This is a genomic window from Paenibacillus pabuli (genome assembly GCF_039831995.1).
GTDB classification, from domain to species: domain Bacteria; phylum Bacillota; class Bacilli; order Paenibacillales; family Paenibacillaceae; genus Paenibacillus; species Paenibacillus pabuli_C.
In genome coordinates this window covers 1,441,263-1,556,605 of the sequence record NZ_JBDOIO010000004.1, presented here as the reverse complement: position 1 = coordinate 1,556,605, position 115,343 = coordinate 1,441,263, and the positions used below count along the sequence as shown (strand labels likewise).

The following is a 115,343-nucleotide window of genomic DNA, read 5'->3' as shown; positions in this document are numbered from 1 at the left end:
TGGTTTCTAGCCTGTGGAAGTCCACTTTCCCCGCCAAATAAGGATTTTCATCGTCTGGTGTAATGTCAAACTCCTGATAAGGCAATTGAAAAAGGTAGTTAATATCGCTCATGTCCACCCGATAATACAGCTGACGATGGTCTCCACTCTTATCCATGGCAGCGAAACTGTTGATAAGCGGCCATGGAGCATACGGTTTTCCATTTACATCTACCGCGAGCGCATAGTCCGATAAAACTTTTTCTTTTTGGAACACACCGAACGTCTGTAAAATAAAAAAGGCTGGGATCATAAGTATCCCTAAAATAATTGCCACAATAAGCAGCTTGCCTCGCCATTTCATTCCTTTCCTCCTTCTGACCTCCCTTGATTCAACCTCAGCCCGTCTTGTGCTGAAGCTTGGTCAGCGTACGAACCACCTGATCCCTGTTCTTTGCTTCCTTCATGTATACAGGCAAATAGTGTGATGCCGTTTTGAACGGCACAGTTCCACGTCGTACCCGCAGATCGGCGGACACATAGGAAATCAGATAATTTAAATGCGCCCGATTAACAGCCCATACCAATTTGCCTCGAACGTGGTCCAAAAAGTATAATTCCATCCCAAAAACAGGATCTCTCCCGTCCCGGGTGTCCATCACATATCTTCTGCAAACCGGCTTGCTATGCAGCTGGGCTTGATTGACGGCGCCGCAATGTGGACAATCAATATGTGTTGATTTATGGGATGTCTTTTTCTCATCTGTCACTTCAACATTGAACCAGCGTTCACACAGGGAACAATTCCCCTTGGCTTGATATTGATATACCGGCTTTTCCACCCCATGTGCATAACATGTAGAGCACTTCCATTTTATTTCGTCCTGGCCTTCTTCAATATACGCATGACCACCGCATGATTGGCATGTGACATCCACACGCTCACCTCGGCGGAGTACCCAATAAAAGTTATATTTATAGGCTCCTTCGTCCTCAAATCGTTTCATTTCCAATCCACTCCTTTCCTGACCGAATTTATTCGGCCTTCATATGTGCTGAGTAAACGTCAATTCTCCCATCAATATTTCCCAGCCCACGTTACCTAAAATTATAGATAACTCCATCGCGTAGTACAAGAAACCTGTCTATAACTATAAAAGTTTTGAAAAACAAATCGCTTTGGAGAGTGTGTTTCACGTCACACCTGTCTACATTGCACTGTCGTACACTAGACATGGCTGCTTTATGATATTGGTCTATTTGTGAATTATATCACTTGAATAAGGTTGTGTTCCCATGTCCTCTTGGTTGAGTGTAATCAAATTGTCTTATGCATTGGCATTAAGTACAGCCGTCCTCTCCCATTGCAATGCTGCGGAGAATGATAAACCTGATCAGCATGACGCTGCCCCTGTAACGTCCATAAGTCATCAACCTGTTGACCCCGTCATCCGCAGAGAGGGCTCAAACGTGTACATTGAGATGACTGCTCAAGTCACCGATATCGAGATTTCCGCAGGGGTCATCTACAATGCCTGGACTTTTAACGGCACCGTACCTGGACCCATTCTTCGTGTAACCGAAGGTGACACATTAATTTTCACTTTGAAAAATAAGGATTCTGCCTTGCCTCATTCCATGGATTTTCATGCCGTACACGCTTCACCAAGCAGTAAATTCGTAGACGTTATGCCAGGTGAGGAGGGAACGTTCACTTATAACACGTCGTCTCCCGGAGTCTTCATGTATCATTGCGGAACAAGTCCAGTTCTTGCCCATATCGCGAACGGCATGTATGGCATGATTATTGTTGAGCCAAAGGCTGGTTACCCTTCCGACGGAAAGATTGATCGTGAATACACGCTCGTACAAAGTGAATGGTACAAGGACCATAGCTACGATGCTTTTATGAATGATGAGCCGAATTACGTTGTCTTTAATGGTAACGACTATGGTTTGGTCAACTCCCCTTTGCTCGCCAAGACTGGTGATACAGTGCGAATATATGTAAGCAATGCAGGGCCGAACGAAGTTTCCTCATTCCATGTCGTTGGGACCATTATGGACCGGGTCTACGTGGATGGAAATCCCCGTAATATTCAGTATGGATTGCAGACGGTTATGCTTCCTGCGAGCGGAGGTGCAGTCGTCGAGTTTACCGTAACGGAAGAGGGCGATTATCCCATTGTGACCCATCAGTTCAAACATGTATCCAAGGGTGCGTCTGCAGTTTTGCGTGTTACCTCTGATGGCAAGGATCACGGAGGCAAGGCGATGCAGCACTAAGTCCGTCCCCATGCTCCATATATAAATCGAAACCGCGAGGTGAATTTTGATCATGCTATGCAGTTCTCAGGGCAAGACTCCCTGCCATGTCAAAGTCCCCCTTTTTCAGCACCTCGGATCTGAAGAATCCTCCCTGCTCGCTTCCTTGCTGCAGTCGCGGAGCTATCATAAAGGGGAAATGGTCGTGAAGGAAAGGGAATGTTCAGCTAAGTTATACATGGTTCATCAGGGATGTGTGAAATTATCCAGATACGCCAAGAACGGCAAGGAGCATATTGTCCGGTTCCTGTTTCCCGGTGACTTCTTCGGGCATGACGCTCTGTTACACCAAAAACCGTATGAAGTTCATGCAGAAGTGTTGGAAACATCGACTTTATGCACCCTTCACAGGCAGGACTTTGACAGATTAATAGAACATGATCCGATGCTTGCTTATCATTTTCTTCTGGCTGTTTCTGATCTTCTTGAACAATCTGAAGAATGGAATACGGCCCTCAGTTCAATGAACCCTGAACAACGAATTGCTAAGCTTCTATTGAATTTTCATATGCGAAATATGGAGAGAGATGGGATCAAACTTCCTGTATTCAAAAAGGACATGGCACTGCTAATAGGCATTACGCCCGAAACCTTGAGTCGCAAACTGGCCATCATGCAGTCCGAAGGTCTGCTTCAGGTGGCTGGAAATGTCATTTATCTTCTTCAACTGGAAGAGCTTCAGCAACGAATCCAATAATCCGGATATAGCGACCCCGAGCAGTAACGTTACATTTTTCATACAAGATGTGAGTATCGTCACAGTGAACCACGAGGATCAGGTATACAGTGATACATAAGAGAAACACTCTACAGGAGGTTAACAAGATGAGTACAATCGTAAAAATGGACAAACAGGCGATCATGCTTAAAATGGAAGAATTATGCTCTGTGTTACTACAGGATGAAGGTTACCGTGAGATGCGGGAGATGATTGATCAGTTTGCCGCAGATGAGCAAGCTACAGCGCAATATGAGCAGTTTATGGAGAAGCATCAAGCTTTAGAGGAAAAAGAACGTCAACATATTGAATTGCTGACATCCGAAATGCAGGTGTATGAACAAGAAGAACGTGCGCTCTATGATCATCCGCTTATCCGCAGATTCATGTATGCACAGCGTGAGTTTAGCCAGATGCATCAGCAGATCAGCCAGTATTTCACCAAATCCGTTGAATTAAATCGGCTGCCCAAAGCGGGCGAAGTATATAAGGAAGCATGTGGTTGTGGAGGGAACTGTTCAAGCAGTCACTGAGGAACGAATCATATTCATTGGTATAACAAAAGAGTATCCGTATCTCAGAATTCTACTTGAGCGGACACTCTTTTTTGGTATATTGCTACTACGTGGAAATCTTACAGATCAAGCAGCAGGGACACGAGAAGTCCCATGGAAGCAATGAAGCCTACGACAGGACCACCTTCTTCAAAAGCTTCTGGCATCATGGTGGAACAGATCATGGCGATAATACCGCCACCTGCAAATGCCCCAATGGCCGCAGCCATCTCATCCGGAAGCTGTTCCAGAAACAGATATCCGCACAAGGCTGCAAGTGCAGAAATCAACAGTACACCAAGCCACATCCATATGATTCTGGACTTGGTATAATGATTGCCTCGCAAACCTACGGTGCTTGACAAACCCTCAGGGATGTTGCTCACGAATATGGAAACGATGAGCACCACACTCACGCCCTTTCCAGTCAGCAAGCTTGCTCCAAGCATGATGGATTCCGGAATGGCATCCATCACCGTACCTGCAAAAATCCCGAGCCCGCTCTGGCTGCTGCCTCCGGACTTCGAATGTGCTGAACGTTTGCGCCCGGCACCGCCTTTACTGGAAATAAGCAGGTCGAACAAGGTGTACACCACAGCACCTGCCGTAAATCCTATGGCTGTCGGGATAATCCCGCCATCATTCAGGGCATCTCCAATCAGTTCAAATGAAGCTGCCCCAATCAATGTTCCCGTACCGAAGGCCATAATCCAGCCAATCACGCGTTTGGGAATCTTGAGAAACAGTGCAGCCAGCGCACCAATAACTACTGCTGAAGCGGAGATGCCTCCCCACATGAATGCAGTCCACATCCGGGTCATCCCCTCTCATGTCTTATATTACATCTATCCTTTCATTAACCTTGGTTGTTGCCCCAAAAACATCGTGGAGTAATGCCGCAAGATATCGATGCATCTCGCCTGATCGTCTGTATTCCTTATCACATGCCATGTGATCTATGTCACCCGTTAATTTCAGATCTCGCGTTATGATAAAATGATGCTAACTAAAAGAGAACAAACCAAATCAGGAATTGCACCGCCCCAGCAATCTCAATCATGCCCACTTTCATGGGACGCAGAGTTTGACCAGCATATACAAATGCTCGAACAGCGGAGTAGATATATGCTAAGCTCATCCACGGATATCCGGCTATGACAGGGATGGTGAGCAGGATGATATGCAGCAGACGGGTTATCGTTATCCAGCGTTTGTTGTTTCTCTCCCGGAAGACTGATTTTACAAAGAACGTGCTTCCTGTAAAATGTAAAAAGGAAAACAACAGCACAATTGCCATTCGGTAATCCCAGACTCCCGTACCAATGAGATATGCTGCTGCACCTCCAAGCGAGAACATCAACATGGCACACAGGTCATTCGTGAGCGAACGCTCAGCCTTGTGTCTGACGTGCCAGATGTTAACGAGCAATAATATGACCAGTACTGGGGCAAATGCCAGTATGGAAGGATGCCCGATCAACGGGGGTACAAGACATGCCGCTGCAGCTATCCCATATATAACAGCCCATGTGTACAGGCGGCGATGATCCGCTCTTCTTTTGAGAGATTGCAGCAAGGGGTATGCCGCCAGGTATAGTCCAAGCCATGCCATGAATAGTGGCAGATGCAGCCACTGTGGTCCGCTGGCTATTACGCCTGCCGCAAAAGGTACACTTACCATGGCCCACCCGCCATGTTCATGAGGGATAACGATTTTATGTACTGTCACTTCACATTGACCTCCTAATGATAAGGATATAGAAAGGAAGAATCTTAATGCGCAGGGAAAACAAAGATACGGCAGCGGAGTTTCTCCAACAGTTCCCCATTTTCCAGGACCTGAGTCCAGAAGAATTGAAACAGGTAGAGGATATCGCCATTTCCAGGAGCATTCATAAAAAAACGGTTATTTTTGCCGAAGGCAGCGAAAAGGAAGCTGTGTTTTTTATCCGGACCGGCATCGTAAAAGCATATAAAACGGATGAGAACGGTCATGAGCAGATCGTTTCCTTTCTAAAAACAGGAGATATGTTCCCACATACGGGCTTCTTCAATGCTCATCCCTATCCCGCTACGGCAGAAGCCATCACTCCAGCAGAACTGATCGCCATCCCAGTCAGTCTGTTTGAACGCCTTATGCTTAATACACCATCCATTGCGATCAAAATTATGCGGGTACTTGGGGATAAAATTCGCGAACTGCAGGATAAACTGCAAGTGCTCTCTGGCCAGGACGTGCGCAACCGCGTGCTTTCCTTCCTGTTGATGTTGGCAGAGCAGCACGGTCAGCCTTCCGGTCACAAAATCATTATCAATCTGCCTATGACGCACCAGGAATTCGCCAATTCCATTGGCACGACCAGGGAAACAGCCAATCGTTTGTTGAATCAGCTCACCAAGGAAAATCTGCTCGAAGTAGATCGCAGACAGATCATCATTCATGATCTGCAGGCCTTGAAGCAACAACGCGACACTTGAGCGATATTACGGAAATCTATCCTTCGTAGACGAATTCTAATGAAGATAGAACGAAGATGGAACGCTAACAGCTGATTACGTATGAAAAGACCTTAACATCAATGGCATGTTGTTAAGGTCTTTTGTTGTATATACTTGTGGTTCAGCCTATCAGCCTATGGTGCTGAAGGAAGATCTCTTTTTCCCATATCACTGAACATACCCGCATAGAACTTGACTTCTCCAGCTTCATTGCGGATTGCAGTAATGCTCAGCCATTCCAGATAAATCTCTCCGTTTTTCTTGCGGTTCCATATCTCTCCCTGCCAATATCCGTGCTGCTTCAGATCAGCCCATAACTGTTCGTAAAACGATTTATCCTGTTTACCTGATTTCAGCAGGCTTGGCTTCTGTCCCACCGCTTCATCGGATCGATAACCAGTGACTGCCGTAAATGCCGGATTTACCGAGCGAATAACGCTGTTTGTATCCGTAATCAGGATGGCCTCGATCGTGTTTTCTAATATGCTCGCGGACAGCTGAAGCTTCTCCTCATAGAACATCCAGAAGACAAGCACCAAACTCACCAGTGCAATCATGGAGAGTGCCATGAATCCGATCGCATAGTGACCTGTCATGCTGTAGAGCAGCGTCAACATCAATGGCGGGAAAAATCCGCCAAGCCCCCCCATTGCAGATATAATGCCATTAGCGACACCTGGTTGTTTAACGAAATACATTGGGACCAGCTTAAAAATGGTTCCGTTTCCTGTACCGGCGCATAAGGCAACGGTCAGACAACCAACCGTATACATGTAGATTGACGGCGCGAAGGATAATACGATCGCCGCAACCGTTAATCCGCCGAATACAAACATCAGTATTTTAAAGGAATTGAAGCGGTCGCCAAGCCAGCCCCCGACCGGACGCATAATGGTAGCCACCAATATGAATCCCGCTGTACGTATCCCTGCATCCACTTTATCCATCTGAAAGTGACTGACCAGGAAATTGGGAAGGTACACGGTGAACGCCACGAAGGAACCAAAAGTCAGGAAGTAAAATAAACACAGCAGCCATAATTTAGGACTTCGCGAGACTGCTTTTAACTGTTGCATCAGCGGTACGTTAACCCTTGTTTCCTGTTTGTCTCCCAATACAAAATTCAAGGCAGCCATTCCCAGCAGCAGAATGCTGTACATAAGAACCGTTTTGGACCATCCCATTTGATCCGCAAGCAGCGGAGCACCAAAAGCAGACAATGCGGTTCCCAGATTACCGATACCATAGATCCCGTTAACAAATCCATGTTTCTCTTTGGGATAATATTTGGGCAGTGAAGTTACGCCTACGGAAAATACCGCTCCGCCTATCCCGAGGAAAAAGCCACCTATAATTAAATCCAGAAAAGAAGTAGATCGGCTGATCCACCATACTGGCGCGAGCAGCAGAACAAAACTGATCATAAAAATATTGCGTGCCCCATATCGGTTCGTCCAGTATCCAATTGGGATACGGGCAACGGAACCAATCAGGACAGGAATGGCTGTAGACCAGGCTAACTGTGAAGAGGTTAACGCAATATCTTCTTTAATAAATGGCATTAAGGAAGACAGAATAACCCACACCATGAATCCCAGAACCAAACTTGCCGTTTGCAAGGGCAGTTGGACTTTGCCTTTGTTTTGCATCTACATCGCCCTTTCTTTTTTCGGTTTTGAATCTGGATAAACAGACCCGTCACGTCTGCGATACAATACATAGCTTCGCTTAAGGTAGCCGAGCGGCATGCTCAGCATATGCACAAGACGAGTAAACGGAAAAACGCAGTACAGAACAAACGAAAGCAGGATGTGTACTTTAAAATTCAAAGGTACGGTCTGCATTAGCGTTGGATCAGGCTGAAATACCATTAAACCGCGCAGCCAAGGGTTGATCGTAGTACGGTAATCAAAACCGGTATGATTCACCGCATTCGCAGATGTCGCCAATATACCAGTTATAATGACGACAAGAAGCATGACGAGGGCCACCCAGTCTCCTGCACTGCTCGTTGCTCGCACTTTGGTGGCCGCATATCTGCGCACCAGTAGTATGACTCCACCAGCAAACGCGATAATTCCCGCGGGCAATCCGCCCGCAATGGCAATCAGATGATAACCTTCATCACTAAGACCAATCCAGCGATAGAATTCTACCGGAACAATTAATCCGGCAATATGGCCACAGATCACGGCGAATATGCCAATATGAAACAGCAAGCTTCCCCATTTCAGCATGCGTTTTTCTAGAATTTCACTGGACTTGGATGTCCAACTGAACGGATTCGTCACGTACCTCCATATGATTGCAGTAACACAAAAGATGAGAACCATGTAAGGGAGCGCCCCCCACAAAAACAACTCCGATGTACTCATCGACTTCCCCTCCCCATCCAGGTTGGCACGTTTTGCGCTGCCGCGGAATGGTCCTGAACTTCTTCGTCAACATGGACAGGCTTAGGGATAACCTTCAACACTTGCTCTAACAATGGACCGTAGGGGCTGTTCTGTCCTAATACGCTATCTGTGATCGTTACCAAAGACTTATAACAACTCGACACCACTCCATATGCATCTTCAGAAGGAGCCTCCGCTATAAATTCAAGCACCATGGGTAAATAATCGGGCAGCTCATTCCATTCCATGTAGAACCCGGCAGCTTCATATCTGCGCTTCAATTCAATAAGAGCCGGCCCCCGGTCCCTTTCGTCTCCGTACAGAGCATAGGTTAAGTACAAATTTGATTTTTTGTCAAAATCAAACGTCCGAACGTATCGGTCCTGCCAATACGTGGAATCCACAGATTCTGCGTCGTCCACAAATGTCAGCAGTACCTTTTTCATTGTTTCATCTGTGAGGGACTGCACAGCAGTTCGGACACCCTGCAGCCCTTCCCTCCACGTGGGATCTGGATATTGCAGCAGATAGGAGGTCAGCTTGCATGCTTTCCTAGCCCCATCCATCCGTTCATCCACAGCCTGACTCCATTCCGTATTCATATCGGTTGTCATCGTAGTCGTTGTCTCCTCTCCCATCAGAATACACCACAGGAACCTGGGCCACCTGCAAAATCAAGCCCGCAGCTTCCTTGTTCATTGAAGAGATCCGCCACTTCCTCCCGATGAGCAGGCGGGATCACGAAGCGGTCATTATATTTGGCAATGGCGAGCAGCCGGTACATGTCTTCAACTTCCTGTGAGTCCATCCCCACCCGGTTAAGTAATGCAGGATCACTGTTTTTTCCGGTTTGCTGATTCCGCATGTGGATCCGCATTACCGCCATTTTGCGTAGTACATCACGAATTCGTTCCGTGTCTCCTGCGGTGAGCAGATTGGCCAGATATTCCACAGGTATACGCATATTGTCGATGGCAGGGAAGATATCATTTGCATCCAGCGAACTTCCCTGTCCTTCTACCCGATTCGTGATAGGGCTCAGCGGCGGAATATACCATACCATCGGCATGGTCCGGTATTCCGGGTGAAGCGGAAGCGCAATGCGCCAGTCCACAACCATTTTATAGATAGGCGACTGCTGAGCTGCGATGATCCAATCTTCCGGAATGCCAGCCTCCCTTGCTTCACGAATTACTTCAGGGTCATGCGGATCCAGAAAGAGTTCCATTTGTGATTCATACAAATCCTGTTCACTCTCCGCTGAAGCCGCCGCTTCAATACGATCTGCATCATATAACATCAGACCAATGTATCGGATACGACCGACACAGGTCTCCGAACAAATCGTTGGTAAACCCGCCTCAATCCGCGGAAAGCACAGGGTGCATTTCTCGGCTTTGTTGGTCTGCCAATTGAAATATACTTTTTTGTAAGGACAGCTGGACACACAGAATCTCCAGGCACGACATGCGTTTTGGTCGACCAGTACGATGCCGTCTTCTTCCCGTTTATACATCGCTCCTGAAGGGCAGGAAGAAACACAGGAAGGATTGAGGCAATGTTCACAGATTCGAGGAAGATACATCATGAACACCTGTTCAAAATCCATTTTGATCGATTCCTCGACACCCCTCATATTGGGATCTTCCATCCCCGTTACATGGGCACCTGCCAGGTCATCCTCCCAGTTTGGTCCCCATTCCAGGTTCATGTATTCTCCTGTAATTTGGGATTTTGGTCTCGCCACGGGCTGATGCTTTTTCTCCGGACTGCTCGTCAGTTTCTCATATTCATAGGTCCAGGGTTCATAATAATCGTCGATGGTTGGCTGATCGGGATTGTGGAAAATGTTAAGTAATCGTCTGGCACGTGTACCTGACTTTAGCTCAAGTTTTCCATTTTTCATTTCCCATCCGCCGCGATACCGCTCCTGATCTTCCCACTGTTTGGGATAACCGACCCCAGGCTTGGTCTCCACGTTATTCCAGTACATGTATTCCGCGCCAGGCCGGTTCGTCCATGTGTTTTTGCACGTTACACTGCACGTATGGCACCCGATACATTTATCCAAATTCATGACCATGCTGACTTGTGCTTTAATCTTCAAGCCAATCCACCTCCTGCAATTTTCTAATGATGACATTCAGGTCACGCTGGTTGCCTGTTGGGCCGTAATAATTGAATCCATAGCTTAACTGGGCGTATCCGCCAATCATGTGGGTCGGCTTCACATGAATCCTTGTGGGACTATTGTGGGTACCTCCACGTGTTTGCGATATTTGGGTTCCCGGAACGTTAATGTGCCGGTCCTGAGCGTGATACATGAAAGCCATTCCGCGAGGGATACGGTGGGTGACAACTGCACGGGCAACGACTACACCGTTCCGGTTAAAACATTCGATCCAGTCATTATCGACAAGTCCTGCCTCCTCTGCATCCTCATGATTCATCCAGATCGTCGGACCACCTCGGAACAGAGTCAGCATGGGCAATGCATCGTAGTACATGCTGTGAATCGACCACTTGTTGTGCGGAGTCAGATAGTTCAGGACAATTTCCTTGCCGCCTTCAATCGGACGTTTGCTGTTCGGATGGAAAGGCGTATGTTTCAGTACAGGTTTGAACGTTGCCAGTGTTTCCCCGAACTCGCGAAGCATCTCATGATCAATGTAAAATTGCTGTCTGCCTGTCAACGTACGCCAAGGAATAAGCCGTTCCACATTGGTTGTAAATGGCGAGTAGCGCCGGCCGCCTTTTTCCGATCCGCTGAATGCAGGAGACGTAATGACCGTTTTGGGTTTGGAAGTAATCTCATCAAAAGTGAAACATTCCTCAGACCGCTCTTCAGCCAAGTCCTTCAGATGTAAGGCCGTTTTTTGCTCAAGCGACTCCCATGCACGCACCGCCATTTTACCGTTTGTTGTTGTGGATAGCGTTAGGATGGCTTCAGCCACATTTCGGTCTGTACTCAGATCAGGACAACCTTGCCCCACTCCCGCTTGCCTGCGCGTACCCAAAATGCTTTTGAGCTTCTCATACTCTTCGCTGGCTGACCAAGAGATACCCTTGGTTCCAATGGGTTTATCCCTGACCACTGGACCCAAAGTGATCATCTTGTCATATACCGCGGCATAGTCGCGCTCCACAATCTGAATGTGAGGCATCGTTTTGCCTGGAACAGGCTCACATTCGCCTGCACTCCAGTCTCTGATCTCGCCATACGGCTGAGCCAGCTCATCGGGTGAATCATGCAGCAGCGGTGTCGCCACAATCTCATGCTGTGGTCCGTCAAATTGCTGCGCAGCCATTTCCGAGAAGACACGCGCAATCTCCTTGAACGTGTCCCAGTCCGAACGGGACTCCCATTGACTCCCAACTGCCGGGTTAAACGGATGTACGAACGGATGCATATCCGTGCTGCTCAAGTCACTTTTTTCATACCAGGTCGCCGCAGGCAGCACAATGTCGGAATACATCGCTGTTCCCGCCATGCGAAAATCCAGATTGATCATCAAATCCAGCTTGCCTTCAGGTGCTTCATCCACCCACTCTACGTGTTCTGGCCGGAGTCCGTGATCGTCATCGTTCAGCAATCCGTTCGTTGCACCAAGCAAATGCTTCAGGAAGTACTCATGGCCTTTCCCTGAGCTGGAGATCAGATTCGCTCTCCATACGAATAGCACACGTGGGTAGTTCGCAGGGTCATCCGGCTGCTCAATGGAGAACTTGAGGTTTTTATTTTTCAATTCCGATGCCACATATGCACCGATCTCGTCTTTCGTTACAGCTCCGGAATCTATGGCATCCTGATGCAGATCAATCGAATTCCGATTAAATTGGGGGTAGGACGGAAGCCAGCCCATGCGAGCAGCCATGACATTGTAATCTGCAACATGCTGGAAACGGGGTTCACCCTCCAGCGGTGAAGTCAGCTCGCCTACTTTTGTTTCCTCGTATCTCCACTGATCTGTTGCAAAATAGAAGAACGATGTACCGTTCTGAAGACGGGCAGGCCCTGTCCAGTCACGGGCAAAGGCAATCGTCTGCCATCCCTCTGCAGGACGAAGTTTCTCCTGTCCGACATAGTGAGCCCAGCCTCCGCCGTTCACGCCCTGACAACCGGTCATGAGAATCAGGTTGATAATCGCACGGTAGATCACGTCCGAGTTGTACCAATGGTTGATCCCGGCTCCCATAATAATCATAGAACGTCCCTGGGTATCGATCGCATTCTGGGCAAATTCACGCGCAATCTGCACCACCGTTTCCTGCGGTACACCTGTAATCTGTTCCTGCCATGCAGGGGTAAACGGCTTTTCTTGCTCGCCATTCAGCAGACCGTCCACGGATTCATCCGCTGTGCTTCTCCGAGCCCGCGGCATATCAGAGATCGTGATGACTTCAGAAGAATCTGCGGAACGTGTCATTTCACGTTCTACTCCATACTTAGCAAGGACCAGATCATACACCGCTGTAACCATAATCCAGCGATCCTCAAGCCAGATTTGACGAACAGGAATTTGACGTTCCATCACATGCCTGCCCTCATCATCAAAATAAGGCAGTTGAATCGTGACCAAGTCATGATGCACACCAAGAAGAGATAACCGCGGATCAATGGGTTCGCCATTCTCGACCTGTTCCATTTTCAGATTCCAGGTCCCTTCCTCACCCCAGCGGAATCCGAGGCTGCCTTTCGGCATCGCATATGTACCGCTGTTATCGTCGTAGACGAGTGTTTTCCAGGCCATATTGTTGCCTGTGATGCCCAAGTCTTCTCCGACAAGAAATCTGCCGGCTGTGTGAACTCCGTTTTTCTCCTCAACGATCAGGAGATTAGGAAAATCCGTATATTGTTTGGCATACTGCATGAAGTAGGCCGTAGGTTGTTCGATATAGAATTCTTTGAGAATCACATGCCCCATAGCCATGGCAAGAGCTCCGTCGGTCCCCTGTTTGACTGACATCCATGTATCCGCAAATTTGACATATTCGGCATAATCCGGGCTGATGGATACAACCTTCGTTCCCCGGTAGCGTGCTTCAGCCAAAAAGTGAGCATCAGGCGTACGGGTCATTGGCAGGTTGGATCCCCAGACGAGAATATACCCGGAATTGTACCAGTCGCTGCTCTCGGGCACATCGGTTTGGTCGCCCCAAATTTGCGGTGAGGCTGGGGGCAGATCGGCGTACCAGTCGTAGAAACTGAGCAGTGGCGATCCCATCAGGGACAGGAAGCGAGAACCTGCAGCATAACTGACCATCGACATGGCCGGAATAGGCGAAAAGCCAATAATTCGATCAGGTCCGTACTGCTTGATCGTATGAATAAGGGAAGCGGATATGATCTGCGTTACTTCACTCCATGACGCACGGATCAATCCACCCTTGCCGCGAACGGATTTATATTTTTTGACCTTATCCGGATCATCCGCAATACTGGACCAGGCTTTGACCGGATCACCATGCAATTGAAGCGCATCTCGCCACAGATCCAGCAATGCTCCCCGGACGTAAGGATATTTGACGCGCAGCGGACTGTATAGATACCAGGAAAAACTGGCTCCGCGCGGACATCCTCTTGGTTCGAATTCCGGCATATCCGGACCTGTGGAAGGATAATCGGTAGCTTGCGTCTCCCAGGTAACGATTCCGTCTTTTACATAGATCTGCCAGCTGCAGGATCCTGTGCAATTCACGCCATGTGTCGAACGCACAACTTTGTCATGCTGCCAGCGCCGCCGATAGACGTCCTCCCAGTCCCGGCTTTCGGGTGACATCTCGCTCCAGCCCTCCGCATTCTTTTCCCGTTTTACAAAATATTTAAGTTTTCCCATCCAGGGTGTGCTTTGCTTACTCATTGTTTTCCTCCTGCTAATATGACATGTAGTTTCAGATCAGAATCACATTCAGAGCCGACTTTTAACACGTACATCCTGTTAACCTCCGATTTGGGACATATGCCGGAGGGACGGAACACCCCGAATCGCTTCACCTTTGAGAGCTTTGAGCATGTCGTGTGTCTCGGGCTTAACTCCCAGTGCTCTGAGGAACATGCCTCGAACCGCACTGTCGTTGCCGACATGTGGACGTACGTTGAATTCATCCGACCAATAAAGACAGGGCTTGATATTGCCGTCTGCCGTCAGTCTCAATCGGTTACATGTACCGCAAAAGTGACTGCTTACAGGGTGAATCAGACCAAATGTGCCAGCGGCTCCGTCAATCCGATAATTATCTGCCGGACCATTGCTATAGACATCACAGTTTGTGTAACTCCACCTGGTCTCGCATGTGTCCAGTACATGCTGCAATGACATAAACCCTGATTTCCAACCTTCTCCGCTCTCCCCTATGGGCATGTATTCGATGAAGCGAACATGAATCTCCTCTTCCAGAGTCAAGCGCAGAAAATCCTCAACCTCGTCATCATTCACGCCTTTCATCAGCACCACATTCAGTTTGATCGGCCGCAGTCCGGCTTTTCGGCTGGCCTTTATACCATCGAGCACCCGCTTTAGGTTTCCTCCCCTGGTAATACTGGCAAACCGTTCAGGTTGCAGGGAATCCAGACTGATATTTACTCTTGTCAGCCCGGCTGCTTTCAGTCGATCCGCACATGCGGCCAGATATATGCCATTCGTTGTCATAGCGATATCCTCAATTCCAGGAATCAAGGATAAACGGGCAATCAACTCGTCAAGTCCTTTTCGAACTAGAGGTTCCCCGCCGGTCAAACGCAATTTCCTGATTCCAAGCGGAGCAAGCGCCTGAACAACGGAAACCATTTCATCATGAGACATGATCTGATCCGAAGGCTCGAACTGCATCCCTTCCGCCGGCATGCAGTATACACAGCGCAAGTTACAGCGGTCTGTAACCGAGATGCGAAGATAATCATGAACTCTTCCAAAGGGGTCAACCAGTCCCGCTTCCATATCAAGCTCCTCCTTCCTCTAGGTGTAATTCACTATGGCTGGATGAAGGCTCCATCATTCCTCTCATCACTTGTCATCTTGTCGCTAAATATAAGGATGTCTTGGCAACGTAACTGTGCAAAATATCACAATGAGTGAAACATAGTGCACATCACCTATTACTAAATCTCCCGCAATCCGTGCTCCAAGCTGGAATCCATAAAAAATGAGGCAAGATTATGACAAAAATAAAATGTGTGAGCACGCTCACACAGATGACCCTACATATTTTCTATACTCAGTTTGCAGCGCCACACTAAACCGATTCAGGAGGAACAACCTATGAACACATATGCAGCAACGATTAATGCAACCGAGTATCCACCGCATCTGAAACATAAAATCATCTTCGAAACTTTTGAACAATTGCCGCCAAATGAAGCCATGCTGCTGATCAATGATCATGATCCGGTGCCCTTGCGTTTCCAGTTTCAGTCTGCTCATCCAGACGGTTTCACCTGGGAATATATCGAACAGGGTCCATCTGTCTTCCAGGTCAAAATCAGCAAACTGTAGAATGGATACCCTTAAACAGAGCACGAACTTACAAGATTGGATGTGAGCCACATGCCTTCAGCGGATAACCGAATCATAGAACTCGATGTCCGGCCTCATTTGAGCAAAAAGTTAGAGCCGTTCCAACTTATTATGAACACCGTAAAGGGGCTGGACCCCATGGATGTGTTTGTGCTCCACGCTCCTTTCAAGCCCACACCCCTGCTCGGCCTTCTTAAAATGAGAGGCTATTCCCATTCGTCGGAACAAATCAATGCCGAGCACTGGCGTACCACATTTGTACACCGCAAAAATAAAACGTGGCTCAAGGACGCGACAGTCCATACCGCAGAAGTCCTGGACTCGGAAGAAGATCCCTCTGGGTGCACCGGAGAGCCTGACTCAACTAGACTTACTTACAACTCTGACGAGACGATCCTGTTCCCAACCATCACACTGGATAACCGGGGATTGGAGCCGCCGCAGCCGATGATGAGAACACTGGCCGCGCTAAAGCGCTGTGAGCCTGGACAGATGGTTCTCATTCATAATGACCGTGTTCCTGTCTTCTTGATGGAAGAACTGAATCATCTCGGATGTTCTTTCACCGTAGAGGACCAGGTGGATGGTACAGCCAAGCTTAGAATCATAAAAGGATAAGGGAGGGTAGCGCCGTGTCCAGGCTGCCATTTTGGTTTATCGTTACAGGCATCCTCGGATTTATCGCGTACCATGCATTTTCCCTTCTGTCTCTGACAGGTTGGCTTGGCGATGAGTTACGAGGGCCGGAGGGATGGTTCCATGCCCATCTGTTTGTCCTGGGATGGGCGACCATGCTGGCCATGGGGGCTGTTTATCAACTGATTCATGTGATTTTGCAGTCCGATATTTACAGTACGAGGCTTGGTTACATCCATTATGTAATGTTTAGTATCGGTGTCATTGGCATGTTATATGGATTCGTTCGGGCAGATGTACGCTGGCTTGCAGGTTTTGCTACCTGTGCCCTGATTGGAATTTTGCTGTTCGGATGGAATATGGCGGTCACGTTATATAAAGCATCGCAATGGAATCCGATTACGGTAAGTACGGCTTGTGCTTGTCTCTATTTGGTTCTTACCGGGCTGACGGGCATGTTAATGGGTTTGAATTTTGCCTTCGGACAATGGAACGGACTGCATGAACGAATATTCGGGGCTCATATCTGGATGGGGACCATCGGGTGGTTCGGCATGTTAATTACAGGATTCAGCTACAAAATGCTGCCCATGTTCTACCTTTCGCATCATTATCCAGTCCGACTTCAAAAGGTAATCCTCTTATTGTGGAATGCAGCTGTAATTACAGGCGTTACTGCATTTCTGACCGATCATAAGGAAGGTTTACTCTGGCTTGCACTCCTGCTACTGACAGCGGGTATGCTGGTCTATGTATACCATTTGGAACAAATACAGGAGAAACGTCACAAAAACAATCCTGGTCCAGGCATACGCTGGTCTGTCTACGTAAGCCGTGCACTGGCAGCATTTATGGTTGCCCTGTTGATCTATGCGTCGCAAGGACCCGAATTACTGCTTCATGCGCGGGTAGTCCTTCTGGCAGGCTGGCTTTACCTTGGTGGCTGGGTCTCATTAACCATTCTGGGTTATGCATCGAAGATTGTCCCCTTTCTATGGTGGACGCACAAATATGGCAAGCAAGCCGGAAAACCAGGAACGCCTCTTATGGCTGGTATGTTAAGTCAGCGTCATGTGAACTGGGGTTTGATCGCAATGGTTGCTTCCAGTCTTCTGCTTGTCAGTGGTGTCTTGATCAATCTAGCAGAGGTGATGATGGTTGGCGGTACCCTTTTATCTGTCTTCTCTATGGCTTACATCTTCATGATTGCAAGGGTGTTCAAACATTAATGTGAATGGAGCGTGGAACATATGGAACAGACGGAACAGGTGAACCAACTGGTTGAATGTCTCAAGGAGGTCTACGACCCAGAGCTAGGCGTTAACATTGTAGACCTTGGGCTCGTATATGAAGTTCAAGAGGAGCCGGGACGGGTTTGGGTCCGCATGACTTTGACCACTCCGGGCTGCCCTCTTCATGATACGATTCTCGGTGCGGTGAAATGGGTACTGCAGGAGCATACAGACCATAAGGATGTTGATGTGCAGTTGGTATGGGAACCTCAGTGGTCTCCCGAGATGATGTCGAATGAAGCGAAGGAAATGCTGGGATACTTTTAAGTTGGTAATCCATATGGCCCCCTGAGACGAACCATTAAACACACAAAAAAACGTACTAGATCTCCATTTAAGAGAGATAGTACGCTTTTTGCTTGGCATGATTTTTTTTTGTGATTCTTATGGAATTTTTACAGGCTGGAGCTATTCAGATCCAATTATACGTCCCGGGCATACGATTCATCAGGCACCTTGTTTAGTACAACAAACAACCGCGCTTCACGGCTTCCCGTATTATGAAAAGCAAATGTATCCTCTCCACTGCAGCAGATCACATCTTCCTGTTGTACCTTCTGTTCAACCCCATCCAATATGATCGTTCCTTCTCCTTCGATAACAAGGACAAGCACATCCGTTCCAGGATGCTTATGAACAGGCAGTTGTTGCCCCGGCAGGAAATGCAGCGCAAACGTGACCCCACCGTTATGCTGAAATAGAATGCGTTTCGTAAAGCGTTCTGTCTGGAACTCCTTGACGGCTTGCAAAGAAATCGTACTCATCGTTTATTCCTCCTTAGATGTTCGTGGAATAAACTCATTGTATAGTACAATAGCCGGGATCACCTTGATTAGAATCAAGAAATCCCGACTATGGCTCAAAGATGTGACTGATCAGCGCTGCCTCAGTATAATCTATACCATCATTTTTCGCAGCGAAGAGATGTATTTTGCACGAATAACAAGGAAATAAAAAGTCTGTGCCAACAAGAACGCTCCAAACACGGTTAACACAGGAACGGTATAGTTGGCAATCCCGAATTGAGTCAGGAACGGTCTAACCACAACCAGTGTTTCCACGATTGAGATCAAAATGGGAAAGAAAAAGAGAACCGCAATCTGAATCGTGGATGATTTTTTCATTTCCTGGAAACTGAGTCCCATCTTCGAAAGGGAGTGTACCATTCTTCCATCCGACTCCAGATCCGTGTGCAATCGGAAATATAGAAAACTGGCTGACGAGATTGAAAAGATCAAGCCGATAAAAATACCCAAAAAAGTAATTAGCGCTGTTGTCTGTCTAAATTCTTCGAAATCAGTATATCGTGTCGTAAAATAACCGGAGAATTCCCTATCCGCCGAGCGCTCCTTTATTACTTCATCAATGCCTTTCAAGCGGTCACTGACCAGAGCTTCGGATGATTCACGATCCGGTACAGACTGGCCCCATGCTGGGATTTGATACAGATATTTGCCTGAAAGAGCGTCCTTATCCAATGGCTCCGTCAGTTTGTTGAATTCTTCATCCTTTATAATTACCATTGCTGTTGAATAGAGTATGTCGCTGAATACCGGGTCTTTTTCACTATACTTGATGTTGAGGTTCAGTGAATCCAATGGGGTGTTCAGCACGAACTGATCTCCAGCAGCATAGGAACGAAATGTCTCAGACTCCATTCGCTTGTCATCATTCCGGGAGTCAATAAAAATAACTGCATGATCTGTCAGCGTCTGTGTCGGTTTGTTCCGTATAGTGTTAAAACGATTGTATTCACTTAGTGACATCACGGTTACACGACTATCATCCGCGCCAGCATAAAAATACTTCAGGTAAACCTCCTGATATTCCAGGCCGGCAGCGTCCAGAACCTCATTAACAGGAGCCATATTGGGCTGGTCTAATGCACTATATACGTTGTAACGAATCGGAAATGTATTGTCCTTAAAGACCTGACGATTCTCCTGATCCAGGGATAGGATGACTACAGCGCTCATCGATGCAATGGCAATCACAACCGTCACCATGAACAGCATACGTGCGTTGTCCTTGATCTTGTAGCTCATCTCCGAAATCCACAATAACCTCGTCCCGTGCCACATCCGCTTACGGTTGCGTTTCATCAATCGAATAGCCAGAACCGAGAGCTGGGAGTAGAAAAAATAAGTCCCGCCTATGCCTGCCACTGCAGCGATCAGTATGTTTCCACCCGATAAATCACTGTATAAGGCAATGAATCCGGCCGACAGCAACGCAAGCCCTATAAGCGAAAGCAGCCAGGATGCTTTGGGTTCCTTTTTGGGTTTACTCGTACCTGTCAACAACTCAAGCGCACGCTTGTTACCGATAAAAATCAATGTAAACAGGGAAATACAGAAAAATAACAGCAAAAAGGCACACACCGTAATCAATATCGCTTTTGTCGGGAAATAAAAGGGCAGATCCTCCATGCCGATAAACCGAGTAGTGAGCATAAGAAACAGCTTGGACAGCAACATGCCACCACCTATGCCAGCCACAATGGAAAGGGAACCGATCAGCATATTTTCCATGATGACAAGTCTTCGAATCTGTCCTGGTTCTGCACCCAATATCGTCAAGATGCCGAATTCTTTATTCCGTGATTTTAGAAAAGCACTGATGGAGTACATGACGAAAAAGATCGCAAATACATACACTATAATTGAAGCAATTTGCATTCCGGACGCCGTTGTCTTGCCTATCGGCATATTCGCCACATAAGGATGATAGCTGAATACCGCATAAGCGAAGAAGATCATAACCATAAATACACTACTTAGAAAAAAGGCAACATACGCCCGTCCATTCCGCCGAATATTATTAAACGCGAACTGAGGAAAGTTCATGTGAATTACCTCCCCAAAAGGATAAGGTATCGATGATCCGCTGAAAGAAGGTCTGACGATTGTCCCCGCGATGGACCTCTGCAGCAAGCTTGCCATCCTTGATAAATACGATGCGATGACAGAAACTGGCGGCAAGTGGATCATGCGTCACCAGCATAATGGTCGTTTTCTCTAGTTGATTAATCTGTTCTAGTGATTCCATCACGGCTTGTGAAGACGTGGAATCCAGCGCCCCTGTCGGTTCATCCGCGAGCACGATCGATGGCATGTTAATCATCGCTCTGGCGATGGCTGTACGCTGCCGCTGTCCGCCTGAAATTTCATAAATGCGTTTGTCCAAGATGTGATCAATCCCGAGCTGGTTCGTGATTCGTATCAACCTGCTCTCCATCTCCTTATATTTCACCTTGTCCAGCGTTAGCGGTAATACAATATTCTCTGCAACCGTCAAGGTGTCCAGCAGATTAAAATCCTGAAAGACAAATCCGAGTTCCCTGCGCCGGAACATGGCGAGTTCTTTTTTTCTCAACTCAAAAGGATTCTTGCCGTTAATGAGTACTTTGCCCGAACTGGGTTCATCTATCGTAGAGACCATATTCAGCAACGTCGTTTTGCCACTTCCTGAAGGACCCATAATGCCAACAAACTCACCCTGTTTGATGGTCAGATGAATGTCGCTTAGGGCCTGAGTTTGTACTCTACCCTGGTATATTTTATTCAGTGCCGAGACCTGTAACATCTCCATAAATTATTCCCCTCCAATGTAGCTAGTCTTATTGTTCTGATAACTTATTCTTATCGTAACCGACCTCCCGCACCACTGCTATCGAATAACCTTAAACTTTCCTTACAACAGCTTTAAGATTATGTTCCCCTTTCACTGCAACTTTTTTATCCACAAAAAAACACCTCGCCCTCAGGCAAAGCGCTCTACTTTTGATTCGTCCAACTGAAGCGGACCAGCGTCCCTTCGTCCAGTTTTGAGAATAGTTCAACCCGGTTACCCAGACGTGCACTGATCTCGCGGACAAGATACAACCCCATCCCGGTGGACTCATGATACTGCCTTCCCCTCTCCCCTGTGTAGTAAGGATTAAACACGCGATGAATGTCTTCCGCTGATATACCGATTCCTTCATCCTGAATGTCCAAAACGGTTCGCTCTCCCTGAACGTAGGCGGTCATCATGACCTTTTTGCCAGACCTGCTGTCCGAGTAGTTAACGGCATTGGTCAAAATTTGAGTAAACATAAAACGCAGCCATTTGGCATCACTGTATATGTGGAGCTCCTCTTCAATCCGGATGTCCGGTGTGATACCTTTGCGAATAAATAAGCGACGATTTTCAGCAATACTCCCTCGGATCACTTCACCAAGAGAGAGACGTTCAACACGAAAGTCTCCTTCAAACTGCTCCAATCTGGAAGAATGAAGAACCATCTCCAGCCCTTTGCGCATTTTGTCCAGTTCATCCTGAATGCTGCTAGCTGTCTGATCCTCCACATCCTCCAGTGTTAATTGAATGATCGACAGTGGTGTCTTCATCTGATGAACCCAACGATTCATGAATACGACCTGCTGCTCATTTCGAGTACGCAATTTGCCCATTTCTTGCTGCCGTTTTCGCTCTTGTTCGTGGAGTAACCCTTTAACGGCTTGGGCCACTGGAGCATTACCTAGCGGCTGAAAAGGTTCCATGATCAGTTGCTTTGGCTCTTGAAGCGCACGATAGACATGATGGAGCTGAGTATAACGCACAATCAGATACACGATGAAGATAACCGTGCTGATCAACGTCCCGTATAGGACAATTCGAAAAGGACGAGTTTCGCCCGAAAGCCAGTAGACCGAAGAGACTAACAGCATCTGAAGCAAATAGAAGCCAACCAGGGGTAACTGGTCTTTCAAGAAAAGTTTCATTGAAAGTCCTCCTTAGCATTGGCCCCCAAATCGAGTAAACGATAGCCCGCTCCCCGCACCGTCTCCAACAACTCCTCTGCATCCAGATCCTTCAGCTTGCGGCGAACACGGGTAATATACACATTCAATGTATTATCATCGATAAAGTGCTGATCTTCCCACATCAGATCAAGCAAACGCTCGCGGCTGACCACCCGCCCTGCCTTACTCATTAGTGCTTCAACCAGTACAGCTTCTTTTTGCGTCAGCTCCACAGTTAAATCATGATGTTCGAGTACAAACCTCTCGGGATACAGTACCATGGGTCCATTCCGGACTTTTAACTCTTGCTGTGCTGCAGCATATGTGCCGTACGCCCTACGCAGCTGGCTTCGTACCTTGGCCAAAACCACCTCATATTGAAAAGGTTTGGTAATATAATCATCCGCACCATGTTCCAGCGCCATAACCTGATCCATACCGCTGTCACGTGCTGAAATAAATAAAATGGGACATATGGAATGCGTGCGGATCTGCCTGCACCAGTAGTAACCATCAAATTGCGGAAGGTTGACATCCATGAGGACCAGATCCGCACCGACCTTCAAAAAATCATCCAGTACTTGACGGAAATCATCCACGACATGCACCTGGAAACCATTTCGGTTGAGATACGATGTCAGCAAGCCTGCGAGCTTGGCATCATCTTCAACTAAAAATATTGATTGCATTGCAAAACCTCTCCTTCCGCATAACGCCCTGTTTACATCTAGTTAACCATTCTAGACGGAAATGGCTCGGAAATAAAGGGTCAGACGACGAGACGACCTCGCTTCTCCGCAAGACCAATGGTGGCTTCCACTCCGGAATTGAATTCAAGAAAGTCCTGTTCCACCCCATCGCTAAAAATGACCCCATCTTCGGGCATTTGCGATACGATCCGCAGAGGCTGCTTCTGATGAACCTGACCAAATACCAGGTTGACTGCTGTTGTCCGGCTCGGGAACGGTTCACGAACTGTAAAGTACAAGTAAGGAGCATCCCACCCAAAGTTCTCCGTTTGATTTTCCGGTCTAACGGGACTTACCAGGTTAAGACCATCCATGATGTGCATATGTTTCCACGCCTCAGAACCCACAATGCCGGCTGCGCCAGCCAGCACACTCTTGAACCATCCCGTCGATCCGAGCCCTGTCGAAACAATAATACCGCTCGATGACTGCTGTTCTACCGATGAACCCAGACGGACTTCATACCGAGCTGAGACATGGGTTTTCCGGCCAATGAAAAGATCGTTAACCCCGTACAGAAACTGCCCGTCATTCAGTACTACTTTTGCCAAAGTTACTTCTTTCAAAGTACGCTGCTTGCGCATGACATCCGGGATAATCATCTTCAGATCCTCCACCGTAAAAGGAAGAAGTACTCCATCCCATCGCATGGGATCGGGATTCACGCCGATGAGCGGCTGTTCCGTCACATATTTGAGCGTATTCGCCACCAATCCATCCTGCCCTACTACCACCACAATGTCCTGTTCTCCGAATATAAAATTGGGCACATGTTCCCGGTCTATGGTCTGTACCCGCCCGAGCTGACCCAGCTGCTGCTGGGCCTGCTGCACGGCATATCGATAACGTCGATCCTCCTCCATATAATCGCTAAAATCGGCACCAAGACGTTCAATATAAAACTGGGCCTGCTGCACCGTGTTATATCGCACCACCAGTTCTTCCAATCTCGTTCTGCGTTTGACCAGAATCAGTTTGGCATCGCCAAGATGGTTTGGGTCAGTCTGTTGGGTATGTGAGGATTTACTTGAATGTCCCAGCCTCATCGTGCATGGCCTCCCCTCTCTCTTCCTGGTGTCGACATCAATCCTTGCAGCAGATCGGGCGAAATGTTGAGCTGACCAATTTTCCCCGCATTCTCCGCGAGTTCCTGAAACGCCAGCGCAATCAGTTTATCCGAATTCATTCCCATATGGGCCATCGCCTGGAGCACATTTGGTTCCACATCCTGCAAAGATTTCATAACCGCAGCAATTTCATAGGCTTTTGCATCCGCTTCAGCATTTTGGTTGGCAATGGTCAATTCAATGAGCTGCTGTTTCCGTTCCTCCATGGCCGTGTTGAATTGAAGCTGCTCCTGCTCCATTTCATTCTCCTTTTGCTTGACCGAACGCTCAGCCTGTAATTGGGTCTCTCTGATCTGCTGCTTTTTCGTTTCGACGGCTATTTCCGTATTGAGTTCGTTTTCCTTCACTCGTCGCTCCTGCTCAATGGAGGCATTGCGGCGCACATATAATGCCTCATCTGCTTGTCGTAAAATTTCTTCCCGTGCCTGTGCCTCCAGTGCTCGCATCGTTTCTTTATTCGGCAGAATGGCCAGAATCGACAGACTCATCAGTTCCACGCCCAGTTTCTCAAGCTCCTCACTTTGCACCACTTCACGTTTCATGCTGCTTGCCAGTCGTTCACTTGATTGAATGGCCTCCTTGAGTGGCATCTGCTCCAAATTCTTCTTGGTTAATACTTTGGCCGTCGTAATCACACGTTGATCGAGCTTGCCGGGATCGTCAGAGATATACTTGTTCTTCCGTAAATTGTACGTGTAATTCAAGCTTTGCGTTATTTTCAAATAATCCACGATGCGGTAGCTCAATTGGCCCTGAACCGTCACCGTTTGATAGTCTGCCGTAATCTCTTCGAACATAAAAGGAACATCCACGGATGATACAGGCAGTACAACAACCGATGTTGTTGGCTCGTAATAATAAAAGGACAATCCTACGCCCTCGCGCTGTACCTTGCCATTTTTAATTTTCATTACATATTCACTGGGTTGAAACTTCACGAATCGGAATCCAAACATCGCTCATTCCCCATTTCTTAATATTGTCATTATGATATTATCGAAATGATACCAAACACTTTTGATAATGTCAATATGACATTAATGATTTCTTTTATACATAAAAAAAGACCCACCTCTTGGCCGTAGCCTTAAGACAGGTCTGTTTTTCATTTATTTACGTGCAAATGTATACTTAGGTCTTACCGATAGAATGTTCCACGATCATTATCAAAAACGGTGATTTTCAATGGCTTTACTATTTCAATATAAAAGTTCCATCATTCTGGCTACGACAACAGCACCTTGTGCACGGTTAGCCGTCTGTTTCGGAGCGAAGCTTCCATCAAGCATGCCCTTCAATAATCCTAACCGCTGCATGGAAGACACGGCTTGCTTCGCATAACCTGCAATATCTTCGTTATCGCTGAACTCAGCACCAGTGAATACATTCGAACTGGAAGTTCCATCTTGCTTCGCAGCTTGCATGGAACGTTCTAGTATCACTGCCATTTCTTCACGAGTAATGCGTTCATGGACTCCGAAAGATCCGTCAGGGCGTCCCTCAACAATGTTCATCTCCAAACCAAGACGAATCGAATCCGTATACCATTGTCCTTCGGTTATATCACTTAGCGAGGATACGGTTGTGTCTGGAACATGAAAGTCACCCATTCCCTGCATAACCATATGCACGAATTGGGCTCTGGTCAGTTCTTCCAGCGGGTCGAAACGGTTCTCGGACATCCCTGAGACGATCCCTTTACCATACAGACTCATCACTTCATTCACTGCCCATGAATGTGCTTGTATATCCGTCAGAGACACATGCACCTCAACCATAACGAAGGAACCGGATTGAAGGGGCTTGAACGTCAGTACCTGTGAAGCCTCATCATATAACGAATACATGACGGGCTTCATCTGACCATCGGGCAAAATGGATTGCACAACGGGAACCGTATCCTCTGCCCCCGATTTAGCTATACCCGCTAATGCAATCTCAATGGCTCGATCCGTCCAAGGATACACTTCACCATCCACCAACAGATTCACATCGATAATGGAATGATTACCGATCGCTGCTTTTTGCTGCTCGGATAGATTCGCAGTAGAGCCTTTCGATATTACCACATCCAGTGTTTTGGCAGTCGCAGCATAGATCCCCTGAAGTGATTTCATTGGTATACTTACCGATGTCTGATCTACTGTCAGCTCCAGTGACTGTACCGCCTGTGTCTGAACCCATGCTGCGAGTGAACTCACAGGCAATTGGAACGTGACAGCGTGGTATGGCTCAGCAATGTCTGCAATGATATGCAGCTGTTGGTTTCCAGGGTCCAGCCCTTTAGCCAATTGCATCAGCTGCTGTTCATTCAGTTGAACCGAATATTTCCCTTCCCCGACCAAAGTTCCTTTTAAAAGTTTGGAACCCTTTTCTGTCTGTTGTTCGGTTTCAGGTGCAGTTACGGTAACTGCCGGACTCCCCGGAGAGGATGGCTGTGACGGCTGGCTTGGCTGCGACGGTCCAGGGGCTGACTCTTGCCGGACCAACTGATGCATGGCCTCTTTTAATGCGGTGTCAGCTTGACTGATATTCTCTACTGAAGCTTCAATATCATCCATCCACTCTAAGGCTGTGTCCAGCACCTTTGCAAATCTGCTCCAACTTGCAGCCGTATACTGATGCTGCTGCAGCTTCGAAGCAGAGTCCACGGTCATCTGAAGAGCAGATTTGTCCGCAGGGAACGTTCCATATGCCTCAAAATCCATGAAACCTACCCATGTCGAACCGGCCGTGATGGTAACCCGAATATAACGCGCCAGAGTGTTTTCCGGCAGAATGTGTCTTGGACTGGTGGATACCACAACATCACTTGTGGTATCCACCATCGTGACGTAATTTTCATTGTCTTCAGATACTTCGATTCTGTATTTTATGCCTCCACTCCACATGGACATTTCTATCTTACGGATATTGGCAGCGGCGCCGAGGTCCACTTGCCACCAGCTGCCTACACTTTGATCGGTTCCCCATGATGTATTCGGGTTGCTGTCAATCGCTCCATCTGGCGAGTTGTTCTGTCCGCCGCCCGTTCCTGCACTTGTGGAAGCTGTTGCTGTCTTCCCCGTTGTTAGAGCTTCGAGCAGAACCAGGTCACGACCCGCTTGTTGAAGCTGTTCCCGTGCTTGATTGACTTCAGACTGGATGGCATCGGGCTTGTCTCTCACCACAATTGCTGCCTGCAACGCGGTCTGCAAGAGGTTCCAGCTCCGATAAGTATACGATGATTCACTCTCCTGCTGCGTCTCTTCAATGAGCTGTACCAGCAGGGTTTTGTCTACATCAGACAATCCCTTAATGGCTTTGTCCAAACTTATCACTGCCTGATCCACTTCGCTCTGGGTCGCTCTTGGATCAGCCAGTACTTGTTTGGCCTTGGCGAGCGCTTTGCTAAAAACGGTCCATGTTGCGGTTGACCAATCTGCTTCATGGAATGATCCTGCTTCTGCAATCTTGTCTTCAAGGGTTTTCCGATTGGCAGGGATAACTTCAAGCTGCTCCATAACGGCTTCGAGTTCGGCTGCGGCTTGGTCGGTCTCCTGTTGTGTCAGAATCTCTGAAGTATAGGCTTGGTGATATACGTTCTCCGCTGCCTGAATGGCTGGTGCCAGGGTTATCCAGCTGGATGGTGTAAAATCAGAAGCCACCAATTCGCTTCCACGTTTAATGACAGCCCATAAATGCTGGCGGTCTGCGGGCAGAGAGTCCATCCCTCGTTTGTACACATTCAGTGATTCCAAGGCACGACCCTCGAATGAGTACCCTCCATTGGCAGGATATTCATCATAGTCGAACATGGCATGGTTCTCCCATGCATCTCCCTCTGAAGCAATCCAACCCACATTCGCGGCAATCCATGCCGGCTCCCAGTAGAAAAAGCCCGCTCCGCGTCCATCAGGAACTTCTGCAATCATATCCATAATGCCGGCAATGGCATCATGCTGACCTTGCACCGTAGCCGGGAACGTTGCGCCCCCCACATGAAGGGCCTCTGGACTGCCAATAATGTTGCCGTGGGCATCTCCATTTTTGTAGGAAAACGGATATGATGTCTCGGCAATAATTACTTCTTTATTATATTTGGCGGAGACTTCATTCATCGTCTGTCGTACATCTGCGAAGGTTCCGTGCCAGAACGGATAGTAGGATAGCCCGATAATGTCATAATCCAGCCCGCGCTTCTCCACTTCTCCGAAGTACCAGTCAAACAGCTCCGGTTTGCCGCCTTCAGCCAGATGGATCATGATCTGAACCTGATCTCCCCCATCGACGGCGCGCACTCCATCTACACCACTCTGCAGCAAAGCAACATTCTCATCAAAATTCACATTGCTGTTCAAGCCATTCAGAACACCACTGTTAATTTCGTTTCCGATCTGGACCATGTCTGGCATGGCGCCTGATGATTTCAATTCACCTACAACCTCAGAAGTATAATCGAATACTGCCTTTTTCAATTCGTCAAAGGACAAGCCCTCCCAAGCCTTTGGCCGGAGCTGCTGACCTGGGTGAGCCCACTCATCGGAATAATGGAAATCGAGCAGGATCTTCATTCCCTTTTCCTTCACACGTTTGGCCAGTCGGATGACATCTGCTTTATCATTATATCCACCTGACTTCTGAGGATCATTCCACAGTCTGAGTCGGACATAGTTCACACCACGATCCTTAAGGATGTCGAGCAGATCCCTTTCCGTCCCATTGCTGTCCAGATATTTACCGCCATTGTCTTCAATTGCCGTTAGGGTTGAAATGTCCACCCCACGTACAAAATCATCCCGGTATCCCCCAACCTGAATGTCAGCCACCGGTTGAGTAGGCGCTCCATATACATCACCTGTCACGGTGAAGCTTCCAGCTGAAGCATACTGGGATGGATCTACCGCGTTCCATGACACTGGAACATCTGCCGTTTTTCCATTTGGATAATGAGCCTGCACTTCAGCAGGCATTACGGGCGCAATTCCTTTTAATGTGGAAATGGTAAGCGGCGAATAAGACGTAATTAATTCTGGATTAAGCCCCTCTTCCTGCCCCCAGACTTTCAGCTCGGCAATGCCTGGCCACCAATCCGGTCCAGCATAATAAGGAATGGTGATCTTCACATATCTCACGTCATCAGCCTGAAAACTCACCTTGGCCGTGTCATGGGCTGTTTCGTTCGCTCTCTCATCTGCACCTGTAGTCCATTGAACGCCATCTGTTGACACTTCAACATGGTATTTCACAACCTGGCCTTTATCTTTCCATGTCAGTTCAGCTCCTGACACCTGATACGTTCCTCCCAGATCGACCATTAACCAATGAGGCTGACCCGCTTCATTCCTGCTGTCTGCACTCCATTGGGTATCCGCGTTGCCGTCCACGGCATGTTCCTTGTTACCACCGTATTGCAGATCCTCCGCACTAACGGTAACCTGTTTATTCAATGCAACGTTCACTCCGGCCGCCGCAGCTGGACGTACCCAGAAGCCCAGCTCACAGAACAGCATGAATAAGACCAGACAGCCGCTTATGTATTTCTTGTTCACTCTTGATCTCCCCCTTTTTTCGATTGACCTGAACATGACGTAATCATTGATGAAATCTATATTATTGTAAGCGCTTCACTGTAGCTTGGGACACGGTAATATCCAAAGGAAACAGCAGTTATTTCAAACAGTTTAATGTCCTGGCTGTTATCTGAACAATTAAGCCTGATCGACTCCCCTATGTAGAACTGTTCCATAAAGCAAAAAAACCTGCCCCTTTGCCTAACAGGCATCCGGGACAGGTGTAACTATTTATATTTTTCCATCCGATTGGACCGGTTCAACGTATCCTATTCTGAACGAGGATCCGTACCTAATCCTTTCCATAGATAAATCGATTATTTGTCAAGTTTCAGTTCCAGTTGAACCTGGATATCATTCTCGGTAGATAACACGACAGAGTGTGGGTTCTCCATACCGAAGTCTTCGAAGGTTACCGTTGTCGTGGCAGACAGCAATACCTGGTCATTTTCATATGCGGCCTTAGCATCAAATGTGACCTCTTTTTCGATGCCTTTAACCGTAATGGTGCCGTTCATTTTAAAATCAGCTGTTTGTCCTGCAGTCCACGCCGCAGGTACGCCTTCAAATGAAGTTGCGGTAAAAGTCGCTTGCGGATGCGTGCTAACATCGAAGAAATCGGCTTCTTTCACGTGACCATCGCGCTGACCGTTACCCGAATCAATTCCGCTCATCTCGATCTGGCCTTCCGCTTTCATCTGGGAAGCATCGTCTACATTAATTGTCCAGGTTCCACTTACCTGCTCGTCCACAAAATTGACGGTCTCCTGTGATGTCGTTACAGAGAAATACACCTTCGAGCGTTCGCTGATTGTCCAATCCCCGTTCAATTGCTCCGCGCTGGCTGCTTCATTTGCAACAGCTGTACCTGTGCCTGTATCTGTTGTGGCTGCTGCTGTGCTCGCTGGAAGTACCTGCTCAATATCTACGTTGTTACCCATATAACTGTTAGCGAGATAGTAACCTCCGCCCCCAAGAATTGCGATTGCGGCCACGCCGGATATCACCCATGTTTTTGTCTTTTTGTTCATCTCTATCTCCTCCAATTGGTCATTGTATTGGTTGGTTGTTGCAAGAATCTTATCAAGCCAATGTGTCAGGATGACGTCAAAGGTGGATGAAAGCCTCAATTTTTTTCTGAAAACATTTGCCTAATTGGCTTTAGGCACCGTCTCATGTAAAATCAGTACACAAGCTTATGTCGTGAAAGGAGATTCCTTCTTGAAATCCATACTTATTGTCGAGGATGAGCAAGCGATTGCACGCGTGCTGGCTGCTTATCTGAGAAAAGCGGGTTTTGATGTCCGTCATGCCGCAGATGGACCCACTGCTCTAACTTTATTTGATTCTGACGTACCTGCCCTGGTCCTGCTTGATGTAATGCTGCCAGGGATGGATGGTTGGGATCTGCTGCGGCTGATTCGTGAAAAAAGCCCTTGCCCTGTCATTATGCTAACTGCACTGGATGACATCCAGGATCGTCTCAACGGGCTAAATGCCGGGGCTGACGATTATATGAGCAAACCCTTCATGCCGGAGGAAGTGGTTGCAAGAGTTAACGCCGTACTTCGCCGCAATCCACATTGGACCGCGGAAGGGGAAGGCAAACGTTATTTTGGCAATCTGGTCATTGATCTGGCAGGCGTTACCCATGAGCTGAAAACCCCAGTTACCTCCATCAAAGGACTGGTTATGGCTGTGCGAGATGATATTGTCAGCCCGCAGGAAGGCAAAGAGTTTCTTGATATCGCATTAAAAGAATCCGAGCGTATGGAACGCATGGTGGCTGACCTTCTGGACTATAATGCCATGAGTGCAGGCAGTGTCGCCGTACGCCATGAGCGCATTGATCTGAATCTGCTGGTTGGGGAGATAATTTATCAGTGGAAAATTGCTTATGAGGATCAATCGCCAGAGGTTGCATTGCATGTACGTGCAGGGACATTGTATACGATTGGTGACGCATTGCGGATTCAGCAGATTATCGTCAATCTGCTCAATAACGGTTTGCAGGCCACAGCTTCTGGGCAAACCACGCTGTTCGATATTCGCCTGCGTGCCGAAGAACAATATCTCTTCGTGGACGTGCAGGACAACGGCACGGGCATCGCCGAGGAAGATCGATCCAAAATATTTGAACGTTTCTACCGTGGCGAGATCAAAAAACGCCGGACTCGGGGATTGGGACTTGGGCTCACTTACAGCCGCCTTCTCGCTCAAGCGCAAGGTGGAGATCTCACCCTTACCTCTAGCAGCCCCAAAGGAAGTCAGTTTACTCTAAAACTGCCACGCTGGAAGTCACCTGATGCGACGACTTTGGAAAAAGCGTACCGTTCACCCGTAAATGCTTAGAACATATTAAACAGCAGAAGAGCCCGGCCTGGTTTCCTGAATGGATTCCTGGCAGGGCTGTTTGGTTTTATCATTTTAATTTTATTGATCGGAAAGTGGCGATTCGGCTCCGCTTTTAAGTAGATAACAACCGTGGCATATACTCATCATACGCATCCGTTATCAATTGTTCATGCAGCGGACTGTCCGCAATAATCGCTTTCCGCTTGGCTTTGAGCACGATCTGCTCCACATCTGCGAAGCTGCACCCTTTCAACTGTTTGCACATATATGCTTTCAGGTCCGGCTGATGCTCGAACTGTCCGACCAGTTTGTTGATATATCGCTGTCTGCTCTCTTCATCCGGCATGCCATACGTTATTTTGGTATCAAATCGACGCCAGACGGCATGATCCAGTTGCGTTTCCAAATTGGTGGCTGCCACCAGTACGCTATCGCCTTCGAATTCATCCAGACACTGCAATAAGGTGTTAACCACCCTGGCCATCTCTTTCACCTCATCGTTACTCTCCCGGGTACGGCCAATGGCATCGAACTCATCCAGAAACAGGACACAGGGATTCATTCGTGCATACTCAAAAAGTTTGCGTACATTCGTAGCCGTCTCTCCCAAATGGCTGTGAATAATCGCGTCCAGACGTACAAGAACCAGCGGGAGATTAAGCCGAGAGGCTAGATAAGATGCCGTTAATGTCTTCCCGGTGCCGGGAGGACCAAACATGACCAATTTGTTCGGCATGGGAACATCATGTTCCACAAAGCGTTCTTTCATATCGAGGATGGTCAGGAATTCTTCGATGACACGTTCGTTCTCTTGTGAAAATATAATGTGCTTCACTTTGCGTGCGCACTCTTTCGGTGAATAAAAAGCGGCCATATCCATTCCCTTGGCACGGGGAATACGATTTATATGATTGGTTTTGCTCATGCTTTGACTACTCTCCTTCGTTCATGCCAGGAGAGTAAACTGCGAATCTCCGAGCTTATATTGGTTCTTATCGAACTTGTCTTTTAATCGTAATTATTACTATTTAATAATAGCATACGACTGTCTTTTTGCAAAGTTTATGTTCTTCGATCCTGTGATAAGGATTGTAAACCCACAGCACATGTTGCATGCTCTGCCCAAATTTGCTATTCTAAAAGTGCATCGTTGTGTATAACGCAAATAAGCCCTCTTTATTAAGAGGACACAAATGTTCCGATCAGCAAGCGGCAACTTGCAAAATCGGGATTTTCCCTTATACCAACGATAATAAAACTCAAAGTGAGGTTATTAATCATGGCAAAAGACGTATTGTGTGAAGTAAATTCCTGTGTTCACTGGGCTGAAGAGAACAAATGTAATGCTTCTTCGATTTACATCGTGAGTCACAGTTCTCAAGAAGCAAGCAAGTCTGCTGAAACCGACTGCAAAACTTTTGAAGTAAAATAACAACTTTATTATCGTTTGTTGAAGTTAAAGGAGCCCTGGCCGGTTCCTTTTTCTTTTTGTATTGTAACAAGAATGATAATTATTATCAAGCCCTTTTCTCCAAAATCGTTATTCCTCTGTCGGGATGCACATAACATAGGCTGCCCACGTAAACTACGAGAGCAGTCAATCTGCCCATGAACGATTAGAACCAAGAGGTGAATAACGATGCCTGTTAAAAGTGGCAAGCAGTACATTGAACGAATTAATACCCAGACTGTCCCCTGCTGGTATAAGGGAGAACTTGTTACGGGTAAAAGATCAGAACATCTTGCTTTCAAAGGTCTTATGGAGACGCAAGCACAACTCTACGACATGCAGTCAGATCCGCAGCTTGCAGGCAAGATGACGTATGCATCACCCTTTGACGGCAAACCTGTGGGGCTATCATTTCTGCCGCCCACCACAGTTGATGATCTGCGAAGACGTCGTGAAGCGATGAGCATCTGGTCAGGCACTCATCATGGGTTTCTGGGTCGGTCACCCGATTATATGAACACGGCAATCATGTCATTCTACACTGCAGCGGATCTCCTTACCGAGTTATCACCGCAGTACGCAGAAAATCTGAAGAACTATTATGCCTTCTGTCGTGACAACGATATTACGCTCTCTCATGCCTTTATACAGCCACACGCCAGCAAAGTATCCGGGCAGATGGACGCTACCGAAGATGCAATTGCAGCCAAGGTGGTAGAGCATACCGTAGATGGTCTTATTATCACCGGGGCATTCATGATGGCTACACAGGGTGCAACTTGTGACGAAATTTTTGTCTATCCTTCTCCCTCACCTGCTCCATTTGATGATGATAATCCATTCTCCTTCGCCTTTGCCGTGCCTAATGATCTGCCTGGCATCACCCTCGTTTGCCGGGATACCTACGCGGATGAATCACGTTTTAACTACCCGCTCAGCTCCAGATACGAAGAGATGGATAACCTCGTCATCTTTGACCATGTGCTGGTGCCCCATGATCGGATTTTCTTTGCCGGTAGAGAAGAAATGTCCTCGCGTCTATTTAACGGAAGCAACTTCCACATTCACGCGGGACATCAAGTTTTATGCCGATATATTGCCAAAACCGAATTCATTCTGGGAACACTTCAGCTGCTCACCGATACGCTTGATCTGGCCACTGAAGCACATGTCGTTGAGAAAACTGCACGCGTATTAGCCGGCCTCGAGTCTCTTAAAGCCCTAGCCATCGCGGCTGAAGCCGGCGCTGTGCCAGACGGTAGAGGATTTATACTGCCTGCACCTCAGCCATTAATGGCTGCAAACATTCTATATCCGAAGCTGTATCCCGAGATGATTGAAATCATTCAGCTTTTGGCTTCAAGCGGGATGATTATGGTGCCTCAGGAGGAAGAATTCAGGTCGGGTGCTGGCGCACATTTGGATGTCTACCTGAAAGGGACGGATATGGCTGCACAACAGCGTACTTCCCTTTTCCGTTTGATCTGGGAGCTCGGTGCAGGGTCTTTCGGGGGCAGACAGACACAATTCGAACGTTTTTTCTTCGGAAATACCATTACGGTATCCAACCGCTTGTATTCAACTTATTCTGGCGTAGACACTTACCGTCAGCTCGTTAGCAATTTCCTGGCAGACACGCATCACTAATTCCTGCTCGCCTAGCTGCATCGATCAAACCAGATGGTCGTAGACTGTCATCAGTTCAGAGGCTGGTCTGCTGATATCCACATCTCTTAATGCAGGCTGGTCTCCGTAACCGATATGGAATACTCCCAGAACATGTTCCTCACTGGTTAAGCCCATTAGATTCATAAAAACCGGGTGCTGCTGATAATCATTCATTTTCCAAACGGCATGCAGTCCCTGTTCTGCTGCCAGCATGGAGAAACGTCTGCTCCAGGCTTTTGCAGGCAACATATGATCCTCTTGGCCATTGGTTGGTGCAACGACAATCAGATGCGCAGGAATGGCTTCCGTATATTGATATGCGGCCCATTCACCATATCGGTCTGCCAAGTGAGGAGGATAGCTCTGCCTGACCGCTTCCAGATAGAGCTGGCGCCCTTCTCCAGCAAAAAGCATAAATCGCCAGGGTTCAGAACTCATCACGTACAATGACGGGTCTGCCTCATCCAGCAATCGTCCGATCACCGACTGTGGTACCGGAAGCGGGCTGAATTCGCAGCTTCCTGCACGTTTCTTGCCACTACCCCACTGATTCACACCGGTTAACATTGTATCGCTCCTCCTTTATCTTCACGTTCTGTCAGACACTCTTCTTGCAACTTCACATAAGCCAGTTTTTCTTCGGTTCCACTTCACTTCTTCTTCGGTCAACTTCCTCATGTATCCGAGCTTTGTCACGAGAGGTGAAATATTCCGATTCCGAATCTTCCGCCTGCGGGATACTGTCACGAACAAGCCTGATATAATCCATTGAACGAACAAGGGATTGCCTTCCCGGAATGAATCGAATTTTACGACCTTCGAGCAAACAGTAAATTTCAATCATGCCAGGCAGCTTCCCGAAGGCTTCCCAGCAAAACACACTAACCAAATGCTGAAAAGCTTCAACTACGTTGGGATCGTGAACCACCATGAATTTCTGAACCAACAGAGAGTCCCACCCTTCAGGTTGCCAAGCAGCCTGAAAAATCATCGACAAGTGCAGGGAAAGTGCAGGGATTTCGGTTTTCCACTGTTCAAACAGGATCATGGGATGCTTCAAATCATCGTTCATGGCGATTGCCAGTGAGAGTTCATCAATGACTTTATTTTTCACATCCCAGTAATGAAGGATGGATTCGAAACCCGTTGCCTTTTTCGGCCACCACTTTTCCAGCAGATATTGTACCGGGACCTCCTTGCGCACATCCGGGTCCATACTATAGAAGGCGTTGACCGCATGACTGACCGCATACTGAACGCGGTGCCGCCATTGCAGCGGGGAACGAAGTGCAGCCTCCGATTCCGGGCGAATGAACCGATGCAGGCTGCGAAGCATCTCCTCCAATTTATAGTCTTCAAGCAGTCGCTCCGGACTGTCCGCACCTCTCGGCTGCACGACTGCCTGAATATTATGTTTTAACATGGTTTCTAGGACACCTGTAATCCGGCAGCAGCGAAACGTTTGCCGAATTCACGGCATGTATCCTTCTCCTGCTCCATCGGACTGTACTCAATCTTCAGCATCTCTGGAGATACCTCCGCCCCACGCTCCTGCAGCTTCGCAGCTGCAAGATCCACCGCTCCGCAAAATTGTTCATAAGATGTGTCACCACTGCCGAAGACAGCCGCTCGTTTGCCGCTTAGGTCCAGTTCATCCAGCTCTTCGTAAAAATCAAGGAATTCATCCGGCAGTTCCCCGTCTCCCCAAGTATATACGCCGATAAGGAAACCATCATATTCAAGCACATCGGCTGCATTGCAATCCACTACATCCTTGAGTACTGCTTCGTGCCCCCCCTGTGTAATTCCCTCCACAATCAGTTCTGCAATTTCTTCCGTATTTCCAGTCATGCTCGCATAAGCCACCAACAATTTAGCCATCTATTTTTCCCTCACTTTAATTTAGTCATCTAGAACATACAGTTAATAAGGATATCTGAATTATCAAAATCATATGTGATAATGATTATCATTGTCAAATTAAATTTTCATCTTTTCTTTATTTTCAGTATATGGTTACACAGCAAATTCAAAACAATAAGAGTCCGTTCTGCCCACCCCAACTGGCGTACAGGCCCTTTTTTGTTGTACAATAGTATCCAAATGACTTTTGAAGGATGGATAAACGACTATGTACGTAGCATCGAACTGGAAGGACTATGAAGTTATCGATACAGGAGGCGGCGAGAAACTGGAGCGTTGGGGCGATGTCATCTTACGCAGACCCGATCCACAGATTATCTGGCCTCTCGAAAAAGAAACCAATGAATGGCGCCAGGTGCACGGTCACTATCACCGCAGCTCTTCCGGCGGCGGCAGCTGGGATATGAAAAAGCCAATTCCGGAACGCTGGACTATTGGATACGAGAACCTTAAATTTCACATTAAACCGACCAGCTTCAAGCATACAGGCCTGTTCCCCGAACAAGCTGCCAACTGGAGCTGGATGATGGATAAAATCGCTAATGCAGGACGGCCCATCTCTGTACTTAATCTGTTTGCCTACACAGGAGGTGCAACGGTTGCTGCAGCTTATGCCGGTGCTTCGGTAGTCCATGTGGATGCAGCCAAAGGCATGGTGCAGTGGGCCAAGGAGAACGTTCAACTCTCCGGTCTTGCAGACCGCCCTGTTCGTTTTATTACAGATGATGTATTCAAATTCGTACAGCGGGAGCAGCGTCGTGGTAACCGTTACGACGCGATTATCATGGATCCTCCGTCCTACGGCCGGGGACCTAATGGAGAGACGTGGAAGCTGGAAGAGAACCTCTACCCCTTCTTGAAATCTTGTATGAGTATTTTGTCGGATAACCCACTATTCATGCTGGTTAATTCCTACACTACTGGCATCTCATCCACAGTTCTGCGCAACATGCTGACGATGACAATGTCAGCTCAATATGGAGGCAGCATCACAGCTGGTGAGATCGGTCTGCCGATTACACGCAGTGGTCTGGATCTGCCTTGCGGCATTTTGGGCCGCTGGGAGTCCTGATGATGTCTGATCACGTACAGCCATCTGGGGATATTCCTGTACTATACGAGGACAATCACCTATTAGGCATTACGAAACCTGTTAATGTACCTACCCAGGAGGATGCGTCGGGAGACCCCGATTTGCTGACTTTGCTGAAGCAGGATTTGAAGGAAAGATACAATAAACCCGGCAATGTATATCTCGGTCTGGTTCACAGGCTGGATCGTCCCGTTGGAGGGGCGATGATTTTCGCTAAAACCTCCAAAGCGGCTTCCAGATTATCTGAAACTGTCCGGGGACGGCATTTCCGCAAATTATACGCGGCCGTTGTCCATGGCAAACTGCCTGCACAGCAGGGTACGTTGAAGCATACTTTGCTGAAAGATGCACGTACCAACACGGTAACCGCTGTGCCGAAAGGCACGCCCGGCGGCAAAGACGCTGTTCTGGATTACCAGGTTATCGGTCAAACGGACCGATACAGTCTTGTACACATTGAGCTTCACACCGGCAGATCCCACCAGATTCGGGTGCAAATGAAAGAATCGGGCTGTCCCTTGTTCGGAGATCAGAAGTACGGTGCAGGTGTGAACAAACCAGGACAGCAGATAGCCCTCTGGTCTGCCATCGCAGCTTTCCCGCATCCGGTGACCAAGGAAGAGGTCACATTAAGATCGCTGCCTCCACGGGAGTTTCCATGGGCAGAGTGGCCATCCAGCTTGTATGAGGATGCATTTAGAGAATAATAAGCAAACCGTGTATCCGAATTTACATTTTGGGTACACGGTTTTTTAACAATTTACATCATGAATGAGACGCTAGGATACCTCGAGCTCTCATTGAAAAAACGAAGATCTGTTTCAACAACAGAGTCAATACTCCTGAGATGGAGAAAGGAAGTTTGCATTCAGATGACACCATTCACTAAACAAGTCGTGGCCATTATCGCATCTATACCGGAAGGCAAAGTCATGACCTATGGCCAGATTGCCGCTCAAGCGGGCAGTCCCCGTGCTGCGAGGCAGGTTGTACGCATTCTTCACTCCATGAGCCGCAAGGAGCGACTTCCCTGGCATCGTGTCGTTAATGCCCAAGGAGCAATTGCCATACCGGATGAACACTCCCGCCTGATGCAGGAGAACGAGCTCATCAGCGAAGGTGTGGAATTTCAGCTGAACGGAACCATTAACCTCCAGCAGTTTGGTTATGATCCTGGTCCTGCATTTCTTAACGGTTTATCGGATAGCCCGGACTAATTTTTATTCACCTTCTCCAATACAAAAAGAGCCCCAGCAGTTCAAACTGCCGAGGCTCTTTTGCATTCAATCACTTTGTAAACAAGTGTATAACGTATGATGATTAAACAATGATACCTGTATGATATTTAAGCTGTTGCATTCGCTTTTTGTTTCTGTTCAACAACTGTCGGTTCAATTGCCGGCTTCGTTTTACGAATAAAGAACGCAAGCAGCATAGCCGCAACTGTCATCCAGGTAGCTACTGTAAATGCGTAGTTTACCCCATAGATGGTAGCATCTGCCGTAGCACCGAGCATAGCAGCTTGATCCTCGGGATTAATCTGTCCCAAGGCAAGGGTATCTGCCAGGTGGGATTTCAATTTGCTGCTCATGATCGTAACCAGAACGGCTGTACCGATCGCACCAGCAACCGTACGAAGTGTGTTCGACATCGCTGTACCGTGCGCGTTCAGACGCTGTGGCAGTTGGTTCAAGCCGGCAGTCTGAATCGGCATCATCAACATCGACATACCAAACATACGTGCAGTATAGATAAACATCATGTAGCCATAAGTTGTATCAATCGACAGGCGGCTGAGTCCCCATGTCGTAATTGCTGTGATCGCAAGACCTGCAACTGACAGCCAACGAGCACCGACTTTATCAAAGATACGGCCTGTAATTGGAGACATAATCCCCATCAGGATCGCACCTGGCATCATAAGTAAACCTGATTCAATTGGTGAGAAGCCGCGAATATTTTGCAGGAAAATCGGAAGCAAAATCATGCCGGCAAACATCGCCATTGTCACAAGCATATTAATTATTGTAGTTAACGTGTACATGTTGTATTTGAAAATACGGAACTCCAGCAGTGGATGATCGGTTGTCAGTTGACGAATAACGAACAGGATGAGCGATATGGCCCCTACGACCAGGCAGCTGATAACAATCGCGCTTCCCCATCCATCTGTACCTGCATCACTGAAGCCGTACAACAAGCTACCAAATCCAAGAGTGGACAAAATAACACCTGGATAATCAAGTTTCGGTTTAGATTGACGGGTTACATTTTTGACAAATGCAATACCAATTGCTGTTGCAATCACAGAGAATGGCAAAATAATGTAGAACAACAATCTCCAGGAATAATGTTCAACGACATAACCGGACAGTGTCGGTCCGATTGCCGGAGCTAGGATCATGGCGATCCCCATTGTACCCATGGCCTGACCGCGTTTCTCGATTGGGAAAATAGTCAGGAATACGACAGTCATCAGAGGCATCAGAATACCTGCGCCTGCCGCTTGAATCACACGACCAACCATCAGGACAGCAAAATTCGGACTGATTCCGCAGACCAACGTTCCTATTGTAAATAACGTCATTGCCGTAATGAATATCTGACGCGTTGAAAATCTGGCAATGAGATAAGCCGTGACCGGAATCAGCACGCCATTGACGAGCATGTATCCCGTTGTCAGCCATTGGGCTGTATTGGCCCCGATTGCGAGATCTTCCATGATTTTAGGAAGAGCAACGTTCATCAGGGTTTGGTTCAAGAAGGCTACAAATGCACCAATTAGCAGCGCGGCTACAATTGGCCCCTTCTTAATGTTGTCCATCGCGGAGGATGGAGCTGCAGCGGTAGTACTCATGGGTTGTTCATCTCTCTTCCTTCTAACTTTTCAATCATTTGAGTATGGATTCTTAGCAGGTGCTCAAGATCTTCTTTTGGAATATCCAATATGGGAGATACTCTTTCCATCCACAACTGGTGTGTTTCCTGCTGTGCCTTATCTCCCTTATCCGTAATTTGCAGCATGACGGATCGGCGATCAGAATGGGAACGTGTCCGGACGATATACTCACCCTTGACCAGACGTTCAACCACAGCACTCATGGAACTGCTGCCCATATGGCACAGTTCAGCCACTTCGTTGATGCCAATGGAAGGACGCTCCTTCAAAATGGATAACACCATAAATTGAATTGAAGTTAACTCGATCTGCTTGTTTTCATTCCAGAATGCCCGAAACAGCATTTGATTCACTTGCCGGAACGAATTGATAATGTAGAATACTTCATACGTATCAGTCATTAATTCACCCTTTTTACTTTTGGAATATAATATTTCGCACACGAAATATCAGGGGAACAATTATTTATTATAACAAAAATAATGACATAGTCAACTCTTTACATATAAAATTTCGAAAATTATTCTGAGTCTTCTGAAGCAGACAAATCATTTCACTCAGACCCAATGAAAATAACCATAGAGCTCCTGCTTTTATCCGCAAGAGTTCTATGGTAACCATTAACCAGAAAATCGCATCATATCATCAAGAATTAAAAACGTGCCATCATCATTCATTAAGATGTGGAAGACAACACATGCTCCTTTGTTTTGGGTGTTGTCATCTTCCCCAGCAGATAGACAAGCAACTGTTGGTTGTGCATTGAAATATTGCTAAGTACGGAATTCATGAAATCATTACGGATGGCTACGCCCCGTTCTGTCTCCATTCGTCCCTTGTCAGATAAGGATACCCACACGATTCTTCGATCCTGGTTATCCCGATCCCTGCGAATCAAATTGTTTTTTTCCATACGGTCAAGCAGCATCGTTACCGCTGCAGGTGTTGTAGCCAAAAAAGGAATCAGATCGGATGGCTTCATTCTCTGATGATCCTCAAGAACCTCCAGTACAGCCAGCTGTGCCTCCGTTAATGAGGGGGCCAGTTCCTGATCCATATGAAGCTTATAGTCCTTGGTGAGCCTTGACCAGCACTTGGCAAAATCGGAATTATACATCTTGAATCGCTCCTCTCTGCAACCCGGTTTTTCACTTCACTAGCTTAACTTTTCGCGGTCAAAACCCGCATTCCTGCTGCATTTTTTCAATTTCTCACCGATCGACCGTAATCGACGAAGGTTGTTAAACTTCGCATGGACAGCCTCTTTTAATCCGAGTTTGAACAACAAAAAAAGACTCTTTGCACGACAGGATCAACTGCTGTGCAAAAAGTCTCTTTTAAGTTATTTACGATGTTGAAGCTGGCTGATTTTCATCGAAATTCATGAGAAGTTCCACAATTTCATCCTGTTTATCCACATGAACCAGCAGCTTGCCAATGTGTTTGCGTTCCGTAATCGGCACACCTTCAGAAGAAATCGCATAAGCCTGCCCTTCCTTGGTCATTACCGTTACATTTCGTTGTTCCCTGCAATAGAAGGCACCGGCTATACGGGATCCATTCGGTTTCACTCGCTTGCCTTCTTTGAATTCAAATGTGGCAATACCTTTGCCTCCACGACTCTGCAAAGCGTAGTCCAGCAACAGGGAACGTTTACCATAACCCAAGTCAGATAGCACGGCGATTTCGCCTTCATCACCTTCCACCCATAGGGCAGAAACGACTTCATCCGTTTCTTTTAACTGTATACCACGAACCCCTCCGGATACACGTCCCATCGGATTAACATCGTCCTCACGGAAACGGATCGCCATCGCTTCCTTGGTAATGAGCATAATATCCTTACCGCCTGTGCTCAGATGTACGGATAATACCTCATCGTCCTTACCAACTTTGCAAGCAGCAACAGCACCAGAGCGTTTGGTGACGTACTCTTTCAGTTCAGTACGCTTCACCTGTCCCTTCCGCGTAACGAAGACGAGACTGTGCCCTTCTTCTTCGAAGGACTTGACCGCTAGCACACTCGCGATACGATCATCCTTCGCTAATGGGATGACATTGACAATGGCTGTTCCGGGGTCTTTCCACTTGAATTCCGGCACCTGGTGAACAGGCAACAAAAAGTACTGGCCTTTTTGGGTGAACACGAGCAGATTTTCAAGGGTGTTGACTTCAAGCAGCTGGGAGATATAGTCGCCTTCCTTTACACCGCTTCCGTTGCGTTCGCCGCCAGAACGAGTAAAGGACTGCATCCCCGTACGTTTCACATAGCCCTCTTTGGATAACGTAACAAATACATCTTCCGCGTTGACGAGGACTTCCAGATTAACCTTAAGTTCTTCCACCTCGCCCTGGATAGCCGAACGACGGTCGATTCCGTATTTCTCCCGGATCTCCATTAATTCTTTGCGAATAACGCCGATTAACTTGCGGTCGCTATCCAGAATGGAGCGTAATTGTGCAATCTTTTTCATCAGATCGCCAAGCTCCTTCTGGAGGGATGTGATCTCCAGATTGGTTAAACGATACAGTTGCAGTGTCAAGATGGAATCCGCCTGACGCTCCGAGAATCCGAACATCCACATCAGGTTATTTTGCGCGTCCTGACGATTTTTGGAAGCCTTGATTGCTGCGATGACTTCATCCAGAATGTTCAGCGCTTTGACCAGACCTTCCAGCACGTGTGCACGGTCTTCCGCTTTCTCGAGCTCGTACTTGGTCCGGAATGTCACAACCTCACGCTGATGGGCAATATAAGCTTCCAGAATGGATTTCAATCCAAGCTGTTGAGGTGCCTTGTTCACAATCGCAACCATGTTAAAATTGTAGGTTACCTGAAGATCGGTTTTTTTCAACAAATAAGCCAGGATGCCTTGCGCATCCGCTTCTTTTTTCAATTCAACCACGATGCGCAGACCGTCACGTCCACTCTCATCACGGACTTCGGCAATACCTTCTACTTTTTTCTCAAGCCGAATATTCTCCATGGCTGTGACAAGCCGGGATTTAACAACCTGATATGGAATTTCGGTGATGACGATCTGCTGCTTGCCCCCACGCATGTTCTCGATATCCGTTTTGGAACGAATGTAAATTCTTCCTTTGCCTGTCCGATAGGCATCCAGAATCCCTTCGCCACCCATGATTAAGCCACCTGTAGGGAAATCCGGGCCTTTCATGAACATCATGATTTCGTCCAGCTCAATTGACGGTTTTTCCATGACCGCAATGCAGGCATCAATGACTTCACGCAAATTATGCGTTGGTATCTCGGTCGCAAAACCGGAAGAAATTCCGCTTACGCCATTGACCAGAAGGTTGGGATAACGAGATGGCAGCACGACCGGCTCTTTGGCCGTATTATCGAAATTGTCCTTAAACAGAACGGTCCGTTTCTCGATATCTCGCAGCATCTCCATCGCGATCGGCGACAACCGAGCCTCCGTATAACGCATCGCTGCAGCCGGGTCGTCATCCTGTGATCCCCAGTTTCCATGCCCGTCTACGAGCACGTGGCCCATTTTCCATGGTTGTGCCATCCGCACCATACCATCATAGATGGACGAGTCACCGTGGGGGTGATAGTTACCCATAACGTCCCCAACGGTTTTTGCAGATTTGCGATATGGTTTCTCAGGCGTATTTCCGGAATCGTACATGGCGTATAGAATACGACGCTGCACGGGTTTTAATCCGTCCCGGACATCGGGAATGGCCCGATCCTGAATAATATATTTGGAGTAGCGACCGAACCGGTCACCAACGACCTCTTCGAGAAAGGCCGGCAAAAATTGTTCTGATAGACTCATTCCAAGCACCTTCTATTCTTCGTACTCTGTAAAGTCGACATTCTCTACAATCCAGCGTTTACGCGGATCGACCTTATCACCCATAAGTGTAGACACACGGCGCTCGGCTTTGGCAGCATCCACAATCTCCACCTTGAGCAGCGTCCGTGTCTCCGGATTCATCGTCGTCTCCCACAGTTGATCCGGATTCATCTCACCCAGACCTTTATACCGCTGAAGTTCGACATTGTTTCCAAACTCTTTCATGTAATTCGCCAGCTCGTCATCCGTCCAAGCATAGCGAACACTTGCCATTTTACCGGACTTGCGGGTGAGCTTATACAATGGCGGCTGTGCAATAAATACTTTACCTTCATCAATCAGCGGTTTCATATAACGGTAAAAGAAAGTCAACAGCAGCACCTGAATATGTGCACCATCCGTGTCCGCATCGGTCATAATTATGATTTTGGAATAATTGCTGTCTTCAACGGCAAATTCAGTCCCAATACCCGCTCCGATCGCAGCCGTAATCGCACGATATTCCTCGTTTTTGAGAATATCCGCCAGCTTTGCTTTTTCCGGATTGAGCGGTTTTCCCTTTAGAGGCAGTATGGCTTGAATCTTCGAATCTCGTCCCTGTTTGGCAGAGCCTCCTGCGGAATCACCTTCGACAATAAACAGCTCGTTTCGGGTAAAATCCTTGGATTGTGCCGGAGTCAGCTTGCCATTCAGGTTGGAACTTTCACTGCGCTTTTTGCCTGTACGCATCTCGTCACGGGCCTTACGTGCAGCTTCTCTTGCTTTGGAGGCCTGAACCGCTTTGCGAATCAACGTCTGAGCCACCTGCGGGTTTTCTTCCAAAAACCGCTGCATGTTCTCTGCAACGACCGAATCGACCGCACTTCGAGCGGAAGCGCTACCGAGTTGATCTTTCGTTTGTCCAACGAATTCGACTTCGGACATTTTTACGCTGATGACAGCCATCATGCCTTCGCGCAGGTCATTGCCCTCCAGGTTTTTGTCTTTTTCCTTAATCATGCTGGTCCGTCTTGCATAGTCGTTCATCACACGGGTATAAGCCGTCTTGAATCCGGTCTCATGTGTACCGCCGCCCCTGGTCGGGATCGAGTTAACAAAAGAAGCCAGCGTTTCGGTATACCCTGCGTTATACTGGATCGCCACTTCCACCTCAATGTCGTCCTTCTCCGCATAGAAGTGAATGACATCATGCAGCACATCTTTATTTTCGTTCAAATAAGCAACAAACTGGCTTGCTCCGCCTTCATACATGTACTCATCCTGATTGCCTGAGCGTTCATCTTTAAGAACGATTTTCAGGCCCGAGTTCAGAAAAGCAATCTCCTGAAGTCGTTCTGCCAGTGTATCATAATTCAATTGGATGCCATTTTGGAAGACGCGAATATCGGGTTTGAACGTTACCTTAGTCCCTGTCCGGTTGGTATTCCCGAGTACTTCGAGTCCTGTTACCGGCTCTCCGACATGTTCGACGCCCTTTTTGTCCTGCCAATATTCAAAACGTTGACGATGAATCTTGCCATCACGGAAGATTTCGACTTCAAGCCACTCCGACAAAGCGTTCGTAACCGAAGCACCTACGCCGTGCAGTCCGCCTGATTTCTTATATCCTGATCCACCGAACTTTCCGCCTGCGTGCAAAATCGTAAACACGACCTGGGGAGTAGGAATCCCTGTTTTATGTATACCTGTCGGAATTCCCCTTCCGTTATCCTGAACCGTAATAGAACCGTCCTTATGCAGCGTGATATCGATTTTGGAGCAGAATTTGGCGAGATGCTCGTCGACAGCGTTGTCCACAATTTCCCATACCAAATGATGAAGACCTGAAGTACTGGTGCTGCCGATATACATCCCCGGCCGTTTCCGAACCGCTACCAGTCCTTCAAGTACTTGAATGTCGTCCGCGTCGTAGCCTGAAGACCCCTGTCCTCCGCCTGTCGAACCTGCCGACATATCGATTTGCTCGACCATTCATGCTCCCCCTTCTTAACTTGCAACTGAAAAAATGCCTAAAATGCAAACAGATGTTTTCTTATCCTTGTCCATTTTAATTCAAGATATCCCGTTTCGTAAAGACAAGGAATGACACAATGAGTGAGGCAATGCCCCAAACACTAAGCACAATAAGGGAAAAACCCAAATTCATTCCTTCAATCGGCGGCAATCCACCCGACAAATAATCCGGAAGTTCCAGATTAACCATGAACAGGTATTTGGCCGACTGCCAGGAGGCAGCCATATTCGTGAGAATGGTTCCTGCGATAAGCGCAGCCATCATTATAACAATACTTGCTGCAGTGCTTCGCACCAGTACGGAAACCATAAAGGCCAGGATTGCCACAATGACGCTTACAAACCAAATCAATCCTGCCTGCATGAGAAGATACAGCCATTGATCCACGGCGTGTACGGCAGACAGATCCACATCGGTACCCACGACCTTGAATCCGGTAAAGATCGGCATGCCGAAACCTTTATATCCGAAAACTGCACCTGATATAACGTAACAGATAATATACGCAGATACGACGATTATAGACACAAACATAATAAGGGTGACCAATTTGCTGAACAATACCTTCCAGCGTTTGACCGGACGAGTTAGCAGCATCTTGATGGTTCCTGTTGTGCGTTCACCGGACACCAAGTCCGAGGCAATGGCCATAATAAGCAGCGGAATAAACAAGCCAACCGCATTATTCATGAATTCCCGCGTAAAGGTTACACCATTGGGCTCCTCCGGATTCACGTCATTTTCCAGATAATACTGCATCTGCTGGATGTAAACCGTCCGGTACTTTTTGTATTCTTCAGGCACCCGGTCACTACCCAGTGAATTTTGATTATCCGTGATTGCCTGCTGAAGTTCAAGTCTCCAGTCGCCTCCAAATTTGTCACGGTTATTTTCCGCAGATTTCATCTGGGCATACGTAAACATCGGAACCAGAACCGCAAGTACAATGAATATAATATAAAGGCGTTTTTTCTTCACCATCTTGATCGTTTCATTTCGGATGAGCGGCATGATCTTACTCAATGGATTCACCTTCAGTCATCTTTAAGAATAATTGTTCCAATGTTGGCTGAACCCGCTGCACACCTTCAACCTGAATTCCTGCCTGAACCATCTGATTCACAAGATCCGCTATACGATCCTCGTGCATTTCAGCAACGACCGCATTGGGTCCAAGTCCTGCAATAATGGTATCATCCATCACCTCAGCAGGGCGATCCACTAGCGCAATACCTGCATCAAGCAGCATTCTTTTGCCCTCCTCCAGAGGTGAGACATGCCAAATGGCGAATTTAGAGTGATCCTCGATTAATTCGCTTACGCCCCCAACCGCAAGAACACGGCCTGCACTGATAATGGCAACCCTGTCACACAAAAGCTGAATTTCGCTCAGCAGGTGACTGCTGACAAATACAGCCATACCTTCGCTTGCAAGTTGTTTGATAAAGACACGAAGCTCCTTAATCCCTTTGGGATCCAGTCCGTTGGTTGGCTCATCCAGAATCAGCAGACGCGGGCGTCCAAGCAAGGCTTGAGCAATACCCAACCGTTGACGCATACCTAACGAATACGTTCTCACTTTATCATGAATTCGCTGATCCAGACGAACAATATCAACCACTTCCTGAATACGGGCATGATCAACACCAGGCTGCATCCGGGCAAAGTGCTCCAGGTTCTCCCAACCTGTCAAGTATGTATATACCTCGGGATTTTCCACGATAGAACCAACATATTGCAAAGCACGCTCAGGATCGCGATTCACATCGTAACCACAGACTTTTATTTTGCCTTCCGTCGGTTTGATCAGGTCAACGAGCATCCGAATGGTTGTTGTTTTACCCGCTCCGTTCGGACCGAGAAAACCAAAAATTTCTCCTGGCTTCACTTCAAAAGTCACATCTTTGATAATCCACTTGCGTCCTATTTTCTTCTTAAGATGCTGCACAGACAGTACATAATCGCTCTGTGGCTCTGCCATTAGTTCGTGCTCCCTTCTGCAGGTGTTTCAGCCTGATATTCCTGCGCGATCCGAACCGCAATCTCCTCGTACCCTGCACCATTGGGGTGGAAGTGATCGGAAGAGAGATACTCACCCAGATGATTTTCAAACAAATCAAAGGTTGGTACTAGCGTCATCTTATCCTCTTGGTTCAATATTTGGAGCGCAGCATCGTTCCACGCCGCTACAACCGCATTACCGGGTACCTCCAGTTCCTTCACATCACCAAACGGGTTGTATAGGCCTATGTACGCAATCTGTGCGTCCGGATTAATCTCCTTTACTTTCTTCAAAATCTCTTGGAGACGCTTGGACGTTTCGGGTAATGCTGCAGCCAGCGTTTCGGCGGTTGGCGGATCCTCCCCCTGCAAGACCTGACCACCCTGAAAGAGATCGTTAGCTCCAATGGACAACAAGATAAAGTTGGATTGCTGAAGTACATAACGTACACCCTGTTCATCCAGTTTACTTAGTAATGCCTCCGTTCTTAGGCCGTTAACTCCCAAATTGTTAAGAACCTGAACATCATATCCCTGCTCCTTCAAAAGATTGCCTGCACGCCTTACAAAACCTAGTCCTTCATCATCCCCCGTACCTCTAGCCAGAGAATCACCAATGACAGCCATTCGAATCTTACCGTCCTCGACTGGAGCTGCAGGTTTGCTGGCTTCATCAGCTGGCGTGTTTGAAGACTGCCTCGTACCTAATGCTGGATCTCCCTCTGGAAAGATGACATCTTTTATGGCATAACCAAAGCCGAATAATAGCAGAAGCGTTGCCAATACAGACACGGTACTGATCGTTCTCCAGATCCATGGCGCTGAATCAAGGGTTTTTCTTTTCATTCTTCACATCTCCGCTCATGTACGCCTGGTTGGGTACTTAGAATTTAAAATGGTTTTTACATTAAGATGACGCTTTTTCTAAATAACATAAATGTTCTGTCGTTAATTTGCAAATTTTGCCGCTCAATTCTTTTTGTAAATTTGTAAATGAAAAAAGGCTATGCCTCACACAGATTTCGCTGTGCTGACATAACCTTTTTTTCGATTTAAATCTGAAAATTGTTCATTCAAATGACTTATTTGCCGATAAATTCTTGAGCCCAGTACCCGTTGTAGTATCCAACACCGATTTGGGTGAAGTTTTTGCTCAGTATATTCGCACGGTGTCCTTCACTGTTCATCCACGCAGTAACCACTTCCTGAGGTGTTTTTTGACCTTTGGCGATGTTCTCACCAGCATAGCTGTAAGTTACTCCAAATTGTTTCATCATATCAAATGGAGAACCATAAGTTGGTGATTGGTGATCAAAATAGTTGTTATTGCTCATGTCTTTTGCTTTGGCAAGAGCAACTTTATCAAGCAGTGCATCTGAAGCCAGTGCGCTCAGACCTGCTTTGGCACGCTCAGCATTTACAAGTTTTACAACCTGTGCTGCAAAATCGGATTGTGCAGACTCATTACCACTGTTGCTTGTATTGTTACCTGTGTTGCCGCTGTTCTCAGGCTTTTCCGCTGGCGTAGCAGCCGGTTTCTCTTCTTGCGTTGGTTGAGACGGTTTTGTTGTTTCCGGTTTAGTTGTTTCTGGTTTAGTTGTTTCTGGTTTCGCAGTTTCGGGCTGTGCTGCTGGTTGTTTAACAACCTGACCATTCGATACCGTAATTCCGTTATCCTTCATCCACTTTTCAAGCCATGTTTTCAGGCTGGTTGCATCCGTAAGTTTAAATGTAGCTTTATATGTGGATACCTCTGCTGCAGATGCAGAAGCAGGGAGCATAATTCCTACGGCCAGTACAGCTGTCAGACTTCCAGCGACGACAGTTTTCAACAAGTTCTTTTTCAAATTCATTCATCTCCTCGAAAAGTAATTAGTTACAACTTTGTAATGAACACTCTAGCAGTATACCAATTCATACGAGTGATGTGAACCTATAAATTATGGAAAAGTTACTTTTTTGTAATCATTATTGTTGATTCAAAAGTATTCGGAAGGTTTAACTATTGAGGTCACGTACGCGCTAAGACATGATTATATATCTGTGCATACTGCAGAAGTTGGATGCGTGCACGCATACATAATAAGCTCTATAGCCTGTATATGTTGAAATAAGCCATTACCTGATTTTTTAATTGGATTGCCTACTGCCTATCATATAGGAAATACGTATTCAAAGGTGCGTCCTTTTTTAACCAAAAAAAAGACATCCGGAATCAATACATCTTGTCCGAATGTCTCGAGTTACCTATACATCAACGATCGGGTTGAAGGATAGGTACTTATGTTTTGAAGAATCTTTTCTATAGAAGGACTTTACTGAAACGATATCCTCTCTTTTGAAAACCAATGTGCTCATAGAAAGAATACGTTGATGAAGCAACTTCACGATTCGCACCGGTGACAAACAATTGTTTCCCACCTTGCTGTCTGCCCCAGTCCTCGGCACGAGCCATCAGACGACGGCCAATGCCGCCTCCACGGTGCTCTTGCCCTACAATCAAGGACGTAATTTGAGCGGCAGGTTCCGGATAGGCATGACTTTGCACACATTGCAAGCCGATCATACCAATAATTTGTTCATCCACTTCGGCAACAAGCATGCACGCGTTTGGATTATTCTCCAAACCTTCAATGCGCTCTTTCATGACATTGGCTGTTGTCGGGTAGCTGACCTCTCGCATCAGTCCCGTTACCGCTTCAGCATCTCGCAGTTCACACTCTCGGATCATCAGTACAGGGGCCTGGGCATTATTGGACATGATTTACCTCCACTTTCAGCATATTTGCGGCTTGAACCGCCGTTTTACGAGCTTCTTCCACATCGTGGCTAGCACTAAGTGCCACAGCCATCCGGCGTCCCACTTTGGCCTCAGGTTTCCCAAATACACGAACCTGAGTACGTGGAAGAGCCAGTGCTTCTTCAATCCCGCCTATAGTAAAGTCGGATGTTTCATGATTGGCTTTCAGCGTAGCTGAAGCTCCAGGTGTAAGCAGATGTACATCTGTCACAGGGAAACCAAGTATTGCACGCACATGCAGTGCAAACTCGGAGCTGTCTTGCGTGACCATGGTAACCATACCTGTATCATGCGGACGAGGGGATACCTCGCTGAACACGACTCCGTCTGAGGTCAAGAATAGTTCGACGCCGAACAGCCCATAACCACCCAGCTCATCGGTCACAGACTTGGCAATATCACAGGCTTGCTCCCATTGCTGCGGAGTCATTGCATGCGGCTGCCATGATTCGACATAATCCCCATCCTTTTGAATGTGACCAATCGGAGGACAAAATACAGTTCCTGATACGGATCTTACGGTGAGCAGCGTTATTTCACTGTCAAATTTCACAAAGCTCTCCACGATGACACGTACCGATTTGCCGCGTGCTCCAGATAGAGCAATATTCCAGCAATTCTCTACGTCATCCAGCGTGCGGCATACACTCTGCCCTTTGCCGGAAGAACTCATCAATGGTTTGATCACACAAGGTGTACCCAATTTACGAACGGCTTCTTGGAGTTCGTCCAAGTTGTTCGCGAAAAGATAGGATGCTGTCGGAAGCTTCAATTGTTCAGCCGCCAAACGCCGGATGCCTTCGCGATCCATGGTCAAACGGGCAGCACGTGCCGTCGGCACAACACAAAATCCCTCTTCTTCAAGCTCCAACAAGGCTTCTGTCGCAATCGCCTCAATCTCAGGTACGATGTAATGAGGTTTCTCCTTACGGATCAATTGTTTCAGAGCTTCGGCATCTAACATGTCGATGCAGTAAGACCGGTGTGCTACCTGCATGGCAGGAGCATTGTCATAACGATCTACAGCGATCGTTTCAACTCCCAGTCGATGGGCCTCAATAACGACCTCTTTTCCCAATTCTCCGCTACCCAGCAGTAGCATTTTTTTGGCTTGAGCCGTAAAAGGAGCACCCCACATGTTCTTTCCAATCCTCCCAAAGAGAAATCTTCTATATCTGTCTCTCTATTTTCGGGGTTTTGGTTAAAGATTGCAAGAGTGCTCCCTATTTTTCTTGTGAATTTTACAAGATTTTTTGTGTTTTTTCGATCAATTTTTACAATTACCGTTCACAGATTCGATACTCTTTCCATTCCTCCCAAATCAAGGATATGATTGTAATATTGATCTGAGATCACCAATGAACCTGATCCTACCTTCTTCCCGAGAGTTCAGCAACCTGTAATATGCCGATTTTTCTCTCGGAAAATGTCATTATGTGAAGAAACATAGGCCATCTTAGGCGCCTTCGGATTCAAGTATTGTTTCGCACTGTTTACCGCCACAATCGCATCATTAAAAGCTCCGGCAATCAGTCGTACTTTACTCTCATGGGTTGCACAATCTCCTGCCGAAAAAATACCGGGTACATTGGTCTCTGCAAGCTGGCTCATTACAATCATACCTTCGCTCATCTCCAGACCGCAGCGGGCAAGGCCACTTACGTGGCTTGTATACCCATGACTAACCACAATTTCATCCACTTCGAGCAAAACATTCTCCCCGGTGTCTACGTGAGTTATAACCACCTGATGTATGCGGTCCCCATTCCCGTGTAACCGCGTAATTTGATAGGGTGTACGCACATCCGCTATGTTTTTCATATATTTCACATTTCGTTCCATGGCGCGAAATTCCGATTGACGGTGAACAACTGTTACAGTTTCAGCTTTTTCCGCGAGTTCGATAGCCCAGTCAACAGCACTATTGCCTCCGCCAGAGATCAACACATGTTTACCTGTAAATCGTCCCAGACTTTGCAACGTATAATGGAGATTGCTCCGCTCATATTCACTTGCTTCTTCCATTTCAAGCCTTTGAACTTCAGCGATTCCTCGACCTATTGCGATAATAATGGAGCGTGTATAATGCAACTCGCCCTCGTCAGTATGCAAGGCGAATAGTCCGTTGTCCAGGCGAGTGAATCTGTCTACGCTACGATTCAACACAACGGTTGGATCAAAAGTGGTCGCCTGCTGGACGAGCCACTCAATCAACCTGGAGCATTTCATAGGTGGCACTCCGCCCACATCCCATATCGTTTTATCCGAATAGGTATGTAGAAACCCGCCAAGCCGATCTTTGCCTTCAATCAATTTCACTTTCATTTCGCGCATACCCGCATAGAAGGCCGCATACATGCCTGCAGGGCCGCCGCCAATGATTGTCACATCATAAATGTCTTCTTTATGCATTTCGGACACATCCGTTCTGGTTTTATCAATCGAAAGCAACTCTGGCAATATTAAGGTCTACCTTATTTGTTCTTCTCCTTAAAAGCAGCAACGATATCATCAATCACATAACTGTCGGCAAGCGGAGACATTCCCAGATTGAACCATTCCTTTCCACCAACCATATAGACATGATCATTCTTGACCGCATTCAGATTTTTCCACAGTGAGGTGGTTAACATCTCGTCAAACTTGCTTTTTATTTCCTTGTTCGTCTCATCATCCAGTTGTACGATCAGATGATCTGCATCGTATTCGGGCAATACTTCCAAGGATACGGACATTGCAGTTTCGGATTCAGGAAAATTAGGGAGTGGTTGCAAACCCAGCTGTTTATGGACGAATCTTCCCCGATCAATGTTCTCGCCATGTAAAATAATTTCCTTCTCCATCACTCTGATGTACAGCACAGTCTCGTCACCAATCAGGTTGTGCAGCGTTTCGGCGCCTTGTTTCTCATGCTGCTCCAGGGTTTGTATCACCTGTTCGGCCTGCTCTTCTTTCCCCAGAATCGCTGCTATACCACGCAGTTCATCTCGCCAGTCATTATGCTCTGGCAGCAGCACGGTTGGAGCAATCTGCGAGAGCTGATCATAGTCCTTTTTCGACCACCAGACAGGAGCAATAATTAAGTCAGGGCCTGCATCAAGAATCGCTTCAAAGTCAGGTGTTCTTGCGATGCCCATCTTCAACGTATTGGAGAAAGGGTCTTGCAGATATGCGGGAAATTCGGAATGATAGTTCTGTACAGCCACAGGTACGATACCGAGTGCATATAAAAACTCCGGGTATACAACCGACAGAGCGATTACCCGTTGTGGTGATTCCGGTATGGTAATATCGCCCATTTCAGTGTGGACCACTTTTACCTTGTCAGCTTCTGCTGCTGATGAATGGGGCGCTCCTGTTGCTTGCGCTTCACTTGAAGACACCTTCTGACTGGTCGGACTACATGCAGAAATCATGAGTAAAATCAAAATTGCACACACCATTGTAAACCCTTTGAACTTCACTTCGTATGTACCCCCTATATGTCAATGAGATATGATAATGAGCAATTAATAATAATTATCATTATCATTTAGATATAGGAGTAGTATATTAAATTACGTTCCTGCATGATATTGACGATTCGGACTTTTTGCTATGGACGATCTTGCCAGAGCTTTAATATTTCATCCAGCATCAGTTCATGGGTAAACGCAGTGTAATCCAGCAGAACGCCCGGCATGAGTATATCAATGCATCCATTTTGGACTGCTGTCGTATCATTCCAACCTTCAGAGTTTTGAAGAGCGTTCCACGTTTGCTTAGACTTTTCATCCTCCTCCACGATCAACAGCATTCTATCTATTGAGAGCTTCGACAGTTCTGTAACTTTCACTGTTCCCAGCTTCCAGTATGCCTCTATCCCTTCAGGACCGTTCATTTGCAAGTCCACATAAAATACAGAAGCTATGCTCCTCGGCCCCAGCACCTGCAGCACTTCGCCATGTACTCTCAGTACAAGCAGCCGTTCTTCCCGAACGCTGTCTGCAAGCTGTGTTCTGACCATCGCTGACTTCTCATCATATCTTTGCAGCCACGCCTCCGCAACATCTGATCTGTCCAAAAAACGGGCAACATATTTCAGGTGATCCCGCCAATCCCCCTCATCCTGCGGAATGATGCATACTGGTGCAAGGGAACGAAGCTGATGAGCCAGCGTGTCCGACATTTCTCCCTCAACGGTGATGATATAATCCGGATCCACCATGCGAAGCTGCTCCAGCCATATGGCTTCCACCTCAGCCAGCGGCATGACTTTGTTCGTTTCATATTTGCGTCTGTAATACTCAGTCCATGGATGACGCGCCTTTGCGGCACAAGGAATAATCTGCAAGGCAAGGAGAGTTCCTATGCTCAAGGAATGAACAGCTGCTATTTTTTGCTTGCTGCCCTGTATAAATGCTGCTGGGGGAATACCCGAGATTTGCTTGAATTTACGCCGGAAGTACATTTCATCCTGATAGCCCACGTATGATGCAACATCCTTGAGTCGATAATTATGATCGTTTCTCATTAAAATCTGGGCTTGCTTGATTCGGAAAAAGGTCAAATAGTCCATCGCACTGCAACCATATCTTTTTTTGAATAAACGCATGAAGTGACGAGAGCTCATTCGTGCAATGGTCGCCAGCTCCTCAATCGTTATTTTGTTCATATAATTTTGTTCGATGTAGTCCTTTACATGTTCTACGGGAGAAGTGGAAAAACGCTCTTCTGCACGTACCACATCGTTGAACATTGTATACAGTAATTCCTGAAAACGAATTTGACCATAGTACCTTTGTAAACCATTCTTACTCCGCGCTTGCTGATAGATCATCTGACAGAGCTCACCAACCGCAACCGACGAAGCACATATGACCTCAGCGTCACAGGGATCCCCCAGAAGTTGCTTCATAATATCGAGAACTGCAGGATCATCTTGTTCCGCCAAATGCATCACTTCGAAGTTCATATGATACACCCCTCTTTCATCCAGTGAATGAACATTTGCCTCAACCAACTGCCCAGGGTGTCCGATGTACCACGCTCCTGCACGTAATTCAATAAAGTTGCCATCTACTGTTAACCAGCCCTGACCACTAGCCATAAACAATAACATATATGTGTCCAGGAAGTGTTTTCTCAAACACCAATTCCTTACATAATCGCTTGCGCCAGGTTGATCCACATGTATGAGCTTAAAGTGAAGATGATCCAGCTTGTCAAAACGTTTTAATTGCATTTCGCTATGTGCTTCCTGCATCGTTCTCCCTCCAGCCGTCCCGATTCGTTCTTCTGGTAATCCTTAAAATATAGCACAATTCCGTGAATGAACTAAGTGCCAGTAGGAACAGCTATACACGCGCCCCTTCGCAAAAAACGGCCCGCACAGCACCTTTTGAATAAAAAAAGACACTCCGGGCATTCCTATTCCCTGCCTCCAATAAAACAATTTGCTTATCTTGAAGGAAAAACCAGGGTTATAGGGTGCCGGAGTGTCAAGAGAATCAGTCACAAAAATCTAAAGCATACCTTGGCCAGAATTCATGTTATAAAAATCTGTATTGCGCTTCGATGAGACCATTATAAACGCCTTGTTTCTGGATAAGTTGCTCATGGTTTCCTTCTTCCTTGATTTCGCCATGATCCAGAACGATAATATTATCTGCATTTCGGATCGTCGAGAGTCGGTGAGCTACCATGAAAGACGTTCTGCCTTTAAGCAGTACTTTCAGTGCTTCCTGAATTTTGAGCTCTGTCTCGGTATCAATGCTTGCTGTTGCTTCGTCCAGAATGAGAATCCGCGGGTCTGCGAGCAAGGCACGGGCGAAAGACAGCAGCTGCCGTTGTCCCATGGACAGCACATTCCCTCTTTCTTCAACCTCCGTATCATATCCGCCAGGCAGTTTCATAATGAATTCATGGGCATTGACTGCTTTCGCAGCATCCTCCACCTCTTCATTCGTTGCATCAAGTCTGCCAAAACGGATATTGTCACGAATCGTTCCGGAGAAGATAAAGGTATCCTGCAAGACAATGCTTACCTGACTGCGCAAGCTCTCAACAGTGATATCCTGTATATCATGGCCGTCAATCGTCAGCCTTCCGCTGGTAATATCATAGAAGCGGCTAATCAGATTGATAATTGTACTTTTTCCTGAGCCTGTGTGACCAACCAGTGCGATGGACTCTCCTGCTGCGGCTGTAAAGCTGATTCCTTTTAGCGCCTGTCTGCCTTTCTCGTATTCAAATACGACATTGTCAAAAACGATATCGCCTTTAATAGAAGGAATCGGCTTCGCACCCGGTTTGTTCGCGATGCTTGGTTTCTCATCCATGAATTCGAAAATGCGTTCAGAGGAAGCCATGGCTACCAGCAGTTGATTGTACATCTGGCCCAGACGGTTGATCGGATCCCAGAAGTTACCGACATAGTTGGCGAAGGCTACAAGCAAACCAACGGTTAACTGACCATCTTGAATCAGGTAAGCACCAAACCAGAACAGGATCAATGTACCGAAACCGCCGGTAATTTCAATCAGCGGTCCAAAGCCCTGGTTCATGGCTGATGCTTTGTCCCACGATTTTTTGCTGGACAGGTTCATGTTGTCAAAGTACTTCATGTTCTCTTTTTCCTGTGTGTACGCCTGAGTCACGCGAATCCCCTGAATGGATTCATTCAAGTGGGAGTTAATGCGGGAGTTCTTCATCCGAACATCCTGCCAGGCCCGGCGGATAAGGACCCGCAGCTTGGTGGAGATGATAAACATGATTGGTACCGTAATAATGACAGCAAGACCGAGTTTCCAGTTTATGAGCATCAATATGACGATAATCCCGAGTAACTGCACGCAGTCGATCATGACGTTGACCGCACCATTTGTGAACAAATCCTGCAAGGAGTTGATATCATTCGTGACACGAACGAGTACGGACCCCGCCGGTCTTTTGTCAAAAAAGTTAAAGGACAGCTTCTGGATATGTTTAAACAGATCCGAGCGAAGGTCATAAATAACCCGCTGTCCTATAATGTTAGTTAATTTGATCCGGTACGTATTGGCAGCCCATTGAATGAGATAGAGCAGGAGTACCGAACCCCCAATGATATATAACAGGGTCATGCTTGGCAGTCCATTCTCTGGTGCTATGGCTCTGTCAATCGCCAGACTGATCAAGAAAGGAACAGATAATTTCGTGATCGTACCCAAAATCATCATCAATATGATCAGTGGCAGGAGCTGCCTTGCGTAAGGTTTCATATAACCGAACAAACGTCCAAATTCTTTCCAGTTAAACGGCTTCTCAATAATCTCATCGTCCTGATAGACGAATCGTTCATTTAGATTCTTCTCTGAGGTCTCTTTGACCTCGCGCCTGTCTGCTACCGTTTCGGCACTCATGAGTTCACCTGCTCCCCAGCCTCCCGCTTGCCGCGGGCGATATAATCTGCGTATTGAATCTTGTAAACATCCTGATATGGTCCAGGTTCTTCAATGAGACGTTTGTGTGTACCGCGCTGAACGACACGCCCTTCATCCAGTACCAGTATCTCATCTGCATGTCGCAGGGAGGAAATACGGTGTGCAATAATAAAGGTCGTTCTTCCTCGCATGACTTCCTGGAAACCGGACTGGATCTCATGCTCGGTCTCCATATCCACTGCACTAGTCGCATCGTCAAGCACCAGAATTTTCGGATTTTTCAGCAATGCTCTTGCAATCGCAATCCGCTGTTTCTGGCCGCCGGACAGACCCATGCCTCGTTCACCAACAACCGTGTCATATCCGTCTGGAAACTCCATAATGAAATCATGTGCCTTGGCCAGCTTCGCTGCACGAATAATTTCATCCATGCTTACGTTTTTGAGACCATACGAGATATTGTTGCGTATGCTGGAGGAGAACAGGAACGTTTCCTGGAATACGGAAGCGATCTGGCTCCGCAAGCTGCGAATGCCCATGTCTTTAATATTTTTGCCATCCAATTTGATGGTTCCCGAATTGACGTTATATGCACGCATCAGAAGCTGAATTATGGTGGATTTACCGGAACCTGTGCCTCCCAGGAAACCGATAACCGAGCCCGGAGGTGCATCAAAATTAATATCGGTTACTGCCGCCATTTTATTGCCATACGCAAAGGTGACAGAATCAAAAGTGACATGTCCCTTAACCTGATCAGCCTCGACAATGATTGGATCTTCAGTCTCCTGCACGTCCACCGGTGTATGCAACAGTTCAAGCACCCGTTCGCCCGAAGCTTTGGATTGTGTATAGTTGTTGATATGGAATCCAAGGTTCCACATGGGTCCGATTATGTACCAGATCAAACTGAAAAAGGCAACGAGTTCACCTAGTGACAACGTTTGATTGATGACCATTCTTCCTCCCATGACGAGAAGCAGTACAACGCTTACAGAGGCCAGAATCTCCATGATGGGAAAATAGCGACTCCACAATGTTGCAGCATGAATCTGATTCGTTTTGTAACGCTCGTTGCGTGTGGAAAACTTCTCCACTTCGTAAGGCTCACGTGCAAAAGATTTTACGGTACGCACTCCAGTGATATTTTCCTGTACGGCTGTCGTCAATGAACTGAGCGCCAGTCGCATCTCCTGGAATGCAGGGTGGATCTGGGATTCAAATCTTAGCGCAACAAAGGCAAGCAGAGGAATACATATGAGCGTCAGCAAGGTAAGCTGCCAACTCATCGTCATCATCATGATTGCGCCGAATACGACCATCAAAACCATGTTGAGAATCTGTGCAAAACCAAATCCGATAAAGTTACGGATGGCTTCCAGGTCTCCCGTGAGGCGGGACATCAGATCACCCGTCTTGGCCGTATCATAATAACGGAAGGATAAAAATTGAAGCTTCTCGTAACATGCGTTACGCAGTCGGTACGCCAGGAAGTTACCAAGGCGTCCTCCATAAAACCCGTGTAAAAACTGCATTCCCGCTTTCAAAATCACAACACCTAACACGGTCAAAGCAAGTATGGGAACGTCTTCAAAATTGCGCGGTATAATTACGTCATCAATCAGTATCCTGAGCAAATTCGGATACACCAGCCCGAGTGCAGTCGCTATGGCGAGGAACAAGATTGATACAAATAAATACGTGCGCTTTTCCCAAAAAAAGGTTTGCAGTTGCCTGAGAACATCCATGTTTCTCCTCCTCTTGTCTCGTTCAAAAACAGTATGAACATTTATGAAGTTTATCACCGTCCCCCATTCGCGGCAAAGCGAATAACTGACCATATTCAGGCTACTTTCTCCTTAATGCGTCATTAACAGGAACAAAAGACCACCTATCAATCAAATGTTTGAATATTCTCTTTGTTTCAGGTTGTTCGGACAAAAAAAGGCTCCCTGTATGACCTGGTCGGTCAGGAGCCTTTTTGCGGATACATATGCATACACTTTGCGTGTATACTTATTCGTGTACGAATTGCTGCACTTGGACTGAAAGACTATGCCATTTCTCTGCTGGAACGCCGCTTGTCAGTGTCTCATTCAATGCAGCAACAGCTTCCTTCAGTCGATCCTCCAACTGGCTGGATTGATGCTGCAGCGACTGATGCAGTTGGGCATCGTAGAACTGAATCAGTTTTTCCTGTGCAGCGGGAAGGACGCCAGCCACCATTTGTTTAATTACCGGATCCAGCGCTTCCTGGAGTCTCTGTCTCCCCTCCCCTTCAAAGAATTGCTTCGGATTGCGGAAATAGCTAAGATACGTTTTCCAGCCCGACGGTTCCTCCAGCCGGATCTCTTCCAGCACAGGTGTGCTCCAGTTTTCATTAAAAGCAAGCGAAAGATCCATTCCTCCGGATCGTTGTAGTTCCTGAACGCAATCATCGATCTGCTTCATTAACCAGCTCTTCCCTGCCTGCTCCAGTCGGAGTGTAGTCGCAAGCAATTCCTGTTCCAGCTCTACAGCGATCATACGCAGCAGTTCTCGTCCGCATGCAGCAAATGCACCTTTCAGATTGCCACGGTCTTCACGCAGAACGGAAGGATGGAACGCTTCTGCCATAAACAGTCCCAGGCGATAACCGAGCCGCTGTCTGACATGAAAAAGTAATTCAACCGTTTCCTGAGCAAGTTCTTCTCTCATGGATCGCTCGGAAAGGGTTCGAATTCGTGCGAGGGATTGATCCATGACGGCATGCAGTTCTTGCCTGCGCTGCTGCAGCACCTCTTCACCCTGAACCGCATCGTGAGCACGCTGATCCAGCCGCTGAATAACCCTTGACAGCTCTTCAGCAGCACCTCCAACAGCCAGGTCGGCAAGTTCCGAGCCAGCGAACCGATTAAACTCTTCCTCAAAACGGATAAAACCTGATTGCTCCAGCATATCCGTATCCCCCGTGCTTTTACCTTCCATTGCAAGCAGGCTAGAAACGGGAAATAATCGTGGTGCCCGAATCCCATTGGTTCGCAGCTGAGTACTGACATGATCCAGTACCTGTCCAAGCTCTTCTTCGGATGATGATAAATCACTGGCGTTTACCACAAAGAACATCTGATCCATGGCGGAGCTGTCTTTCACCCGTCCCAGTTGATTGAGAAACTGACGATCCCCCTGGGAGAAGGCATGGTTATAGTAGGTTACGAAGATAAGCGCGTCCGCGTTCTTCATATAATTGAATGTTACACCTGTATGACGGGCATTCACCGAGTCGGCTCCGGGTGTATCCACCAGAACAATGCCTTGTTCCGTAACATCACAGCTGTAGTACAGATCAATGCTGTCGACAAAACAGGATTTCCGTTCATTGGCCACAAAATCGCGGTACCCGCCTAGGTCCACCTGAACATCTTGACCAAGCTGATCTGCCGTGTCATCCCAGCCTGCAGCCGCCGCCTGCAGGAAGCTGTAGTGCGGCCGTCCTGCGGGATGCACATCTTGTGGCGATAGGGATTTGACCTGTTTCTGCCAATCCGCTCCCGGTTCGCCCAATCCGAGCAAACGGAAGGAATAAGCCAGATCTTCCTGAAAAGCTGCCTGGGTCTTCATTCGGACCCGGGCCGTTCCATGCTCCGCGCCCCCGGCCGGAGCCATGATCCGGTTAATCGCCGCTGTCGTTGGATGCGGGGATACGGGGAGTACAGCTTCGCCCAGCAACGCGTTGGCGAAGGAGGACTTCCCGGCGCTGAATGCTCCGAACAGCGCCAGGGTGAACGTGCCGCCCGCAAGCGAAGCCGCGCGTGCACGCAGATCCCGTACCGCCGAACCCATGGCGGGGTACGGCTCTACCAGCGCAGCGGCGGCTTCCAGCCGTGCCGCAGCTGCGTCCAGGCGCCGGCGGCGCTGTGCGCCAGCCGCCGGCTGCATATGCGCCGCAGCTTTGCGCGGCGGCGCCTCCGTCTGTGGCTGCACCGCCACAGACGCTGATGTGCCCGGGTCAGAGCCGTGAGCTTCGCTCGGCTCTTGCGCGGGCACATGCGGGCCACGCACCTCCGGCAACAGCCCGGAGGTGAGGGGGCCCGCAGGAGGCAGCAGGCTGCGCAGCCCTGCTGCCTCGGCGGCGGCGGTGCGCTGCAGCGCCGTATAGCGCGCCGCCGCCGCGGATTGCGCCAGCAGCGCTGTGCGTCTGGCGTCCAGCGCCTGGAGCGCGGCTTCGCCCTGCGCGCCCAGCGCCTCAAGCATCCGGTCGGCCAGCATCATGGCCGACCTGCGGTAGCGTGCCTCAATCTCGCCCCGCACCTCCTTGCTGAATTGAAGCACGTACTCGGGAGACACCTCTGCGCCAGCGCTTCGTTTCATCTCCAGTAGTGCTTCATCCAGAACAGGCAGTTCGGCATTCAACGCCTGTTCCCAGTCCGGACTCCACAGCTGATGCGTTTCTCCCAGCTTCCGAAGCATGGTGCGAATATGCACTTCCACTTGACCGGAAGTTTGATCCTGAAGCATTTTCACAAGTTCAGCTGCACGGCGCTGCTTCTCCTGTTCAGTTTTACCGCCTGAGAAGAGCAGTCCAACCCGAAACCCAGGTTTCCGGCTCTCAAGATAGGAGGCCGCCGACGTACGGATATCTGCGGGAGTAAGATTTGCATTTGCTAACAGGGACTCCAGCTCCCCACGGAACTTCTCACGCTCACGTGCGGGCTTGGCACGAAGCTCCTCTTCTTCAGCCTTTAACTGATCAAGCTCTCGTTCGAGTCGTTCAATGCCCTCCTGTCCTCCGATCTCCTCCAGCAGAGCCGCCTCTTCGTCCTCACGCTGTTCCGCCTGTCTGATCAAGTGCTGCTCAGTGATATGGCTGGCTGAACTTGCAAGGCTATGACGAATTAGAGCTTCCTTCTCTTTCAACATGTGTTGAATCAAATCAGGGAGCACATTCCATTGATTATAACGATGATCCTTATCGCGAAGCGAAGTGAACAAGAGGCCGTCATACCTGACTTCCCACGCGCCAAAAATCGCCTCTACGCCTTTTACATAGTCGTCGAACGCAAGCTCCCGTTCCCGATGCTTATCAATCTGATTCACAATGAGAAACAATGGCTTACCCCAATCCGACAGACTTTTGGCAAAAGACAAATTGCTCTCAGACTGAACATGATTATAATCCATCACATAAAACACCACATCAGCAAGGTGAAGCGCCGAATGTGTTGCCAAACCATGTCCCCGGTCAGTCGAGTCCACTCCTGGTGTATCAAGCAGCACAGCGTCATCGGATAGCAAAGGAATATCATCCCACACTTCAATGGAACGATATGCACCACCATTTTTGCAGTACTCCTCCAACTGCTCAGGTGAGACCTCGATGGGATTTGCCAGTCCTCCCTGATTGTCAGCGCTTTCGTTTGCAGCCGTATAGATCAGCGCTCGCGGCGCACCATTGCGAATGGACACGACATTGGCACTTGTCGGAACAGGACTTGATGGCAGCACCCGTTTACCACATAAACTATTGATCAGACTTGATTTTCCTGCTGAGAAGTGTCCACAAAACGCGATCGTCAGTTGCTTCATTTCGGCCTTGTTCATCAGATCCGTTAAAGCCTGTACAGCAGTATGGTCTCCTGTCTGCTCCATTGCCTTGCGCAGCGAAAGCAGTGGTTCAGCCAATTCTACTGGGTAATCTGTTCTGGTCATGTCTGGCCTTCCCCCTGGCTCCTCTTAATTTGGCATTTGCATCATGCCTTTATCTCATAATAAATGTATTTTAACATTAGACGAACCGAATTTGAACGGTTTACACGTTATGGAGCTCTGCCATGCAGGAAGAGAACATCATTTTTGCTAAAAAAAATAAAACCGATCTGTCGGTTTTATCTGTGTTGTGGCTCTATTGCCACTGTGCATACCTATGTATTTATGTATGTTGCACTCAATGCCGGCATGATTTTATGTGATAAGCTCGATGCCAGCATTGATGCAACATGTCTTGCGTTTACCAGGAGATTAGGAAACAGCATTCTCCAGGGAAGGCAGCAAAATTTCAAATACTTGTCCATGCTGCAAAATAGTGATGTCTCTTCCTTTGTCTCTCATAACCACAACTTCCGGTTTTGTGGACATACGCTCCAAATAGTGCTCAGGCACGTCGCCAGAGTGGCTTACTGTGATGCCTTCGACTTCTTTCTCTTCGTTTTCAGCCATTTCCTGTTCAACGATTTGTTCAAAAATATCGGAGAAGGCCTCAAAATTGTCAGTGTACACGGAAATGCATTTCATGATTACTCATCCTCTTCTGCTCATTAATTTATTTTTCGTTTTGGGGTTGTAGCACGTTCCTTATCTTTCCTGATTTGGGACGTTTTCATACGCTTTTTCCCTTCCCGGCATACGTCCAGCAATGGACAGATGTGACATCCAGGATTTTGAGCCTTGCAATGGTAGCGTCCAAAGAAAATAATCCGGTGGTGAGTTAAAGTCCACTCATCCCGGGGTACGCGCTTCATCAGTTTTTTCTCGACTTCAAGTACGGAGTCGTCCCAGCCTGCCAGCCCGAGCCGTTTGGATACACGTTCAACATGCGTATCCACCGCAATGGCCGGTACACCAAATGCATTGGAAACAACCACATTTGCAGTCTTCCGCCCTACACCTGGCAGCGTCACAAGCTGATCATGTTCCTGCGGTACATCACCGCCATACTGCTCTATTAAAATACGGCACATGTTCTGAATATGCTTGGCCTTGTTCCGGTACAAGCCAATACGCCGGATGTCCTGTTCCAACTCTTCGAGCGGAACCGCCAGATAGTCGGCAGGACTGGTGTACTTTTGGAACAAGTCTGCGGTCACCTTATTTACCGTTTCATCGGTACACTGGGCAGACAACAGGACAGCTACAGTCAATTCAAACGCATTGCTGTGATTTAATTCGCAATGTGCATCAGGGAACATTGCTTCCATTGTATCGAGTATGTGCCTAACAGTCGCTGCATTCATGAAGAGCTACCTCCCACAAAATCACCACACCGAGTGGAGACTTACTTCCAAGCTTATTTCGAGTGCTCTGCGGGGACGCCAAAAAGCTTGCAAAAAAAACGTCCTGATGGGGGAAAGATCCCGCATCAAGACGGTCATTCTTTTGATCCTCGAAAAAAACGATTACTGTTTTTGGATCTCCATGACTACGTTATTCAGGAGATACAATACAATATTATCATTATCTTTGAGAGATTGCACGCTTAAAGTGTTGTCGCCCTGGTGAACAAATACGCCTGTACCAAGTGCAAAACGGTAATTGGTGTCTGAAGTAGACTCGCGTTTAACCAAGATTTGGTTACCAACTCCATCATAGGACCAGAACTGTTTACTCATAATGGTCATCACTCTGAACCTAGTGGAATTGTCCGTATCCTTGGTCATTTCGACACGATCACCCACCGTAAGACTGTTTAGTGTGGTTAGCGTGGAGCCCGACTTGATTACTTTTACAGCACCGCTAACAGGTACCGTTTCGCTCTGTCCGTTAAACAACTTCAGTGTTACCGAAGTCGCATCAACAGATGTCACTTCTGCAAACGTACGTTTCACAACCTGAACCGCTTTAGGTGTGGTTCCTTCGAAAGTGACGTTAATCAGATTGCCAGCAGCCAGTTGGGAAGCTGTAATGCTTTGTCCACTTTCACCTGTCAAAACAGCCTGATCCACGTAAAACTGACTTGTCAGTGAGTCCGATTTCACACGAACACGCCCATTGGTCTCTACAGATATGACTTCAAATTGTGCCACGGTGTTTAATGACACTTTTTGTACGTAATCCTGATTGGAACCTAGTGTAACGGTTACTTTATCACCAATCTTCAGATCACTTAGACTTGCTCCGGACTTGTTATAGATCTCAATCGCCGGAACGGTAGAATAAGGAACGGTGATGGTTTGGTTACCAGACAATAAGCTGATCGTTTTTTTGCTGGTATCCATGCCGCTGAGCGTACCTTCATATTTGTATATGAATTTTACGGACAACGCTCTTGTTCCGACATATGTCAGATCGAGTTTGCGTCCTTCGTTCAAAAGCGATTCCAATCCAGCCAGCGTAGGCTTGGTTGTATTGTAGTCCAGCTTCGTTTTGTCATCCAGCGTAAATACAAACGGTTTTTTGTTACTGTCCAGTACAGTCAACACTTTTGTTTTGCTGTTGTAGGAAACCACGGAAGCTCCGTTCATTGGTTCCATCTGACGTCCAATGACCTGAATTCGTGTTACACGATCTTCCCCATTCAGCGTCAGTTCCACCTGGTCACCATTCGTTGCATCCGTAATCAGGTCAGACAGTGACGCATCCTGAATGCCGTTAATGACTACTTCCGGATTTTCAGCCAGCAGTTTGGCCTCAAGAGAGCCGCCTTCACGTTTGAACGTTAATGTGGATTGATTGCCACCGATCTCTACCAACGTGCCACGTACAGACTGCTCTACACCCTGAGACAATTCAATGGATTGCAGAACGCTATCCTTCACCGTGTATTTCACTGCACTGCCTGCTTTAAGCTCTGCGAGGGACAAAATTCGATCCTGATAACGAATGATCAGGTTATCACCATACGCAAACTGCTCAGTGGCTCCTGCAGCATTGGTGAACTTGATCGTTTTCCCAGTTGTGCTCACTTCCGCAATCACACCGCTGTCGCTCTTGTTGACAATGCCAGACTTCACGCGAATTGCGACAGTCTTTTTGTCAGCGGAGAAGGTCTCGCGCTGTACTTCAATGATGCTGTCTGCCGTAATATCAGACAACTTAATGGCCTTCCCGTTCTGGTCGATAAATGCCGTTGCTTCATCATATCCGTAAGTTTCATAGTTCTCGCCAACAAAGATACCAATTTTATTGCCAGATAACGAACGTGCAAACGTGCCTTCAACGCTCTCCACCTGCGGTGTCGCATCAATTACTTCCACATAAGCTGCAGTTCCTGCAGATCCAACCACTTGTACTTTTGTATAGAGCTGAACATTGGGTTCTGCTGCACGTGTTTCACTGTCTTTTGTAAAGTAGGGTGTGCTGCTGTTGACCGCAAAGTTCATTGCTTTGCCATCCACCAGCATGCTGATCTGACCATCTTTTAATCCAGTCACATATCCTGTGAATGTGTTCGGATACGCTGTATCAGTTAACGCCTCTCCTCTGCTGAAGAAAGTCGCTAGTTGGGCACGCGTTACCGAGCCGGTTGGATTAAATTTATTGCCTTCCACACCTTTGGCAAGCTCCAGGCTCACCGCCAGATTGACGTAACCTTTGCCATCTTCGGAGATGCTTGCATCATCGGCGAAGCCAGTGGACTGACTGTTCTGTGCCTTCGCTTCAGCCTCTTTGTTCAATGAACGGATCAGCAATTTAGTAATCCACTCACGCGATGCAGGCTTTTGTCCCCATGTTGTTTTGGAAACGTCTGCTGTGGATTCTTCCGTTTTATCAATCAGTCCCAGTTGAAGCGCCAAAGCGACATATGGCTTGAAATAGTTCCCCACTTCCATATTTGTCGGTAATGCCGTAGCCGTGCTGTCGTTCAACTGGCCTTCCTGGTTCATAAAACGGATCGCCATGGTTACGGCTTCCTGTTGTGTTACCGCATCTCCAGGACGGAACAGACCATTGTTACCGAGAAGGATACCTTGGTTCGCCAGTTTATATACATGTTTCTCAGCCCAGTATCCAACCTTGATATCATTGAACAAACCTGAAGGTGCAGTCGTATTGCTTACAGCTGCAGTCTGGCTTTGCTCCGCTTCTTTTGATTCTGCTGCCATGGCAGCTCCGCCAGCGCTAAGGGCCATCATGCCTGCAAGCACGGCTGATACTACTTTTTTAGAGTGTGATGGATTGTTATATTTAAAAGTCACCTATGATTTCCCCTCTCATGTAAAACGGTCGATATCCCTTTGAAAACGGTAAATACAACATGCTGCAGCGAGGCTATTCGGATCTTGTCATTGGATGCTCAAGATCGACATGGCCCATTAAGCTCTCAGATTGCTGCCCGTCCACCAGCAAATCAAGCGATTTGACTTCATCAAACTGGAAGAATGTTTTCTTCAAGGCATCAATTGCATATGCTTCTCCACCTGCACCAAGACGCGCGGTATCAGGCATATGAATATCCAATGTGAGTGCACCAGCATCAAATTTTACGGACTTCAACTCAATCTCTTTGGCCCATAGTGGAACAAGTTTGTCATCTGCCGTTTGTTGTAAAGCTGCAAATGCTTCCTTGTACTTGTCGTCATCTGCTGCATAGGAGATACTTGCAGTGGCTTCATGCAGATCCAGCTCTTCCGGATCGGTATAAAACACCTTGATTGTTTTTTGCTCTGTACCCTGTGAAGGGCTGTTGGAATCCGTAGAAGTTCCTCCCGAAGAAGTTGTTCCTTCCGTACCCGAGCTGGAAGGTGTCGAATCCGGTTCAGATGTCGTCCCTTCTGTTTCCACAGTTACAGGATCCGTAATTTCGGTATCATTTGTCTCGTTCTCATTATTTTGATCCTCAGGGACGCTAACTTCTGTTCCTGCCCCCTGAGTCTGACTTGGAGCAGGAGCTGCTGTTGGCTTGCTTCCACATCCGGCAGCAACTGCCATAACCGTCACCAACAGTGCTGCAATCCATAATTTTTTGTTCATTCTAACTCCGCCTCCTGATCATAAGGGTTGACCCTTATTTAATTCCCAGATACTCCTTGATTCCTGCAACAATACCCTTGGCAACACTGTTTTGGAAACTTTCAGTGAACAGAGCTGCTTCATCGCTCTTATTGCTCAGGAAACCGCCTTCCAGCAGAACAGCTGGCATTGTCGTTTCACGGGTAACATGGAGGCTTGCCGTTTTCACGCCACGATCCTTCAATCCGGACGATTGCAGAAGATGCTTGTGCATGATGGTAGCCAATGCCTTACTGGTGGAGCGGGTATAGAATGTTTCTACACCGTTGGCAGCAGCAGGCCCACTATTGGCATGAATGGAAATGAAAATATCCGCATTTACCTTCTCGGCAATTTTTACACGTTCACTCAAAGCCAGAAACGTATCATCGCTGCGCGTCAGCACTACGTCAATTTTAGACTCTTTTTTCAGCAGTGCTTCCACTTTCAAAGCCATCGCCAAGTTGAAATCTTTTTCCCGTTTTCCGGTTACGCCAATTGCTCCAGGATCCTGATCCCCATGTCCTGCATCAATCACGACAACTTTCTTGCCGTTATCTCCAACTGGAGAAGTAGGTGTCGCGCCTTGTTTGTTCAGATCAACCATAATCAAACCAGAATCGTTTTGAACGTCATAACCTTTAGCATTGGAAAGATCAATGACAAAACGAACAGTAGAAGGGCTGTTGCTGTATAACGAATACCGAATCTTGGAAACATCGGGATAACCGCTGACTACAAGCTGTCCATTCTGGTTGCTGTCAAGAGCTTGTCCCTCACTGAAAGAATCAGCAAATGCGGTATTAGGTAAGTCGATCACGATTCGATCCGGTCCTGTCATCGTGAAGACGTTCGGCTTCGTTTCTCCACTGGTTGCAATAAAGAAGCGGTTGTCACTGAAGCTGATGCCGTTCACCAGTACAAGACCTTCCTCATTCGTACTCCCGCCATTATTGCCGGAGTTCGGAGGAGTTGTTGTTCCGTTTCCGGAACCTGAATTCTGGGTAACTAATGTTACCGTCTTCGTAGTGTTGTTCCAACCCACCTTAAGACCCATTTGTTCACCGATAAATCGGAGGGGCACAAGAGTCGTACCATTTTTTACGAGTGGCGGGGCATCCAGGTTCACATTACTGCCGTTCACCGTTGCCGTCTTCTGTCCTACAATCATCTGCATGGCAGTGTTGTCTTTGCTTATCGTCACGGTGCTTGTACTTTGCTTCCATTCCACACCGTACCCCAGACTCTCGGAAATAACCCGAATCGGCACCATCACTTTGCTATTGATGATTTCCGCTTTGGCATCCGAAGGCTGCACAATTTCTTTCCCGTCTAGGATAATTTTCGTATCCGCTGCTGCATGACTATAGCCCGGGAAAACGAGCCCAAAGACAAATAACAGTACCAAAAAACCGAACTTCTTCATCCTTCACCCCTACCATTCTCATATTTTTTCGCCGCATGTTGTGACTTACAGCTCCGACTGACCACGAGGGCATTACCAGACACCTATTAGACGCCCCGTACTCTCAAAAGTTGCGAATATATTCCAACATAACAGAAAAAAAACGTTGTCAAATCAAGCTTTTTCTACATTTTAATGTCTTTTTATTTCCTTTTTTATCAATTAAACATCTGAAAACAACGAACTGTCCTAAACTGCGTTTTTACGCATAACCGGCCTTAGAGCCCTAAAAATTCTACAATTCCATCTACAATTGCTTCTGCACACCGATCCTGATAATCTTCCGTAAGCATAATCGCTTCATCAGAAGGATTACTCATAAAACCAAGCTCAAGCAAAACTGCAGGCATGGTCGTCTCACGAGTCACATGCAGGCTAACCATCTTCACACCGCGATCCTTGAGTCCCGTAACGGGCAGTATATGTGTGTGGAGCATATCGGCTAGGGTTTTGCTCTCTATCCGACTATAGAGCGTTTCTATTCCATTCGGATCAGGAGTCGTAAATTTGTTGCCGTGAATGGAGACGAAAATATCCGCTTGATTAAGTTCCGCCATTTCGACTCTTTGCTGCAATGAAAGTTCCGTATCATCCTGGCGTGTGATCACCGTTTGAATATCTTCATGCTGCTGCAGCAGTGCCTGTACTTTCAAACTCACTGCAAGATTAAAGTCCTTCTCATACGTGCCGGAAATGCTTACTGCTCCCGATTGCCTCCCGCCGTGCCCCGGATCAATAATCACCATTTTCTTGCCGTCATCTGTTGGTAAGGCTGGTTGACTGGCAGATTCCCCACTGCTTGCTGACAGATCGACTAGCAGCACATGGTTATCTCCTAGTGACCACTTGGCTGTTGCGGCTTGTTTCAAGTCAAACACAACACGAACCGTGGATGGCGAATGACTGAACATGGCATATCGCACTTTGGATACCACAGCGGAATCCGCAACTTCAATACTGCCGCTGCCATCAGAGGTTAAGGCTTGTCCTCTCATGAAGGACTCAGCGAACGTTGTTCCAGGCATATCCACAATAATCCGATCCGGTGCACCGAGCGTGGACAGCTTCGGCTTGATTTCTCCACTTGTCGTTATCATCAATCGATTACTGCTGAAACTGATACTCTGGAGCTCTGCATTAAAGCTCGGAGAAGGAGTTACATTAGCCTCATCTTTTTCATCGGGTTCTGCCACTGGCGGAACGGTGTATAGGCTGACCGTCTTGGTTCCATTGTCCCATCCTACTTCCAGCCCCATGCCTTCCCCGACGAAGCGTAAGGGGACCAAGGTAGTTCCATGTTTAACCAAAGGCGGGGAATCCAGCTCTACAGGGCTTCCATTAACCGTTGCCGTACCTTTACCAGCCGTCATTGCAATACTGCGGCTCCCTTTTTCAACCAGAACAGACTTTGTTTCCTTATCCCACTTCACCTGATAACCGAGGTTTTCTGAAACCATGCGGATCGGTATCATTACCGTCTTTCCGACATTCTCCGCTGGCGCCCCGGACTGCTGATCCATCGTTACACCATCAAGAACAATGGAGGGCACGGCGCCTGCATGTGCTGCGATAGGAAATAAACACAATAACAGAAAGATAACGACTGCAGCCGGCCATTTTTTCATAGATCATCCACCATTCTGTTGTGTTCTGTACCTTCGACTAGTCCTCTATGTAACCTTCCATATTATACTAATCAGTTTATCAGATATTGGCTTTTCATCCGGTTACAACGTTGTCATATTTAGTCGGAACTAGAGCGACAAAAAGAGACCTATTTTAGCATGTCTCCCATATATTCAAGGTTAATTGGATATCTCGTCAAAATATCATCTATTGATGCTATTATATTTTATGAGAAACCTTAAGAAGCTCCTTACTCGAAGCATGTTGTCCAATCTATTTGGGTACCGCCAAGAAAAATAAAAGTGATTTTAGTCAGAGGAGGGAAACGAATGCTCACTTTGTACAAACAAGAATCGAATGGGAAGTTCCTGTACGCAGAATACTGGATTGAAGAGGATCAGGTTGTAGAGCATACCGGCGCAGTCGGTACGTTGGGTACAACGACCAGAATGGATTTCCCAGGCACCTTCAGCAATGAGGACGAATTTAAGAATGATTTTCTGAAACGCTACTCAGGCCTGGGTTATAAACAAGCTTCAGAAGACGATGGTTACATGCTGGTCATTCAATATCCCATGAAGAGCCTGACAGGCAGCAAACGTGATCTGTGGCTCAAGGATAAAGCCAGTGAAGCACTGATAGGTGAGCTGGGGTGGAAAGGGCTGGGGATTGTAGATGGACATGATATGGGCAAAACAGCAAATCCGGTCACCGAGTACGCTTTGAATATTTATTGCTTTGTTATGGATGAGACACTGGGGATTCAAGCGGTCAAACGAGTGCTGAGAGAGTCACGATTAGACTATACCCAGATCAAAATCGCATCCAGAGAGTTAAAAAGTGACGGGGAATACATACTGAAATATTCAGCAAAAAACAAACAGGAATTCTACGTTTAGATGACTTGATTGAAACGTGAAATTAAATAAGGTAAACAAGGATAAGTGAGTAATGGTTAACAGAAAAAGCTTCTGTCTCTGATCGGAACGACGTTCCAACGGAGAAACAGAAGCTTTTTTATATTCGATAGGCTATATCTTATCCAAACAACTTCGCAGCATGACGCTGCTCATATGCTGTAATCTCATCATCATGTTGCAATGTCAGGCCGATATCATCCAGACCTTGCAGCAAGAATTGACGACGGTGTTCATCCAGATCAAAATCAATATGCAGTCCGTGTGCATCGGTAATCGTTTTGTTTTCCAGGTTGACATTCAGCTCATAACCTTCATGGGCAGCCGTACGCTGGAACAGATCTTCTACCTGCTCTTCAGACAACTTGATTGGCAGGATGCCGTTTTTGAAGCAGTTGTTGTAGAAGATATCTGCAAAAGATGGTGCGATGACACAACGGAATCCATAGTCCATAATTGCCCAAGGCGCATGCTCACGGGATGAGCCACAGCCAAAGTTTGCGCGGGAGATCAGAATGGATGCTCCTTCATAACGGGATTTGTTCATTTCGAAAGAAGGATTGTTGTTCCCCTCTTCATCGAAACGCCATTCATAGAACAAAAATTGTCCAAATCCGGTACGTTCAATCCGCTTCAAAAATTGTTTTGGAATGATAGCATCTGTATCTACGTTGACCCGGTCTACCGGTGCAACGATACCTTGCAGTGTTTTAAATTCTTCCATGTGATCCGTTCTCCCTTCTGTCCGTTACCTGTTAGATAACTGCTTCCGTTTTAAAATTCCAGTCACGTACGTCAACGAAGTGACCTTTAACCGCTGCCGCCGCCGCCATTGCCGGAGATACCAGGTGGGTACGTCCACCACGACCTTGACGTCCTTCGAAGTTACGGTTGGATGTCGATGCACAACGCTGCCCTGGTTTCAACACATCCGGGTTCATTGCAAGACACATGCTGCATCCTGCATCACGCCATTCAAATCCCGCTTCCGTAAAGATTTTGTCCAGACCTTCTTTTTCGGCTTGAATTTTAACACGGCCTGAGCCAGGAACAACGATAGCAGTAACATTGCTGGATACTGTATGGCCTTTGGCAACCTGAGCTGCCGCACGTAAATCCTCAATCCGTCCATTCGTACAAGAACCGATAAATACATAATCAACCGGAATTTCAGAGATCGGTGTTCCAGGTGTAAGTCCCATATATTCAAGCGCTTTTTCAGCTGCTTTACGTTCATTTTCAGTTGGCAGTTCTGCTGGTACAGGTACTTTGGATGAGATATCCGTTCCCATCCCGGGGCTGGTACCCCAAGTTACTTGCGGAATCAGGGATTCCACATCGATTTCTACGACACGATCAAACTCTGCACCCTCGTCTGTAACAAGCTCTTTCCACGCTGCAACAGCTTCATCAAATTTGGCATCAGCAGGTACATATTCACGTCCACGCAGATACTCAAAAGTCGTTTCATCCGGTGCGATCATGCCTGCTCTTGCTCCACCTTCGATAGACATGTTGCAAACCGTCATACGCTCTTCCATGCTGAGTTCACGGATCGATTCGCCAGTATACTCAATAACATAACCTGTTGCGAAGTCAGTGCCATATTTGGCAATCACTGCGAGGATCATGTCTTTTGCGGTTACGCCCGGATTACGCTTTCCGACGAAGCGGACTTCCATGGTTTTTGCTTTTGCTTGCTGCAAACATTGAGTGGCCATTACATGCTCCACTTCACTGGTTCCGATTCCGAATGCCAGTGCACCAAATGCACCGTGTGTGGATGTATGGCTGTCACCGCAAACAATGGTTTTACCAGGGTGGGTTAAACCAAGTTCAGGTCCCATAACGTGCACAACACCTTGGTCAATGGTATCCAGATCATACAGTTTCACGCCGAAGTCGCGGCAGTTTTGAGAGAGTGTATCAATTTGTTGTTTGGAGATTGGATCCGTAATGTTGAAACGATCCTTGGTAGGAACGTTGTGGTCCATTGTCGCAAACGTTAATTCCGGGCGACGTACCTTACGTCCTGACAAACGCAAACCTTCAAACGCCTGTGGAGAAGTTACTTCGTGTACAAGGTGGAGATCGATATACAGAATGCTTGGTTTTCCTTCTTCCTGATGAATTACGTGATTTTCCCAAATTTTCTCAAACATCGTTTTTTTACTCATCATTTTCACCTCATCATAAGTTCGGTCCTTGGAAGAGCCTCTGTGTTTGTCTAAATCGTGAAGCTCTTGAATGACATAAATATATCACCCTGTCCTTCATTGTTCCAAGATATAATATCTATAGATGTAATAGGTTTGACCTATAATGGGGTGAACGACAATAAACCACTGCATCAACAGCGGCTTTTAATTGATAACAATTATCATTATCATATAATGCTTATACTACGTTGCTTCACTAATAGTGTCAATGCTTTTTTGTATATATTCATTATAGGAAAATGATTTATTTATTCATGATGTTATAATGGGGGCATAACGAAAGGAATGACAAGTGCATATGGAATTCAGACAACTTCAATATACGCTGCAGATTGCTGCAGAACGGAATTTTTCGCGGGCAGCCGAGAAACTTCATATTGCTCAGCCTTCACTTAGCCAGCAATTGTCTAAACTGGAGAAAGAGCTTGGCGTTCTGCTCTTTCAGCGCAATACAAGTACAGTAGAGTTGACCCATGCCGGAGTCACATTTGTGGAGCAAGCCCAAAAAATCGTGGATGCCATGGAATTACTCAGACAGGAAATGTCGGACATCTCCCAGCTTCGCAAAGGCAAAGTCGTTGTGGGCAGCATGCCGATCACCGGTTCCCACCTTCTGCCGCATGTACTCCCCGCTTACCAGCAAGCCTATCCGGATATCGAAGTTACGCTGCTTGAAGACGCCGGACTAACACTGGAGAAACTGACAGCCATCGGCAAGGCAGATCTCAGCCTGCTCTCCTTGCCCTTGCAGGAACCGAGCCTGTCTTATGTTGCAATTGGCGAAGAGCGAATCGATCTGGCTGTACCTCCTCATCACCCTCTTGCCGTTAGAGGAAATCCGGATCATCCGATTCCTGTGCATATGGAGGAGCTCCGGGACGAGTCGTTTGTTGTCCTGAAAAAAGGGCAGGGCTTCCGCAAGCTGACCTTTGACCTGTGTGAGCAGGCCGGATTTGATCCGAGTGTCGTATTTGAGAGCAATAACATTGAAACCGTGCAGTCCCTTGTAGCTACAGGCATGGGTATTACACTCGTCCCACGCTTTATTGCCAGGGCGCCTCGCAGTGAATTTGTGCCGGTCTATGTACCACTTGCTGAACCTGTCCCAAGTCGTACTCTCGTCGTCGCATACCGTCAGGGACGTGTATTGTCCAAAGCTGCAGAAGCTTTTATTGACACATTCAAACAGACCGTCGCCAAGCTTTCGGAAGGAGACCATGATAGTCCTGGCTCTGTAAATTAGTGCATTTCAATGAAACAAACAAAGGCTTGACCCATACGGGCCAAGCCTTTGTTCTATACTCTTCTCCCGCATAAGCAGGATCAAGTTCTTGCATGAAATCACAGTGCATCGTTACATCACAATGTTGCTGATATCATGATCTAAAGTTAACGTAGAAACGTACATAAGAGACATTCAGTGTCATGTTGTTTATTTTCGCAAATTACGTTCACTCGTCAGCCTGTTCTGCTGATTGACCAGTCGACCTTCGTCCTGAACGGCTTGTTCAGGCGGTGATAGCCCTCCTGCACCATTCTCTAAGAATGGCCTCAAGTGATCTTCCCTTGTGTTTTCCTGTTCCAGTCTCCTGAGCGTATCTTTCACATGGTTGTCCATTGATTGATCATCCTCCTTGGTGACGGGATAGTTATCATTACCCGCCTCCTGGAAGAATAAACACTTTACTGGAAAGAAACATTTTTTTTTTATTTTTCACTAAAATAAATACCAGGTCTGCGGTCTTCAAAAACCGGAATGCGTCCCCGCACTTCATCTACAAGGGAAGGACGAATCAGTCCGGTCACGATCTCTTCCCCTTCTCCGCCCTCAGCTACAATCTCGCCCCAAGGATCAATGATGAGAGAGTGTCCGAAAAATTCCGTGTCTCCACCTGTACCGACCCGGTTGCAGGCAATGACATACATCTGATTTTCAATAGCTCGTGCTGTTAACAGCGTGCGCCAGTGGTGCAAACGCGGATTCGGCCATTCCGCAGGTACGATCAATGCTCTGGCCCCATTCAATGCAAGCGTACGGGCCAGTTCGGGAAAACGGATATCATAACAGATGGAAGCACCCGCTGTCAGACCGTTCTCGAGTTCAAAAATTTCAGGATCAGCACCAGGCTGCAGATATTTCTCCTCATCCATCAGACGGAACAAATGTAATTTATCATAACGTGTAACCTGCTCTCCGTCTCTGTTGTAGGCATACATGGTATTGTAAATTTGTCCATTTCGCTTCTCTGCTATGGATCCACCGACAATTGAAATTTGATGCTTCTTGGCAAATGCCGATAACCACTCCCGTGATTTTTGCCCTTCCGGGTCAGCGAGCTCATGGATTTGTTCCAAAGCGTAACCTGTATTCCACATTTCTGGCAGCACGGCCAGCCCCAGATCCGGATATTGTTCCACTGCCCGTTCGAGCAAAGTCTGCATATGTTTATGGTTAGCCTCTGGATTACCAAGCTGAATATCACCCTGAATCAGGGCAACACGCATTTCCCCTTGTTGTTGTTCTGTCATACACGCACTCCTCCGAACTGTAATACCTGTTATCATAGCTTGATCCCCGGAAAACCTGCAACAACGTTTTGGTCAACCTAATTAATAAATGCAATGGTCGCTAACGGACGATAAGAGAGGGACGCTCAGTCCGTATCAGCAATTCAGGGAACAGTTTCTGCAATCTGCTGTACGATAAGGCATCTCCCATATTCCACACCTGCTCATCCAACGTGTACACTTTTCCATGTTTTACGGCGGGCAGCTCCTTCCTCTCCTCACTTTCAAACACCTTCTCCGTTGCTGCCGTGGCTGCGTCGCTCTCTGGCATCATGACAAAGATATGATCCCCCGCATACTGGCTTATCGACTCCGTTGAAATCTCCTTATATGCCCTCCCTGCAGCTAGAGCTTCTTGCACTTTGCTTACAGGATTAAATCCCTGCGGGTGATACAGAAACGGAGCCAGCCCGATATTGCCCATGACAAACAAGCGGGCACCTCGATGATGCACAAGAACGGAAGCCGTCTCGCCAAGCTCAATCCACGGTCTTACGCTCCTCCACATCTCCTCTGTTCTCTTATGATAAGATGCTATCCACGTCTCTGCATCCATCTCCAGGCCAAACCAACTCCCCACTTTGCGGATCCGATCTTCCAAGTTCGCATGGGAGTTGTATATCAGAGTAGGAGCAATACGGGAAAGCCGCTGGTACAACTGTTCATTCGTACTATCGAACAAAATTAGATCCGGCTGCTTCTGCACGGTCCATTCCAAATCAATGGAAGGTAAAACATCATACGCTTTGCCATCAAGCACGGGAAGCCCTAACGCAAGTAAGTCCCCTGCCGAATCTCCATAGAATAGAATCCGCTCAGGATGTCCTGCAATGTTTACTTCATGCCCAGCCCAATCTTGAACAAGGGTATGTCGTTGAAGGGATCGATCATATTGCCGAGGAGCCAGTCCGGTGTGCTGCCTGAAACGTCTGCTGAAATAGTACTCATCCCGGAAACCTACACGACCAGCAATATCGCGCAGAGGTTCATCGGAAAGGGACAGCCATTCCTTCGCCTGTTCAATGCGTACATGGTTAAGGTATTCAAGGGGCTTGCGGCCTGTAATTTGCCTAAACAAAGCGGTAAACTGAGCTGGTCGAAGATTCGCGAGCCGCGCTAATTTCTGTACACTTATATCCTGAGCGTAATGCTCGTCCACGTATTGAATCGTGCTCTGTACTCTGACATTCGGGCTTTGCTCTGTTTTGGGCAGTGTATAGCGGGACACCACTAGTTCCATCAATTTTTGAAAATGAACATTCAACCGGCTATATTCCGCATCCGTTTGATAGAGGCTACCCGATTCCAACCAATCCAGCATGCCGAATAACGCGCCAGGTGAAAAGTCGTTCATCTGGTCCCTTTCTTCAAATAAAGAACGTGTGTAAAGTTCCGGATCCCCTGTTACCATGTGCACGGCATCAAATCTCCCAGGAATCGCATCCGTTCTTCGAGTGGCCAGAAGGAATTGAACGTGACCGTTGGAGCAATTTTTGAAATCTGCTCATATTGCGTTTCGTCATCATTCGAGAAAATGATCAGGTCGGGATTGAGTGATAGCGACTTTTCAACACTGATTGGAAAACCAACATCATCTGCGTCTGCCACCTGATCATCGAATACCGTACCTTCATTTTTAAGAATACCTACAGGAACTACCCCGAGAGCCAATAGATACCCTGTAACCTCTCCGTGGTAAATGACACGTTGCGGATTGGTTGGAACTTCCACTTCGTGCCCGGTCCAGTCTTTAAATATTTTAGTTTCACTCGCGTTGTCTGCCTCTGCCACCTCTTCTTGCCCGGTGTTCTCTGCTGCAGCCTGCGAGTCATTGGATGTTACCGCAGCAGTTGTCTCTCCGTCACCTGAACCGTTAGTGGATGAATGATATTGATTATCATTATCGTAAATGATCATAAGACAAAGGCTCTTCTTCGACAATGGACAAACACGAATCCGTTCAATTCGGTTTTGTACAAAATCCCATTTACACTGTAAACAAAAAGACCTTATTTAACTTATCCCCTCTATACAGCTCGGGATTAGCGTGATAAATTAATGAATACTATTCCCATCTTTATGAACCGGAGTGATGAAACTAATGAGTAATCAACAGCAATATTCGGGTCGTTCCGCCTTTGATATACCTACCTCAGATGTTATGACACAGCTGCCAACGCAATTTTTTGCAACGCTCGTGCAAAATGTTAACCGTGAAATCGCAAGTGGTCATGACGTAATTAATCTTGGTCAGGGGAACCCGGACACTCCTACACCACCACATATTGTAAAAACATTGCAGGAGTCTGCCGAAAATCCGGTTTATCATAAATATTCACCCTTTAGTGGACATGCCTTCCTGAAGGAGGCCATTGCCAAACGTTATAAAGAAGATTACAACGTCGACCTTGACCCGGAGACGGAAGTTGCGATTTTGTTTGGCGGAAAGACCGGGCTTGTACAACTGCCGCAAGTCCTGCTTAATCCCGGGGACGTATGTCTCGTTCCTGATCCGGGTTATCCGGATTACTGGTCCGGGGTGGCTCTTGCCAAAGCGCACATGTCCTTTATGCCTCTCCTGGAGTCGAATGCTTTCCTCCCAGATTATGAAGCAATCTCGGGCGAAGTTCGCGACAAAGCCAAGCTTATGTACTTAAATTATCCCAACAATCCAACATCCGCGACGGCCCCGCTGTCATTCTATGAAGACACGGTGGAATTCGCCACCCAGAATAAAATTGTCGTTGCCAGCGACTTCGCTTATGGTGCAATTGGGTTTGACGGACATCGTCCGGTCAGTTTCTTGCAGGCGCCTGGCGCCAAGGAAGTCGGAATTGAATTCTATACATTATCCAAAACATACAATATGGCAGGCTGGCGGGTAGGATTCGCCTTGGGTAATGCAGAGATTATCTCCAAAATCAATCTATTGCAGGATCACATTTATGTCAGTCTATTTGGTGGCATTCAGGCTGCTGCAGCTGCTGCTCTGACTTCCTCCCAACAATGTGTTACCGATCTGGTTGCACGGTATGAATCCCGCCGTAATGCATTATATGAGGCGCTTTCCTCCATCGGATGGCAGGCTTCGAAGCCAGGAGGTTCTTTCTTCAGCTGGCTGCCTGTCCCTTCCGGGTTTACTTCAGCTGAATTTGCAGATTTGCTGCTTCGGGAAGCTAAAGTAGCTGTGGCACCGGGGATCGGGTTTGGCACACATGGTGAAGGCTACGTTCGCGCAGGTTTGCTGAGTGACGAGAATCGATTGCAGGAAGCTGCCCGGAGGATCGGCAAGCTGAACTTGTTTACGTAATTAAAGGCCGAATACCCCTTTGCATCTGCCAAGTTTCCATGGTATGTTATTAACAAATATCGAACGAAACGTGATGACGGGACCAGTACGAGAGAACAAGCCGCGCCCAGAGAGTAAATTCCACCGGCTGCAAGAATTTACCGCGGCTTCTCTCCGAAACCTACCCCTGAGCGGCCTGTTTATGCAGGACAGTGCCTTCTGTTACAGGGCCCAAAGCCGGATGATGCAATCATCAATAAAGGTGGTACCGCGGAAGTAACAAACTTTCGTCCTTTTTACAATAAAGGACGGGAGTTTTTTTTGTACCTGAATAACGGTCCATTGGTATCTCATTCATTATGTTTAAGGAAGTGAAAGCATGTCTTCACGTATAGTAGTCAAGATTGGAAGCAGTTCCCTAACCACCGAGGAAGGCGGCCTGGACCGCAGTTCCATTTCATTTTTTGCCAGTGAGATCGCTTCGCTCGCTGAACAGGGCCATGAAGTTCTCCTGGTCACTTCCGGAGCCGTTGCTGCCGGATTCCGTGAAATTGGTTACCCTCAGCGTCCGAAAATGCTGCACGAGAAACAAGCTGCAGCCGCAGTGGGTCAGGCATTGTTGATGCAGGCATATCAACAGGCTTTTGCAGCGCACCGCGTTACTACAGCACAAATTTTGCTAACCAGAACCGATTTCCACAGTCGGAAACGGATGGGGAACGCAGGCATGACCGTGGAAGAGCTGCTCAGACAACGCGTCATTCCCATTTTCAACGAAAATGATACGGTTTCAGTAGACGAGTTGAAATTCGGGGATAACGATCTGCTCTCTGCGCTCGTTGCCAATTTGGTGAAAGCCCAGCATCTTGTTATTCTCACGGATACCAATGGACTCTATACGGCAGATCCCCGAAAGGATCCCACTGCTGTACGTTATGATCGAATTCCTGAAATTACTGAAGAAATCTATGCGTATGCCGGAGGTTCAGGTTCATCGGTCGGTACAGGTGGCATGCGCTCCAAAGTCGATGCAGCCAAAGTGGCAACACGCGGAGGCGTTCCTGTCTTTGTTGGTAGCGTCAAGGAACCCGGAGACTTGCAGAACGCGGTAGAGGGTTGTGGCAAGGGGACTTATTTCGAGACCCGTCTGGCTGCACTCTCCCGCAAAAAACAATGGCTAGGCTTCATGTCGACACCCCTCGGTACGGTTGTAGTAGATGCCGGTGCTGAAGAGGCCCTTGTTCACGGCGGTCATAGTTTGCTGCCTGTAGGCGTCAAAAGCGTGCTTGGCACATTCCACGCAGGTGACGTTGTCGAGGTCATTGGGTTGGACGAAACACTTCTTGGCCGAGGCATTGTTAATTATGATGATGATCAGCTTCGCCTTATCGCAGGTTTACCTAGCGGGGAAGTCATGAAAACACTGAATGCCATCCATCGGCTTGAGGTCATCCATCGAGACGAGTGGATTACGTTAAAATAACAAGTACTTGTATTGGATAGGACATGAGTTTTTATAGATGAAGGAGGAATTTCAGATGAGTGAAGTTAGACAAAAAGCAAGCAAAGCTCAAGCGGCTGTTCCACAGTTAAACCGTTTGAATACAGATCAGAAAAATAAGGCCTTGCTCGCCATGGCAGACGCGCTGATTAGCGAATCCGAATCCATTATTACAGCCAACGCGGAAGATCTCGCTCGCGGAAGAGAACAAGGGACGCCAGAATCCATGCTGGATCGTCTCGCTTTGAACAAAGAGCGTATCGCAGGAATTGCAAAAGGATTACGTCAGATTGTTGAACTGCCAGACCCTGTTGGTGAAGTACTGGAGTCATTTACGCGTCCAGATGGACTCCACATTGAAAAATTGAGAGTGCCTATTGGCCTGATTGGCATCATCTATGAGGCCCGTCCTAACGTTACGGTTGATGCAGCAGGGCTATGTCTCAAGACTGGTAATGCCGTTCTGCTGCGCGGGGGTTCTTCTGCCCTCTCTTCCAATCGTCGTATTGTAGAAGTAATCCACCAGGCACTAACCAAAACAGACCTGCCGCCGGATGCGCTGCAGCTCGTGGAAGACGCTAACCGCTCTTCCGTCGATGAAATGCTTAAGCTGAATGGACTACTGGACGTCATTATTCCAAGAGGCGGTGCTTCTCTAATCCGCAACGTGGTGGCCAATGCAACGGTACCTGTCATTGAAACAGGCGCAGGCATCTGCCATACGTATGTGGATGAAACGGCGGATCCAGTCATGGCAGCAGAAATTGCGATCAACGCAAAAGCACAGCGCCCGTCTGTATGCAATTCCATGGAAACCCTGCTGATTCATGCTGCTTACGCAGAACAGCATTTACCTGCATTGGCCGAACGATTCCGTGAGTCTAATGTTGTATTGAAGGGTTGTGACACGACTCGTCGACTGGTACCTACCGCTCTTCCCGTGACGGAAGAAGACTACGGGACAGAGTACAATGATTATATTTTGAATATACGAGTTGTGCAGGATCTGGAAGAAGCCATGAAACATATTGCGACTTATGGCACAAAACATTCCGAATGCATTGTAACCCGCGATACTGCGCATGCGGAACGCTTTTTGCATGATGTGGATGCTGCCGCAGTCTATCACAATGCTTCCACACGTTTCACGGATGGATTCGAGTTCGGTTATGGAGCTGAAATAGGAATAAGTACTCAGAAGCTGCATGCTCGCGGCCCAATGGGGCTGCCTGCCCTTACTTCTACCAAATATCGCGTTACCGGCAATGGACAAATTCGGCAATAATATCGCAGCAATAGCCATATAGGAGGAACGAAACCATGAGTCAAGAACAACAGACGTTATTACAACAAAAGATTACTTTCCACGGAGCAGGTGCCATGGCAGAAGCCATTGTGCGCGGACTGATCTCCCGCCTCGTTGTACGCCCCCAGGATATTACGATGCTGAACCGGAGCAACCAGAAACGTCAGGAAGAGCTGAGTACCCGTTATGCCGTTCATACAGGAACGGCCTCCCAATCATCGGAAGTCCTCTCCGCTTCTCCCGTTATTGTCCTGGCCATGAAACCGAAAGATGCTGCGGCAGCTCTTCGTGAGCTTGGTCCCCTTCTGTCACCGGACCAGCTTATCGTCTCTGTCATCGCCGGATTATCCATCCGCACGATGCAGACACTGCTCGGCCGCAAACAGCCGATCGCTCGCTCCATGCCGAATACATCCAGTACGATTGGACTTGGTGCAACAGGACTTGCCTTCTCAGCCGAAATTACAGATGAGCAGCGCAGTACGGTCATGACGATGTTTGAAGCGGTGGGCATCGTCACCATTGTTCCTGAAGAGAAACTGGAAGTGCTCACGGGTATTTCCGGAAGCGGCCCGGCTTATGTATACTATTTGATGGAAGCCATGATTGCCGCAGGTATCCGCGGCGGACTCTCCAGTCAGCAATCCCGCGACCTGACGGTTCAAACCGTACTTGGTGCGGCGAGAATGGTTCAACAAACGGGAGCGGAGCCCATGAAGCTTCGCAGTGATGTTACCTCACCTGGAGGCGCCACACAGGCCGCGCTCAAAACACTGGATGATGGCGATTTCTTTGAAAACGTGATTGCAGCCGTCAACCGCTGCGCAGAGCGCTCACGGGAGATGGGAGCTGCTTTGGAAGGAGATTTACGATGAATAACATGTGTACTGCCACATATCGTCTGCACGATGATCGTGCAGATTTCCGCAAAAAGGCGGAGTCCATTGCGGTCGGCATGACTGTAGGAAGTTGGACTGAATTGCCGCAAGCCAAGCGTGAAGCCATGCAGAAACATCTTGGCGAAGTTATTAGCGTAGAGGTACATGAACATGAAGGCATGGCTCCAGGCGAGCGATATGCAGATATTACTATTGGATATCCTGATGTCAACTTCAGCCGTGATATTCCGGCTCTGCTTGTCACCGTCTTTGGCAAAATTTCAATGGATGGCCGGATTAAATTGACAAGACTGGGCTTCTCGGACGGATTCCTGAGCGCGTTTCCCGGTCCCAAATTTGGACTGAATGGGGTTCGTGATCTGCTTGGTGTCCACGATCGTCCCTTGTTAATGAGCATTTTCAAATCGGTGATTGGTCTGGATGCAGATGAGCTGCGCGAACAGTTTATCCGTCAGGCTCTGGGCGGAGTTGATCTGATCAAGGATGACGAAATTCTGTTTGAGAACAAGCTGACACCTATCGAGAAAAGAGTCGAGGTTTGCATGAAGGCTGCCGAACAGGCTCGCCAGGAGACTGGCAAGAAGCTGCTCTATGCCGCCAACCTGACCGGCCCGACTTCGCGGTTGAAGAAGCAGGCTGAACGAGCGATTGATGCTGGTGCCAATGCCTTGTTGTTTAACGTATTGTCGTACGGCTATGACGTTCTGCACGAGCTCACCAGCGATCCGGACATTAATGTGCCGATTATGGCTCATCCTGCGCTTGCTGGCGCACTGTACCCTTCACCGCATTACGGTATTTCGGCTTCGGTGCTGCTGGGTCAACTGATGCGTCTTGCCGGAGCGGATCTCGTTCTCTTCCCTTCGCCTTATGGATCGGTGACCATGCCGAAAGAAGAGAATATGGCCATTACGGAACAGCTGCTCTCCAAAGAACTCCCGGTCAGAACCAGCATGCCTGTGCCTTCTGCTGGGATTCATCCAGGTCTTGTACCGTTAATTCTCCGTGATTTCGGCACGGATGTCATCGTTAACGCTGGTGGAGGTATTCACGGACATCCCATGGGTACTGAGGCGGGTGGACGTGCATTCTTGCAAGCCATTGAAGCGACACAGCGCGGAATTTCGCTCGCAGAATATGCAGCTGAGCACCCCGAGTTAAAAAGTGCACTCGATCTGTGGGGTGGAGAACGATGAGAAGTGACAAGAAAACAGTCATTTTCTGTGATTTTGATGGCACGATTACCCTTTCGGACAATATCGTAGCAATCATGAAGCATTTTAAGCCTAAAGGCATTGAACCCATAATGAAAGATACCATCGAACAAAACATATCACTTCGCGAAGGTGTTGGGGCCATGTTTGCTCTGCTGCCTGCTTCGCAAAAGGATGAAATCGTGGAATTTGTGCTTGGACAAGCCGGCATTCGTGAGGGATTTGGCGAATTTCTGGAATATGTTCGAAACGAAGGCATTGAATTTAATGTGACCAGCGGTGGCATGGACTTTTTTATCGAACCACTGCTTGCACCCTTCAACATTCCACAAGATCACGTCTATTGTAACGGAGCGGACTTTACAGATGAATTCATCCGCATTGAGTGGCCTAATCCGTGCCAGCCTCCTTGTGAGAACGGCTGTGGTATGTGCAAAACGACGGTGATCCGTACATTCCCGGAAGATCAATATAATCGGATTCTGATCGGAGACAGTCTAACGGATTTTGAAGGGGCCAAAATTGCCGATCTGGTGTACTCCCGTTCCATTCTGACGGATAAATGCATAGAACTTGGTGTAGACCATGTGCCCTTTGCGACCTTTTACGATATTATGGAAGACATGAAACAGAAGCAAACACAAGGAGTGCTGTAAAGATGGGTTTTGAGAAAATTACATTGGAACACAAACGTCAGGTGCTGGAGGAACTTGCTGATATAAAAGCCCTTTTTGCCAGCCGCAACTGGTTCCCTGGAACAAGCGGCAACCTGTCGATGCGTGTGGGAGAATTTGATCCGGAGCAATTTTATTTTGCAGTTACGGCTTCAGGCAAAGACAAATCTCTCCGCACGCCGGAAGATTTTCTGTTTGTGGACAAGCATGGCAAAGCGATTGAAACCACAACCCTGAAACCAAGTGCAGAAACGCTGATCCACTGTGAAATTTATCGTTTGACTGGCTGTGGGGCCGTATTCCATGTACACACCGTGTTTAACAACCTGATCAGCGAGTTCTTTGGCGCAGAAGGTCATGTGCCGATTCAAGGCATTGAACTGATCAAGGCTTTTAACATTTGGGAAGAGAATGCGGAGATTCGTGTGCCGGTGCTGCCCAACTTTGCGGATATTCCATCCATTGCCGAGCTGGTTCCAGGTGTACTTGACCCGAAAGTTCCGGGAATTTTGCTGCGTAATCACGGCATTTATGCCTGGGGTAAAGATGCATTTGAAGCCAAAAGACATCTGGAAGCATTCGAGTTTTTGTTCGAAGTGATGTATCGTCAGCTGCTGTTGAAAGGTACTACGAAATAGTCATCATTCCCGTTTTGTTATATAGGCTAACTAAAAACACGCTGCGGACTGATCAACCAGCCCACAGCGTGTTTTTAGTTTAGCGGCATTACTTACTCGCAATCCTATTTTCAATCATTTATCCCGATCCTTGAACAGGAAGAGACTCGCGGAATCGTCTTCTTTTCCGTTAAGTCCGCTATGTTGCGCAATCGTACGCTGCTTGCCGAAAAGCAGCTTCAATCCGCCAAAAATAAGCAAGAGCGAAACAATAACCGTGTTCACATAGGAACGAATTTCATACGTCATAAACAGATTGGGGAACATTTCATTCAATTGCGGAATGACCAGCCGAATAGCCAGATAATACACGCCGAGTGCAGCAATCCCGAATCCAATCAGACGCTGATGTTTAGCCCAATCCTTAAATATCGGTTGATCAATCAGTGGTTCCCGGCCATATCGACTTGAACACTGAAGCCCATCAAAAAAGCTGTAGAACCAGACGAGCGGAATCATGAACAGGAATACGGATAAATGGAGCAGATCCAAAATATAAATGCTGCCGAGGAACAGGAACATTAATTGCATTCCGCGCTTCTGAAGGCCCAAGTACAGATGACCTGCCCCTGGAAAAGCGGACAAGAGGGTAGCTAACACTTTGCTTCGCCGTCCCGATGCTCTGCCCATTTCCAATTCTTCAAACAACGTCCGGTCCTGTATTACTTCCCCTGCCTGCTTCCGATGCGCATGCTGCACAGCATCAAACATGCAGTACACCCAAATGACTGGCAGAATAAGCAGAAACATCAGAAAGGTCTCTTCATTGGTAATGGATGCAACAAAGACCATCATCGCGAAGGAGCCAAAAAATGCGATCAGAAACGATAGTCCTCGATGCAGCAGCCCCAGATGAAGATGCCCCAGACCTGGGATGAATGACAGTAAAATGGTAAAGAATCGTTCCCCTTCGCTGCCTTTGCGATACATGGGTTGGCCGTATGTACCCTCAGGAACACCATAGCCGCTGGCAGAATGCTGATGCATCTCTTCCCCATTCATTGACTCCATAGCGCCATTTTGATCCGGATAGCCCTGTTCATAGGGACCTCCTGGATATGGACCATAGTGAGCCCCGTAGCCGCCGTAATGAGCATTACGTGTAGAAGGGGTACGCAGCAGAACAATGATAATGTCCAGCATGTTAATGCACCAGAAGAAAAAGGCTGCCACAGCTCCGAATATCATTAGGTCCTGTTCATCCGCAACTACTGCCAACATGAAGGAACCAACCAAAGAGCCAAACACGAGCAATGGATAAATCATGGCCTTAGCGGTTCGACCCCAATAGAGAAACCCAAGACCTGGGACCACGTTTAATAAAAATGCAAATATTTTGTTACGATCTGATTGCACAGTCGTCATCCTTTCTTTTCAGGCAATGCGTATGATTTATGGTTTAGGCTTGAAGTTATCCAGCCATGAAGTGGCTGCCTCCGTCCATTTTTGTGTGAAAGATCCCCTCTGCTCGCCTTCATGGAACTTGTGATAAGGTGCTACCTTGTCAAACACCCCGGAAGAGAGGAAGATCAGCGTCAGGCAAGCCGCTACAGCATAATGAAACACCTTGTGCTCCAGCCAGCGTCTGCTCCGTCCCGAACGTGATATGCGCTTGCGTCCTGAAAGGTCCACATCCGTAATACGCTCCATGATGGAATCAGCGAAGTGGGCCGGGTTGTCCAGTTGTGGCAACGATTGATGAATACCCATCGCTTCCAGATAGTTATCCATGGCTTTCGGATCTTCCATCATTGCCTTTTCCATGCCTATCGCTTGGTCCCCGGTAATTCGTCCTTCAATATAGTCCGTCCAGTTCTGCACACTGTACATCTCATTTTTACTCACGCCACTCATCCTCCTTCCAATGACTTCTGATCCACTGCCGGGCACGGTACAAACGGGATTCCACGGTTTTGACAGCCACCTGGGCATCATGTGCGATCTGCTCATAATTTTTTTCGCTTAAGTAATACGCAGTAATAATGTCCCTATGCTGGGCAGGCAGTTGATTGATTCGTTCACGCAGTGTTTCTTTGCGTTCTTCCCGAACGAGACGGGCCAGAATATCTTCTTCGCTTCCAGGCAGGTTGATTATTCGTTCTTCTCCACCCAGATCTTCACTGCTTCGCCGGCCTAACCTGCGTTTTGCATCAATGGCTTTGTGAAAGGCAATTCGGGTAAGCCACGTTTTGAAGCCTTCGGAACGGTAGTCGGGGAGAGATTTATACATCTGAATGAACGCCTCCTGAGCTGCATCCTGCGCTTCCTGATCGTTCCTTAATACGGAATATGCCACATGGTATACATGCTGGCTGTACTTATCGATCAACAAGCGAAACTTGGATGCATCCCCTTGACGGATTTGTTCGATTATGCGCGCTTCGTCAATGACTCTCCCCTCCTCTCCACTACAATAGACGACAACGTTCTGGGCTACCCCTGCGTATTTATTAAATTTTTTAAAATTTAATATCATAGCATTGTCTGAAAAGATGATGCGGTCATCCATCACTTTATTATAATCATGTTTAGTACCTTCCAAAAATACAAAAAACAGGCTCAGAATAACTTCTGGCCTGTTCCTTGATTCTCCTTTGCACGGTGGACTAGCGTCCGCCGCTGCGAAACCGCTGCGTGTATGCCTTCGCGTCCTGAACATTCTTCACCCGGTTACGACTCCACTCCAGCAAAATGCGGTCAATATAGCGGAAATGCACTTTGCCGGCAAATACGGCTTCCTTCAGGGCCATCAAAATCAGTTCTTCCTGATACCGGTCCTGATCGAGCCAACTGGAGATCGTTTCGCATTCCATGGGTGAAAGCGGACGACCAAATTCTTTTTCGAAGATGGAAAACATATTACGTTCTTCTTCTATTTGAACACTGTTCGAATTCGGACGTGCAGTCATGCTCAGTTGCTGCTGCCTTGCTACTGCGGCATCTTCAGCCACACACGTCGCAAGTTTGGCATACAATCCATGCAGGTCGTAACGCTCATACTGAATATCCCGCTCTTCGTCCCGATGCTCATCAATGGAAATATACCCATCCCGCATTAAGCGCTGGAGCATTTTGGCGATGCCTTCAGGGCCTATCCCCATACGACCGGCTAGCTCTTCCAGGGTAGGAAACTCATTGAATTCAGCCTGACGGTAGCCAAGCAGTTGAATCAGCAGAAGAACTTCGGAATCTGTCAATCCGAGTTGGTGATAAAAACGCAACAAAGCATACGGGAGCTGTGCTGTCCCAGATGTTAACCCGTAAGCTACGCCACTGAGCCACGCTTTGGAGCCGGTTTCTTCCATAGACTCGCGATTAATCATTAAGGGTACAGACGGTAGAGCATACGAGGGAATGCAATTGTCTCACGTACATGATCCAATCCGCAGATCCATGCTACTGTCCGCTCCAATCCCAGACCGAATCCGGAGTGAGGTACCGATCCGTATTTGCGAAGGTCCAAGTACCATTGATACGCCTCGTCGGACAACTTGTGCTCTTCAAAGCGCTGCTGCATCAACTCCGGATCATCGATACGTTGGGATCCACCAATGATTTCTCCATAACCCTCTGGTGCGATCATGTCAGCACAGAGTACCACTTCCGGACGATTCGGATCCGGTTTCATGTAAAATGCCTTGATCCCAGCCGGGTAATGTGTAATAAATACAGGTGTATTATACTTCTCCGCAATGGCCGTCTCGTGAGGAGCACCGAAATCTTCTCCCCAAGGAATATCGAAGCCTTGTCCATTCAGGAACTCAATTGCCTCATCATACGTAATACGCGGGAATGGAGCTACGATACCTTCGAGTTTGGATACGTCACGCCCGATGGATTCCAGTTCTGCCCGGCAGTTTTTCACGACAGACTGAACGACGTGTGCAATGAACTTCTCTTGTACTCGCAAACTTTCTTCGTGATCCACAAATGCCATTTCCGGCTCAATCATCCAGAACTCGATCAGATGGCGGCGTGTTTTGGATTTCTCGGCACGGAACGTTGGTCCGAAGGAATATACTTTACCCAGCGCCATGGCTGCCGCTTCCATGTACAATTGTCCACTTTGAGTAAGATAAGCATCTTCATCAAAGTATTTGATGTGGAACAGGTTCGTCGTGCCCTCAGCGGACGAAGGTGTCAGGATCGGTGGGTCAACCTGTGTGAATCCGTTACCATCAAAAAACTGCTGAACTGCACGGATGATCTCTGCACGAATCACCATAACCGCACGTTGTTTCGTGGAACGGAGCCATAAATGACGATGATCCATCAAGAAATCAACACCATGCTCTTTCGGTGTAATCGGATAGTTTTCAGTCAAATGAATGATCTCGACGCCCGTAACCGTCATTTCATATCCGGATGCGCTGCGCGGTTCTTCACGAATAATTCCCGTTACATACAGGGAACTTTCTTGCGTCAGGCTTTTGGCATCATTCCATACCTCTTCGCTAACTTCACTTTTTACGACTACCCCTTGAATATATCCGGTTCCATCACGCAGCTGCAAAAATTGAATTTTGCCGCTGGAACGTTTGTTATTAATCCAGGCACCGATCTTCACGGTTTCGCCCACATGCTCATTCACATTACGAATTACACAATCCGTACTCATGCCCATATCTCCCCTTGGTTCCTAAATTTGAAAATGCAGCGGGCAGGCCTCAGCCTGTCCCCTGCACTTCCTTGACATGCTATATTCACTTTACAATTAGATTACTTAGAATTCAATACGATTCGGTGTGTATCGCGTGCAATCACCAATTCTTCATTGGTAGGTACAACGAGAACCTCCACCTTGGAGTTTGCTGTTGTGATCCGGCGCGGTTCACCGGAGCGGATGGCATTGAGTGCTTCATCTACTTCAACACCCAGGTAAGTAAGCTGTTCGCATACTTTTTGACGAAGCACTACGGAGTTCTCGCCAACACCTGCAGTAAATACGATCACATCCACACCATTCATAGCAGCCGCATACGAACCGATGTATTTACGCAAACGATATTCGTACATTTCGAATGCAAGGGTGGAGTTCGCATCACCGTTCTCCATTCCTTCTGTAATCTCACGCATGTCACTGCTGATGCCGGAGATGGCCAGCAGTCCGCTGTGTTTGTTCAACATGGAGTTCACTTCGCTCACGCTCAGTTCTTCCTTGTTCATCACATAAGGTACGATAGCCGGATCAAGGTCACCACTGCGTGTTCCCATCATCAGACCTTCAAGCGGAGTCATACCCATGGAAGTATCCACAGACACGCCGCCTTTAACTGCCGTTACACTGCCTCCGTTACCCACGTGGCAAGTGATGATTTTAAGATCTTCTACCGGACGTCCCAGATACTCTGCCGCAGTCTTGCTCACGTAATCATGGGAGGTACCATGGGCACCGTAACGACGCACTTTGTATTTTTTGTATAGTACACGAGGGATCGCATACAGATATGCTTTTTCAGGCATCGTTTGATGGAATGCTGTATCAAATACCATGACCTGAGGTACACCTGGCATATTAAGTTCAGCCGCACGAATACCCATCATTGCTGCTGGGTTGTGAAGTGGTGCCAAATCGAACAAGCGGCGAATTTCAGCCTTCGCTGCATCGTCAACCAGTGCGGATTCCTTGAAGGCTTCCCCGCCGTGAACGACACGGTGTCCAACAGCCTGAATCTCATCGACTGAACCGAGCACGCCGTTTTCTTTATCTGTCAAAATATCGATAACTTTACGAATTGCCGTTGTATGCTCCAAAATTTCACTGACTTCTGTAACATCCTCACGGCCAGTCGGTTTGTGCGTAAGAATGGAGGAATCCATCCCGATCCGTTCAACCAGTCCTTTAGCGAGTACGGACTCATCCGTCATGTCATACAATTGATATTTAAGCGAGGAGCTCCCCGCGTTGATTACGAGTATTTTCACAGCCGGTCACCATCCTTGTCGTACTTGAAGAATCCTTCGCCCGTCTTAACACCGAGATGTCCTGCACGTACCATTTTCTTCAATACAGTAGAAGGACGATATTTGAGCTCTCCGAATTCACGGAACATTCTTTCCAGTGCAGCTTCAACGGAATCCAATCCGAAACGGTCAGCCATTTCAAGCGGGCCATGCTGGAAGTTGTATCCGATACGCATTGCATCATCGATATCTTCAGCAGAAGCAACGCCTTCCTGAAGAACGTGAAGAGCTTCATTGATCAAAAGGCAAATCAGTCTGGAAGTAACGAAACCAGGGGATTCATAGATCATTACGCCTTTTTTATCTACAACCTCTTCCACAAATCTTCTTGTTTCATCGAAAGTGGAATCAGATGTTTTCAAACCACGAATAATCTCTACAAGGTCAACCCGGGAAACCGGGTGAATAAAGTGCATACCAATAACACGCTCTGGGTATTTGGTCGAGCTTGCAAGCTCGGTCAAACTCAGCGTGGATGTGTTACTTGCAAGAATAACGTTGCTCGGGCAAACTTGATCCAATTGGCCGAAAACCGCCTTTTTGGCTTCCAGGTCTTCCGAGATCGTTTCGATAACCATATCGCATGATCCCAGTTCTGCCAGATGAGCTACTTTGGTAATACGGGAAAGAATCAATTTTTTCTCGGCTTTGGTGATAGCCCATTTCTCCAATTGCTTATCGAGGTTTGTTTCAATCATGTCGTATGCATGGTTAAGCTTCTCGGCCGTGTGCTCCACCAGAAGCACATCAAGTCCTTTGGCTGCAAGCATTTGGGAAATGCCTTGTCCCATGGTGCCGCCGCCGACAACTCCTATTTTTTTAAAAAACATGGTTCTGCTCCATCCTTTCGGTTCTCTATTTCTCTATTGTACCCTGTTCGCCGAAAATTACAAATTTCGACCCAACATATAATAATATCTTAGCACGAGTGAAATGTAAAAAAAAATAACCGGCATAAATAAATTATGCCGGTAAAAGGGCGCTGTCACGAAATTGACAACGAAATTGCTCGCCAGACAAAACTTCTTCTCTCATCAGCGTATCCAATGAATTGTCGAAAATTGTCCGTTGTTCTTCAAGCAGATGTTTGGTCTGATCCATCAGATCCTGTAGTATCATTTTATTTTCGCGCATAAGCTCTTCCGTTGTAACCATATCCATGTTTACTATACCGAGCGAAGTTAGACCAGATGCCATCATCGTCTGTACTACATTGGTTGCCTGTTCGAAGTCATTGCGTGAACCAGTACTGCGACCACCATAGTACATTTCCTCAGCTGCTGCACCGCCAAGTGCGATCATAATCTGTTCTTCCAGGAAGCGCTTGGTGTATAGGAATTGCTCCTGCTGCGGATTGTGACGTACATAACCGAGTGCCTGTCCACGCGGGCTGAGAGCAACCTGGCTCACGCTGCCCGGACGAACGAGTTCTGCCATGATGGCATGTCCCAATTCGTGAATAGCTACCCGTTTTTTCTCTTCGACACTGGATTCACGATCCGTTTTCTCACCCATCATGACTTTATCAATCGCCAGAGACAAGTGGCGCTGTTCAATGTTGAGCAGCCCATCTCTCATCGCGTAGATTGCCGCTTCATTCATGACACTTTCCAGCTGTGCACCCGAGAAGCCGTAGGATTCCTCCGCTGTTTTCTCCAGGCTCACACCCTCCATCAGAGGTTTATTTACTGCATGGAGCTCCAAAATGTGCTTTCTACCTTTCTTGTCAGGCAGGTCAACCTGGATATGACGGTCAAAACGTCCCGGACGGGTTAAGGCACTGTCCAGCATTTCCTTACGGTTTGTTGCTGCGATAACGAGGATGCGAGGTGTTTCGGATGTATAAATTCCGTCCATTTCCGTCAACAGCTGATTGAGCGTCTGATCATACTCACGCTGCTGACCGCCTTCACGTTTACCGCCAATAACATCAATCTCATCGATGAAGATAATGGCATTCTCTTTATTTTCTTTGGCCGCACGCGTTCTAGCATCACGAAATAAATCACGAATTCTTCCTGCGCCGACACCGACATACATTTCAACAAACTCACTGCCTGAAGCTGCAACAAATACGGAATCTGTGTAATGCGCAGCCGCTTTGGCCATCAGTGTTTTCCCTGTTCCTGGAGGTCCTGTAAGCAGGATACCTTTCAATGGGCGAATACCGAACTTCTGGATTTCTTCATGTCGGATGAGAAAATCAAGCGCTTCACGCAGCTCCTGCTTGGCACTTTCCTGGCCGCCGATTTCCTCAAATGTCAGTTTGGAAGGTCCTTTTTTCTTCCGCTTGCGTTCCTGACCTGCTCCAACCGTAATACCACCACGCATCTGCATCATAAGCAGCAATCCGCCTACAACTGCTGCTGCGATCAGAATCGGGAAAATATTCACGCCAATAAAAGCAAGAAAGATAATCAACACAGGGACAAATCCAATGGCAACTTCCTTCGTCCATTTAGGCATTAGGCCACACTCCTATCTGGCCGGGTACACGCGGCAGAATAATAAACTTGCTGGCATCTCCGTCTCTAAGACTTACATATACGTTATTGTCATCCATGGCTGTATTCACTTGAATCCCATTGGTCGCCATCTTGGATAATGTAGGTGTAATTTCGGTGTATTGCTTGTTCTCCATGGCTTGAGCAACGGTAAACATGGCATCGCCCCACCAGTTCTCCAGGGCTTCGTTCGAATGATCGACCACGTCAAGTTTCAATGCGCGGGAGCCGATCAGGGTTTGTCCTTCTTTCTGAATATATTGAACCAATCTGCCCAAATCTACATTTGGTTGCAAATCAAGTTTCAATTGTACATCATTACGGTTAATAGTTAACTGAACATCATTAACCCCTTCATACTGGGTCACCATTTTTTCAATCGGATTCTGCATGGCCACCTGACGATACACAAACCAACCTCCAAACAACACAACGGCTGAAATGACGGCAGTTAAAGCAATAGGCAATACTTTTAGCTTCAAGTGAGTTTCCCCTCCCAAATTTTGGCTCATCCCTATAGCTTATAGGCATAATATGAATTGTGTACGAATGACCTGTGATGTGCCCAACAGGTTTTATTCCTGTTTAATGTATTCTTGAATACATATTTGAGTATATCACATCGTATATACAATTTCGAAGGCGAAAATATGAATAAATTATTAATTTTAACTATTCAAATCCAGAATAATTTTTGAGATACGCCAAAAAACCGGATCAGACGGGGTTCCGTCTGCCGGTTCTTTGAAGAATTTACCTAAAAAGTCCTCTTAATATATGTTTAGCTGTTTGGAATAGTATAGACCAAATCAACCTGTTCTCCATTACTGAAGCGATAGAATCGATAATAGTTATGTGTGTCGTCATTGTAATAAACTTGCCAGACATAGATGCCATTGACGACACCAGGCATAATTCGTTTGATCTCTCCGCCAGGTACTTCTGTGCTGAATCGATTGCGAACTTGTGCTTCCGACAACCCGTTCTGCAACAATTCACTGTGCACAGCATTACTACCTGTGACCGGTTTATTGCTTGCATCAAACTTGACCCAAACTGCGATGTCTTGATTATCTTTATTTTTGGCCATCATCGTCCAGTAAATGTTGTCTTCGCCTTCTTTTTGACCCCAGACGTATTTTCGGAGATCGTCATAAGAAGTTATCCCGAGCTGCTCCTGTGCGGCTTGAATAGCTAGTGCTTCTTCATTGCGCTGGTCTTGGGTAATATAGATATAAAAGCGCTGAAGTCCAAACAGAATCAAAATCAGGATGAGCAGCGAAATCCATATCCATTTCTTTTTTCTTTTCAAAAGCGGTACTTCCTTTCCCCTATGACGCTGCTGCTATTCTGAAATTAACGGGCGAGCAGTCCGTCAAATGCAAGTTGAGACTCGCGCAGAATGCGCTCTTCATCCATAGTAAGACATTCGCCATGTTTCACCAGCTGCTTGCCGTCGACCCACACATGCTCCACATCTTTGGCTGAAGCGGAGTAAATGGTATGAGAGATCAGATCCGTGTGCGGATAGAAGTGTGCTTGTTCAATATTTAGCGCAATGAAATCAGCCTTCATGCCTACTTGGAGTACTCCCGTATTGTTCAGGAAGATGGATTTGGCACCATACCCCGTTCCGAGCAGCAGCGCTTCCCCCGCTGGTACCGCTGTTGGGTCACCGGATACGCCCTTATGAATCAAAGCAGCCAGTCTCATCTCTTCAAACATATCCAGGTTGTTGTTGCTTGCAGGTCCGTCTGTTCCCAGAGATACGGTTACTCCAGCTTTCAGCAGATCCGGAACTCGCGCAACACCCGAAGCAAGCTTCAGGTTGCTTCCCGGATTGTGAGAGACCGCTACATCATGGCGTGCCAGAATTTCAATCTCCTCATCATTCAAATGCACAGCGTGAGCTACGAGAGAAGGACGAGAGAAGAAACCGAGCTTTTCCAAATGTGCTACTGGACGCAGACCATAATCCGTTACATTCTGTTCGACTTCGCGAAGGGTTTCCGACATATGGGTGTGCAGCGGCAGATCCAGATCATGTGCAACCTGTACCAGCTTCTCTATGTAATCCGGAGGGCAAGTATACGGCGCATGCGGTGAGATGATCGTCGTAATTCGACCACCAGCTTGTCCGTTCCACTCGCGTGCAAACGCAGCCGATTCCTGCAGTTTGCGCAATTGCTCTTCTTCAGAACAGAGACCAATAACACCACGTGCCAATGCGGCCCGGATACCGGATTGTTCAACCACCTTCGCCACCTGGTCCATATGGTCATACATATCCAGAAATGCAGTCGTTCCGCCTTTCAGCATTTCTAATACAGAAAGGGAGGTACCCCAATACACGTCCTCAGACGTCATTTTCGCCTCCATAGGCCACATTTTCTCCTGAAGCCATACTTGCAGGGCCAGATCGTCCCCATGACCTCTCAGAAGCGACATGGCTGCGTGACCATGCGTATTGATCAGACCCGGCAAAAAGACCAGTCCTTTGCCATCAACCTTCGGCAGGTTCTCATCTCCATCTTGCAGTGTCTCACCAATATGCACAATCTTGTCGTCTTCAACGACCATATATCCTTGAACCACAGTCCATTCCGTACCCTGATTCACAGCAAATTTGCCGTTATGAATTACCCATCTATTTGTCGTCATCTTCCTCGTCGTCCTTTCCGTTCTCCAGATAATAAGCCAGGCTAAGCAGATCCGTTGTAAAATCAGCATGATGAATACGGACGTGCGGTGGTGTTTTCAAGATGGTTGGTGCAAAGTTCAGAATCGCTTCAATGCCGGATTCCACGAGCTGATCGGCTACGTTCTGAGCTTCGGTATCCGGAACGGTAATGATGCCAATACGAATATTATCTTTTTTGACCGAATCCGTTAGTTCATTCATGGGCTGTACCTTCAAGCTGTTAATCTGACTGCCGATCTTAGGGCCGTATGCATCGAAAACAGCAACAATTTTCATGTTGTCTTTCAGATAGGCATTGTAATTGGATAATGCATGTCCCAAGTTACCCGCCCCGACCAGAGCAACATTGATTTGCTGATCAATTTTCAAGATATGACGGATTTTTTCGATTAGATACGATACGTCATATCCAATGCCTTTGCGACCGAAGTCCCCAAAGTATGCAAGGTCTTTGCGAATCTGGGCAGGATTAAGATCCAGGCGTAGTCCCAGTTCCTGTGATGACACCGTGCCTACCTCACGTTGATGCAGTTCACTCAAATAACGTAAGTAAACAGGCAATCTGCGTACCACAGCTTCCGAAATTTTATCTGATTTCATTACATTGCTCCCCCTTACCAAGGCCACGATAGATAAATAAAAATGTAGCATCCCGCATAACCGTTTTCGTCTCCGAATGAAATCATGCAAGATGCCTTATGAAATATAAAATTAAAAGTGCTCCAAGGATGATCCACACTCTAATAAAGTTTACAGCGAGAAGCCCTTATTGCGCAACGACGTCATACCTAATTTACAGTAGATTGGTCCTGTGCTGGTGTTTCCAGCCACTCGCTAATCCGGGGAACCATCTGTTCCGTCAGCATATGCTCCATTTTGGGACCCGGTAATGAATATAAGAAATACTTTCCGTAATAAGACTCAATCACCCGTGTGTCGTAAACGATGACAATGCCTCGATCCTTTGCCGTACGGACAAGTCTTCCGAATCCCTGCTTGAAACGAATTACGGCCTGTGGAACAGACAGCTTCATAAACGGATTCTTTTTCTGTTCCTGCAGCAGTTCACTCTTCGCTTCGACAAGAGGATGGTTCGGTGGCTGGAAGGGCAATCTGACAATGGCCAGACAGGTTAGCGCCTCTCCAGGGATATCGACCCCTTCCCAGAAACTGCTGGTGCCGAGCAGTACCGTTGCTTTCGCATCCTGAAACCTGCGGGTTAACTTGGAACGACTGCCACTGTCCACACCTTGACCGAGCAGCGAAATATCGTTACCCGACAGTGCCTCTTTTAATGGGTCATACACCTGCCGCAGCATTCTGTATGAAGTAAAGAGCACCATCATGCGTCCTCGTGTCGCAATAGCCGTTTCAGCCAGAGATCTTACGAGCATGTCGACAAAGTGAGCATCACCAACACTGCCCTTTACGCTTGGGAAATCACGAGGTATCACCAGCAGTGCCTGATCCCTGTATCGGAATGGTGACGGCAGCATGGACGTCAGCAAACGGTTATTGTCAGCCGCTTCCTGCAAGCCAAGCTGTTCGATCATGAACTGAAATGACTTATCGACAGAGAGCGTAGCCGAAGTAAGGACAACGCTTTTCTTTTTATCGAAGAACATGTCCTTCAGCTGTGCACTAACATCAACAGGAACCGCATAGAGCTGCAGTGATTTGCTGCGGAATTGGCCGCTCGCCTCCATCCAGTATACCGTTTTGGCATCATCCATTCGCATGAAGAATCGAAGGTTCTCTTTGAGCGTTGCCAAATCCTTAAGCAGACCTGTAATGTCCGTGATCAAGCTATCCGATTGATAATCGTCCTGGTCTTCTTTGACTTCAAGAAGCAGCTTGTCTCCCTTACGGATCAAGTCCCCCAGTGTGACATAAATCTGGTTTTCGTAATCCTGCAGCTCCTGCCACTTCGCCGGTTTCATTGAAGGCTTCAGTCTGAGGGAAAATTGCCCCGTTTCACCCGGAGAAGCATCACTCCGCTCAGGCAGCAAGCTAAACAAGGCATCGCTCAAACGATCCCACATCTCTTTGACTTCAACAGCAAGCGGGAACATCTGGTCAATGACTGAGCCCCACTGCACCGAATTCTCATGACCCGCCAGTTGTGTACGCAGCATGGGAAGCTGACCGTTCCGACTATCCTTAAACAATCGGGTCAGGGTATGAACCAACGTGAAATATTTCATGTGTAGACCCAAGTGCTTACCCGCCACATCCTCGAGATGATGAGCCTCGTCAATGACAAGACTATCGTAAGCAGGGAGCAGCTGATGAGCTGCTTTTACATCCGTAAACAGTTTGGAATGATTCGTAATGACGATATCAGACAATCCTGCTTCATGCTTCGCCCGGTGGTAGAAGCACTTCCTGAACCACGGACAGGAACGTCCCAGACAGGATTCCGATTCACTCTGTACCGTTTCCCAGAAGTCCCCACCGCGTGCACTGAGGTTAAGCTCCTCATCATCTCCAGTCTCTGTCTGGGTGAGCCACACAATCATTTGAGCGGCTGTAAAATAATCTTCTTTCGGTGTAGCAAACTCACGTTTGTTGATCTTGTGCTCAAACTTCCTCAGACACAGGTAGTGTCCCCGACCTTTGAACACGGCAGCCTTAAACGGAAAAGGAACCACTTTGGTCAGCAGCGGGATATCACGCTCCCGAAGCTGTTCCTGCAGGTTGATTGTATGCGTGCTAACCATTACTTTTCGTTCCTGCTTCACACTTTCATATATCGCCGGCAGCAAGTACCCCAGGGATTTCCCTGTACCCGTACCTGCTTCAATTAACAAATGCTTTTCTTCGTCCAGCGCTTGCCTTACACTGCTGAACATCTGTGTCTGTGCCTCGCGTTCTTCATAGTGATCCAGTGTATCCTGCAGATTGGCCCGGACCTGATCCATATACTGCTCAAAACTTACACCTTCAAGCGGATTACCTTCACGTTCATCGCGTGGAGCACCGATCTCGGTCCAGTCACTCACATTCAAGGCCAATTGGCGGTAATACGTATGTCCATCTAGATCCTGTATGGGCTCTGCTTCCTTCTCACTGCGCATGCCGTCGAAGAACCAGCCCAGATCGCTGTCCTCAGGTGCAAACAGGTCGCTGAGACGCTGTATCGTAATCAATGGCAATTGACGCAATTCGTCCAAACACTTCAGGAGCACATAGGCTGTTGCCAGGGCGTCACTGTCTGCCTGATGAGGACGGTCATGCTGGAATCCGAATTCTGAAGATACATACCCCAGTTGATAAGAACCAAGTGAAGGAAATGAAATTTTAAGAAAATCAATGGTATCCAGAATGCGTCCGGTGAATGGCAAGTAGCCGCATCGATCGAGTGCATTCTGAAGGAAATGAAAATCAAAAGCCACGTTGTGTCCCACAAGGACAACATCGTCTAGCAGCGGAACCATCTCCATCATCATCTCTTCGAGTGAGGGAGCGTTCGCCACATCTTCGTCCGTAATCCCGGTTAATCCCGTAATAAACGGAGGAATAGACACACCAGGGTTTACATAAGAACTATATATTTGAGTTATGCTGTAGTCATGATCTATAATGGCAAGTCCGGCTTGTATAATCTCACCGTCGGACTGCGTGCCGGTTGTTTCGAAATCCAATACGGCAAATTTCATTGCAATGTACAAGTCCCTTCCATTCCAGTCTATGTTACAGCATAGCAAAAAAACGGGCATTTGAAAATTAACTGACAAAAAAGGCGGTGTTTCCTCCAAGATATATAAGGAGAAAACACCGTCTTGATGCCGCTGCACTACACTTCAATTTGAAGTAAGGTCAGCTTATTCCATATTGCAGTTGTCCGCTGTTCAGCCTGCAGGCTTCCATGTTATACAACGGTTCGGTCAACGTCGGGTCATGCTGGAGTGCCTGTGCAAACAGGGAACATGCTCCTTTGGGATTCGCCAGCTTGGCTTCGAGGCAGCCCAGAGCATTGCAGGCTAGCCCCTTTAGCCTCGGAGAACCATTCAGGTGCACGATTAGCCGCAGGTGACTTCCCGCTTCCGTGGTTTGATTGAGGTTCATATGCGCAAGTCCCAGATAGTACCGCGTCAGTGCACTGTCCGGATATTCGGCAATAATTTGTGAAAATTGCACAATCGCCTGCGGATACATTTGTAACTTGAAATATCCTTGACCGCGGCTAAAGGATTCCAAATGGACTTCAGGCAGAGCCGTGACTGCTTCCTGTTCCGGTTGGAGCGTCACCGGTTGTTCCAAATCCCTGACCTGACTCATCTTCTCCTCAAACATCAGCCACTCATCAATCATCCCGTCACTCATCCGCTTCAGCAAGTTCCACTTTTGCAGCAGTTCCTGTTTGTTCAGACCCTCAGCGGAAGGGTAGCGCTTGATAATTTCATCTAACATGTCGTTCATTTCGGCGAAAACATGCTGGAACATCGATGCATCCCCACCCTTGAAAAAATGGATTAGTGCGTGACCTGTACTCATTTTTTGCAAGGTGGACCGATTTCATTCCCCTTACCAGTGGATTACATAATTGTCGCGTGAACTTCCTGCTTCATCGTCTGCACTGGTTTGTTTTGACCATCCACAAAAACCACTGTTGGCTTGTGCGAATTAGCTTCTTCCTGAGACATCATTGCATAAGAAATGATAATAACCGTGTCTCCTGGCTGCACAAGACGTGCAGCTGCACCATTCAGACAGATTACTCCGCTGCCTCGTGGTCCGGGGATTACATAGGTCTCGAGCCGTGCACCATTGTTGTTGTTTACAATTTGTACTTTTTCATTTTCCATCAGATCAGACGTTTCCATCAGATCTTCATCAATGGTAATGCTCCCCACATAATTCAGGTTGGCTTCCGTAACGGTGGCACGGTGAATTTTGGATTTCATCAATGTTCTAAACATGGGACAGTACCTCCGCTCTTTGCAATCTTGTATTATCTATCAGTCTCGTTTTGCCAAATTTCACAGCCAGCGCAATCAGGATATCATCTCGTCCATGCACTTTTTCCTGATCAGCAAGCGGCTCCAGACTCGGAAAAGCCTGAATCTCGGCATAATCAATAACAGCACGGGACGAACGCCCGATGTTCTCACGCAGAATACGCCGTATATCCGCAGCAGTCGTGTCAGCACTTGTATCTACTGCTTCTTGAGCCACACGCAGGGCCTTGGACAAGACCAGAGCTTCCAGGCGATCTTCAGCACTCAAATAGACATTACGTGAACTAAGTGCCAAGCCATCCTGCTCCCGTACAATCGGACATGGAACAATCTCAACAGGCATATTCAAATCATTGACCATTTGTTGGATGACTGCTACCTGCTGTGCGTCTTTCATTCCGAAAAATGCTCGCTGTGGCTGCACGATGTTGAACAGCTTCGATACTACTGTTGTCACGCCATCAAAATGTCCTGGACGCGAAGCACCGCACAGCCGGTTAGTCAAACGTGACACGGATACCGTCGTTTGTGTTGGCTGTGGATACATCTCCTCAACGGAGGGAATAAATACGATATCCACTCCCTGCGCACGTGCCGTTTCCACATCCCTGGCTTCATCCCGAGGGTAGCTGTCAAAGTCTTCATTTGGTCCAAACTGAATCGGATTCACAAAAATACTCAATACGACGATATCACTCTGTTGTTTGGCAGTTTGCATCAGGCTTGCATGACCTTCATGAAGGTATCCCATCGTAGGCACCAAGCCTACAATGGACTCTTTGGATTGAATGGTTTGACGCTTCAAACCAAGCTCCTGTCTTAGTTCAGCGATGGTCCGAATCACTTTCATGAGTTGCTCTCCACCTTTTCTTTGCGATGTCCATACAGCTGATCCACAACGCCGTCTGCGGCGGTAAACACATGCTCCTCCGCAGGGAAGGAACGATCTTTGACTTCCTTAACATAAGCTCCAATGCTGTTCCGGATCAGAGTGCCCACATCTCCATATGTTTTGACAAAGCGTTTCGGCATGTAAGGAGATGCATACTGAACCACATCGTGGAATACTAAAACCTGGCCGTCACATCCTCGTCCAGCTCCAATACCAATTGTAGGAATCGAGAGCTCCTCCGAAATAGCTCTTGCCACTTCTTCGGTAACAAGTTCAAGCACAATGCCAAAGGCTCCCGCTGCTTCGAGTGCCTTCGCTTCATCCATTAATCTTCTGGCATCCGCTGAATCCTTACCCTGAATCCGGTACCCCCCGATCTGATTCACCGATTGCGGGGTCAGTCCGATGTGTCCCAGAACAGGTACGCCCGCTTGCACCACAGCTTTGACGGTTTCCGCGATTTCCACGCCGCCTTCCATTTTGACTGCATGCGCATGACCTTCCTGCATCAGACGACGAACACCCTTCAGCGTTTCATCGACACTGCCGTGATAGGTCATGAAAGGCATATCCGCTACGATGAATGTACTGCCTGCTCCTCGTACAACGGAGCGAGTATGATATACCATATCGTCTATGGTTACAGGCAGAGTGGAATCATATCCCAGCACGACGTTGCCGAGTGAATCCCCGACCAAGATCATGTCAATGCCTGCTTCCTCCGCCAGCAGAGCCGTTGGATAATCGTAAGCCGTAATCATGCTCAGCGGCACACCATCCTGTTTATATTTTTTCATTTTCACAATATTCAACGCTTGTTTGTTAGCCATTTTCGTCATGGCTCCTTTCTCCTTTTCAATTCAAAACGCAACAAAAAAACCTTTTAGTTTTCCACTAAAAAGGTCCCGAAAAGTCAAAAAAGAGTCACTTGCGATCGTCCCTTCTGTCTCGGTCCTCTTCGGCTCAGAGCAGAATCCAACAACTCACTTAACACATCTTCCATTTTGCTATGCATCTGTTCATCATCAAGCCAATAAGGCATACTGTTGCCGGAGTGCAATTCGGTCTGCAATAGCCGATATCGCCTCACGAACACAGTATACCAAAGATCAGCTCAAACTTCACGTATTATGTTCATTATTTTAGTGGAAATTCGACAATTTCCTCAATCCATCAAAGATATTTCTCCCGATACCACGATTACGCGTTCGCCGCTGCTTTTCTCTACAATCAATGCCCCTGAAGGATCCAGCCCAATGGCTGTTCCCTCAATATCTCCCTGAGGATTCGAAACCTTAACTTCCCGATGAATCGAAACGGAGAGGGCTTCCCACAATGATGCGATTACACCAAAACCTTCCCTTTGATACAAATCGTAAAGATGTTCCATTTCATTCAAAATCGCAGCGGTCAACTTCGTCCGATCCACCTGCTGCCCAGTCTCGACTTTGATCGAAGTCGCAATGGAAGTCAGATCTTCCGGGTAATCCGACAGTTCAAAGTTAACATCCACCCCGATGCCTGCAATGCAGTATCGCAGTTCATGATCTTCAACCGCAGACTCAAGCAAGATGCCACACATTTTGCGACCGTTAATCAAAAGGTCATTCGGCCATTTGATGCCTGCATCTGCCCCTGTGTGGGCACGGACGGCCCGGCAGACGGCTACACCGGTCAGTAATGTCAGCTGCGGCGTATTCCGTAGCGGCTGCTCCGGACGCAGCAATATGCTCATCCATATGCCCTTGCCAGGCGGTGAATACCATTTGCGACCGAATCTCCCCCGTCCGCCCGTTTGTTCCTCGGCAAGGACTACGGCACCTTCTGCCTGTCCCTGTTCAGCCATTTGCTGAACATCGCCTTGCGTAGACAAGGTTGAATCTAAGATAAGTGTCTTACGCCCAAAGACAGACGTTTGCAGAGCCAGTTGAAGGCCTGCGGCATCAATGCTGTCAGGTTTCGTAAGGAGGCGGTATCCTTTACGGGAGACAGCCTCAAATTCGTACCCAAGATCGCGTAGTTTGTTCACATGTTTCCAGACTGCCGTTCTGCTAATGGATAGGTTCCGGCTGATTTCTTCGCCTGACACAAATTGCCCATCCGCATTCAGCAACATATGTAACAGTTCTTCATGCTTGGTCATCTGCAGCCACCCGCTTCACTTCAGCGGTCAGCGCTTCATGCTGATTCGCTATATTTCCGATCGCTGTTTCACGTAACAAGTACTTCATCAACTGCCCCAGCCAAGGCCCACCCTTGCGCTGGAGCTGTCCAAGAACATTCTCCCCGGTAATCTGGAGATCCTTCAGCTCATGCACCGGCATGGATCGACTCCACTCGGCTGCGTTAGCAAGAATCTGTTGGTATGACTTCTCTGCTGACGCTGAATGGAGGATACCGGAAGGAAGAAGAGGTTGGATCTTGAGCCAGTCCGCAGCGGCCCGACGTCCGCATGTCAATACGGCTACAATCCACTCAGACCGTAATGCTACTTGGTCCTTATCTTCCTGCACCACCGTCTTTATTAACTCCTCAACCTGAAGAACCCCTGTAATCCGCGAACGATCATCGTTGGAAAATGTCCACTTTCGCAGTAACGCATCGGCTTCATCCTTCGTGTACTGACCTGCGATTAGCAGCAGCGACCAGCGCAGCAAGACATCATCTTCTATCAAATCACCAATTTGGGGCAGGAGATTTTGGTTGAAGCGGCTACCTTGAACGGGAGCCTTGACATATTCCAGTGTATTGCTGCGCAGCAGCAATTCCAAACCTCTCAGCGGATGAGGACCAGCCATCATTTTCACCATCTCGGTACGGACTCGTTCCATGGCGATATGTTGTAGCAAGTCTCTCTGCCTCACGAGACCTTTCCACGTGTTATAGGCAATATTGAAGTCAAAAACCGAAGCAAACCGAACACACCGAAGCATGCGAAGTGCATCTTCACCGAATCGCTCACTCGCTGCACCCACACATCTAACCCGTTCTTCACGAATATCCACCTGCCCGCCAAACGGATCAACGATTGTGCCGTTTCTGTCCATGGCAAGAGCATTCATCGTAAAATCACGACGCTGCAGGTCTTCTTTGATATCCTTGACAAACTGAACCTCAGACGGTCTTCGATTGTCTTTGTATTCCGATTCCGTGCGAAATGTTGTGACTTCGAAATAATAACCGCCTGAACGTACGGTAACCGTCCCGTGCTGAAGTCCTGTCGGAATACAATCCGCAAACAGTTCCATCACTTGTTCGGGAGATGCCGAGGTTGTAATATCCATATCATCTACATTGCGTCCCAGCAGCTCATCCCGAACACAGCCACCAACCCAAAAGGCATCATAGCCCTCCTCGTTCAACTTGAGAAGCACCTGTTCACTCTGCTCAGCCATTTCGAGATCTACCTTTGTCCATTGCACCAAACCAATCACCTCATTACTTGCCTGTTGCTTAATCATTCTGTATCGCTGCTTCTATCGTATATATGGCAGCTCAGCCGCAAACGGGTTTTAGATCGGGAACTTCTCTTCCCAGCACCCGATAGTATATTTGTTCATATTCATGACGGATGGCATCATTGCAAAAATCATGATGTGCCCTATGAAGACAGGCTTCCCTGAAATCAGCTGCCAGTCGATCGTCAGTCAACAACCGAATGGCGTTTTCAGCCATGGACTGTGTATCGCCGATCGGCGATAAATACCCGGTTTTCCCGTGTAATACGAGTTCAGGAATTCCTCCTGCCTGTGATCCGACGGTCGGCACACCGCATGCCATCGCTTCCAGGGCCACAAGCCCGAAGCTCTCTTTCTCGGAAGGAAGCATAAGGATGTCTGCCATGGAAATGACTTGTGCGATGTCATCCTGCTTGCCCAGAAAATGAACTTTGTCATTCAAGCCCATATCATTGATTTTCCATTGGATCTTAGGCAAATCCGGTCCTTCTCCAACAAACAGCAATTTGGCTGGAACCTGCTCCTGAACCTGACGGAAAACTTCTACAACGTCCTGTGTTCGCTTCACCGGGCGGAAGTTGGAGATATGCATCAATATTTTCTCATTCGGTGCTGCAAAATCTCGGCGCAGGCTGGCCGCATCCCGAGGATAATAAATTCGTTTATCGATAAAATTGTATGTCAAATCAATCGGACGCTGAATGTCCAGAAGCTCAACCGTTTCCCGAATCAAATCCTGTGAAACTGCAGTTACAGCATCACTTTCGTTGATTGCAAGCCGAATGAGATCTTTGAGGGATTCATCCTGTGCAAGTACAGTAATGTCTGTACCATGCAGAGTAGTAACAACCTTCAGATCTTCGCCCACCATTTGTTTGGCCAAAAAGGCACATACGGCGTGCGGAACTGCATAATGCACATGCAGCAGATCAAGCTGCTGGGCTTTGGCCACTTGAGCCATCTTGGTTGCCAGGGACAGATCGTATGGTGGATAGCGAAATACATAATAATCGTTAACTTCAACTTCATGGTAAAAAATATTTTTCTGAAAAGTACCCAATCGGAACGGAATACTATTCGCAATAAAATGAACCTGATGCCCCTGTTCGGCAAGCAATTTGCCGAGCTCCGTTGCGACAACGCCAGACCCTCCGAGGGACGGATAACAGGTGATACCAATCTTTAGCTTATGATCCATCCGGTGGACGCTCCTTTAATCTCCCGCGTGTGCGAGTTGATGTAATGCAACGGAATTCAACATATATATTATTATGATAAGAGCAAGCGCAGCAAGGTATTATCTGAATGCTGCACCAAACTGCCCAACGACATAAGGTGTATTACTCGCAAACCCTTCTGCAAAGGGAATCAGGCTCCGCTGACCCAGCAAGGAGTCCCGAGCTCTTACACGTTCAATATACCCCTGATTTAACGGGGTAGACACCGTTCCTGCCCCTACCTCAAATTGGGAACGATAACTGAGCAGCGATTGTTCCTTTTGCTCATAGTGTTCCGTAATATCCACAATCAAATCCACCGGACCGATATCGTTAATGAAGTAAAAATACAGTTCCTTCACTGGGGTAGCAGGCATCTCCGGCATATAATTACGCAGCTTGGCATTGAATACCGCTTCCTGCACAAGCTTGCTGCACATCACATGATCCGGATGACGGTCTTCCCAATAGGGTGCAAATACAATTTTGGGGGCATGCCGACGAATCTCAGCCGTTACAGCCTGAATGTGTTCAGGCGTTATGTATAAACCACGATCTGGCAAACCCAGATTGGTTCGACACGAAAGACCGAGGACGCGGGAGGCTTCCTCCGCTTCCTCGGCTCTGCGCTCTACAGTTCCGTTGGACGACATTTCTGCTTTTGTCAGATCACACACGCCGACTTTCATTCCTGCTGCAGTATGTTTGGCGATCGTTCCCGCCATTCCAATCTCCGCATCGTCTGCGTGTGCCCCGAAAATCAGAATATCGAGACTCATTCGGAATCACCCGAATTAACTCCGGCTTCCGGTTTGTATTTATGAACGAGCTCTCTCCACCCAAAATCGCCGCGATCCAATGCTTTAACCAGAATTTCAGCCGTTGCAATATTGGTTGCGAGCGGAATGCCCTGTACATCACACAGACGAAGCAATGCATTAATATCCGGTTCATGTGGCTGAGCCATCAGCGGATCACGCAGGAAAATAATCAGATCCATCTCATTCTGCGCAACCAAAGCACCAATCTGCTGGTCTCCCCCAAGAGGACCTGATTCAAACCGGTGAATCTTCAAGGACGTTCCTTCCATAATGCGAAGTCCGGTAGTGCCTGTCGAATACAATTGGTGGTCTGTAAACACGGGTTCATATGCTGTCACAAAGTTAACCATCTCTTCTTTTTTGCGATCATGGGCAATAAATGCAATTTTCAACATGACAATCTCCTTTAGTCGATAAAGTGATCAAATCCATAGATGAGTCCTGTATATTCCATAACCTTCTGTACACCGATTTTAACACCAGGCATGTAACCTGCACGTTCGTAAGAATCATGACGAATTTTGAGCGTTTGACCAAAATCACCGAATACCACTTCCTGCTGCGCAAACACACCTGGTAAACGAACACTGTGAATCCGGAATCCGTTGTAATACCCTCCGCGAGAGCCATCAATGGTTTCCTCTTCATTCGGGTTACCCTGGCGGAGTTCCTCACGGTTGGCTGCAATCAGTTCAGCCGTTTTAATCGCTGTGCCTGAAGGCGCATCCAGTTTTTGATCCCCATGGTACTCAATGATTTCAACGTTTGGCATATGTTTGGCCGCTTGTGCCGCAAATCTCATCATCAAAATGGCACCAATGGAAAAGTTCGGGGCAATCAAACCTCCGATTCCTTTGTCCTGACACTGCTTGTCCAGTTGTTCAATCTGCTCCGTCGTGAAGCCGGTAACGCCCATGACGGGTCTGACTCCATAACGGATCGCAAGTTCTGTATGAGCGAAAGCATATTGAGGTATTGTAAAATCAACCATGACCTGCGGTTTCGTCTCTGCAAAAGCCATTTCGATATCATCGGTTACAAGTACTCCGCATTCGGGAAGGCCGACCAGGGTTCCGGCATCAATACCTGCGCCGGAGCGGTTAACCGCGGCAGCAAGCTCCAGTTCCGGGTCTTGAAGAACCAGCTTCACCACTTCCCGGCCCATCCGGCCAGCCGCTCCGATTACGGCAACTCTTATTACTTCACTCATCTTGGCTGCATCTCCTCACTGTATGTTGGTTCAGTCATTTGAAAATTCATTTCGTCAGCATTCGCTTCAGATCAATGAATTTCTTATTGAATGGAATTCTTACGCTGCTTGATTTGTTGGTACATTTGATGCAACTGCCCGTTTTGCGGATCCAACGATATCGCATCACGAACCGCCTTGATTGCACGATCGAATTCATTCAGATCGCTATACGCCAGTCCAAGCATCACATGCGCTTCGACAGACAGCGGATCAAGCTTAACCGCCTCTTTCAACAGTGCAGCTGCCGAAACATAACGTTCGTGTGTGCCGTTACCTGCCTGTTCAAGCAAAGCCTTCGCCTGTGTACTTAGCTGTTTGGCTTCCAATGTCTGCAGATGCAGAACATATTCTTCTGTACCGCCAGACAGCTGAGCTGCCTTACGGGCATGTTCCAGTGCCGGACCAAGGTGCTGGCTGCGGGCATGCGTAATGGAACAGCGATAGTGGAGCTCCGCATGATCCGGGTAAGCCAGAATGGCCGATTCGAACCAACGGATTGCCTGCTCAAAATCATTTTGCAAAATACAGCGGTAAGCCTGCTGCATATAATCTTCCGGCTTCATCATCCAAGCTGTCCCTCCCCGATCGGGTGATGGTACAGCATATGTAATCTACGCCTAATCGGTGTTTTTTGGAGTCCACCGATTTGCATCGCGTGTATTAAATTTATGCATGACTTTGTCGTGTGCCTGCGCCAGATCAATCCCGAGCGAATTGGCAAAACAAATCGTGATAAACAAAATATCCCCAAGCTCCAGCTCAATGGAATTGTCTGCTTCGGAAGCCTTTTTCGGCTTTTCACCGAACTCGTGATTGACTTCCCGAGCTAGCTCTCCCACCTCTTCAGACATACGGGCCAGCATGGCCAGCGGACTGAAGTAGCCTTCTTTGAACTGGGAAATGTAGAGGTCAACCTCGCGCTGCATTTCTGCGATGCTTTTCTCCATGAGAACGGATTCTCCTTTTGAAATTGTGTCGTATTTGTTCCTAATATATCAGTTATTTAGTTTGACTTCCACCATCCTGAGGCACAAATCATTTTTAAAGAATCAATAAATAGGTATACTAAGATGGCAAGTATTGCTTCATCATTAATTTACATATGGAGAGGGATCTAATGAGCACTGCCAAAACTTGGATTCAAATCAAACTGATTCTCCCTATTCTGCTAGGTACTGCATTGTATGCTTTTGGACTGCTGTACTTCATTATCCCTAATCAGCTGATGGAGGGCGGCGTCACCGGGGTTACCGTGCTGTTGAAGTATGCATTCGACCTCTCTCCTTCCCTGACAACCCTTATTATCAACGTCCCGCTATTTCTGGTCGGGCTCAAGATCCTGGGCGGCAGACAGATGATCTACACAGGGGTGGGGATTGGGGCCCTTACCGTGTTTCTGTGGCTGTTTGAGAAAATGATCCACTCGGGATGGATTGAGCCGCTGCATACGGAGAACGATCTCTTGCTGGCAGCACTTTATGCAGGTGTCACTCTCGGTGCTGGTCTGGGCATCGTATTTCGCTCAGGCGGTACGACAGGTGGTTCTGATATCATCGCGAGGATTCTCAACCGGAAATATGGATGGAGCATGGGCCGGATTTTGCTCGGTATCGATTTCATTATTATTGGCATCTCTCTGATCTACATTCCAAAAGAAAAAATACTGTATACGCTGGTTGCCGTCTTTATCGCTTCCAAGGTCATTGACTTCATTCAGGAAGGGGCTTATTCCGCTCGGGCATTCATGATCATTAGTGACCATGCTCCTGAAATCGCTGATCTGATTACCCGGGAAATGGATCGCGGTGTAACTCTTATTCCAGCCATCGGCGCCTACTCCAAACAAGCCAAACATGTGGCTTACTGCGTTATTTCACGTCAGGAATTCAGGCGCCTGCAAACCATTGTCAGATCTGTTGATCCCCGTGCCTTTGTTATCATCAGTGATGTTCATGACGTTCATGGAGAAGGCTTCAAGGAATCCTGAAATCAAATCAATTACATGCAAAAAACCTCTTTCCCGAGAACGGCCAATTGGCTGCATTGCGGATCGAGGTTTTTTAGATTTCGAGGCAGATCATCAGCGCCGGAATGGAAATATGCCCTGCTGCTGTGCACGATACTTACGATATCCCGCATAACTTAGTGCGGCTACAATCACGGATGTGATGAATAACCCTGCCGCTCTCCGGTTCGGACCCTGAACAAACGGGACAAATGCACTCTCATCCTTCTCGCGTCCAAACAATTGATTTACCAGTTCTTCACCTTGGGATACCATGCTTTGCAGCTGAGTGATATCAGGCTGTTTGGCTCCAGTCAGTCCTTTGGTGTGGGACAACCAGGCATCCAGCTGAGCGATCTCGTAGGGTTCACGGCGAATCATCGCTGCCGGTCGAATAGTTTCATAGTGCTCTTCAAGCAAGGCATATCGGCTGGAGAGTGCTGCTGCTTTCTCATGCTGACTCACAGCGGTTGATATGGCCTGAAGGTCATCTTTTACAATTTTATAATATTGGAGCCATAATGGTTTGGATGGATTAGCAAGACTGTCAGCAGCGAGTCGCAGTTTGGCTGAAGCCTGCTGAAGACTGGTGTCATCACTTTTGACGCGGACAGCTGCTTGTTTGACCTCAACAATCGTTTCGGATAAAGCATGAATGCCTTCGACCGTTGTCTGACCTTCAAACGAGATATGCTCCAACCGTTCGCTAATCCGCATAATACTGTTTCTGACTTCCTCGATATTATGTTCCAAGGCATGTCTGTAGAGCGAAGTTGCTTCCTGATTAAGCTGTTGAATGGAACTATTGACGAGAGCTTGCTGATCCGCTTCCCCTGCATTCCCTTCGCTTTGTGCAGATACACTGTATGACAAGTTCGTCCAAAACAACAGTGCCATGAACGATACTACCATTAATCCGGTTTTGTTCCAGAACATTTTCTTCATGGACATCCCCCCCATACCAAT

102 protein-coding genes (1 of these 102 only partly in view) are annotated in these 115,343 nt (G+C 47.5%); 24 read left to right on the top strand and 78 right to left on the bottom strand.

The genetic code is table 11. The annotated features are described in order from the left end of the window. Both ABGV42_RS26705 and ABGV42_RS26700 read right to left on the bottom strand, forming a co-directional pair. Positions 1–343: the 5' portion of a hypothetical protein gene (locus ABGV42_RS26705; protein WP_347384426.1), read on the bottom strand. The gene continues 308 nt to the left of window position 1, outside the view; the window shows 343 of its 651 coding nt (coding positions 1–343); its start codon is at positions 341–343; its stop codon lies off the left edge, out of view. Positions 344–377: 34 nt separating this feature from the next. Continuing rightward, positions 378–986 carry a hypothetical protein gene (locus ABGV42_RS26700; RefSeq protein ID WP_347384425.1) on the bottom strand — a complete coding sequence of 203 codons (609 nt, stop codon included), beginning with the start codon at positions 984–986 and terminating at the stop codon, positions 378–380. A 289-nt stretch (positions 987–1,275) separates the two neighbouring features. Here ABGV42_RS26700 and ABGV42_RS26695 point away from each other — a divergent pair, with 289 nt between their 5' ends. The 3 genes from ABGV42_RS26695 to ABGV42_RS26685 all read left to right on the top strand — a co-directional run bounded on the left by ABGV42_RS26695 (position 1,276) and on the right by ABGV42_RS26685 (position 3,555). Next, positions 1,276–2,265 carry a multicopper oxidase domain-containing protein gene (locus ABGV42_RS26695; protein WP_347384424.1) on the top strand — a complete coding sequence of 330 codons (990 nt, stop codon included), beginning with the start codon at positions 1,276–1,278 and terminating at the stop codon, positions 2,263–2,265. 52 nt (positions 2,266–2,317) lie between these two features. Beyond that, positions 2,318–3,001, top strand: coding sequence for a Crp/Fnr family transcriptional regulator (locus tag ABGV42_RS26690; protein ID WP_347384423.1), 684 nt, complete (start codon positions 2,318–2,320; stop codon positions 2,999–3,001). Positions 3,002–3,129: 128 nt separating this feature from the next. After that, positions 3,130–3,555, top strand: a complete 426-nt coding sequence (locus ABGV42_RS26685) for a YlbF family regulator (RefSeq protein ID WP_347384422.1) — start codon at positions 3,130–3,132, stop codon at positions 3,553–3,555. Positions 3,556–3,656: 101 nt separating this feature from the next. Here ABGV42_RS26685 and ABGV42_RS26680 read toward each other — a convergent pair whose 3' ends face one another. Beyond that, positions 3,657–4,388 (bottom strand): ZIP family metal transporter, encoded by a 732-nt coding sequence (locus ABGV42_RS26680; RefSeq protein WP_347384421.1) that lies wholly within the window; start codon positions 4,386–4,388, stop codon positions 3,657–3,659. A gap of 194 nt (positions 4,389–4,582) precedes the next feature. Then, on the bottom strand, positions 4,583–5,305 hold the full coding sequence (locus ABGV42_RS26675) for a YwiC-like family protein (protein ID WP_347384420.1): 723 nt from the start codon (positions 5,303–5,305) through the stop codon (positions 4,583–4,585). Between the two features lie 47 nt (positions 5,306–5,352). Between ABGV42_RS26675 and ABGV42_RS26670 the strand changes: the two genes are divergently transcribed. Next, positions 5,353–6,054: a Crp/Fnr family transcriptional regulator gene (locus tag ABGV42_RS26670; RefSeq protein ID WP_347384419.1), complete on the top strand. Its 702-nt coding sequence runs from the start codon at positions 5,353–5,355 to the stop codon at positions 6,052–6,054. Positions 6,055–6,209: 155 nt separating this feature from the next. Here the strand turns inward: ABGV42_RS26670 and ABGV42_RS26665 are convergent, their stop codons facing one another. The 6 genes from ABGV42_RS26665 to moaA form a co-directional block, all read right to left on the bottom strand. After that, complete coding sequence (locus ABGV42_RS26665) at positions 6,210–7,724, bottom strand: nitrate/nitrite transporter (protein WP_347384418.1); 1,515 nt, start codon at positions 7,722–7,724, stop codon at positions 6,210–6,212. After that, positions 7,725–8,450 (bottom strand): respiratory nitrate reductase subunit gamma, encoded by a 726-nt coding sequence (narI, locus tag ABGV42_RS26660; protein ID WP_347384417.1) that lies wholly within the window; start codon positions 8,448–8,450, stop codon positions 7,725–7,727. Further along, on the bottom strand, positions 8,447–9,085 hold the full coding sequence (narJ, locus tag ABGV42_RS26655) for a nitrate reductase molybdenum cofactor assembly chaperone (protein WP_347384416.1): 639 nt from the start codon (positions 9,083–9,085) through the stop codon (positions 8,447–8,449). Before narJ ends, narI begins: the two co-directional genes overlap by 4 nt. Positions 9,086–9,108: 23 nt before the next feature. Further along, a complete protein-coding gene (gene narH / locus ABGV42_RS26650; RefSeq protein ID WP_347384415.1) occupies positions 9,109–10,578 on the bottom strand; it encodes a nitrate reductase subunit beta in 1,470 nt (489 codons plus the stop codon). Continuing rightward, a complete protein-coding gene (locus tag ABGV42_RS26645; protein WP_347384414.1) occupies positions 10,568–14,332 on the bottom strand; it encodes a nitrate reductase subunit alpha in 3,765 nt (1,254 codons plus the stop codon). Before ABGV42_RS26645 ends, narH begins: the two co-directional genes overlap by 11 nt. Positions 14,333–14,410: 78 nt before the next feature. Then, entirely contained in the window at positions 14,411–15,409 is a 999-nt protein-coding gene (moaA, locus tag ABGV42_RS26640) for a GTP 3',8-cyclase MoaA (protein ID WP_347384413.1), read from the bottom strand. Between the two features lie 321 nt (positions 15,410–15,730). Here moaA and ABGV42_RS26635 point away from each other — a divergent pair, with 321 nt between their 5' ends. Genes ABGV42_RS26635 through ABGV42_RS26620 form a run of 4 tightly spaced genes read left to right on the top strand, consistent with a single transcriptional unit; the run spans position 15,731 to position 18,180 of the window. Then, a complete protein-coding gene (locus tag ABGV42_RS26635; protein ID WP_347384412.1) occupies positions 15,731–15,964 on the top strand; it encodes a DUF2249 domain-containing protein in 234 nt (77 codons plus the stop codon). A gap of 51 nt (positions 15,965–16,015) precedes the next feature. Next, positions 16,016–16,603, top strand: a complete 588-nt coding sequence (locus tag ABGV42_RS26630; RefSeq protein ID WP_347384411.1) for a DUF2249 domain-containing protein — start codon at positions 16,016–16,018, stop codon at positions 16,601–16,603. Positions 16,604–16,617: 14 nt separating this feature from the next. Continuing rightward, positions 16,618–17,850: a hypothetical protein gene (locus tag ABGV42_RS26625; protein ID WP_347384410.1), complete on the top strand. Its 1,233-nt coding sequence runs from the start codon at positions 16,618–16,620 to the stop codon at positions 17,848–17,850. Between the two features lie 21 nt (positions 17,851–17,871). Continuing rightward, positions 17,872–18,180 carry a metal-sulfur cluster assembly factor gene (locus tag ABGV42_RS26620; protein WP_347384409.1) on the top strand — a complete coding sequence of 103 codons (309 nt, stop codon included), beginning with the start codon at positions 17,872–17,874 and terminating at the stop codon, positions 18,178–18,180. A gap of 155 nt (positions 18,181–18,335) precedes the next feature. On the opposite strand, the gene ABGV42_RS26615 is transcribed toward ABGV42_RS26620, so the two are convergent. The 9 genes from ABGV42_RS26615 to ABGV42_RS26575 all read right to left on the bottom strand — a co-directional run bounded on the left by ABGV42_RS26615 (position 18,336) and on the right by ABGV42_RS26575 (position 31,159). Further along, the gene (locus ABGV42_RS26615; protein WP_347384408.1) at positions 18,336–18,677 is read right to left on the bottom strand and encodes a cupin domain-containing protein; all 342 of its coding nucleotides are present in this window, start codon (positions 18,675–18,677) and stop codon (positions 18,336–18,338) included. Between the two features lie 132 nt (positions 18,678–18,809). Next, positions 18,810–20,759, bottom strand: a complete 1,950-nt coding sequence (locus ABGV42_RS26610; RefSeq protein WP_347384407.1) for an ABC transporter permease — start codon at positions 20,757–20,759, stop codon at positions 18,810–18,812. Continuing rightward, the gene (locus ABGV42_RS26605) at positions 20,734–21,504 is read right to left on the bottom strand and encodes an ABC transporter ATP-binding protein (protein WP_347384406.1); all 771 of its coding nucleotides are present in this window, start codon (positions 21,502–21,504) and stop codon (positions 20,734–20,736) included. The genes ABGV42_RS26610 and ABGV42_RS26605 overlap by 26 nt, the downstream gene beginning before the upstream one ends. Before the next feature lie 185 nt (positions 21,505–21,689). Beyond that, entirely contained in the window at positions 21,690–22,679 is a 990-nt protein-coding gene (locus tag ABGV42_RS26600; RefSeq protein ID WP_347384405.1) for a sensor histidine kinase, read from the bottom strand. After that, positions 22,676–23,389 carry a response regulator transcription factor gene (locus ABGV42_RS26595; RefSeq protein WP_347384404.1) on the bottom strand — a complete coding sequence of 238 codons (714 nt, stop codon included), beginning with the start codon at positions 23,387–23,389 and terminating at the stop codon, positions 22,676–22,678. The genes ABGV42_RS26600 and ABGV42_RS26595 overlap by 4 nt, the downstream gene beginning before the upstream one ends. An 80-nt stretch (positions 23,390–23,469) precedes the next feature. Continuing rightward, positions 23,470–24,495, bottom strand: a complete 1,026-nt coding sequence (locus ABGV42_RS26590; protein ID WP_347384403.1) for a sugar kinase — start codon at positions 24,493–24,495, stop codon at positions 23,470–23,472. After that, positions 24,492–25,532 carry an SPFH domain-containing protein gene (locus tag ABGV42_RS26585; protein ID WP_347384402.1) on the bottom strand — a complete coding sequence of 347 codons (1,041 nt, stop codon included), beginning with the start codon at positions 25,530–25,532 and terminating at the stop codon, positions 24,492–24,494. The genes ABGV42_RS26590 and ABGV42_RS26585 overlap by 4 nt, the downstream gene beginning before the upstream one ends. A 243-nt stretch (positions 25,533–25,775) precedes the next feature. Further along, the gene (locus tag ABGV42_RS26580; RefSeq protein WP_347384401.1) at positions 25,776–30,107 is read right to left on the bottom strand and encodes a glycosyl hydrolase 53 family protein; all 4,332 of its coding nucleotides are present in this window, start codon (positions 30,105–30,107) and stop codon (positions 25,776–25,778) included. Positions 30,108–30,445: 338 nt separating this feature from the next. Continuing rightward, positions 30,446–31,159 (bottom strand): YceI family protein, encoded by a 714-nt coding sequence (locus ABGV42_RS26575; protein WP_347384400.1) that lies wholly within the window; start codon positions 31,157–31,159, stop codon positions 30,446–30,448. A gap of 190 nt (positions 31,160–31,349) precedes the next feature. Between ABGV42_RS26575 and ABGV42_RS31925 the strand changes: the two genes are divergently transcribed. Beyond that, positions 31,350–32,480: a hybrid sensor histidine kinase/response regulator gene (locus tag ABGV42_RS31925; RefSeq protein WP_431523680.1), complete on the top strand. Its 1,131-nt coding sequence runs from the start codon at positions 31,350–31,352 to the stop codon at positions 32,478–32,480. 115 nt (positions 32,481–32,595) lie between these two features. Here ABGV42_RS31925 and ABGV42_RS26560 read toward each other — a convergent pair whose 3' ends face one another. Further along, a complete protein-coding gene (locus ABGV42_RS26560) occupies positions 32,596–33,408 on the bottom strand; it encodes an AAA family ATPase (protein WP_347384399.1) in 813 nt (270 codons plus the stop codon). Between the two features lie 354 nt (positions 33,409–33,762). Here ABGV42_RS26560 and ABGV42_RS26555 point away from each other — a divergent pair, with 354 nt between their 5' ends. Then, positions 33,763–33,915, top strand: coding sequence for a DUF1540 domain-containing protein (locus tag ABGV42_RS26555; protein ID WP_347384398.1), 153 nt, complete (start codon positions 33,763–33,765; stop codon positions 33,913–33,915). A gap of 207 nt (positions 33,916–34,122) precedes the next feature. Further along, the gene (locus ABGV42_RS26550; RefSeq protein ID WP_347384397.1) at positions 34,123–35,580 is read left to right on the top strand and encodes a 4-hydroxyphenylacetate 3-hydroxylase family protein; all 1,458 of its coding nucleotides are present in this window, start codon (positions 34,123–34,125) and stop codon (positions 35,578–35,580) included. Positions 35,581–35,604: 24 nt separating this feature from the next. On the opposite strand, the gene ABGV42_RS26545 is transcribed toward ABGV42_RS26550, so the two are convergent. From ABGV42_RS26545 to ABGV42_RS26535, 3 genes are read right to left on the bottom strand one after another with little or no spacing between them, the layout of a single operon-like run. Then, complete coding sequence (locus tag ABGV42_RS26545; protein WP_347384396.1) at positions 35,605–36,168, bottom strand: nitroreductase family protein; 564 nt, start codon at positions 36,166–36,168, stop codon at positions 35,605–35,607. Between the two features lie 52 nt (positions 36,169–36,220). Further along, on the bottom strand, positions 36,221–37,024 hold the full coding sequence (locus tag ABGV42_RS26540; RefSeq protein ID WP_347384395.1) for a hypothetical protein: 804 nt from the start codon (positions 37,022–37,024) through the stop codon (positions 36,221–36,223). A gap of 5 nt (positions 37,025–37,029) precedes the next feature. Continuing rightward, positions 37,030–37,482 (bottom strand): flavodoxin, encoded by a 453-nt coding sequence (locus ABGV42_RS26535; RefSeq protein ID WP_347384394.1) that lies wholly within the window; start codon positions 37,480–37,482, stop codon positions 37,030–37,032. 250 nt (positions 37,483–37,732) lie between these two features. Between ABGV42_RS26535 and ABGV42_RS26530 the strand changes: the two genes are divergently transcribed. From ABGV42_RS26530 to ABGV42_RS26520, 3 genes are all read left to right on the top strand, one after another. Next, complete coding sequence (locus ABGV42_RS26530) at positions 37,733–38,596, top strand: class I SAM-dependent methyltransferase (protein WP_347384393.1); 864 nt, start codon at positions 37,733–37,735, stop codon at positions 38,594–38,596. Positions 38,597–38,598: 2 nt separating this feature from the next. Continuing rightward, on the top strand, positions 38,599–39,324 hold the full coding sequence (locus ABGV42_RS26525) for an RluA family pseudouridine synthase (protein ID WP_347384392.1): 726 nt from the start codon (positions 38,599–38,601) through the stop codon (positions 39,322–39,324). A gap of 165 nt (positions 39,325–39,489) precedes the next feature. Continuing rightward, positions 39,490–39,834, top strand: coding sequence for an MGMT family protein (locus ABGV42_RS26520; protein ID WP_347384391.1), 345 nt, complete (start codon positions 39,490–39,492; stop codon positions 39,832–39,834). A gap of 128 nt (positions 39,835–39,962) precedes the next feature. On the opposite strand, the gene ABGV42_RS26515 is transcribed toward ABGV42_RS26520, so the two are convergent. The 23 genes from ABGV42_RS26515 to ABGV42_RS26405 all read right to left on the bottom strand — a co-directional run bounded on the left by ABGV42_RS26515 (position 39,963) and on the right by ABGV42_RS26405 (position 73,337). Next, positions 39,963–41,474 (bottom strand): DHA2 family efflux MFS transporter permease subunit, encoded by a 1,512-nt coding sequence (locus ABGV42_RS26515; protein ID WP_347384390.1) that lies wholly within the window; start codon positions 41,472–41,474, stop codon positions 39,963–39,965. Beyond that, positions 41,471–41,917, bottom strand: a complete 447-nt coding sequence (locus ABGV42_RS26510; RefSeq protein WP_239305067.1) for a MarR family winged helix-turn-helix transcriptional regulator — start codon at positions 41,915–41,917, stop codon at positions 41,471–41,473. The genes ABGV42_RS26515 and ABGV42_RS26510 overlap by 4 nt, the downstream gene beginning before the upstream one ends. A gap of 275 nt (positions 41,918–42,192) precedes the next feature. Further along, positions 42,193–42,633 carry a MarR family winged helix-turn-helix transcriptional regulator gene (locus ABGV42_RS26505; RefSeq protein ID WP_347384389.1) on the bottom strand — a complete coding sequence of 147 codons (441 nt, stop codon included), beginning with the start codon at positions 42,631–42,633 and terminating at the stop codon, positions 42,193–42,195. A 229-nt stretch (positions 42,634–42,862) separates the two neighbouring features. Further along, positions 42,863–45,325: a DNA gyrase subunit A gene (gyrA, locus tag ABGV42_RS26500; protein WP_347384388.1), complete on the bottom strand. Its 2,463-nt coding sequence runs from the start codon at positions 45,323–45,325 to the stop codon at positions 42,863–42,865. Positions 45,326–45,337: 12 nt separating this feature from the next. Next, positions 45,338–47,317, bottom strand: coding sequence for a DNA topoisomerase IV subunit B (gene parE, locus ABGV42_RS26495; RefSeq protein WP_347384387.1), 1,980 nt, complete (start codon positions 47,315–47,317; stop codon positions 45,338–45,340). 76 nt (positions 47,318–47,393) lie between these two features. After that, the gene (locus tag ABGV42_RS26490; protein ID WP_347384386.1) at positions 47,394–48,383 is read right to left on the bottom strand and encodes an ABC transporter permease; all 990 of its coding nucleotides are present in this window, start codon (positions 48,381–48,383) and stop codon (positions 47,394–47,396) included. Next, positions 48,376–49,341, bottom strand: coding sequence for an ABC transporter ATP-binding protein (locus ABGV42_RS26485; RefSeq protein WP_347384385.1), 966 nt, complete (start codon positions 49,339–49,341; stop codon positions 48,376–48,378). Before ABGV42_RS26485 ends, ABGV42_RS26490 begins: the two co-directional genes overlap by 8 nt. Further along, positions 49,341–50,207, bottom strand: a complete 867-nt coding sequence (locus ABGV42_RS26480) for a GDSL-type esterase/lipase family protein (protein ID WP_347384384.1) — start codon at positions 50,205–50,207, stop codon at positions 49,341–49,343. The genes ABGV42_RS26485 and ABGV42_RS26480 overlap by 1 nt, the downstream gene beginning before the upstream one ends. A 236-nt stretch (positions 50,208–50,443) precedes the next feature. Beyond that, positions 50,444–51,208 (bottom strand): CAP domain-containing protein, encoded by a 765-nt coding sequence (locus ABGV42_RS26475; RefSeq protein WP_347384383.1) that lies wholly within the window; start codon positions 51,206–51,208, stop codon positions 50,444–50,446. Between the two features lie 455 nt (positions 51,209–51,663). Continuing rightward, positions 51,664–52,122, bottom strand: coding sequence for a GNAT family N-acetyltransferase (locus tag ABGV42_RS26470; RefSeq protein ID WP_347384382.1), 459 nt, complete (start codon positions 52,120–52,122; stop codon positions 51,664–51,666). Then, positions 52,112–53,299 carry a formate-dependent phosphoribosylglycinamide formyltransferase gene (gene purT, locus ABGV42_RS26465; RefSeq protein ID WP_347384381.1) on the bottom strand — a complete coding sequence of 396 codons (1,188 nt, stop codon included), beginning with the start codon at positions 53,297–53,299 and terminating at the stop codon, positions 52,112–52,114. Before purT ends, ABGV42_RS26470 begins: the two co-directional genes overlap by 11 nt. 251 nt (positions 53,300–53,550) lie before the next feature. Next, the gene (locus ABGV42_RS26460) at positions 53,551–54,573 is read right to left on the bottom strand and encodes an NAD(P)/FAD-dependent oxidoreductase (RefSeq protein ID WP_347384380.1); all 1,023 of its coding nucleotides are present in this window, start codon (positions 54,571–54,573) and stop codon (positions 53,551–53,553) included. Between the two features lie 62 nt (positions 54,574–54,635). After that, a complete protein-coding gene (locus tag ABGV42_RS26455; RefSeq protein WP_347384379.1) occupies positions 54,636–55,625 on the bottom strand; it encodes an ABC transporter substrate-binding protein in 990 nt (329 codons plus the stop codon). 131 nt (positions 55,626–55,756) lie between these two features. After that, positions 55,757–57,406: an AraC family transcriptional regulator gene (locus ABGV42_RS26450; protein ID WP_347384378.1), complete on the bottom strand. Its 1,650-nt coding sequence runs from the start codon at positions 57,404–57,406 to the stop codon at positions 55,757–55,759. Between the two features lie 286 nt (positions 57,407–57,692). After that, positions 57,693–59,543 (bottom strand): ABC transporter ATP-binding protein, encoded by a 1,851-nt coding sequence (locus ABGV42_RS26445; protein ID WP_347384377.1) that lies wholly within the window; start codon positions 59,541–59,543, stop codon positions 57,693–57,695. After that, positions 59,540–61,312: an ABC transporter ATP-binding protein gene (locus tag ABGV42_RS26440; RefSeq protein ID WP_347384376.1), complete on the bottom strand. Its 1,773-nt coding sequence runs from the start codon at positions 61,310–61,312 to the stop codon at positions 59,540–59,542. The genes ABGV42_RS26445 and ABGV42_RS26440 overlap by 4 nt, the downstream gene beginning before the upstream one ends. A 268-nt stretch (positions 61,313–61,580) precedes the next feature. Then, entirely contained in the window at positions 61,581–65,252 is a 3,672-nt protein-coding gene (locus tag ABGV42_RS26435) for a dynamin family protein (protein ID WP_347384375.1), read from the bottom strand. Between the two features lie 309 nt (positions 65,253–65,561). After that, positions 65,562–65,834, bottom strand: coding sequence for an NAD/NADP transhydrogenase alpha subunit (locus ABGV42_RS26430; RefSeq protein ID WP_095292936.1), 273 nt, complete (start codon positions 65,832–65,834; stop codon positions 65,562–65,564). Between the two features lie 23 nt (positions 65,835–65,857). Continuing rightward, the gene (gene nth / locus ABGV42_RS26425) at positions 65,858–66,553 is read right to left on the bottom strand and encodes an endonuclease III (RefSeq protein ID WP_347384374.1); all 696 of its coding nucleotides are present in this window, start codon (positions 66,551–66,553) and stop codon (positions 65,858–65,860) included. Between the two features lie 162 nt (positions 66,554–66,715). Then, the gene (locus ABGV42_RS26420; RefSeq protein WP_347384373.1) at positions 66,716–69,454 is read right to left on the bottom strand and encodes an S-layer homology domain-containing protein; all 2,739 of its coding nucleotides are present in this window, start codon (positions 69,452–69,454) and stop codon (positions 66,716–66,718) included. Between the two features lie 73 nt (positions 69,455–69,527). Continuing rightward, positions 69,528–70,229 carry a GerMN domain-containing protein gene (locus ABGV42_RS26415; protein ID WP_347384372.1) on the bottom strand — a complete coding sequence of 234 codons (702 nt, stop codon included), beginning with the start codon at positions 70,227–70,229 and terminating at the stop codon, positions 69,528–69,530. A gap of 34 nt (positions 70,230–70,263) precedes the next feature. Beyond that, complete coding sequence (locus tag ABGV42_RS26410; RefSeq protein WP_347384371.1) at positions 70,264–71,673, bottom strand: N-acetylmuramoyl-L-alanine amidase family protein; 1,410 nt, start codon at positions 71,671–71,673, stop codon at positions 70,264–70,266. A gap of 257 nt (positions 71,674–71,930) precedes the next feature. Further along, complete coding sequence (locus ABGV42_RS26405; protein ID WP_347384370.1) at positions 71,931–73,337, bottom strand: N-acetylmuramoyl-L-alanine amidase family protein; 1,407 nt, start codon at positions 73,335–73,337, stop codon at positions 71,931–71,933. Between the two features lie 330 nt (positions 73,338–73,667). Here ABGV42_RS26405 and ABGV42_RS26400 point away from each other — a divergent pair, with 330 nt between their 5' ends. Further along, positions 73,668–74,237 (top strand): hypothetical protein, encoded by a 570-nt coding sequence (locus tag ABGV42_RS26400; protein WP_347384369.1) that lies wholly within the window; start codon positions 73,668–73,670, stop codon positions 74,235–74,237. 139 nt (positions 74,238–74,376) lie between these two features. Here the strand turns inward: ABGV42_RS26400 and leuD are convergent, their stop codons facing one another. Both leuD and leuC read right to left on the bottom strand, forming a co-directional pair. After that, positions 74,377–74,979, bottom strand: coding sequence for a 3-isopropylmalate dehydratase small subunit (gene leuD, locus ABGV42_RS26395; RefSeq protein ID WP_095292742.1), 603 nt, complete (start codon positions 74,977–74,979; stop codon positions 74,377–74,379). Between the two features lie 31 nt (positions 74,980–75,010). Beyond that, on the bottom strand, positions 75,011–76,432 hold the full coding sequence (leuC, locus tag ABGV42_RS26390) for a 3-isopropylmalate dehydratase large subunit (RefSeq protein ID WP_056696989.1): 1,422 nt from the start codon (positions 76,430–76,432) through the stop codon (positions 75,011–75,013). A gap of 340 nt (positions 76,433–76,772) precedes the next feature. Here leuC and ABGV42_RS26385 point away from each other — a divergent pair, with 340 nt between their 5' ends. Continuing rightward, positions 76,773–77,717 (top strand): LysR family transcriptional regulator, encoded by a 945-nt coding sequence (locus tag ABGV42_RS26385; RefSeq protein WP_347384368.1) that lies wholly within the window; start codon positions 76,773–76,775, stop codon positions 77,715–77,717. 189 nt (positions 77,718–77,906) lie between these two features. Here ABGV42_RS26385 and ABGV42_RS26380 read toward each other — a convergent pair whose 3' ends face one another. From ABGV42_RS26380 to ABGV42_RS26365, 4 genes are all read right to left on the bottom strand, one after another. Then, a complete protein-coding gene (locus tag ABGV42_RS26380; RefSeq protein WP_095292751.1) occupies positions 77,907–78,092 on the bottom strand; it encodes a hypothetical protein in 186 nt (61 codons plus the stop codon). Positions 78,093–78,181: 89 nt separating this feature from the next. Next, entirely contained in the window at positions 78,182–79,003 is an 822-nt protein-coding gene (locus tag ABGV42_RS26375) for a carbon-nitrogen family hydrolase (protein ID WP_347384367.1), read from the bottom strand. A gap of 100 nt (positions 79,004–79,103) precedes the next feature. Continuing rightward, on the bottom strand, positions 79,104–80,453 hold the full coding sequence (locus ABGV42_RS26370; protein ID WP_347384497.1) for an AraC family transcriptional regulator: 1,350 nt from the start codon (positions 80,451–80,453) through the stop codon (positions 79,104–79,106). Next, entirely contained in the window at positions 80,447–80,959 is a 513-nt protein-coding gene (locus ABGV42_RS26365) for an ABC transporter substrate-binding protein (protein WP_347384366.1), read from the bottom strand. Before ABGV42_RS26365 ends, ABGV42_RS26370 begins: the two co-directional genes overlap by 7 nt. Before the next feature lie 184 nt (positions 80,960–81,143). Between ABGV42_RS26365 and ABGV42_RS26360 the strand changes: the two genes are divergently transcribed. The 7 genes from ABGV42_RS26360 (at position 81,144) to ABGV42_RS26330 (ending at position 88,563) form a co-directional block, all read left to right on the top strand. Then, entirely contained in the window at positions 81,144–82,352 is a 1,209-nt protein-coding gene (locus ABGV42_RS26360; RefSeq protein WP_347384365.1) for a pyridoxal phosphate-dependent aminotransferase, read from the top strand. Between the two features lie 358 nt (positions 82,353–82,710). Then, positions 82,711–83,814: a glutamate 5-kinase gene (proB, locus tag ABGV42_RS26355; RefSeq protein WP_347384364.1), complete on the top strand. Its 1,104-nt coding sequence runs from the start codon at positions 82,711–82,713 to the stop codon at positions 83,812–83,814. Between the two features lie 55 nt (positions 83,815–83,869). Then, positions 83,870–85,117, top strand: coding sequence for a glutamate-5-semialdehyde dehydrogenase (locus tag ABGV42_RS26350; RefSeq protein ID WP_347384363.1), 1,248 nt, complete (start codon positions 83,870–83,872; stop codon positions 85,115–85,117). A gap of 35 nt (positions 85,118–85,152) precedes the next feature. After that, on the top strand, positions 85,153–86,013 hold the full coding sequence (gene proC / locus ABGV42_RS26345) for a pyrroline-5-carboxylate reductase (protein ID WP_347384362.1): 861 nt from the start codon (positions 85,153–85,155) through the stop codon (positions 86,011–86,013). Further along, positions 86,010–87,233, top strand: a complete 1,224-nt coding sequence (locus tag ABGV42_RS26340) for a 2,3-diketo-5-methylthiopentyl-1-phosphate enolase (RefSeq protein WP_347384361.1) — start codon at positions 86,010–86,012, stop codon at positions 87,231–87,233. The genes proC and ABGV42_RS26340 overlap by 4 nt, the downstream gene beginning before the upstream one ends. Beyond that, positions 87,230–87,907, top strand: a complete 678-nt coding sequence (locus ABGV42_RS26335) for a 2-hydroxy-3-keto-5-methylthiopentenyl-1-phosphate phosphatase (RefSeq protein ID WP_347384360.1) — start codon at positions 87,230–87,232, stop codon at positions 87,905–87,907. Before ABGV42_RS26340 ends, ABGV42_RS26335 begins: the two co-directional genes overlap by 4 nt. 2 nt (positions 87,908–87,909) lie before the next feature. Beyond that, entirely contained in the window at positions 87,910–88,563 is a 654-nt protein-coding gene (locus ABGV42_RS26330; RefSeq protein ID WP_347384359.1) for a methylthioribulose 1-phosphate dehydratase, read from the top strand. 114 nt (positions 88,564–88,677) lie between these two features. On the opposite strand, the gene ABGV42_RS26325 is transcribed toward ABGV42_RS26330, so the two are convergent. The 25 genes from ABGV42_RS26325 to ABGV42_RS26205 all read right to left on the bottom strand — a co-directional run bounded on the left by ABGV42_RS26325 (position 88,678) and on the right by ABGV42_RS26205 (position 113,319). Beyond that, on the bottom strand, positions 88,678–89,958 hold the full coding sequence (locus ABGV42_RS26325) for a multi-tm2 domain protein (protein ID WP_347384358.1): 1,281 nt from the start codon (positions 89,956–89,958) through the stop codon (positions 88,678–88,680). A 36-nt stretch (positions 89,959–89,994) separates the two neighbouring features. Continuing rightward, positions 89,995–90,447, bottom strand: coding sequence for a hypothetical protein (locus ABGV42_RS26320; RefSeq protein ID WP_347384357.1), 453 nt, complete (start codon positions 90,445–90,447; stop codon positions 89,995–89,997). Then, positions 90,440–91,078, bottom strand: a complete 639-nt coding sequence (locus tag ABGV42_RS26315; RefSeq protein WP_347384356.1) for an RNA polymerase sigma factor — start codon at positions 91,076–91,078, stop codon at positions 90,440–90,442. Before ABGV42_RS26315 ends, ABGV42_RS26320 begins: the two co-directional genes overlap by 8 nt. A gap of 130 nt (positions 91,079–91,208) precedes the next feature. Then, positions 91,209–91,907 (bottom strand): DnaD domain-containing protein, encoded by a 699-nt coding sequence (locus ABGV42_RS26310; RefSeq protein WP_347384355.1) that lies wholly within the window; start codon positions 91,905–91,907, stop codon positions 91,209–91,211. A gap of 17 nt (positions 91,908–91,924) precedes the next feature. Next, complete coding sequence (asnS, locus tag ABGV42_RS26305) at positions 91,925–93,220, bottom strand: asparagine--tRNA ligase (RefSeq protein WP_095292784.1); 1,296 nt, start codon at positions 93,218–93,220, stop codon at positions 91,925–91,927. A 101-nt stretch (positions 93,221–93,321) separates the two neighbouring features. Continuing rightward, positions 93,322–94,527, bottom strand: a complete 1,206-nt coding sequence (locus tag ABGV42_RS26300; protein WP_095361895.1) for an acetate/propionate family kinase — start codon at positions 94,525–94,527, stop codon at positions 93,322–93,324. Beyond that, positions 94,524–95,396, bottom strand: a complete 873-nt coding sequence (locus ABGV42_RS26295; protein WP_347384354.1) for a 3-hydroxyacyl-CoA dehydrogenase family protein — start codon at positions 95,394–95,396, stop codon at positions 94,524–94,526. Before ABGV42_RS26295 ends, ABGV42_RS26300 begins: the two co-directional genes overlap by 4 nt. A 133-nt stretch (positions 95,397–95,529) precedes the next feature. Then, a complete protein-coding gene (locus tag ABGV42_RS26290; protein ID WP_347384353.1) occupies positions 95,530–97,032 on the bottom strand; it encodes an AAA family ATPase in 1,503 nt (500 codons plus the stop codon). Continuing rightward, entirely contained in the window at positions 97,025–97,552 is a 528-nt protein-coding gene (locus ABGV42_RS26285; RefSeq protein ID WP_347384352.1) for a hypothetical protein, read from the bottom strand. The genes ABGV42_RS26290 and ABGV42_RS26285 overlap by 8 nt, the downstream gene beginning before the upstream one ends. 299 nt (positions 97,553–97,851) lie before the next feature. Continuing rightward, positions 97,852–98,382 (bottom strand): hypothetical protein, encoded by a 531-nt coding sequence (locus ABGV42_RS26280; protein ID WP_347384351.1) that lies wholly within the window; start codon positions 98,380–98,382, stop codon positions 97,852–97,854. Between the two features lie 44 nt (positions 98,383–98,426). Then, positions 98,427–99,731: an amidohydrolase gene (locus tag ABGV42_RS26275; protein ID WP_347384350.1), complete on the bottom strand. Its 1,305-nt coding sequence runs from the start codon at positions 99,729–99,731 to the stop codon at positions 98,427–98,429. Next, a complete protein-coding gene (locus ABGV42_RS26270; RefSeq protein WP_095292800.1) occupies positions 99,718–100,371 on the bottom strand; it encodes a redox-sensing transcriptional repressor Rex in 654 nt (217 codons plus the stop codon). Before ABGV42_RS26270 ends, ABGV42_RS26275 begins: the two co-directional genes overlap by 14 nt. A 188-nt stretch (positions 100,372–100,559) precedes the next feature. Next, on the bottom strand, positions 100,560–103,430 hold the full coding sequence (gene dinG, locus ABGV42_RS26265) for an ATP-dependent DNA helicase DinG (protein WP_347384349.1): 2,871 nt from the start codon (positions 103,428–103,430) through the stop codon (positions 100,560–100,562). Between the two features lie 160 nt (positions 103,431–103,590). Next, on the bottom strand, positions 103,591–104,217 hold the full coding sequence (locus tag ABGV42_RS26260) for a tetratricopeptide repeat protein (RefSeq protein ID WP_347384348.1): 627 nt from the start codon (positions 104,215–104,217) through the stop codon (positions 103,591–103,593). Between the two features lie 92 nt (positions 104,218–104,309). Continuing rightward, on the bottom strand, positions 104,310–104,693 hold the full coding sequence (gene panD, locus ABGV42_RS26255; protein ID WP_347384347.1) for an aspartate 1-decarboxylase: 384 nt from the start codon (positions 104,691–104,693) through the stop codon (positions 104,310–104,312). Continuing rightward, positions 104,686–105,582, bottom strand: coding sequence for a pantoate--beta-alanine ligase (gene panC, locus ABGV42_RS26250; RefSeq protein WP_347384346.1), 897 nt, complete (start codon positions 105,580–105,582; stop codon positions 104,686–104,688). The genes panD and panC overlap by 8 nt, the downstream gene beginning before the upstream one ends. Then, positions 105,579–106,454 carry a 3-methyl-2-oxobutanoate hydroxymethyltransferase gene (panB, locus tag ABGV42_RS26245; protein ID WP_347384496.1) on the bottom strand — a complete coding sequence of 292 codons (876 nt, stop codon included), beginning with the start codon at positions 106,452–106,454 and terminating at the stop codon, positions 105,579–105,581. Before panB ends, panC begins: the two co-directional genes overlap by 4 nt. A 335-nt stretch (positions 106,455–106,789) precedes the next feature. Continuing rightward, positions 106,790–107,767, bottom strand: coding sequence for a biotin--[acetyl-CoA-carboxylase] ligase (locus ABGV42_RS26240; protein ID WP_347384345.1), 978 nt, complete (start codon positions 107,765–107,767; stop codon positions 106,790–106,792). Continuing rightward, positions 107,754–109,085: a CCA tRNA nucleotidyltransferase gene (locus ABGV42_RS26235; RefSeq protein WP_347384344.1), complete on the bottom strand. Its 1,332-nt coding sequence runs from the start codon at positions 109,083–109,085 to the stop codon at positions 107,754–107,756. The genes ABGV42_RS26240 and ABGV42_RS26235 overlap by 14 nt, the downstream gene beginning before the upstream one ends. 34 nt (positions 109,086–109,119) lie before the next feature. Further along, positions 109,120–110,280 (bottom strand): N-acetyl-alpha-D-glucosaminyl L-malate synthase BshA, encoded by a 1,161-nt coding sequence (gene bshA, locus ABGV42_RS26230; protein ID WP_347384343.1) that lies wholly within the window; start codon positions 110,278–110,280, stop codon positions 109,120–109,122. A 99-nt stretch (positions 110,281–110,379) separates the two neighbouring features. Next, the gene (bshB1, locus tag ABGV42_RS26225; protein WP_347384342.1) at positions 110,380–111,078 is read right to left on the bottom strand and encodes a bacillithiol biosynthesis deacetylase BshB1; all 699 of its coding nucleotides are present in this window, start codon (positions 111,076–111,078) and stop codon (positions 110,380–110,382) included. Further along, complete coding sequence (gene mgsA / locus ABGV42_RS26220) at positions 111,075–111,515, bottom strand: methylglyoxal synthase (RefSeq protein WP_347384341.1); 441 nt, start codon at positions 111,513–111,515, stop codon at positions 111,075–111,077. The genes bshB1 and mgsA overlap by 4 nt, the downstream gene beginning before the upstream one ends. An 11-nt stretch (positions 111,516–111,526) precedes the next feature. Next, a complete protein-coding gene (gene dapB, locus ABGV42_RS26215) occupies positions 111,527–112,330 on the bottom strand; it encodes a 4-hydroxy-tetrahydrodipicolinate reductase (RefSeq protein ID WP_347384340.1) in 804 nt (267 codons plus the stop codon). Between the two features lie 83 nt (positions 112,331–112,413). Continuing rightward, entirely contained in the window at positions 112,414–112,938 is a 525-nt protein-coding gene (locus tag ABGV42_RS26210; RefSeq protein WP_347384339.1) for a tetratricopeptide repeat protein, read from the bottom strand. Positions 112,939–112,989: 51 nt separating this feature from the next. Beyond that, entirely contained in the window at positions 112,990–113,319 is a 330-nt protein-coding gene (locus ABGV42_RS26205) for a nucleotide pyrophosphohydrolase (protein WP_056696770.1), read from the bottom strand. Between the two features lie 170 nt (positions 113,320–113,489). Here ABGV42_RS26205 and ABGV42_RS26200 point away from each other — a divergent pair, with 170 nt between their 5' ends. After that, positions 113,490–114,359: a YitT family protein gene (locus ABGV42_RS26200; protein WP_347384338.1), complete on the top strand. Its 870-nt coding sequence runs from the start codon at positions 113,490–113,492 to the stop codon at positions 114,357–114,359. A gap of 93 nt (positions 114,360–114,452) precedes the next feature. Here the strand turns inward: ABGV42_RS26200 and ABGV42_RS26195 are convergent, their stop codons facing one another. Continuing rightward, on the bottom strand, positions 114,453–115,322 hold the full coding sequence (locus tag ABGV42_RS26195) for a sporulation protein YpjB (protein ID WP_347384337.1): 870 nt from the start codon (positions 115,320–115,322) through the stop codon (positions 114,453–114,455). Positions 115,323–115,343 lie beyond the last annotated feature (21 nt).

Bases quoted from the DNA above. Each gene is read 5' to 3' on its own strand.
- ABGV42_RS26240 (WP_347384345.1), bottom strand. From the start codon at position 107,767: ATGACCAAGCATGAAGAACTGTTACATATGTTGCTGAATGCGGATGGG.
- ABGV42_RS26350 (WP_347384363.1), top strand. From the start codon at position 83,870: ATGAGTGAAGTTAGACAAAAAGCAAGCAAAGCTCAAGCGGCTGTTCCA.
- ABGV42_RS26600 (WP_347384405.1), bottom strand. From the start codon at position 22,679: ATGAAACTTTTCTTGAAAGACCAGTTACCCCTGGTTGGCTTCTATTTG.
- ABGV42_RS26410 (WP_347384371.1), bottom strand. From the start codon at position 71,673: ATGAAGAAGTTCGGTTTTTTGGTACTGTTATTTGTCTTTGGGCTCGTT.
- ABGV42_RS26405 (WP_347384370.1), bottom strand. From the start codon at position 73,337: ATGAAAAAATGGCCGGCTGCAGTCGTTATCTTTCTGTTATTGTGTTTA.
- ABGV42_RS26540 (WP_347384395.1), bottom strand. From the start codon at position 37,024: ATGTTAAAACATAATATTCAGGCAGTCGTGCAGCCGAGAGGTGCGGAC.
- ABGV42_RS26515 (WP_347384390.1), bottom strand. From the start codon at position 41,474: ATGAGTACTACCGCTGCAGCTCCATCCTCCGCGATGGACAACATTAAG.
- asnS (WP_095292784.1), bottom strand. From the start codon at position 93,220: ATGAGTACGGATTGTGTAATTCGTAATGTGAATGAGCATGTGGGCGAA.
- ABGV42_RS26385 (WP_347384368.1), top strand. From the start codon at position 76,773: ATGGAATTCAGACAACTTCAATATACGCTGCAGATTGCTGCAGAACGG.
- ABGV42_RS26435 (WP_347384375.1), bottom strand. From the start codon at position 65,252: ATGACCAGAACAGATTACCCAGTAGAATTGGCTGAACCACTGCTTTCG.
- ABGV42_RS26380 (WP_095292751.1), bottom strand. From the start codon at position 78,092: ATGGACAACCATGTGAAAGATACGCTCAGGAGACTGGAACAGGAAAAC.
- ABGV42_RS26360 (WP_347384365.1), top strand. From the start codon at position 81,144: ATGAGTAATCAACAGCAATATTCGGGTCGTTCCGCCTTTGATATACCT.
- purT (WP_347384381.1), bottom strand. From the start codon at position 53,299: ATGTGGGGTGCTCCTTTTACGGCTCAAGCCAAAAAAATGCTACTGCTG.
- ABGV42_RS26545 (WP_347384396.1), bottom strand. From the start codon at position 36,168: ATGTTAACCGGTGTGAATCAGTGGGGTAGTGGCAAGAAACGTGCAGGA.
- narJ (WP_347384416.1), bottom strand. From the start codon at position 9,085: ATGACAACCGATATGAATACGGAATGGAGTCAGGCTGTGGATGAACGG.
- ABGV42_RS26275 (WP_347384350.1), bottom strand. From the start codon at position 99,731: ATGACGACAAATAGATGGGTAATTCATAACGGCAAATTTGCTGTGAAT.
- ABGV42_RS26620 (WP_347384409.1), top strand. From the start codon at position 17,872: ATGGAACAGACGGAACAGGTGAACCAACTGGTTGAATGTCTCAAGGAG.
- ABGV42_RS26450 (WP_347384378.1), bottom strand. From the start codon at position 57,406: ATGCAGGAAGCACATAGCGAAATGCAATTAAAACGTTTTGACAAGCTG.
- ABGV42_RS26430 (WP_095292936.1), bottom strand. From the start codon at position 65,834: ATGAAATGCATTTCCGTGTACACTGACAATTTTGAGGCCTTCTCCGAT.
- dinG (WP_347384349.1), bottom strand. From the start codon at position 103,430: ATGAAATTTGCCGTATTGGATTTCGAAACAACCGGCACGCAGTCCGAC.
- leuC (WP_056696989.1), bottom strand. From the start codon at position 76,432: ATGAGTAAAAAAACGATGTTTGAGAAAATTTGGGAAAATCACGTAATT.
- ABGV42_RS26700 (WP_347384425.1), bottom strand. From the start codon at position 986: ATGAAACGATTTGAGGACGAAGGAGCCTATAAATATAACTTTTATTGG.
- ABGV42_RS26530 (WP_347384393.1), top strand. From the start codon at position 37,733: ATGTACGTAGCATCGAACTGGAAGGACTATGAAGTTATCGATACAGGA.
- panB (WP_347384496.1), bottom strand. From the start codon at position 106,454: ATGGCTAACAAACAAGCGTTGAATATTGTGAAAATGAAAAAATATAAA.
- ABGV42_RS26605 (WP_347384406.1), bottom strand. From the start codon at position 21,504: ATGGAGATGTTACAGGTCTCGGCACTGAATAAAATATACCAGGGTAGA.
- ABGV42_RS26315 (WP_347384356.1), bottom strand. From the start codon at position 91,078: ATGATATTAAATTTTAAAAAATTTAATAAATACGCAGGGGTAGCCCAG.
- ABGV42_RS26270 (WP_095292800.1), bottom strand. From the start codon at position 100,371: ATGAAATCAGATAAAATTTCGGAAGCTGTGGTACGCAGATTGCCTGTT.
- panC (WP_347384346.1), bottom strand. From the start codon at position 105,582: ATGAAAGTGATTCGGACCATCGCTGAACTAAGACAGGAGCTTGGTTTG.
- ABGV42_RS26235 (WP_347384344.1), bottom strand. From the start codon at position 109,085: ATGATTAAGCAACAGGCAAGTAATGAGGTGATTGGTTTGGTGCAATGG.
- ABGV42_RS26695 (WP_347384424.1), top strand. From the start codon at position 1,276: ATGTCCTCTTGGTTGAGTGTAATCAAATTGTCTTATGCATTGGCATTA.
- proC (WP_347384362.1), top strand. From the start codon at position 85,153: ATGAGTCAAGAACAACAGACGTTATTACAACAAAAGATTACTTTCCAC.
- ABGV42_RS26485 (WP_347384385.1), bottom strand. From the start codon at position 49,341: ATGGCAGAGCCACAGAGCGATTATGTACTGTCTGTGCAGCATCTTAAG.
- ABGV42_RS26575 (WP_347384400.1), bottom strand. From the start codon at position 31,159: ATGAACAAAAAGACAAAAACATGGGTGATATCCGGCGTGGCCGCAATC.
- leuD (WP_095292742.1), bottom strand. From the start codon at position 74,979: ATGGAAGAATTTAAAACACTGCAAGGTATCGTTGCACCGGTAGACCGG.
- ABGV42_RS26520 (WP_347384391.1), top strand. From the start codon at position 39,490: ATGACACCATTCACTAAACAAGTCGTGGCCATTATCGCATCTATACCG.
- ABGV42_RS26370 (WP_347384497.1), bottom strand. From the start codon at position 80,453: ATGGTAACAGGGGATCCGGAACTTTACACACGTTCTTTATTTGAAGAA.
- ABGV42_RS26505 (WP_347384389.1), bottom strand. From the start codon at position 42,633: ATGTATAATTCCGATTTTGCCAAGTGCTGGTCAAGGCTCACCAAGGAC.
- ABGV42_RS26690 (WP_347384423.1), top strand. From the start codon at position 2,318: ATGCTATGCAGTTCTCAGGGCAAGACTCCCTGCCATGTCAAAGTCCCC.
- parE (WP_347384387.1), bottom strand. From the start codon at position 47,317: ATGGTCGAGCAAATCGATATGTCGGCAGGTTCGACAGGCGGAGGACAG.
- ABGV42_RS26200 (WP_347384338.1), top strand. From the start codon at position 113,490: ATGAGCACTGCCAAAACTTGGATTCAAATCAAACTGATTCTCCCTATT.
- nth (WP_347384374.1), bottom strand. From the start codon at position 66,553: ATGAATGCAGCGACTGTTAGGCACATACTCGATACAATGGAAGCAATG.
- ABGV42_RS26210 (WP_347384339.1), bottom strand. From the start codon at position 112,938: ATGATGAAGCCGGAAGATTATATGCAGCAGGCTTACCGCTGTATTTTG.
- ABGV42_RS26330 (WP_347384359.1), top strand. From the start codon at position 87,910: ATGGGTTTTGAGAAAATTACATTGGAACACAAACGTCAGGTGCTGGAG.
- ABGV42_RS26290 (WP_347384353.1), bottom strand. From the start codon at position 97,032: ATGCCTAAATGGACGAAGGAAGTTGCCATTGGATTTGTCCCTGTGTTG.
- ABGV42_RS26610 (WP_347384407.1), bottom strand. From the start codon at position 20,759: ATGAACTTTCCTCAGTTCGCGTTTAATAATATTCGGCGGAATGGACGG.
- ABGV42_RS26440 (WP_347384376.1), bottom strand. From the start codon at position 61,312: ATGGATGTTCTCAGGCAACTGCAAACCTTTTTTTGGGAAAAGCGCACG.
- ABGV42_RS26205 (WP_056696770.1), bottom strand. From the start codon at position 113,319: ATGGAGAAAAGCATCGCAGAAATGCAGCGCGAGGTTGACCTCTACATT.
- ABGV42_RS26445 (WP_347384377.1), bottom strand. From the start codon at position 59,543: ATGAGTGCCGAAACGGTAGCAGACAGGCGCGAGGTCAAAGAGACCTCA.
- ABGV42_RS26375 (WP_347384367.1), bottom strand. From the start codon at position 79,003: ATGACAGAACAACAACAAGGGGAAATGCGTGTTGCCCTGATTCAGGGT.
- ABGV42_RS26195 (WP_347384337.1), bottom strand. From the start codon at position 115,322: ATGAAGAAAATGTTCTGGAACAAAACCGGATTAATGGTAGTATCGTTC.
- ABGV42_RS26555 (WP_347384398.1), top strand. From the start codon at position 33,763: ATGGCAAAAGACGTATTGTGTGAAGTAAATTCCTGTGTTCACTGGGCT.
- ABGV42_RS26615 (WP_347384408.1), bottom strand. From the start codon at position 18,677: ATGAGTACGATTTCTTTGCAAGCCGTCAAGGAGTTCCAGACAGAACGC.
- panD (WP_347384347.1), bottom strand. From the start codon at position 104,693: ATGTTTAGAACATTGATGAAATCCAAAATTCACCGTGCCACCGTTACG.
- ABGV42_RS26310 (WP_347384355.1), bottom strand. From the start codon at position 91,907: ATGGAAGAAACCGGCTCCAAAGCGTGGCTCAGTGGCGTAGCTTACGGG.
- proB (WP_347384364.1), top strand. From the start codon at position 82,711: ATGTCTTCACGTATAGTAGTCAAGATTGGAAGCAGTTCCCTAACCACC.
- ABGV42_RS26635 (WP_347384412.1), top strand. From the start codon at position 15,731: ATGAACACATATGCAGCAACGATTAATGCAACCGAGTATCCACCGCAT.
- ABGV42_RS26295 (WP_347384354.1), bottom strand. From the start codon at position 95,396: ATGTTTTTTAAAAAAATAGGAGTTGTCGGCGGCGGCACCATGGGACAA.
- ABGV42_RS26595 (WP_347384404.1), bottom strand. From the start codon at position 23,389: ATGCAATCAATATTTTTAGTTGAAGATGATGCCAAGCTCGCAGGCTTG.
- ABGV42_RS26400 (WP_347384369.1), top strand. From the start codon at position 73,668: ATGCTCACTTTGTACAAACAAGAATCGAATGGGAAGTTCCTGTACGCA.
- ABGV42_RS26480 (WP_347384384.1), bottom strand. From the start codon at position 50,207: ATGAAAAGAAAAACCCTTGATTCAGCGCCATGGATCTGGAGAACGATC.
- narI (WP_347384417.1), bottom strand. From the start codon at position 8,450: ATGAGTACATCGGAGTTGTTTTTGTGGGGGGCGCTCCCTTACATGGTT.
- dapB (WP_347384340.1), bottom strand. From the start codon at position 112,330: ATGAGTGAAGTAATAAGAGTTGCCGTAATCGGAGCGGCTGGCCGGATG.
- ABGV42_RS26670 (WP_347384419.1), top strand. From the start codon at position 5,353: ATGCGCAGGGAAAACAAAGATACGGCAGCGGAGTTTCTCCAACAGTTC.
- ABGV42_RS26470 (WP_347384382.1), bottom strand. From the start codon at position 52,122: ATGTCCAATAATGCCCAGGCCCCTGTACTGATGATCCGAGAGTGTGAA.
- ABGV42_RS26525 (WP_347384392.1), top strand. From the start codon at position 38,599: ATGTCTGATCACGTACAGCCATCTGGGGATATTCCTGTACTATACGAG.
- ABGV42_RS26590 (WP_347384403.1), bottom strand. From the start codon at position 24,495: ATGAGGCTGGGACATTCAAGTAAATCCTCACATACCCAACAGACTGAC.
- ABGV42_RS26665 (WP_347384418.1), bottom strand. From the start codon at position 7,724: ATGCAAAACAAAGGCAAAGTCCAACTGCCCTTGCAAACGGCAAGTTTG.
- ABGV42_RS26460 (WP_347384380.1), bottom strand. From the start codon at position 54,573: ATGCATAAAGAAGACATTTATGATGTGACAATCATTGGCGGCGGCCCT.
- mgsA (WP_347384341.1), bottom strand. From the start codon at position 111,515: ATGTTGAAAATTGCATTTATTGCCCATGATCGCAAAAAAGAAGAGATG.
- bshA (WP_347384343.1), bottom strand. From the start codon at position 110,280: ATGGATCATAAGCTAAAGATTGGTATCACCTGTTATCCGTCCCTCGGA.
- ABGV42_RS26510 (WP_239305067.1), bottom strand. From the start codon at position 41,917: ATGACTGATACGTATGAAGTATTCTACATTATCAATTCGTTCCGGCAA.
- ABGV42_RS26585 (WP_347384402.1), bottom strand. From the start codon at position 25,532: ATGTTTGGATTCCGATTCGTGAAGTTTCAACCCAGTGAATATGTAATG.
- ABGV42_RS26630 (WP_347384411.1), top strand. From the start codon at position 16,016: ATGCCTTCAGCGGATAACCGAATCATAGAACTCGATGTCCGGCCTCAT.
- bshB1 (WP_347384342.1), bottom strand. From the start codon at position 111,078: ATGAGTCTCGATATTCTGATTTTCGGGGCACACGCAGACGATGCGGAG.
- ABGV42_RS26560 (WP_347384399.1), bottom strand. From the start codon at position 33,408: ATGAGCAAAACCAATCATATAAATCGTATTCCCCGTGCCAAGGGAATG.
- ABGV42_RS26335 (WP_347384360.1), top strand. From the start codon at position 87,230: ATGAGAAGTGACAAGAAAACAGTCATTTTCTGTGATTTTGATGGCACG.
- ABGV42_RS26365 (WP_347384366.1), bottom strand. From the start codon at position 80,959: ATGATCATTTACGATAATGATAATCAATATCATTCATCCACTAACGGT.
- ABGV42_RS26680 (WP_347384421.1), bottom strand. From the start codon at position 4,388: ATGTGGACTGCATTCATGTGGGGAGGCATCTCCGCTTCAGCAGTAGTT.
- ABGV42_RS26685 (WP_347384422.1), top strand. From the start codon at position 3,130: ATGAGTACAATCGTAAAAATGGACAAACAGGCGATCATGCTTAAAATG.
- gyrA (WP_347384388.1), bottom strand. From the start codon at position 45,325: ATGAGTCTATCAGAACAATTTTTGCCGGCCTTTCTCGAAGAGGTCGTT.
- ABGV42_RS26340 (WP_347384361.1), top strand. From the start codon at position 86,010: ATGAATAACATGTGTACTGCCACATATCGTCTGCACGATGATCGTGCA.
- ABGV42_RS26645 (WP_347384414.1), bottom strand. From the start codon at position 14,332: ATGAGTAAGCAAAGCACACCCTGGATGGGAAAACTTAAATATTTTGTA.
- ABGV42_RS26535 (WP_347384394.1), bottom strand. From the start codon at position 37,482: ATGGCTAAATTGTTGGTGGCTTATGCGAGCATGACTGGAAATACGGAA.
- moaA (WP_347384413.1), bottom strand. From the start codon at position 15,409: ATGGAAGCGGGACTGGTTGACCCCTTTGGAAGAGTTCATGATTATCTT.
- ABGV42_RS26415 (WP_347384372.1), bottom strand. From the start codon at position 70,229: ATGAACAAAAAATTATGGATTGCAGCACTGTTGGTGACGGTTATGGCA.
- ABGV42_RS26260 (WP_347384348.1), bottom strand. From the start codon at position 104,217: ATGTTCCAGCATGTTTTCGCCGAAATGAACGACATGTTAGATGAAATT.
- ABGV42_RS26550 (WP_347384397.1), top strand. From the start codon at position 34,123: ATGCCTGTTAAAAGTGGCAAGCAGTACATTGAACGAATTAATACCCAG.